Origin of the sequence: Planococcus soli, assembly GCF_016881065.1 — a bacterium.
Classification (GTDB): Bacteria; Bacillota; Bacilli; order Bacillales_A; family Planococcaceae; genus Planococcus; species Planococcus soli.
On record NZ_WXYN01000012.1, the window covers coordinates 1 to 114,137 of the forward strand.

The 114,137-nt window shown below is 44.8% G+C and carries 117 protein-coding genes, 1 riboswitch and 1 other annotated feature (1 of these 119 running past the window's edge); of the genes, 28 read left to right on the forward strand and 89 right to left on the reverse strand.

Annotated elements, in window-relative coordinates; genetic code table 11:
• Positions 1 to 175 precede the first annotated feature (175 nt).
• A riboswitch (TPP riboswitch) is annotated at positions 176 to 276 on the reverse strand.
• 340 nt (positions 277 to 616) lie between these two features.
• The 7 genes from GJB59_RS05475 to GJB59_RS05505 form a co-directional block, all read right to left on the reverse strand.
• Positions 617 to 1,048 carry a DUF4829 domain-containing protein gene (locus tag GJB59_RS05475; protein WP_142828013.1) on the reverse strand — a complete coding sequence of 144 codons (432 nt, stop codon included), beginning with the start codon at positions 1,046 to 1,048 and terminating at the stop codon, positions 617 to 619.
• Between the two features lie 431 nt (positions 1,049 to 1,479).
• Positions 1,480 to 1,716 (reverse strand): hypothetical protein, encoded by a 237-nt coding sequence (locus tag GJB59_RS05480; protein ID WP_142828011.1) that lies wholly within the window; start codon positions 1,714 to 1,716, stop codon positions 1,480 to 1,482.
• Positions 1,717 to 1,896: 180 nt separating this feature from the next.
• Positions 1,897 to 2,658: a hypothetical protein gene (locus GJB59_RS05485; RefSeq protein WP_142828009.1), complete on the reverse strand. Its 762-nt coding sequence runs from the start codon at positions 2,656 to 2,658 to the stop codon at positions 1,897 to 1,899.
• Positions 2,659 to 2,817: 159 nt separating this feature from the next.
• Positions 2,818 to 3,261, reverse strand: a complete 444-nt coding sequence (locus GJB59_RS05490; protein WP_142828007.1) for a hypothetical protein — start codon at positions 3,259 to 3,261, stop codon at positions 2,818 to 2,820.
• A gap of 205 nt (positions 3,262 to 3,466) precedes the next feature.
• Positions 3,467 to 3,985, reverse strand: a complete 519-nt coding sequence (locus GJB59_RS05495) for a GNAT family N-acetyltransferase (RefSeq protein ID WP_142828006.1) — start codon at positions 3,983 to 3,985, stop codon at positions 3,467 to 3,469.
• A gap of 499 nt (positions 3,986 to 4,484) precedes the next feature.
• Positions 4,485 to 5,648: a mandelate racemase/muconate lactonizing enzyme family protein gene (locus GJB59_RS05500; RefSeq protein WP_142828004.1), complete on the reverse strand. Its 1,164-nt coding sequence runs from the start codon at positions 5,646 to 5,648 to the stop codon at positions 4,485 to 4,487.
• Between the two features lie 170 nt (positions 5,649 to 5,818).
• Complete coding sequence (locus tag GJB59_RS05505; RefSeq protein WP_142828002.1) at positions 5,819 to 6,565, reverse strand: GntR family transcriptional regulator; 747 nt, start codon at positions 6,563 to 6,565, stop codon at positions 5,819 to 5,821.
• A 434-nt stretch (positions 6,566 to 6,999) separates the two neighbouring features.
• On the opposite strand from GJB59_RS05505, the gene GJB59_RS05510 reads away from it, so the two are divergent.
• The 3 genes from GJB59_RS05510 (at position 7,000) to csaA (ending at position 9,055) form a co-directional block, all read left to right on the forward strand.
• Complete coding sequence (locus GJB59_RS05510; protein ID WP_142828000.1) at positions 7,000 to 7,701, forward strand: helix-turn-helix transcriptional regulator; 702 nt, start codon at positions 7,000 to 7,002, stop codon at positions 7,699 to 7,701.
• An 88-nt stretch (positions 7,702 to 7,789) separates the two neighbouring features.
• Positions 7,790 to 8,686 carry an EamA family transporter gene (locus tag GJB59_RS05515; RefSeq protein WP_142827999.1) on the forward strand — a complete coding sequence of 299 codons (897 nt, stop codon included), beginning with the start codon at positions 7,790 to 7,792 and terminating at the stop codon, positions 8,684 to 8,686.
• A 36-nt stretch (positions 8,687 to 8,722) separates the two neighbouring features.
• Entirely contained in the window at positions 8,723 to 9,055 is a 333-nt protein-coding gene (gene csaA / locus GJB59_RS05520; protein ID WP_142828036.1) for a chaperone CsaA, read from the forward strand.
• A 314-nt stretch (positions 9,056 to 9,369) separates the two neighbouring features.
• Here csaA and GJB59_RS05525 read toward each other — a convergent pair whose 3' ends face one another.
• Both GJB59_RS05525 and GJB59_RS05530 read right to left on the reverse strand, forming a co-directional pair.
• Positions 9,370 to 10,161 carry a class I SAM-dependent methyltransferase gene (locus GJB59_RS05525; RefSeq protein ID WP_185960045.1) on the reverse strand — a complete coding sequence of 264 codons (792 nt, stop codon included), beginning with the start codon at positions 10,159 to 10,161 and terminating at the stop codon, positions 9,370 to 9,372.
• A gap of 105 nt (positions 10,162 to 10,266) precedes the next feature.
• Positions 10,267 to 10,517 (reverse strand) — a binding site (T-box leader).
• A gap of 214 nt (positions 10,518 to 10,731) precedes the next feature.
• On the reverse strand, positions 10,732 to 11,628 hold the full coding sequence (locus GJB59_RS05530; RefSeq protein ID WP_142827995.1) for a LysR family transcriptional regulator: 897 nt from the start codon (positions 11,626 to 11,628) through the stop codon (positions 10,732 to 10,734).
• 124 nt (positions 11,629 to 11,752) lie between these two features.
• On the opposite strand from GJB59_RS05530, the gene GJB59_RS05535 reads away from it, so the two are divergent.
• Complete coding sequence (locus GJB59_RS05535) at positions 11,753 to 12,487, forward strand: SDR family oxidoreductase (RefSeq protein ID WP_142827993.1); 735 nt, start codon at positions 11,753 to 11,755, stop codon at positions 12,485 to 12,487.
• Between the two features lie 35 nt (positions 12,488 to 12,522).
• Positions 12,523 to 13,095, forward strand: coding sequence for a DapH/DapD/GlmU-related protein (locus tag GJB59_RS05540; protein WP_142827991.1), 573 nt, complete (start codon positions 12,523 to 12,525; stop codon positions 13,093 to 13,095).
• Positions 13,096 to 13,224: 129 nt separating this feature from the next.
• On the opposite strand, the gene GJB59_RS05545 is transcribed toward GJB59_RS05540, so the two are convergent.
• On the reverse strand, positions 13,225 to 13,731 hold the full coding sequence (locus tag GJB59_RS05545) for a cyclophilin-like fold protein (RefSeq protein ID WP_203583265.1): 507 nt from the start codon (positions 13,729 to 13,731) through the stop codon (positions 13,225 to 13,227).
• A 321-nt stretch (positions 13,732 to 14,052) separates the two neighbouring features.
• Positions 14,053 to 14,487 carry a MerR family transcriptional regulator gene (locus GJB59_RS05550; protein ID WP_142827989.1) on the reverse strand — a complete coding sequence of 145 codons (435 nt, stop codon included), beginning with the start codon at positions 14,485 to 14,487 and terminating at the stop codon, positions 14,053 to 14,055.
• 171 nt (positions 14,488 to 14,658) lie between these two features.
• Here GJB59_RS05550 and GJB59_RS05555 point away from each other — a divergent pair, with 171 nt between their 5' ends.
• Complete coding sequence (locus GJB59_RS05555) at positions 14,659 to 15,510, forward strand: aldo/keto reductase (protein ID WP_142827987.1); 852 nt, start codon at positions 14,659 to 14,661, stop codon at positions 15,508 to 15,510.
• Positions 15,511 to 15,888: 378 nt separating this feature from the next.
• On the opposite strand, the gene GJB59_RS05560 is transcribed toward GJB59_RS05555, so the two are convergent.
• The gene (locus GJB59_RS05560) at positions 15,889 to 16,683 is read right to left on the reverse strand and encodes a phosphotransferase (RefSeq protein ID WP_142827985.1); all 795 of its coding nucleotides are present in this window, start codon (positions 16,681 to 16,683) and stop codon (positions 15,889 to 15,891) included.
• Between the two features lie 657 nt (positions 16,684 to 17,340).
• Between GJB59_RS05560 and GJB59_RS05565 the strand changes: the two genes are divergently transcribed.
• Positions 17,341 to 17,781 (forward strand): YybH family protein, encoded by a 441-nt coding sequence (locus tag GJB59_RS05565; RefSeq protein WP_142827984.1) that lies wholly within the window; start codon positions 17,341 to 17,343, stop codon positions 17,779 to 17,781.
• Between the two features lie 53 nt (positions 17,782 to 17,834).
• Here the strand turns inward: GJB59_RS05565 and GJB59_RS05570 are convergent, their stop codons facing one another.
• From GJB59_RS05570 to GJB59_RS05590, 6 genes are all read right to left on the reverse strand, one after another.
• Positions 17,835 to 18,209, reverse strand: coding sequence for a YciI family protein (locus GJB59_RS05570; RefSeq protein WP_142827982.1), 375 nt, complete (start codon positions 18,207 to 18,209; stop codon positions 17,835 to 17,837).
• Between the two features lie 120 nt (positions 18,210 to 18,329).
• The gene (locus GJB59_RS05575; protein ID WP_185960044.1) at positions 18,330 to 18,485 is read right to left on the reverse strand and encodes a hypothetical protein; all 156 of its coding nucleotides are present in this window, start codon (positions 18,483 to 18,485) and stop codon (positions 18,330 to 18,332) included.
• 199 nt (positions 18,486 to 18,684) lie between these two features.
• Entirely contained in the window at positions 18,685 to 19,314 is a 630-nt protein-coding gene (locus tag GJB59_RS05580; protein WP_142827980.1) for a class I SAM-dependent methyltransferase, read from the reverse strand.
• A gap of 315 nt (positions 19,315 to 19,629) precedes the next feature.
• Complete coding sequence (locus GJB59_RS19105) at positions 19,630 to 20,601, reverse strand: sensor histidine kinase (RefSeq protein ID WP_236015445.1); 972 nt, start codon at positions 20,599 to 20,601, stop codon at positions 19,630 to 19,632.
• An 83-nt stretch (positions 20,602 to 20,684) separates the two neighbouring features.
• A complete protein-coding gene (locus tag GJB59_RS19110) occupies positions 20,685 to 21,242 on the reverse strand; it encodes a hypothetical protein (RefSeq protein ID WP_236015447.1) in 558 nt (185 codons plus the stop codon).
• On the reverse strand, positions 21,229 to 21,945 hold the full coding sequence (locus tag GJB59_RS05590) for a response regulator transcription factor (RefSeq protein WP_142827978.1): 717 nt from the start codon (positions 21,943 to 21,945) through the stop codon (positions 21,229 to 21,231). The genes GJB59_RS19110 and GJB59_RS05590 overlap by 14 nt, the downstream gene beginning before the upstream one ends.
• A gap of 175 nt (positions 21,946 to 22,120) precedes the next feature.
• On the opposite strand from GJB59_RS05590, the gene GJB59_RS05595 reads away from it, so the two are divergent.
• The 3 genes from GJB59_RS05595 to bsh all read left to right on the forward strand — a co-directional run bounded on the left by GJB59_RS05595 (position 22,121) and on the right by bsh (position 24,939).
• Positions 22,121 to 22,810, forward strand: coding sequence for an ABC transporter permease (locus tag GJB59_RS05595; RefSeq protein WP_142827976.1), 690 nt, complete (start codon positions 22,121 to 22,123; stop codon positions 22,808 to 22,810).
• Positions 22,810 to 23,715 (forward strand): ABC transporter ATP-binding protein, encoded by a 906-nt coding sequence (locus tag GJB59_RS05600; RefSeq protein ID WP_142827975.1) that lies wholly within the window; start codon positions 22,810 to 22,812, stop codon positions 23,713 to 23,715. Before GJB59_RS05595 ends, GJB59_RS05600 begins: the two co-directional genes overlap by 1 nt.
• A 249-nt stretch (positions 23,716 to 23,964) precedes the next feature.
• Entirely contained in the window at positions 23,965 to 24,939 is a 975-nt protein-coding gene (bsh, locus tag GJB59_RS05605) for a choloylglycine hydrolase (RefSeq protein WP_142827973.1), read from the forward strand.
• A gap of 52 nt (positions 24,940 to 24,991) precedes the next feature.
• Here bsh and GJB59_RS05610 read toward each other — a convergent pair whose 3' ends face one another.
• Complete coding sequence (locus GJB59_RS05610) at positions 24,992 to 25,897, reverse strand: LysR family transcriptional regulator (RefSeq protein WP_142827972.1); 906 nt, start codon at positions 25,895 to 25,897, stop codon at positions 24,992 to 24,994.
• A 106-nt stretch (positions 25,898 to 26,003) separates the two neighbouring features.
• Between GJB59_RS05610 and GJB59_RS05615 the strand changes: the two genes are divergently transcribed.
• Complete coding sequence (locus GJB59_RS05615; RefSeq protein ID WP_142827970.1) at positions 26,004 to 27,038, forward strand: YeiH family protein; 1,035 nt, start codon at positions 26,004 to 26,006, stop codon at positions 27,036 to 27,038.
• A gap of 58 nt (positions 27,039 to 27,096) precedes the next feature.
• Here the strand turns inward: GJB59_RS05615 and GJB59_RS05620 are convergent, their stop codons facing one another.
• Genes GJB59_RS05620 through GJB59_RS05630 form a run of 3 tightly spaced genes read right to left on the reverse strand, consistent with a single transcriptional unit; the run spans position 27,097 to position 29,509 of the window.
• Positions 27,097 to 27,657 (reverse strand): GNAT family N-acetyltransferase, encoded by a 561-nt coding sequence (locus GJB59_RS05620; protein ID WP_142827969.1) that lies wholly within the window; start codon positions 27,655 to 27,657, stop codon positions 27,097 to 27,099.
• Between the two features lie 40 nt (positions 27,658 to 27,697).
• Positions 27,698 to 28,579 (reverse strand): DMT family transporter, encoded by an 882-nt coding sequence (locus GJB59_RS05625; protein ID WP_142827967.1) that lies wholly within the window; start codon positions 28,577 to 28,579, stop codon positions 27,698 to 27,700.
• 42 nt (positions 28,580 to 28,621) lie between these two features.
• On the reverse strand, positions 28,622 to 29,509 hold the full coding sequence (locus tag GJB59_RS05630; RefSeq protein WP_142827965.1) for an aminoglycoside phosphotransferase family protein: 888 nt from the start codon (positions 29,507 to 29,509) through the stop codon (positions 28,622 to 28,624).
• Positions 29,510 to 29,748: 239 nt separating this feature from the next.
• Between GJB59_RS05630 and GJB59_RS05635 the strand changes: the two genes are divergently transcribed.
• Complete coding sequence (locus GJB59_RS05635; protein WP_142827963.1) at positions 29,749 to 30,198, forward strand: DUF305 domain-containing protein; 450 nt, start codon at positions 29,749 to 29,751, stop codon at positions 30,196 to 30,198.
• A 62-nt stretch (positions 30,199 to 30,260) separates the two neighbouring features.
• Here GJB59_RS05635 and GJB59_RS05640 read toward each other — a convergent pair whose 3' ends face one another.
• From GJB59_RS05640 to GJB59_RS05650, 3 genes are all read right to left on the reverse strand, one after another.
• Positions 30,261 to 30,701 (reverse strand): NUDIX hydrolase, encoded by a 441-nt coding sequence (locus GJB59_RS05640; RefSeq protein ID WP_244946837.1) that lies wholly within the window; start codon positions 30,699 to 30,701, stop codon positions 30,261 to 30,263.
• Between the two features lie 38 nt (positions 30,702 to 30,739).
• Positions 30,740 to 31,279: an NUDIX hydrolase gene (locus GJB59_RS05645; RefSeq protein ID WP_142827961.1), complete on the reverse strand. Its 540-nt coding sequence runs from the start codon at positions 31,277 to 31,279 to the stop codon at positions 30,740 to 30,742.
• Between the two features lie 108 nt (positions 31,280 to 31,387).
• Positions 31,388 to 33,439 (reverse strand): GAF domain-containing sensor histidine kinase, encoded by a 2,052-nt coding sequence (locus GJB59_RS05650; protein ID WP_142827959.1) that lies wholly within the window; start codon positions 33,437 to 33,439, stop codon positions 31,388 to 31,390.
• A 391-nt stretch (positions 33,440 to 33,830) separates the two neighbouring features.
• On the opposite strand from GJB59_RS05650, the gene GJB59_RS05655 reads away from it, so the two are divergent.
• From GJB59_RS05655 to GJB59_RS05670, 4 genes are all read left to right on the forward strand, one after another.
• Positions 33,831 to 34,256: a DMT family transporter gene (locus tag GJB59_RS05655; protein ID WP_142827958.1), complete on the forward strand. Its 426-nt coding sequence runs from the start codon at positions 33,831 to 33,833 to the stop codon at positions 34,254 to 34,256.
• Between the two features lie 11 nt (positions 34,257 to 34,267).
• Positions 34,268 to 34,933, forward strand: coding sequence for a Crp/Fnr family transcriptional regulator (locus GJB59_RS05660; RefSeq protein WP_142827956.1), 666 nt, complete (start codon positions 34,268 to 34,270; stop codon positions 34,931 to 34,933).
• Between the two features lie 11 nt (positions 34,934 to 34,944).
• Positions 34,945 to 35,436 (forward strand): DMT family transporter, encoded by a 492-nt coding sequence (locus tag GJB59_RS05665; RefSeq protein WP_142827954.1) that lies wholly within the window; start codon positions 34,945 to 34,947, stop codon positions 35,434 to 35,436.
• A 74-nt stretch (positions 35,437 to 35,510) separates the two neighbouring features.
• Positions 35,511 to 36,044, forward strand: a complete 534-nt coding sequence (locus GJB59_RS05670) for a 2'-5' RNA ligase family protein (RefSeq protein ID WP_185960043.1) — start codon at positions 35,511 to 35,513, stop codon at positions 36,042 to 36,044.
• Between the two features lie 108 nt (positions 36,045 to 36,152).
• Here the strand turns inward: GJB59_RS05670 and GJB59_RS05675 are convergent, their stop codons facing one another.
• Entirely contained in the window at positions 36,153 to 38,102 is a 1,950-nt protein-coding gene (locus tag GJB59_RS05675) for a fructose-1,6-bisphosphatase (RefSeq protein ID WP_142828033.1), read from the reverse strand.
• A 318-nt stretch (positions 38,103 to 38,420) separates the two neighbouring features.
• Here GJB59_RS05675 and GJB59_RS05680 point away from each other — a divergent pair, with 318 nt between their 5' ends.
• Positions 38,421 to 38,849, forward strand: a complete 429-nt coding sequence (locus GJB59_RS05680; protein WP_142827951.1) for a hypothetical protein — start codon at positions 38,421 to 38,423, stop codon at positions 38,847 to 38,849.
• A gap of 26 nt (positions 38,850 to 38,875) precedes the next feature.
• Here the strand turns inward: GJB59_RS05680 and GJB59_RS05685 are convergent, their stop codons facing one another.
• The 6 genes from GJB59_RS05685 to GJB59_RS05710 form a co-directional block, all read right to left on the reverse strand.
• The gene (locus GJB59_RS05685; RefSeq protein ID WP_236015449.1) at positions 38,876 to 40,678 is read right to left on the reverse strand and encodes a M3 family oligoendopeptidase; all 1,803 of its coding nucleotides are present in this window, start codon (positions 40,676 to 40,678) and stop codon (positions 38,876 to 38,878) included.
• A 161-nt stretch (positions 40,679 to 40,839) separates the two neighbouring features.
• Positions 40,840 to 41,403 carry a DNA-3-methyladenine glycosylase I gene (locus tag GJB59_RS05690; protein ID WP_142827949.1) on the reverse strand — a complete coding sequence of 188 codons (564 nt, stop codon included), beginning with the start codon at positions 41,401 to 41,403 and terminating at the stop codon, positions 40,840 to 40,842.
• A gap of 170 nt (positions 41,404 to 41,573) precedes the next feature.
• Positions 41,574 to 42,863, reverse strand: coding sequence for a threonine ammonia-lyase IlvA (ilvA, locus tag GJB59_RS05695; RefSeq protein ID WP_142827947.1), 1,290 nt, complete (start codon positions 42,861 to 42,863; stop codon positions 41,574 to 41,576).
• A gap of 347 nt (positions 42,864 to 43,210) precedes the next feature.
• Positions 43,211 to 45,637: a DNA topoisomerase IV subunit A gene (parC, locus tag GJB59_RS05700; protein WP_142827945.1), complete on the reverse strand. Its 2,427-nt coding sequence runs from the start codon at positions 45,635 to 45,637 to the stop codon at positions 43,211 to 43,213.
• Positions 45,634 to 47,604 carry a DNA topoisomerase IV subunit B gene (parE, locus tag GJB59_RS05705; RefSeq protein WP_142827943.1) on the reverse strand — a complete coding sequence of 657 codons (1,971 nt, stop codon included), beginning with the start codon at positions 47,602 to 47,604 and terminating at the stop codon, positions 45,634 to 45,636. The genes parC and parE overlap by 4 nt, the downstream gene beginning before the upstream one ends.
• Before the next feature lie 119 nt (positions 47,605 to 47,723).
• Complete coding sequence (locus tag GJB59_RS05710; protein WP_185960052.1) at positions 47,724 to 48,137, reverse strand: CoA-binding protein; 414 nt, start codon at positions 48,135 to 48,137, stop codon at positions 47,724 to 47,726.
• A gap of 130 nt (positions 48,138 to 48,267) precedes the next feature.
• Between GJB59_RS05710 and plsY the strand changes: the two genes are divergently transcribed.
• Positions 48,268 to 48,858, forward strand: a complete 591-nt coding sequence (gene plsY / locus GJB59_RS05715; protein ID WP_142827939.1) for a glycerol-3-phosphate 1-O-acyltransferase PlsY — start codon at positions 48,268 to 48,270, stop codon at positions 48,856 to 48,858.
• Between the two features lie 22 nt (positions 48,859 to 48,880).
• The gene (locus tag GJB59_RS05720) at positions 48,881 to 49,171 is read left to right on the forward strand and encodes a HesB/YadR/YfhF family protein (RefSeq protein WP_142827937.1); all 291 of its coding nucleotides are present in this window, start codon (positions 48,881 to 48,883) and stop codon (positions 49,169 to 49,171) included.
• A 15-nt stretch (positions 49,172 to 49,186) separates the two neighbouring features.
• On the opposite strand, the gene GJB59_RS05725 is transcribed toward GJB59_RS05720, so the two are convergent.
• From GJB59_RS05725 to GJB59_RS05740, 4 genes are all read right to left on the reverse strand, one after another.
• Entirely contained in the window at positions 49,187 to 49,495 is a 309-nt protein-coding gene (locus GJB59_RS05725) for a hypothetical protein (protein ID WP_142827936.1), read from the reverse strand.
• The gene (locus GJB59_RS05730; protein ID WP_142827934.1) at positions 49,479 to 49,919 is read right to left on the reverse strand and encodes an acyl-CoA thioesterase; all 441 of its coding nucleotides are present in this window, start codon (positions 49,917 to 49,919) and stop codon (positions 49,479 to 49,481) included. Before GJB59_RS05730 ends, GJB59_RS05725 begins: the two co-directional genes overlap by 17 nt.
• A gap of 97 nt (positions 49,920 to 50,016) precedes the next feature.
• On the reverse strand, positions 50,017 to 52,731 hold the full coding sequence (acnA, locus tag GJB59_RS05735) for an aconitate hydratase AcnA (RefSeq protein WP_142827932.1): 2,715 nt from the start codon (positions 52,729 to 52,731) through the stop codon (positions 50,017 to 50,019).
• 141 nt (positions 52,732 to 52,872) lie between these two features.
• Positions 52,873 to 53,364, reverse strand: a complete 492-nt coding sequence (locus GJB59_RS05740; RefSeq protein ID WP_142827930.1) for a DinB family protein — start codon at positions 53,362 to 53,364, stop codon at positions 52,873 to 52,875.
• A gap of 223 nt (positions 53,365 to 53,587) precedes the next feature.
• Between GJB59_RS05740 and GJB59_RS05745 the strand changes: the two genes are divergently transcribed.
• The 3 genes from GJB59_RS05745 (at position 53,588) to GJB59_RS05755 (ending at position 55,616) form a co-directional block, all read left to right on the forward strand.
• Positions 53,588 to 54,448 carry a site-specific integrase gene (locus GJB59_RS05745; protein ID WP_142827928.1) on the forward strand — a complete coding sequence of 287 codons (861 nt, stop codon included), beginning with the start codon at positions 53,588 to 53,590 and terminating at the stop codon, positions 54,446 to 54,448.
• A gap of 274 nt (positions 54,449 to 54,722) precedes the next feature.
• A complete protein-coding gene (locus GJB59_RS05750; RefSeq protein WP_142827926.1) occupies positions 54,723 to 55,265 on the forward strand; it encodes a cysteine hydrolase family protein in 543 nt (180 codons plus the stop codon).
• A gap of 90 nt (positions 55,266 to 55,355) precedes the next feature.
• Positions 55,356 to 55,616 carry a GlsB/YeaQ/YmgE family stress response membrane protein gene (locus tag GJB59_RS05755; RefSeq protein ID WP_142827924.1) on the forward strand — a complete coding sequence of 87 codons (261 nt, stop codon included), beginning with the start codon at positions 55,356 to 55,358 and terminating at the stop codon, positions 55,614 to 55,616.
• A 43-nt stretch (positions 55,617 to 55,659) separates the two neighbouring features.
• Here the strand turns inward: GJB59_RS05755 and GJB59_RS05760 are convergent, their stop codons facing one another.
• Positions 55,660 to 56,298 (reverse strand): lytic transglycosylase domain-containing protein, encoded by a 639-nt coding sequence (locus GJB59_RS05760; RefSeq protein ID WP_142827922.1) that lies wholly within the window; start codon positions 56,296 to 56,298, stop codon positions 55,660 to 55,662.
• Positions 56,299 to 56,454: 156 nt separating this feature from the next.
• On the opposite strand from GJB59_RS05760, the gene mscL reads away from it, so the two are divergent.
• Positions 56,455 to 56,844 (forward strand): large conductance mechanosensitive channel protein MscL, encoded by a 390-nt coding sequence (gene mscL / locus GJB59_RS05765; RefSeq protein WP_142827920.1) that lies wholly within the window; start codon positions 56,455 to 56,457, stop codon positions 56,842 to 56,844.
• A gap of 8 nt (positions 56,845 to 56,852) precedes the next feature.
• On the opposite strand, the gene GJB59_RS05770 is transcribed toward mscL, so the two are convergent.
• The 4 genes from GJB59_RS05770 to GJB59_RS05785 all read right to left on the reverse strand — a co-directional run bounded on the left by GJB59_RS05770 (position 56,853) and on the right by GJB59_RS05785 (position 58,183).
• On the reverse strand, positions 56,853 to 57,416 hold the full coding sequence (locus GJB59_RS05770; RefSeq protein ID WP_142827918.1) for an SCO family protein: 564 nt from the start codon (positions 57,414 to 57,416) through the stop codon (positions 56,853 to 56,855).
• A 94-nt stretch (positions 57,417 to 57,510) separates the two neighbouring features.
• Positions 57,511 to 57,639 (reverse strand): YvrJ family protein, encoded by a 129-nt coding sequence (locus tag GJB59_RS05775; RefSeq protein WP_142827916.1) that lies wholly within the window; start codon positions 57,637 to 57,639, stop codon positions 57,511 to 57,513.
• Between the two features lie 86 nt (positions 57,640 to 57,725).
• Positions 57,726 to 57,941, reverse strand: a complete 216-nt coding sequence (locus GJB59_RS05780; RefSeq protein ID WP_142827914.1) for a DUF2922 domain-containing protein — start codon at positions 57,939 to 57,941, stop codon at positions 57,726 to 57,728.
• Positions 57,942 to 57,964: 23 nt separating this feature from the next.
• Entirely contained in the window at positions 57,965 to 58,183 is a 219-nt protein-coding gene (locus GJB59_RS05785) for a DUF1659 domain-containing protein (protein WP_006831432.1), read from the reverse strand.
• 119 nt (positions 58,184 to 58,302) lie between these two features.
• On the opposite strand from GJB59_RS05785, the gene GJB59_RS05790 reads away from it, so the two are divergent.
• The gene (locus GJB59_RS05790) at positions 58,303 to 58,737 is read left to right on the forward strand and encodes a DUF2621 domain-containing protein (RefSeq protein WP_142827912.1); all 435 of its coding nucleotides are present in this window, start codon (positions 58,303 to 58,305) and stop codon (positions 58,735 to 58,737) included.
• A gap of 14 nt (positions 58,738 to 58,751) precedes the next feature.
• On the opposite strand, the gene GJB59_RS05795 is transcribed toward GJB59_RS05790, so the two are convergent.
• The 9 genes from GJB59_RS05795 to GJB59_RS05835 all read right to left on the reverse strand — a co-directional run bounded on the left by GJB59_RS05795 (position 58,752) and on the right by GJB59_RS05835 (position 68,909).
• The gene (locus GJB59_RS05795) at positions 58,752 to 59,252 is read right to left on the reverse strand and encodes a CcdC family protein (protein WP_142827910.1); all 501 of its coding nucleotides are present in this window, start codon (positions 59,250 to 59,252) and stop codon (positions 58,752 to 58,754) included.
• Positions 59,245 to 59,568, reverse strand: coding sequence for a thioredoxin family protein (locus GJB59_RS05800; protein ID WP_142827909.1), 324 nt, complete (start codon positions 59,566 to 59,568; stop codon positions 59,245 to 59,247). Before GJB59_RS05800 ends, GJB59_RS05795 begins: the two co-directional genes overlap by 8 nt.
• A gap of 24 nt (positions 59,569 to 59,592) precedes the next feature.
• Positions 59,593 to 60,303, reverse strand: coding sequence for a cytochrome c biogenesis CcdA family protein (locus GJB59_RS05805; RefSeq protein WP_142827907.1), 711 nt, complete (start codon positions 60,301 to 60,303; stop codon positions 59,593 to 59,595).
• A gap of 320 nt (positions 60,304 to 60,623) precedes the next feature.
• A complete protein-coding gene (locus GJB59_RS05810; protein WP_142827905.1) occupies positions 60,624 to 62,408 on the reverse strand; it encodes an ABC transporter ATP-binding protein in 1,785 nt (594 codons plus the stop codon).
• Positions 62,408 to 64,162 (reverse strand): ABC transporter transmembrane domain-containing protein, encoded by a 1,755-nt coding sequence (locus GJB59_RS05815; protein ID WP_142827904.1) that lies wholly within the window; start codon positions 64,160 to 64,162, stop codon positions 62,408 to 62,410. The genes GJB59_RS05810 and GJB59_RS05815 overlap by 1 nt, the downstream gene beginning before the upstream one ends.
• 404 nt (positions 64,163 to 64,566) lie before the next feature.
• On the reverse strand, positions 64,567 to 65,940 hold the full coding sequence (gene argH / locus GJB59_RS05820) for an argininosuccinate lyase (protein ID WP_142827902.1): 1,374 nt from the start codon (positions 65,938 to 65,940) through the stop codon (positions 64,567 to 64,569).
• The gene (locus GJB59_RS05825) at positions 65,937 to 67,172 is read right to left on the reverse strand and encodes an argininosuccinate synthase (protein ID WP_185960051.1); all 1,236 of its coding nucleotides are present in this window, start codon (positions 67,170 to 67,172) and stop codon (positions 65,937 to 65,939) included. The genes argH and GJB59_RS05825 overlap by 4 nt, the downstream gene beginning before the upstream one ends.
• 131 nt (positions 67,173 to 67,303) lie before the next feature.
• On the reverse strand, positions 67,304 to 67,864 hold the full coding sequence (locus GJB59_RS05830) for a DUF3221 domain-containing protein (RefSeq protein WP_142827898.1): 561 nt from the start codon (positions 67,862 to 67,864) through the stop codon (positions 67,304 to 67,306).
• A gap of 97 nt (positions 67,865 to 67,961) precedes the next feature.
• A complete protein-coding gene (locus GJB59_RS05835; RefSeq protein WP_142827896.1) occupies positions 67,962 to 68,909 on the reverse strand; it encodes an MBL fold metallo-hydrolase in 948 nt (315 codons plus the stop codon).
• Positions 68,910 to 69,282: 373 nt separating this feature from the next.
• On the opposite strand from GJB59_RS05835, the gene proC reads away from it, so the two are divergent.
• Both proC and namA read left to right on the forward strand, forming a co-directional pair.
• A complete protein-coding gene (proC, locus tag GJB59_RS05840) occupies positions 69,283 to 70,086 on the forward strand; it encodes a pyrroline-5-carboxylate reductase (RefSeq protein WP_142827894.1) in 804 nt (267 codons plus the stop codon).
• Positions 70,087 to 70,133: 47 nt separating this feature from the next.
• A complete protein-coding gene (gene namA / locus GJB59_RS05845; RefSeq protein WP_142827893.1) occupies positions 70,134 to 71,150 on the forward strand; it encodes an NADPH dehydrogenase NamA in 1,017 nt (338 codons plus the stop codon).
• Positions 71,151 to 71,537: 387 nt separating this feature from the next.
• On the opposite strand, the gene rnz is transcribed toward namA, so the two are convergent.
• From rnz to mce, 5 genes are all read right to left on the reverse strand, one after another.
• Complete coding sequence (rnz, locus tag GJB59_RS05850) at positions 71,538 to 72,497, reverse strand: ribonuclease Z (RefSeq protein ID WP_142827891.1); 960 nt, start codon at positions 72,495 to 72,497, stop codon at positions 71,538 to 71,540.
• Positions 72,498 to 72,504: 7 nt separating this feature from the next.
• Positions 72,505 to 73,740, reverse strand: a complete 1,236-nt coding sequence (locus GJB59_RS05855) for a DNA polymerase IV (RefSeq protein ID WP_142827889.1) — start codon at positions 73,738 to 73,740, stop codon at positions 72,505 to 72,507.
• Between the two features lie 89 nt (positions 73,741 to 73,829).
• The gene (locus GJB59_RS05860) at positions 73,830 to 74,948 is read right to left on the reverse strand and encodes a M20/M25/M40 family metallo-hydrolase (protein ID WP_142827888.1); all 1,119 of its coding nucleotides are present in this window, start codon (positions 74,946 to 74,948) and stop codon (positions 73,830 to 73,832) included.
• A gap of 20 nt (positions 74,949 to 74,968) precedes the next feature.
• The gene (locus GJB59_RS05865) at positions 74,969 to 76,510 is read right to left on the reverse strand and encodes an acyl-CoA carboxylase subunit beta (RefSeq protein ID WP_142827886.1); all 1,542 of its coding nucleotides are present in this window, start codon (positions 76,508 to 76,510) and stop codon (positions 74,969 to 74,971) included.
• A gap of 14 nt (positions 76,511 to 76,524) precedes the next feature.
• On the reverse strand, positions 76,525 to 76,923 hold the full coding sequence (gene mce / locus GJB59_RS05870) for a methylmalonyl-CoA epimerase (protein ID WP_142827884.1): 399 nt from the start codon (positions 76,921 to 76,923) through the stop codon (positions 76,525 to 76,527).
• Between the two features lie 165 nt (positions 76,924 to 77,088).
• Here mce and prli42 point away from each other — a divergent pair, with 165 nt between their 5' ends.
• Positions 77,089 to 77,184 carry a stressosome-associated protein Prli42 gene (prli42, locus tag GJB59_RS05875; RefSeq protein ID WP_185960040.1) on the forward strand — a complete coding sequence of 32 codons (96 nt, stop codon included), beginning with the start codon at positions 77,089 to 77,091 and terminating at the stop codon, positions 77,182 to 77,184.
• Between the two features lie 78 nt (positions 77,185 to 77,262).
• Here the strand turns inward: prli42 and GJB59_RS05880 are convergent, their stop codons facing one another.
• From GJB59_RS05880 to GJB59_RS05945, 14 genes are all read right to left on the reverse strand, one after another.
• Complete coding sequence (locus GJB59_RS05880) at positions 77,263 to 77,445, reverse strand: hypothetical protein (protein WP_142827882.1); 183 nt, start codon at positions 77,443 to 77,445, stop codon at positions 77,263 to 77,265.
• A 64-nt stretch (positions 77,446 to 77,509) separates the two neighbouring features.
• Positions 77,510 to 78,502 (reverse strand): aromatic acid exporter family protein, encoded by a 993-nt coding sequence (locus GJB59_RS05885; protein WP_142827880.1) that lies wholly within the window; start codon positions 78,500 to 78,502, stop codon positions 77,510 to 77,512.
• A 54-nt stretch (positions 78,503 to 78,556) separates the two neighbouring features.
• Entirely contained in the window at positions 78,557 to 78,997 is a 441-nt protein-coding gene (locus GJB59_RS05890; RefSeq protein WP_142827878.1) for a BrxA/BrxB family bacilliredoxin, read from the reverse strand.
• Positions 78,998 to 79,062: 65 nt separating this feature from the next.
• Positions 79,063 to 80,130: a methylmalonyl Co-A mutase-associated GTPase MeaB gene (gene meaB / locus GJB59_RS05895; protein ID WP_142827877.1), complete on the reverse strand. Its 1,068-nt coding sequence runs from the start codon at positions 80,128 to 80,130 to the stop codon at positions 79,063 to 79,065.
• On the reverse strand, positions 80,130 to 82,277 hold the full coding sequence (gene scpA / locus GJB59_RS05900; RefSeq protein WP_142827875.1) for a methylmalonyl-CoA mutase: 2,148 nt from the start codon (positions 82,275 to 82,277) through the stop codon (positions 80,130 to 80,132). Before scpA ends, meaB begins: the two co-directional genes overlap by 1 nt.
• A 1-nt stretch (position 82,278) precedes the next feature.
• On the reverse strand, positions 82,279 to 83,973 hold the full coding sequence (locus GJB59_RS05905; protein WP_142827873.1) for a methylmalonyl-CoA mutase family protein: 1,695 nt from the start codon (positions 83,971 to 83,973) through the stop codon (positions 82,279 to 82,281).
• Positions 83,974 to 84,070: 97 nt separating this feature from the next.
• On the reverse strand, positions 84,071 to 85,405 hold the full coding sequence (locus tag GJB59_RS05910; protein WP_142827871.1) for a dihydrolipoamide acetyltransferase family protein: 1,335 nt from the start codon (positions 85,403 to 85,405) through the stop codon (positions 84,071 to 84,073).
• Positions 85,406 to 85,496: 91 nt separating this feature from the next.
• The gene (locus GJB59_RS05915) at positions 85,497 to 86,480 is read right to left on the reverse strand and encodes an alpha-ketoacid dehydrogenase subunit beta (RefSeq protein ID WP_142827869.1); all 984 of its coding nucleotides are present in this window, start codon (positions 86,478 to 86,480) and stop codon (positions 85,497 to 85,499) included.
• The gene (locus GJB59_RS05920) at positions 86,480 to 87,484 is read right to left on the reverse strand and encodes a thiamine pyrophosphate-dependent dehydrogenase E1 component subunit alpha (RefSeq protein ID WP_142827867.1); all 1,005 of its coding nucleotides are present in this window, start codon (positions 87,482 to 87,484) and stop codon (positions 86,480 to 86,482) included. Before GJB59_RS05920 ends, GJB59_RS05915 begins: the two co-directional genes overlap by 1 nt.
• Positions 87,485 to 87,499: 15 nt before the next feature.
• Positions 87,500 to 88,927 carry a dihydrolipoyl dehydrogenase gene (lpdA, locus tag GJB59_RS05925; protein ID WP_142827865.1) on the reverse strand — a complete coding sequence of 476 codons (1,428 nt, stop codon included), beginning with the start codon at positions 88,925 to 88,927 and terminating at the stop codon, positions 87,500 to 87,502.
• 69 nt (positions 88,928 to 88,996) lie between these two features.
• Positions 88,997 to 90,085, reverse strand: coding sequence for a butyrate kinase (gene buk, locus GJB59_RS05930; RefSeq protein WP_142827862.1), 1,089 nt, complete (start codon positions 90,083 to 90,085; stop codon positions 88,997 to 88,999).
• 126 nt (positions 90,086 to 90,211) lie between these two features.
• Complete coding sequence (locus GJB59_RS05935; RefSeq protein WP_142827860.1) at positions 90,212 to 91,306, reverse strand: Leu/Phe/Val dehydrogenase; 1,095 nt, start codon at positions 91,304 to 91,306, stop codon at positions 90,212 to 90,214.
• A gap of 2 nt (positions 91,307 to 91,308) precedes the next feature.
• Positions 91,309 to 92,241, reverse strand: a complete 933-nt coding sequence (yqiS, locus tag GJB59_RS05940; protein ID WP_142827859.1) for a phosphate butyryltransferase — start codon at positions 92,239 to 92,241, stop codon at positions 91,309 to 91,311.
• A 134-nt stretch (positions 92,242 to 92,375) separates the two neighbouring features.
• Positions 92,376 to 94,421 carry a sigma-54 interaction domain-containing protein gene (locus GJB59_RS05945; protein ID WP_142827858.1) on the reverse strand — a complete coding sequence of 682 codons (2,046 nt, stop codon included), beginning with the start codon at positions 94,419 to 94,421 and terminating at the stop codon, positions 92,376 to 92,378.
• A 125-nt stretch (positions 94,422 to 94,546) separates the two neighbouring features.
• Here GJB59_RS05945 and GJB59_RS05950 point away from each other — a divergent pair, with 125 nt between their 5' ends.
• Positions 94,547 to 94,780 carry a DUF2627 domain-containing protein gene (locus GJB59_RS05950; protein ID WP_008499061.1) on the forward strand — a complete coding sequence of 78 codons (234 nt, stop codon included), beginning with the start codon at positions 94,547 to 94,549 and terminating at the stop codon, positions 94,778 to 94,780.
• A 10-nt stretch (positions 94,781 to 94,790) separates the two neighbouring features.
• On the opposite strand, the gene GJB59_RS05955 is transcribed toward GJB59_RS05950, so the two are convergent.
• The 20 genes from GJB59_RS05955 to GJB59_RS06045 all read right to left on the reverse strand — a co-directional run.
• A complete protein-coding gene (locus tag GJB59_RS05955) occupies positions 94,791 to 95,516 on the reverse strand; it encodes a glycerophosphodiester phosphodiesterase (protein ID WP_142827857.1) in 726 nt (241 codons plus the stop codon).
• A 387-nt stretch (positions 95,517 to 95,903) separates the two neighbouring features.
• Complete coding sequence (locus GJB59_RS19185) at positions 95,904 to 96,035, reverse strand: hypothetical protein (RefSeq protein WP_268951304.1); 132 nt, start codon at positions 96,033 to 96,035, stop codon at positions 95,904 to 95,906.
• A 287-nt stretch (positions 96,036 to 96,322) separates the two neighbouring features.
• On the reverse strand, positions 96,323 to 97,090 hold the full coding sequence (gene spo0A / locus GJB59_RS05960) for a sporulation transcription factor Spo0A (protein ID WP_142827856.1): 768 nt from the start codon (positions 97,088 to 97,090) through the stop codon (positions 96,323 to 96,325).
• 80 nt (positions 97,091 to 97,170) lie between these two features.
• The gene (gene recN, locus GJB59_RS05965; RefSeq protein ID WP_142827855.1) at positions 97,171 to 98,868 is read right to left on the reverse strand and encodes a DNA repair protein RecN; all 1,698 of its coding nucleotides are present in this window, start codon (positions 98,866 to 98,868) and stop codon (positions 97,171 to 97,173) included.
• Positions 98,869 to 98,884: 16 nt separating this feature from the next.
• Positions 98,885 to 99,334: a transcriptional regulator AhrC/ArgR gene (ahrC, locus tag GJB59_RS05970; protein ID WP_142827854.1), complete on the reverse strand. Its 450-nt coding sequence runs from the start codon at positions 99,332 to 99,334 to the stop codon at positions 98,885 to 98,887.
• 150 nt (positions 99,335 to 99,484) lie between these two features.
• Positions 99,485 to 100,306, reverse strand: coding sequence for a TlyA family RNA methyltransferase (locus tag GJB59_RS05975; protein WP_142827853.1), 822 nt, complete (start codon positions 100,304 to 100,306; stop codon positions 99,485 to 99,487).
• Positions 100,303 to 102,207: a 1-deoxy-D-xylulose-5-phosphate synthase gene (gene dxs / locus GJB59_RS05980; protein WP_142828029.1), complete on the reverse strand. Its 1,905-nt coding sequence runs from the start codon at positions 102,205 to 102,207 to the stop codon at positions 100,303 to 100,305. The genes GJB59_RS05975 and dxs overlap by 4 nt, the downstream gene beginning before the upstream one ends.
• A gap of 92 nt (positions 102,208 to 102,299) precedes the next feature.
• Positions 102,300 to 103,181 carry a polyprenyl synthetase family protein gene (locus GJB59_RS05985; protein WP_142827852.1) on the reverse strand — a complete coding sequence of 294 codons (882 nt, stop codon included), beginning with the start codon at positions 103,179 to 103,181 and terminating at the stop codon, positions 102,300 to 102,302.
• Positions 103,178 to 103,414 (reverse strand): exodeoxyribonuclease VII small subunit, encoded by a 237-nt coding sequence (xseB, locus tag GJB59_RS05990; protein WP_142827851.1) that lies wholly within the window; start codon positions 103,412 to 103,414, stop codon positions 103,178 to 103,180. Before xseB ends, GJB59_RS05985 begins: the two co-directional genes overlap by 4 nt.
• Positions 103,407 to 104,768 carry an exodeoxyribonuclease VII large subunit gene (gene xseA, locus GJB59_RS05995; RefSeq protein ID WP_142827850.1) on the reverse strand — a complete coding sequence of 454 codons (1,362 nt, stop codon included), beginning with the start codon at positions 104,766 to 104,768 and terminating at the stop codon, positions 103,407 to 103,409. The genes xseB and xseA overlap by 8 nt, the downstream gene beginning before the upstream one ends.
• A gap of 84 nt (positions 104,769 to 104,852) precedes the next feature.
• Positions 104,853 to 105,713 carry a bifunctional methylenetetrahydrofolate dehydrogenase/methenyltetrahydrofolate cyclohydrolase FolD gene (gene folD, locus GJB59_RS06000; protein ID WP_142827849.1) on the reverse strand — a complete coding sequence of 287 codons (861 nt, stop codon included), beginning with the start codon at positions 105,711 to 105,713 and terminating at the stop codon, positions 104,853 to 104,855.
• Between the two features lie 14 nt (positions 105,714 to 105,727).
• A complete protein-coding gene (gene nusB, locus GJB59_RS06005; protein WP_142827848.1) occupies positions 105,728 to 106,117 on the reverse strand; it encodes a transcription antitermination factor NusB in 390 nt (129 codons plus the stop codon).
• Positions 106,118 to 106,322: 205 nt separating this feature from the next.
• A complete protein-coding gene (locus tag GJB59_RS06010; RefSeq protein WP_142827847.1) occupies positions 106,323 to 106,718 on the reverse strand; it encodes an Asp23/Gls24 family envelope stress response protein in 396 nt (131 codons plus the stop codon).
• 15 nt (positions 106,719 to 106,733) lie between these two features.
• Positions 106,734 to 108,083 (reverse strand): acetyl-CoA carboxylase biotin carboxylase subunit, encoded by a 1,350-nt coding sequence (gene accC, locus GJB59_RS06015; RefSeq protein WP_142827846.1) that lies wholly within the window; start codon positions 108,081 to 108,083, stop codon positions 106,734 to 106,736.
• Between the two features lie 17 nt (positions 108,084 to 108,100).
• The gene (gene accB, locus GJB59_RS06020; protein WP_142827845.1) at positions 108,101 to 108,607 is read right to left on the reverse strand and encodes an acetyl-CoA carboxylase biotin carboxyl carrier protein; all 507 of its coding nucleotides are present in this window, start codon (positions 108,605 to 108,607) and stop codon (positions 108,101 to 108,103) included.
• 126 nt (positions 108,608 to 108,733) lie between these two features.
• Positions 108,734 to 109,294: an elongation factor P gene (gene efp, locus GJB59_RS06025; protein ID WP_142827844.1), complete on the reverse strand. Its 561-nt coding sequence runs from the start codon at positions 109,292 to 109,294 to the stop codon at positions 108,734 to 108,736.
• Between the two features lie 17 nt (positions 109,295 to 109,311).
• On the reverse strand, positions 109,312 to 110,379 hold the full coding sequence (locus tag GJB59_RS06030; protein ID WP_280525825.1) for a M24 family metallopeptidase: 1,068 nt from the start codon (positions 110,377 to 110,379) through the stop codon (positions 109,312 to 109,314).
• Positions 110,376 to 110,816: a type II 3-dehydroquinate dehydratase gene (aroQ, locus tag GJB59_RS06035; protein ID WP_142827843.1), complete on the reverse strand. Its 441-nt coding sequence runs from the start codon at positions 110,814 to 110,816 to the stop codon at positions 110,376 to 110,378. The genes GJB59_RS06030 and aroQ overlap by 4 nt, the downstream gene beginning before the upstream one ends.
• Before the next feature lie 301 nt (positions 110,817 to 111,117).
• Complete coding sequence (locus GJB59_RS06040) at positions 111,118 to 113,676, reverse strand: vitamin B12-dependent ribonucleotide reductase (RefSeq protein ID WP_142827842.1); 2,559 nt, start codon at positions 113,674 to 113,676, stop codon at positions 111,118 to 111,120.
• A 186-nt stretch (positions 113,677 to 113,862) separates the two neighbouring features.
• Positions 113,863 to 114,137, reverse strand: the 3' end of a protein-coding gene (locus GJB59_RS06045) for a lipoate--protein ligase family protein (protein ID WP_142827841.1). 562 nt of this gene lie beyond the right edge of the window; the window shows 275 of its 837 coding nt (coding positions 563–837); the start codon falls outside the window, past its right edge; the stop codon is at positions 113,863 to 113,865.

Genomic DNA, 114,137 nt, shown 5'->3' on the forward strand with positions numbered 1-114,137 from the left:
TAACTGCCATTCACTGCATTTTTTACTTGCCAAAAACATGTTGAAATAATATGCAACTTTTTAGTTTTCATCTATTTTCTCCTTCCCTCCATTTCTAGTGCATATAAAAATAACTACCAAATAAAAAACCACTCCAGCGATGGAGTGGTTTTGGTTATATTTTAGGAATAGATAAAATATATAGCAACCACTTCCCTACGCTAGTTTCAACTAGATCAGGTTCAAAGGGTCCGGATTGCTCCATCTCAGTCTTAAAAGACTCCCCTAGTGTTTTTATATTCAGTTTTCGGAATATCTAAAGTAAGCGTATCATCTCTCGCAAGATTTATCCAGTTTATTCTAAATATTGTTAATTAAATATTGCCATTTATAAAAGTACACTTATACGAACAAAAGGAAAGAAAGAAACCAAAGTTCTGCTTCATCCCTTCCTATAACGCTATGATATGTAAACCTATATCCTATTGAGATTAGGTTTTTAAAATTTATCGGGTAGCCTTTAATGAATGATTTTTTTAATGAGGGACTGAGGCAGTAGAAAAACTCATTTAAAATGAATTTGTCTACAGACTTAGCTCAATTTCCAATCAGAAGTTTGAGCTTTTTCAAATTCCATTCAGTTTCCCCAGTCATCGACGCGCCACTTGCCGGAACGATCATCCCTAATTAGAATCCAGTTCCAATCGGTGTACAAAAAATCAGGCTCAAAGCCGCTGTCGCCGCCTTTAGCATCTGTCTTAAGATTAGATGCCAGAACGATTACATTTTCTTTCTTTATTCCGTTTGATGAACCATGGCCATACTTCATATAATCTTTAACCACTCTGTCTGATTCTTCTTCCGTAAACCATAACTCTTTAAGTTCCACTCCCTTAAAATTCCTGACCTCTTTCTTTACAGCTATTGCCGCGTTAGTTAACTCCTCATTGGAAAACTTCACAGACTCTCCCAAATTCACTTGCACATCAGTAGCTTTGCCGGATTGGCTGTAAAATACACTGGCTATCAATACCAAAACCAGACAAAGGACAAATAAAATCTTCTTCATATGATCACCCCATTATTTATTTTCAGACACTTGTATGTATTAGATATCGTGAATGACCTGAAACTGGCTCGTTCTCATTCATCTTAGATATTGGTTTAGCAGTTCTGCCGAATTTCAAAGTCACTTATTTTCCCGTAATCTGCACACCTTAAATCGTGCTATTCCATTATCCATCATGGATAGGTATGTCTCTAAATTAAGAACATCTTGGTGAATTTCAGTTTCTCCCCCTGGATATCGAATGAATCATCATGATAGATAAACTGCACTCATTAAGGAGTAATTTTTGAATGTATCATTTTTTCTTGCAAATGTAGTTTTCCTCTGTTTTCGTCGGAAAGATGATGAGATACAGATTTTTGAATGTATCTTCCTTAGTATTAAGTTACATTCACATTTAACAAAAAGTCTCGAAAAATGGTTCTTAAAGGTCAGTAACTCGGAGAGTAGATTCTGCCGGTATCCGTATCCAAGACAAAATCGACTTCTATATCCTCTGAATACGGAAGTTGATCAAAGTTATGAAGCCGGCAAAACACATTGGCAAAGTCACGAGTCTCAGAAGTTAATTGGTCTGCTTGTCGATACATCTGCCTCAATTGCTGCTTGGAACATTTTTTACCGGTCAATAAGGCTTGGTTGAAGTAACCGTCAATTTCAATAATCATCATGATCACGGCTGGTTGCTAACCAGCTATATAGCTTAAATTTTCAATACTTTCCTTTTTCCTATGTTATTAGAATTAAGATAAATCAAGTACTTCTAATGTAACTTAATTGCTAATAAGTTATATTCAAACTCCGATTTATAATTCTATCCAATTTTTTTCGGGTATTTGACTTTATAACTAACGGTTCACGATTGGTTTGTAAACCTGTACTTCATGTTCCGAAACAACCAGAAATAAATACTCATGGTGAGAAAAAATCGCTCTGGTAGTATAGGCGAACGCTCCAGGATATTCCGAAACCTGTCCCGTTGTTTCAAATTCCCATAACCACAGCTTATTTTCTTCAAGAAACACCCCGAAATGATAGGTAAGGTTAAACGCGATGACATTGCCTGTATCAAAAGGAACGTCCATTGTTCTTTCTTTTTTTAGCTGCGCGTCTAAGAAGAACAGCTCATTGGTATCCATACTAAAACCCAGGCAGGCATATGGCTTATAACGAGCAAAAAGAGACTCATATAAAAGCTGGTTCTGGATAGCGATGTCGTAGTAGGATTCTGGCTGCTGAAAAGGCGCAGCATAATTGAGTCTGTTTTTCCCAATTTTTTCTCCAAATACCCCCTCATCGCCATAACTACACAGCACGCCTTGTCGATAAGGGAATAATTCAAAGACATCGGTGCCGACTTCGCATTCAAAAACAAATTTCCCTATCAGGGTATAAAAAGATAAGGTCGTGTGGTTCAAGAGACAAAAATGCTCTTTTGTAAAACGAATTTTATGGAATCCAGTTGGGCCAGTAAAAATTGTTTCGCCGTCTAACTGGACCATATTTTCACCCTTACCTTTCAAAAGAACGATGACGTGGTCTTTTTTACAATCGGCATCAATAATAGGCCACTGGGTACTGCTGAAAAGCGTTTCTTCTTTCAAATACATCAAGATCATGTCCCTTCAATTCAGGAATTAGGCAGCGCATTTACAATATTTCCATCTGCTTTTATAGTTACCATCACGGGTTTTAAATGTTACTTAATTCACAATAAGTTACATTCATTTATCTGAACAGACATCTTAAAACACTCTGATTGCACTCACTCATTCGACCATGTATAAATATAAAATTTCGTATCCATCAGGCGTTTTCATTAAAAGCGATTTTCGCTGACTAAAAATCAGGCCTATTGTTTCTTCTACATCTCCTGCCGATAAACTGGTGGTATCGAAAGAATTTGGCAAGAATACAAAGTACTCTCCGGCAAATCTTCCCCATAAATTTCTGATGATTTTTCGATCCTTAAATTTCACTTCTTTGCTAACAAGGTTAGAAGCATCCGGATTATCTTTCGTTCTTTTAAACCAACCGATCTGAAATGATTCTTCCTCTTCATACAGCTCTTTAACCAATTCTACTAACATTTCGATGAAAGGTTCTTCTGGCAGTTCAAGCTCGGTCGTAAGGGATACTTCTAATTTGGCTCTCAATCGGAATGCGGGATCCAAATTCAATATATCCAAAAAAGCAGCCCATCCATTCTCCATCAATCTTTCCTCCCTTGATTTGTTAGCTCGATATACTTGAATGTAACTTATCTGCACTTTTGTTACATTCACCAATGCGAAATTCTTAGCCTTATACCAGTCTTAATCTTGTAATAAGCAAGGTCGAATACGGTTGTAACGTAAGACTGGTTTTCTTTCTTACTTTTTCATGAATTGAGTAGCAATAAACTTGATTAATTCTTTTTTACAAAGGAGTTTTTTCATTTTCCCACAGATAATGTACCAACGTCATCATTTCCCCGTTCATTTCGAATTCTTCTTCGCCCATCCCAATTTTCTTAAACCCATTTCTTTCTAACACCTTTTGCGATGCGTGGTTAACAGTCATAGTCTTCCCACGTATTTGTCTCATACTTAAATTAGCTTTTAATAGTAGTTTTAATGCCTGATTCCCAATTCCCTGTCCCACATATGTTGCTCCTACTCTAAATCCAATGTCTGCTATATTATCTTTCTTATCAATATCAACCAAGTTGACTCTTCCTACAATTTCTCCAGCATCATTTGTGATCAGATAAAAATAAGAAAGTCCCTTCTCTTGTTCTTTCAGCAATTCTTGATGTCTTCTTATAAATGCTTTGAAAGTGTAGTAATCGTCTCCTCGACTTGGAACCATCTTTTCAAAAAACCACCGATTTTCAGACTCAAACTTAAATAACGCTTCTGCATCGACTTCTCGTAATAAATTTAAAAATATTTCCATAGATGACCCAACCCTTTTCAAGTAGTGGATTTACTCACTTCTCTCATTATACCAATAATATCCATTCTGCTCGAATATAAATGGGCTTCTGAAATCCGATTTCTTTAGAAAAGCGTCAGTAAAAGTACACTTACATGAACGAAAAAAGGAAGAGACATTCTATTAAGTCTCTTCCCTGCCGATAATCCCTCATATGTTAACTACTTAATCCAAAATAGAAGGTGTTGACCTATAAATTTTTATATTCAATGCTGATAATGAAGTATTTAAGTTCAATCTTTAAAATACGCCCATCACAAGAAGAATATTGTCCGGTATGAATTAATCATGACAGCTTCTTGTAATACGAAAGCAGTGAAACTAAAAAAGATGACACTGTTACAGTGGTAAACCCACATTATCAGTGTCATCGTATTGGAATAAAGACTTGAGTGTCCTTTCTTCTTAAATTGTTCAAAAATTAGGGCTCATTTTAAAAATCCATTGTTTTTGTCATGTATTATTCAGCCACCGAACGAAGCAATTTAATTAACGGTGCTTTTGTTTCAAAACCTATTCCTGGAACGTCAGGCAAACCCACATAGCCATCTACAACCGGAATATCATCGGCAAATCCTCCGAATGGTTCAAAAATTCCCGGATAAGACTCATTGCCTCCTAGACCCAATCCTGCTGCAATATTCAGCGACAATTGATGCCCACCATGTGGAATGCAACGGCGAGAAGACCATCCGTGTTCCTTTAACATATCCAATATTCTCATATACTCCACAAGTCCATAACTTAATGCACAGTCAAATTGCAGATAATCCCGATCTGGCCTCATGCCCCCGTATCGAATGAGGTTTCTGGCATCCTGCATAGAAAAGAGGTTTTCTCCAGTTGCCATCGGATTTTTATAATGCTTGGAAAGCTCCGCCTGAAGCTCATAATCCAACGGATCTCCTACTTCTTCATACCAAAACAAATTATAGGGCTCTAACTTTTCTGCATATCGGATCGCTGTCTCCAGATCAAATCGGCCATTTACATCTACCGCCAAAGATTGGCCAGATGGCACCACTTTTAGTACAGCTTCAATTCTTCGAAGGTCTTCTTCTAAACCGTTTCCAATTTTCATTTTCACCACTGAATATCCTAGGTCCAGATAGCCTTTCATTTCTTCTTGGAGCATTTTATCGTCTTTTCCTGGCTGGTAATAGCCGCCTGCCGCATAAACAAATACTTTATCGTCCGGCTTTCCATCCCCATAACGTTCAGCCAGCAGTTGATAAAGCGGCTTCTCTTCTATTTTTGCAACGGCGTCCCAAATTGCCATATCAAGAGTTCCCACCGCCACCGACCGTTCCCCGTGGCCGCCTGGTTTTTCGCCTGTCATCAAGATATCCCAGATTTTATGAGGATCAAAATTGGACCCCTCATCGTTTAGAATATCGTTTGTTTCCGCTTCTAATAAACGAGGGATAAACCGTTCATGAAGCAGTCCGCTTGGAGCATACCGGCCATTTGAATTGAAGCCATATCCTATAACCCTTTTGCCGTTTTTAAATACATCTGTGATGATTGCTACGACAGAAACAGTCATTTTAGAAAAATCAATATAAGCATTGCTTATACTCGATTTAATAGGTACTGCTTTTTCTTTGATATCGATTATTTTCATCCTTAAACCTCCCATTTAGTAGTTATTATCTTCTTAAAGAGTAATCAATAAATTCATTAATGTCAATTTAAATACTTTAATTAATAAAAATAACGTAAATATTCATTTAATAAATTTTTTAAATAATACTCATATAAAAAAGACGCTTCTTGTTTAAGAAACGTCTGACATTATTTTTTCATCTTATTCGTGGCATTTGTTGGCTTACTTTCGATAATCTCTAAGATTTCTTTTCCTCCACGATGCCTGTGGGAATACATGAGGAGTTGAGCTGCTTTGCTGTCTTGAGCGCGCATTGCAGCCACTATCGCCCGATGTTCCATAATGGACCGAATAGGAAGCTCTCGCTGATTAATGGTAAACAATCTAGCTCGATATAATTGATCAGAATGACTATGTATTATATTTTGCAGCCGTTCATTCTGGGAATACTCAACGATTAAATTATGAAATTGATCATCTACATCTGTATAGGCCTTTAAATTGTTTTTAGTCAGATGTTTTTCTTGAAGCGTAATAAGGGAATCCAGAATTCCGAGATGCTCTTCGTCAATATTTAATGTGGCTAACTCAGCAGCTACTCCATCAAGAGCTTCAGCTATTTGACAAATTTGCTCAATATTTTCTTTTATGATTGGTTCAACACTCAACCCTTTTCTTGGAATTAACCGAATCCAGCGATCCATCTCCAATCGGATTAATGCTTCACGAACAGGCGTGCGGCTCATTTCTAGCATCTCGATGATTTCACGTTCCAAAAAAGCTTCATTAGGTTGAAGCTGCAGATTCCGAATCGCTTTTTTAATAATCATATAGGCCTGCTGTGGTAAACGGTCTTCCTTTGCTTCTTCTTTATATAGCAATAAGGTCTTTTTTAAAGCAGTGTTATCACTGCTTCGTCTATCTTTTTCTTTCATCAGACTCACCAAATTTCAATTTATTAAAAGTGCAGATTTTATATAAATTATAGCAGATACCGGCCTAAATGACCGCGGTTTTACTAGTAACTCTTATGTTGTTATAAAACGTTTTATGAAAAATAATTCCGGTTTGGTATCTTCTTTAGCAGGACCTGCGCTAGTATTCGCCTCTTCTCTCTACGTATTCAATAAGCTTCTGATGATATGTAAACTGGTATTTGGAAAATTGTAAAACGAATGAGATTCGCATTATTTAATTCATTTCTAAGAAACAATTTCTATTTCTATACGCGCTAAGAACGTTTCAGGTTTAGATGAATTCAATAATCTCACTTTCTCCTGCTTTATATGGTAATCTCTTATTAATTAAAAAGAAAAGATTAATACCTCTCGTTAATCCGATTTCACACTATAAGATTAGGAGGAGAAAAATGAATTTGTTAGACCGTGTACTATGTGAAAAAAGAACGTACACGAGACAGTTCGCTACGCATCAGCATGAGTACGGACAGTTTCTTTTTCCCTTGGAGGGTTCTTTGGATATCAAGACAGAAGGGCAAGAGATCAATCTGAATACGGATTATTGTTTCTACCTGCCCCCTCACTTAGGACATGACTACCGGTCCCGAGATCGGAATGAATTTTTGATTTTGGACATTCCAACACATTACTTGCCTGAGCATACAGAAAATATGTATATCCATTTGGATAATCAGTGGTCGGCTATCCGTTATTTGTTGCTGGAAGAGGCAAAGAATTCGGATACCCCTTCTTCCTTGGTGAATTTAGTCCGTTATGTTGTCGGGAAACTCCAAACCTCAAATCCGGCATCGATTGACTATATCCATAACCATTTCAAAGAATCTATCAAGTTGGAGACTTTAGCGGCGATCGAACATTATCACCCTGTCTATTATTCAGCCTGGTTCAAGAAAAGAACAGGAAAAAGCGTGAAACATTATATAGCCGAACTGCGGATGCAGGAAGCAAAAAACCTCCTGGTATCCACCAGCTGGTCCATGTCAAAAATCAGTGAAGAATTGGGCTTTGAGAATTCTTCCTCGTTTACCAGATGGTTCGGAAATAGCGAAGGAGTAGCGCCACAGAAGTACCGCATTCTTAATAATGGATAAAAAGGACATTAAACTCGGCAAAGAAAATTCTTAGGAATTTTTCTAAAATGAGTTTAATGTCCTTTTATCTTTAGAGTGAGGTGAGCAAATGAAGGGGAATTCTTCAATCATTATGATTTTACTGGCTGCCATGCTTTGGGGAACTACAGGAACAACGCAGGCGCTTGCGCCAGAAACAGCACACCCGGTTGCAATTGGGGCTATGCGTTTGGCAGTAGGCGGTCTATTCTTATTAGTTATTGTTCTAGTAGCAGGAAAATTGAATTTCAAGAATTGGCCGATCAAGACGACGATACTGGCTTCTTTGAGCATGGCGTTGTATCAACCGTTGTTCTTTTCGGCTGTCCTTATGACAGGGGTGGCCATCGGAACCGTGGTCACCATCGGAAGCGCACCGATTTTCTCCGGCTTCATTGAATGGGTTTTTCTAAAAAAAAGACCTACTGCCATTTGGTGGGTTTCCACTTTTCTCTCCATCTTAGGTTGTCTGCTGTTGTTGATGAATCAGGAATCGGTCTATATCAATCCCGTGGGCATCGTACTGGCTTTGGGGGCTGGGATCTCGTTTGCCGGTTACACGCTGGTAAGCAGAGAATTGGTTGAAGCCTATTCTCCGTTATCCGTAGTAGCTGTGGTTTTCACGCTCAGTGCACTGCTGTTATCTCCACTGCTCTTTGTCTTTGATATGTCTTGGATCACGAGTGTGCGTGGTGCGGGAATAAGCATTCACCTTGGGATTGTTGCCACCGGGATTGCCTATTTCCTATTTGCCAAAGGTCTTTCCCGTGTTTCTTCATCAACCGCCGTTACCCTTTCGCTGGCAGAACCATTAACCGCAGCCTTATTGGGCGTTTTTGTAGTAGGAGAGCGCTTAAACACCTTTTCATGGTTTGGAATTTCCCTCTTGCTTGTTGGCATCGGCCTGTTGATCTGGTCGTCCAAAAACACCAATGGCCAACAGGCACTTGAGGTGATTCAGAAATGAGAGGGATTAAAAATGATAGGAGGTTGTTCGTTTTCTATGACAAAAATTGAGGATTTCTTTAAATTGGATATGCGTGTTGGGACGATAATTGACGCTGCCCCTTTTCTTGAAGCAAGAAAACCGGCGATCAAACTGCAAATTGATTTTGGCGAAGAGATCGGCATCAAACATTCTTCCGCCCAAATTACCCGACGGTATTCTCCTGAACACCTTTGTGGACGTCAGGTGGTTGGGGTCGTGAATCTCCCTCCTATGCGTGTAGCCGGATTTAAATCGGAGGTATTGGTAATAGGTGGTGTACCGGAAGAGGGCGACGTCATTTTGTTAAAGCCCGATGAGCCAATCACCAATGGTACACGCATCTCCTGATCGGTGATTTTGAAATGAGGTTTGGTTATCCAAAACCTGTAGCAAAAAATCCTATAAGCTAACAAAAGAGCACGATTCCAAATGGAATTGCGCTCTTTTGTTAAAGTTTTAAATTTATTCTTAACTATGCCTATCAAGAATAACAGCGTTCGTAATAGTACACTTAAACAGACAAAAGTGGAAAAGCCTTGCTAATCAGCACTGCTTTTCCCTTTGTGTTTTACTAATAGAATAATTACTACTTCTGATAAGCCTCATATGTTAACTAGGCATCAAAATTAAACCGTCACTGCACATGGCATCATGACGGTTTTTCACAACTTCTTCCCGATGTACATGATATGTTCTGCCATACTCAACAAATCTTCCCGTTCGCATACTTGCTCAGCCAGATCGAGCCAAGCTGCAACAACTTCTGGAGGCTGTTTCAGGAGTTCAGCTTCCCGCAAATAGAGAAAACCTTCACAATTCAGGACATGAAGCTTTTCAAGATCAAATCCTTCAAAAAAAGGCAGCACCTCTTTGGGGCGCATAAAGAAATTATCCGTGAAGCCTTGTCCCGCGAAATTTACGTCCTTGAGCATCACTTCTAATTGGGCTTCCCGTTCTTCCTCCAAGATAAACTGGGGATTCTGGACAAGATAATCCCACACAAACGAATAAGAAGATACGAAGGCGACAAAAAGGGTTCCTCCAGGTTTCAATACTCTCAAGCATTCCGTTATGGTTAGAATCCGATCCTGTTCATCGGCTAGATGATACATTGGCCCCATACACAGTACATGGTCAAATTGAGCGTCGCCAATGCGCGATAAATCTCGGCTATCAACACACATGCCCTGCAATGGCAGGCCAAGCTCTTTAGCTTTATCCAGCCCAAACGCTACATTATTTGCCGAAAGATCGGCCAAAGTCACATCACAGCCCAACTCAGAGAGGTGCAGCGCATATTTCCCCGGACCGCCACCGAGATCCAACACCTTATCCATTGGTTGGATATAACGCTTAAGGAAGCGTTTCGTTAGTTCGAATTCGACTTTGTGCCGATCGAGTCTATTCCATTCGTAGTCCACTGTCTCATCATAAAATTTCCGTACCGTCTCCATGCTCTCCACTCCACCAGCTCCTTGCTCCATTTTTAGCTACATCACTATTTTTAAGAAAAACTGAATCGATGCCAATAAAAAAACTTCCACCCTTAAGAACTAAATCTTAAGGACGAAAGTTGAGTTTCGTGGTACCACCTTAGTTTGTTGACGCATTGCTGCCGCCAATCTCATCGGGTACTGACATACCCTATCCCAGTAACGAGGGAATCCGTCTTGCTATCCCCAATCACAAGATTAGCTTGGCAAGAAGCTCGGAGACTTTATTCGCTAAGTCGATTATTGCTCCTTTTCAGCCGAACGGAACTCTCTGTGAATCATCGATTCTTAGCTACTTTTCTCTTCAGCGCTTTTCAATTACTAAATTTCACTAATCGTACCAATGATTCCGTTAACTGTAAATAGTTGAAATTTCAGAATCGCCTCTACTATTGAATTTGATTCGTTAAATTCTACCTATTACTTCTGATAACTCCATGATATGTAAACTAGGAGTTAATGTGTTCCGAAACTTGAACAATCATATACAATGAATTATGCATTTGATTATTAGTCAATCGAAACTTTTCTTCAATTAAATGAGTCGGATTTTTTTATATTATTTCGAAGTTGCTCTAAAAACAGATTGGCAGCACTCGAAAACACCTGGTGCTTTTTCCAAATGACGTTTAAGTTAGCCTCTAGTTTCGGAAGCAATGGGACAAAACGGAGCTTGCTGTCTCCGGTTGTGTTAACCAACTTATCCAGGCAGAGCGCATAGCCAATGTTTTCCTCCACCATCAAGGCCGCGTTGTAAATCAGGTTATAGGTTCCAACAACATGGAGGTCGTCAATATCTTTCCCGAACCAGCCTGTCATTTCGTTGCTGACCGCTGTCTGACGTGAAATCAATAAGGGTTTATCCATCAAATCCTCCGGTTGAATAAACGGCTTTTGTGCGAGTGGATCGTCCTGTCGCATCAAGACACCCCACAGATCTGTCGCCGGCAGCTTTATATAATCGTATTTCTGTTTGTCCATCGGTTCGATGACAATCCCGAAATCCAGCAGGCCATTATCCAGTTTCTCGGTGATATCATCTGCATTTCCGCTATAAAGATGGAAACGGATGCTTGATTGGCTCTTGAGCAATTCTTTAATTGTTTTTGCAATGAATTGCATGGCTTCCGTTTCTCCGCCGCCAATGTAAACTTCCCCGCCAATCTCTTCTTTCGTCCCTTTCAAATTGGCTTCGGTTTTCTCGGTTAACTCCACAATTTCCTTCGCTTTGTTGAATAGGAACATCCCTTCCTCCGTTAACGTGATCTTTCGATTTCCCCTTTCAAACAGGGTAGTTCCGAGCTCCACTTCCAAGTCTTTCAATTGCCTCGATAAAGTCGGTTGGGATAGGTGCAGCTGTTTTGCGGCAGCCGAAATATTTTGTTCATTTGCTACCGCAATAAAATAGCGCAATACGCGAAGTTCCATATTAGTCCCCTTCCCTCTATGCACTAAAAGCATAGTAGGTTATTTGATATAGGTATTGGATATCTGAATGGTATCACTTTATGATGAACTCGAATAGATAAAATCATTTTAGGAGGAATTTCAAATGGCAATCGAAGGGAAAGTCATCGTCATCATGGGAGCATCCAGTGGCATTGGAGAAGCAACTGCTAGAATTTTAGCCGAAAAAGGCGCCAAATTGGTATTGGCTGCGCGCAGGGAAGATCGGTTGAAAGAAATCAAAGAATCTCTTCCGGAAGCCCAAATTGTTTACAGAAAAGCAGATGTTTCAAATCATGAAGAAGTGCAGCAAGTCATCGATTTGGCGATTGCCGAGTACGGTCAATTGGATGTGTTGTTCAATAATGCCGGGATTATGCCTACCGCCCCTTTAGCTGAAACGAGACGCGACGAGTGGAGAAACATGATGGATATCAATGTGATGGGTGTGCTGAATGGCATTGCAGCGGCGTTGCCAAAGATGGTCGAACAAAAATCCGGTCATATCATCTCCACTGATTCTGTGGCGGGACATGTTGTCTATCCGAATTCAGCTGTTTACTGCGGAACTAAATTTGCTGTACGGGCCATAATGGAAGGATTGAGACAGGAGCAGCGGGAAAATAACATCAAGTCAACAATTATCTCCCCTGGAGCTGTCCAGACCGAATTGTATAAAACAATCAATGATAAAGAAGCATCGGCGGCGCTTCATCAAGCTCAATCCGAGTGGGGACTTGCCGCAGAAGATATTGCCCAGGCGGTCGCTTATGTCATTGATACACCGGATCGCGTTTCGGTCAGTGATATGATCATTCGTCCGACAGCCCAAGAAGTATAAAATACATTTTACAAATGATAGGTGGTTTTTTTTTTATGGAAATGCAGGAGTTTATCGATTTTTGCAGAGCAGGCAACCCCATTTCAAGTGCGGATAAGGAATTGCACGGTTTATTGGTACAAAGCAGTTTTCAAGCCCAGAAGAAGATGATGGAACTGAACGCAACGTTCCACACACAAGAAGAAATCGTGGCGCTGTTTTCTGAACTGACAGGTACACATGTCGACGCTTCGTTTTTATGTTTGCCTCCCTTCTATACCGATTTTGGCAAAAATATAACGATCGGCAAAAATGTTTTCATTAACACCGGTTGCTCGTTTCAGGACCGGGGCGGCATCAGCATCGGCAATGGCTCATTGATCGGCATGAATGTCGCGATCGCTACCTTGAATCATGGCTTGCCGCTCGAAACGAGAGGCACCACCACTCCCTCTCCTGTAGTCCTGGGCGAAAATGTATGGATTGGTTCGAACGCTACCATCCTTCCCGGCGTCACAATCGGCGACAACGCTGTTGTTGCTGCAGGTGCAGTAGTCACGAAAGATGTTCCTTCAGACACAGTGGTGGCAGGAGTTCCGGCAAAGGCAGTAAAGAAAATCACGGAATAGCTTCGCATCAATTTTGACTGGTTTGATAAGCGATAAAAAAGCATCGAGTCTAAGACTTGATGCTTTTTTAATTGAAGACACAGTGCGGCCACACGCTAATTCAACAAATACATACAATCTTATTCATCATTACTTATCATTTCGAGCTAAATCAAGTTCGACTGTGACATCACTTTCCCCGATAACTTGGGTAAATCTTTCTACATCTTCGATATAGCCGAGACGGGTATAGTTATGGGAAGTAGTGAGGTTTTCATAAAAAAACACCAGGCAATCGTCCCCGTACAGCATGATGTCTCCCGCATTAATAACCCCCGGGCTCTCAGAATCTGTCGGAAGACTGTGAGAAAGATAATAGAACTTTTCATTACTATGAAGATCTTCCATATCGATGGTTAACGGAAGCAATTCAACCATTGCCTGCGTTGTGTCGTTTTCGTAAAGTCGTGCTGTGAATACTTCGCCGCCTATCTGTAATTCTAAAGTTAATAGACTTTCCATATTAGCTTCATCCCTTTCTTCGTTCATCTCGCTACTTGGCTCTTCTCCATTCTGCTCATCTATTTCGCTGGAAGAACAGGCACTCAGACCGAATGCAATTATGAATATGAATAACAGTAAAACTCTTTTTTTCATGCCCATGGCTCCTTTCTTTATGAGATTGCAGATATTCTCATTTCCATTTATACAAACACTGAATATTGGTTAGTTATCCAAAACTTTATAGTAGTTTTATTAACATCATAAAGTGCTTGAAATCAAATAACTAATGCCTATATCAAATAAACAACTATGTGTTTTGAGCATATGCTATTGAAGGAAGAATTTCGATTCCTAATATTATACTTTTACAGAAAAAAAGAGAAAGAAGATGTGCTGCAATCAGCATCTTCTCTCTCCTGGTATTAGTGAAGCTACTTTTAGCCTCGCGACGGGTAATTCTCTATTTAAGCTGAATCAGCCGGTTTGTTCGGTTAAAGCGCTCTCGTTATTTACGGGCTCCCAATCTCCCGGATTCGTGTCATCAGGTATATTCCCGTTGATGATTTTAAGATAGTGGCTTGCCTTATTTTTCATATATTCGGCTCTCTGTTCGGCTTCTTCCAACTGGGAAAGTGCTATCTCCTGCTGTTTCATGATAATTTCATAGCGTTCTTGCATCGTTGATCGGCCCTCTAAACATAAATCTACATAACGTTTGATGTCTTCCACTGACATACCCGATTGTTTCAAGTGTTTCACACCTGTCAGCCAGTTGATAGCTTCATCATCAAAGAGCCGATTATTGTTTTTATCGCGCTGCAAAGTGGGAACCAGCCCCTTATCTGTGTAGAAACGGACAGCATGATTGGTCAAGCCCAGTAGTTTGGACACTTCTTTAACTGTATACATATAGACCACTCCCAGTATTTTATAATTTTCAATCAAAAACTCTTGCGTTCGTGTTACACGAAGCTGTTAGGCTAATATTAATCCAAAGAGTTGAAATTGTAAATTCTCATTAAACCATAAACCGAATTTAAATGAGACTGCTTGGACAGACTTGAATTAGGAGGAATCAATATGCAAAATGTAAAATTGAACAATGGTGTGGAGATGCCTATTCTGGGCTTTGGGGTTTACCAAATAGTAGACGAAACAGAATGTGAGAAAGCCGTTTACGATGCTCTTATGGCCGGGTACCGGTTGATTGATACAGCGGCTGCTTATGTGAATGAAGAAGCTGTCGGCCGGGCCATCAAACGCAGCGGAGTGCCGAGAAAAGAAATTTTTGTCACAACGAAACTTTGGATTCAGGATGCAGGCTATGACAAAACCAAGAAGGCATTCGCTAAATCGTTAGAACGGCTTAAACTGGACTACCTGGATCTTTATTTAATCCATCAGCCTTATGGTGATGTCTGTGGTTCTTGGCGTGCCATGGAAGAATTGTATGAAGAAGGAAAAATCCGGGCGATAGGCGTAAGCAATTTTCAGCCGGACCGTGTCAGCGATTTCTTGGTACACCAAAAAGTAACTCCGGCTGTAAACCAAATCGAAACCCATCCCTTCTGCCAGCAGATTGAAAGTGCAAACTGGATGAAAGAGAATGGCGTTCAAATCGAGTCATGGGGACCTTTCGCGGAAGGAAGAAATGACATGTTCCAAAATGAGACTTTAGCTGTCATAGGTGAAAAATATAATAAATCAGTTGCCCAGGTTATTCTGCGTTGGTTAACGCAGCGGGGAGTTGTAGCCATACCGAAATCTGTCCGCAAGGAACGAATGATCGAAAACTTCAATATCTTTGACTTCAAGTTGGATCAAGCGGACATGGACCAAATTGCTGCTTTAGACACAAAAGACAGCGTGTTTTTCTCTCATCGAGACCCTGAGTTTGTAAAATGGATAAGTGGTGTCACCTACGACATTTAAAAAGTTATAAACTAGAAGAACCGGATTCCGTTAAAGAAATCCGGTTCTTCTAGTTTAAAGATGAGATGAATACAGAGACCTGATTATCTCCACCACCTCTATATTTAAGATTTCTTTGAAAGATGGAGTTTCCTCAACTAAATATGTTACAAAGAGAATGGGCCAAAGTACTGTTGGAATATAAGTCTCTTTGCTTTAATAAGGCAATCCAAACTTTGGAATTCGAACAACTTTTTAATCACTTATTAGGACGGATTCATATAGAGCGTTCGTAAAAGTACACTTATACAGAAAACAGAATTGGAAAGAAGCTATTATGCTCCTTCCCTTCCGATAACTCTTGATATGTAAAATAAGAAAGAGCCTTCACAATCTTCCCTAAGTCCATTCATGAGCATGTTCCAGAATAAATTTCACTTCGTTTTGATAATGTTCAACATGGCCTTCAGTGATCATTTTTTGAAAAGCCAAATCCCCTTCACTTGCTTTTCTTACTATCGTTTTGCATAAACCTTCTAGTCGCAGCACGACCATTTCCAAATAATTTTCTGCTACTGCCTCGCCGTAAGCTTCAAAAAATAACTTAACCCGCTGTTTTATACGATCTGCATCTTGAACAGAATCATAATAAACTATTTCCTCAGCAGTTTTTGTTAAATTATATCTACTTAATGGAACACACGTGTAAAGTGTATAAGCTATGTCCCAAAGTCTAGGGCCGGGACCAACATTATCGAAATCAATAATAGCTACTGGATTCTTATCTTTAAAAATAATGTTGTATATAGCAAAATCATTATGGCATAACACTTCATGATTTGCTGGCGCATTATCTAACGATTGCCAGGTTTCATCAAATGAAAAATCGCTTACAGCATCGTGGTAAAGACGAAGCATTTTCGCTATTTCTTTTAGAGCATTGTTCGACCACATGTATTCCTTAATTGGGTAATTGCCAGCTTCCCCTTCCACATATGTTAGTATTTCTCTTCTGTCTTTATCTATTCCTAAAAATCGGGGTGCATGAGGATAGCGTTTATTTTCTAAATGCTTCAAGAGCCCATGAATTCTATAACTTTCCGGCTTTAAATCTCGACGTACTGTGTTCCCCAAGCGATATACATTCGAAACATTTCCACCTGTCAATTTTTCTTCATCTTTGTGATTGGACATCCTCTAGTTCCCCCTTTTTACACTTCTTTAACTCATAATGGAAGTACTGATAGTAATAGTATAAACCAGTGACCTAAATACTATTTCATGTAAGCCAGTAGAAAAAATTGGATACAGTCCCATCCTTTCGTAAAAGAACACTTTCATTTCACAAACAAAAATGAATTTCAGTACTCAAAAAGACCAATCATGATGATTGGTCTTACTTTCTTTACCCTATAAAAGTAATGGCATCGATAATAGCCTTGCATTCTTCAATCAACTCTTGATCGGCCTGGTCTGTTAATCTTGCAGCTCTGGCCAATGGATCCATTGCCTTTATCTTTTCACACAATACAAACCCAGTTGTCTGATTGGATTCTTTTAATTAATCCAGCTGTTTATTTTACTTCTGATAATCCCTCATATGTTAACTTATTAAACATCCAACGCTTTATTTCTGTACGTTTAAGAAATCCCACTTCTTTAAAGAAATCATAATAAAATACTTCACCTTCTGTTTAGAAAGTTGCCACCTGTTCAGCGCTCCCTATATTAAAGAGATAAATCGGCATCTTTGAAGAAGGAAAAACGTGACAGACCTCGAATTTAGACTAGAGAACTTAAAGAGCTGAGACGTATACTTTTGTTTCGAAGGCAGGAAAGGGGAATACATTAGTGGTGCAAAATTTTTCTAAAGTACACGATGTTCTTGAAACTTACAGAACCGCAATTTATGAAAAAGATGTCGAGAAATTATTGTCCCTGTATGCTTCTGAAATCCACATTTATGACTGTTGGGGGAGCTGGGAAAGCAAAGGAATTCCTTCATGGAAGGCGAATGTATCCGATTGGTTCAATGGCTTGCGTGAAGGAAGCGTTCTCCTTGAAGTTGCTTTTAACGATGTTGTCATTGAAGAGACTTCAACCTTAGCATTTGTACATTGTGCAGTTACATTTACCGGAATCCAAGAAGAATCGGGCATGCAGCTTCAGCAGATGACCAACCGGTTTACCTATGGACTGAAAAAAGCAAAGGGCACATGGGTGATTGTGCACGAACATTCCTCTTTGCCGATAGATTTTGAAACGGGGAAAGGCATTTTTGATTTAAAGTAAAACAGACTCCGAAGATAGTGAAGATGAATAAAGGGATCGCAGCTGCAATCCCTTTATTCTTTCATTTCGAAGGAGTCGATTGCGCGGATTTCAATTTCCCACCCCAGCTGTTCTCCATGACCGACTTGAACGGTCGGATGCAAAGAAGCCACTTGGATTGCTTCCTCAATGTCCCGAGCTTGTAATATGAACGCACTGCCAATCATCTTTTCCATCTGGGTGAAGCGGCCATTGTCAACTTGTAACTGTCCATCAACCAGTCGCAAGCTTTTCACTTCTTGTGCAACACCAGCATCTACCAGCACATGACCACTTTTGTCTAATTCCTTGAGATAAACTCGGCACTCTTGCATGATAGCATCAAATTTTTCCTTAGGCAGCACATCCATCTTCTCCTTATTGAAGTAACCCAAGCACAAGTACTTCATCTGAAAACCTCCCTTGTTTTATATTTTGCTTTCCACTATTCTCAAACTTTTTTAACAGTTGGCTAAAGTCAAAGCCCATAATATCAGTTTTCAATAAAAATTGGCTGCACAATCATTTTACTAAATACCCTCCTTCAAATAACTTTCCAATTCTTCTTTTTGGCGCAAATGATGCCGGAAATGCATGTCAACCAGTTTGTGCCATTCTTTCGCATTAAGCCAGCCAAATCCGCCGTGTTCCACCTTATGATTCGGATCGATGGAAGCTAATTTCACTTCCCCATACAACAGTCATTCTTTGACTTCTTCCCTTCATGCCTCCAGTTTTTCTTTGCTATCTGAATTGTTGGGAGGTGCATTCATTTCATCAGGAATATTGCTGATAAGTGCTGATATTTAACTAATTGGAAATGTTAATTGCTCCAAGAAAGCATAATCCCCTCTGATGCTATTAGTGAATAAGCTGATATCTGGGTTAGAGCTTCTTTTTACCAGAAACTGCTACCGTATGAAATTCCCTTGAATCAGGACCTTTTACTAATGCTACATCAGAAAAACCCTTGCCCTTCATAAGCGGAATCAACTGATCGTCTATCATACTATTTATCCCTTCCCACTTTTCCTCGTTCTTGCCATTACAGAACGTAATTGTGCAATCACCCCCAGGTTTTAAGACTCTAAAAATTTCTGTTATTGCGGCAGATAATTCATCCCAAAAATATATGGTATGAATGCTAAATACTTTTTCAAATTGTTCGTCTTCACAAGGCAAACTTTTCAGATCTCCTTGCATCAATTTCGCTTTTTTATGTTTTAGTGCTTTTTTGTTTCTAATCGCAGCTGACCGAATAACTGCAGGAGAAAGATCCAAACCTACTACTTCTTTAACCACATTTTTTTCTAAAATAAGTTTCATTGCGTAACCAGAACCACATCCGAGTTCCAATACACTTTCCCCTGGTTGTAGGTTTAACAATTCAATTGTCCAAAGTGTTTCAGGTTTATGTTGCCATACCATCTTCTCGCCGATATAAGTACCGACTAAGCCCTTTGGAGTTTTGTACTGGTTATCAATAAACTTTTTAACTTTACCTTTTAGTTCCATAATTCACCAACTTCATTTTGTTTAGTAAGTTCAGTATCTACTTAATTCTCTTGGGGTACTATAATTTCCTGCTTCACCATCTTGTCACAAAGTTTAGTTGTATTCTGTCATTACAATTTCTTTTTTTAAAATCAATATTATTCCATAGATTAAAAAGCAAAAAGTAAATCAAAAAAATTTAGTAAATAGTGGGTTGCTTTGATTCAAAGAACATAGAAATACTTTAATAACTTCTAGCTCGATGTTTTTGAATATCCAGAATAACCGTTCGTAAAAGTACACGTTTACGAACTTTTTTTTAAATACACCGTTTCTTTAAACCGGAACTATAATTCTCACCGAAGTGCCTTTTTCAGGCATACTTTCTACATGAATCGACCCGTCATGAAGCTGGATCAGCTGTTTAGTAATTGCCAGTCCAAGTCCTGTTCCTGTCGGCGTGGTATGGGTATTTGTGCCGCGGTAATAGCGATCGAAAAGTTTATCCAGTACATCCGTTTCCATCCCTATACCGTCATCTTCAATAACCACTACAAACAAATGCTGTTCAATAGCTGAGACAGAAATTTTGATTTCCGTTCCTGCTGAATTGTATTTTACTGCATTCGAAATTAAGTTTTCAATGATGCGCTGAAACCATATCGGGTCAATATGGGCGTGAATGCTTTGCGGAGCCGGCACAAATGAAAACTTCATTTCTGTGTTCGACGGATCATTGATAAACTGAATGACAATACGACGGATAAATTCATTGATGTCTGCATGCTCTTTGGCCAAAGGCTGCGCTTGATTTTTTAACCGAAACGTTAAAGTCAACTCTTCCAGCAACTCCATCATATAAGAGGATTTCTTGTTCATGATGGAAGCAAATTCTCGGGTTTCTTGTGCTGACCAATCGTAACTGGATGACTCGAGCATCTGGGCATAGCCTGAAATTGACGACAGCGGTGTTTTCAAATCGTGCGACAGTCCGCTAATCCAATCCTCGCGTGTACATTCCAGTGTTTTCTGCTGGTGCTGATGAAGTTTCAATGTTGTGGTCAATTGTTCCAGCGTAGCGACCAAGTCTTTATAAAGTTGGAATTTTCTCTTGACCTTACCTTTTTTATTGGTAATCAAAGAGCCGTTATTCTCATTTTTTGGTTGTTCGTAATGGCCTTCTCCTAAGTTTTGGATCCATTGCATCAGCTCAAGGAGCGGCAAGCCGAATTTCCGTGCATACCAAAATGTTCCAGCAGCTAATAGGATTAGCGATATTAAAAAAAACAGAAAGCGACTGATTTTCATTTTTCAAATCGCCCAGCAGTTGGAGGGTATATTGTCTGTTCTTTCCAACTTCTCCAAAACTGTCCAAAACCTTACCTTCAGTACTAAAGAGCTGCATCCACGCTTGCTCTTCTGCCATCTGCTCTTTGTTTTCGGGTGTTAAGTTCAAGTTTGCCTGTTGCCAGTCGATGGCTGGCGCAACAGACATTACAAATGTCTTCAGCCAAGTTTCTCTTGCCATACAATAAAAAAAGTGAATCCTCGTCCAGAAATTCAATTTCCCAATAATGGAACTGCTGGTTATCTTCGATGTTTCCCCATAACCGATCCGTAAAATCTCCAACGGTAAATTGCGTTGGCAGTACCTCAGGCGGGTTGAAAGAATCAACCACTGCTCCGCCTGCATCCAATAGGACCAGCCAGCCGTTTTGGCTCTCGGCTAATTCCTCCAGTTCTTTTTTAAGGGAATACTGATTTCTATCTTCCTCAATTCGATTGGTGAAATAGCTGGCATCCGCTTCGGTCAGATCGGTTTGAATCTCGTCTTCTGAAATGGCGAAGCCAATCACTGCCCATACGGTCAACATCAACACCAGAAAAATCAGCGACAGCAAGAATAGCTGGATGAAAAACTGCACCATAAAACGCTTATGCAGATTCATGGCCGCCTCCTTCCGGAATGAACTTATAGCCCAGTCCCCTGACTGTGACAATAAACTTCGGGCTGCTTGGACTAGCTTCGATTTTCTCTCGCAACTTACGGATGTGAACCATCACCGTGTTGTCTTCTCCAAAAAATTCTTCGCCCCATACCTTTTCGTAAAGCTGGCTCTTGCTGAACAATTGATTGGGGTGCCTGCAGAAAAACAGCAGCAATTGATATACTTGGGCAGGAAGTTCAATAGGCTGTCCGTGAAGTTTCACTTGTCCTGCCTTCGTATTGACTGAGAGCGGACCATATTCAAACAAATTCGCTTCGGTTTTCGGTTCGTTTCCAAAGCGCCGTCTCAGGTGGGCTTTAATGCGGGCTGCAACTTCAAGCGGATTGAACGGTTTGGTGATGTAATCATCCGCGCCAACGGCAAAACCAGAAAGCTTGTCCAAATCCGTCGACCGTGCTGTCAGGAAAAAAAGAGATGCAGCTGAAATTTCTCTAATAAGCGGACAGACTTCAAGGCCGCTCTGTCCGGGCAGCGTAATATCAAGCAAAATCAGATCATACGATTTCGTCCTGCATAAAGCCAAAGCCTCTTCTGCTGATCCTGCTTTATCAATGTGAAGAAAACTCTCTCTTTTTAAAATTGTAACCAGCATGAATAAAATTGCTTGCTCATCTTCAACAATCAATAATTGCGGTTCTATCATCTTGACCCGCCCTTTCAAATAGTTTCCTGTAAACTATAATATCATTCTCTTATGTAAAAAAAGGAGAATTAAGGAAAAATTAAGGTAACGGTTCATTCCACTTAAGGAAAAAGTTCTATAATAAAAACATGCCTCACATAGAGGACATCGAAAAGAAAGTTGGAGGGAATTCACCATGATCGCGATTGGAAAAAGAGAATTTATCAGTATGTTCAAAAGCATTAAATCCATTATCATCATTGCAATATTGCTCATCACTTCTTATTATTCAGCAAAATACTCGGAAATTTTGGCTACGGCCATTGCGCTGACAGAAAAAGAAATGGCAAATATCCATACTGTCGGACTTCTGTTCGTCCTGATGTTCTTCGGTCAGCTGTTTGTGATGGGCCTGTCACATGACAGCATCAACAAAGAAAGCCATGAACGTACGATGCGTTTTCTCGTAACACGCACTTCCCGGCTTCGCATTTTGTTTGGCAAATTTGCCGGCGCCTGGTTCTTCTGGTTTGCCTCCATTCTTGTTTCGTTTTTGTTGATTTCCATATTTTCGCTTAAATTTGATTTTTTTATTTTTTCACAAGTGATCGCTTTGTCGACATTCCAAATCTCTTTGGCAATATTAATGTCTGTTGTGGTTCCCAAACCATCGATCACCATGTTTTTGGGCATCCTAATCGGGTTGCTTGCGCCAATTCTTGGAGCATGGATTGCACTGACAGATAACACTTGGATAAGCTGGCTTAAGTTCGCCAGCCCTTATTACTACCTTGTGGAAGACAATTACTTGTTTCTGATTATTTTTTGCCTTGCCGGATTGATGCTGGCAGCTGCAGCAACGATTTTTAATAGGAGGGAATTTTGATGAAAGCGATTGAAACCAGATTTTTAAATAAAACTTACGGTTCTACCCCTGTGGTTGACGGTATCAATCTTATTGTGAAGGAAGGGGAAATTTTTGGATTTCTCGGCCGCAATGGCGCAGGAAAGTCCACTTTCATCAATATGCTGACGGGCATTACGCTTCCGACGAGCGGCAGCTTTTCTCTGCTCGGTGTAGATGGACCGAGTGAACGCATTAAAAAACATATCGGCGTAATGCCTGATTATTCCACACTTTTTAATTCGATGTCAGCTATGAAACATTTGAAGTTTCTTTCTTCCCTGTCTGGCAGATCCGTTTCTGTGGCAGAATGCCAACATGTATTAAAGCTTGTTGGGTTAGAAGAAGCAGGCAAGAAAAAAGTCAGCAAGTTTTCGTTTGGCATGAAGAAGAAATTAGGGATTGCACAAGCCATCATTCATGATCCAAGCCTGATTTTTCTGGATGAACCCACTTCCGGGCTGGATGCCGAATCCGCCTTGCACATACATAAGCTGATCGTTTCATTGCAGCAGCAAGGAAAGACTGTTTTCATGACGTCCCACAACCTTGATGAGGTCGAAAAGATATGCTCCAACATCGCCATCATGAAGGACGGGGGCATCATCAAAAGCGGTACAATGGATGAACTGCGTTCCTATTACCGATCCGCAATCACCGTTCAGCTGAAGCATGATCCAATTCCAGCCGGCGAAGCTCAAAAACTGTATGCCTGGCTGGAAACTGCCGGTACAGAACTTCAGAAAACACCGGCATTCACCACCATTACTGTTGGAAGTGAACTAAAGATTGCCGAAATCATTCGTGCTTTCACAAACTGCCATGTGAACATCTTCCGGGTAGAAGTCAATGAGCCCTCTTTAGAAGAGATGTTCCTAGCAGAGTAGCAATAAATAGTTAAATTGTAGAACAGCGTCACAGAGATGGTTTTTCCATTTCTGTGACGCTGTTCGTTGCAAGTTAGATGAAAAATTATTTTAAATGAAACTAATCTTCAGGCCAGCTGAATCCTTTAAAAATTTGCCAGCTATCATGTTCTTTAAGCTATACTACAAGTAATACACTACTCGAGATGCTTTGTCAGTGCCGTTGTCATAGTCTAACAAAATACTAATATCTGATAGGAGTCTAAAGCTATGTGCACATCGCTTACTTATTCGACTAAAGACCATTATTTCGGACGCAATCTGGATTTGGAGTTGTCTTATGGAGAAGCAGTCACCTTTACTCCCAGAAACTTCCCTTTTGAATTCCGAAAGGCCGCTAGTTTGCCCAATCATTATGCTTTGATTGGCATGGCAGCTGTCGTAGATAACTACCCACTGTATTTTGAGGCAACGAATGAAAAGGGATTAAGTATGGCAGGATTGAATTTCCCTGAAAATGCTTATTTTTTCCCTGAAGTGGATGGCAAAGATAACATCTCTCCTTTTGAATTTATCCCATGGATTCTTGGACAATGTGAAACAGTCATTGAAGCTAAAAAACTGTTATCAAAAATCAATCTTGTGAATGTTAATTTCAGTGAGCAATTGCCTCTGTCTCCTTTGCATTGGATGATCGCCGATCAATCCCAGTCAATCGTGGTGGAATCTGTAAAAGAAGGCTTAAAAGTGTATGACAACCCTGTTGGCGTTTTGACAAACAACCCGCCTTTTGACTACCAATTGTTCAATTTAAATAATTACCGCCATATTTCCCCAACAGTTTCGGATAATAATTTTTCCCAACAAGTCGAGTTGACTGTTTATAGCCGCGGCATGGGCGGACTGGGGCTTCCAGGGGATTTATCCTCCGCTTCCCGATTTGTCAAAGCGGCTTTTACAAAATTGAATTCCGTATCAGGCGATTCCGAATTTGAAAGCATCGGCCAATTTTTTCACTTGTTAAAGTCAGTAGAACAGCAAAGAGGCGCATGTGAAGTAGAAGAAGGGAAATTCGAATTCACGATTTACTCTTCCTGCTGCAATATGGATAAAGGGATTTATTATTACACTACTTATGAAAACAGCCAAATTTCGTCGGTCAATATGCACCATGAAGATCTGAACGGCTTGGAATTGACGACTTATCTCCTGGTAAACTCGCAGCAAGTCAATTCTATAAATTAATACTCGCAATATAAAAACGATCCTGCACAATATTGCAGAATCGTTTTTTCATTTATTGAATCTTAAAATCAGTGAGTTCCTTATGGCTCTTCAGCAACTCCAGAAATGCTGAAAGCGCCTTTGTCTGGAACGGCGAACGGGTGACGATGGAAAAATCGCGAGTATAAGGCAGCTCTTTCACATCCAGTACTTTTATGTCTCCATAGCGCAGTTCTTTTTGAACCGCCCATTCCGAAAGGAGGCTGATGCCCATCCCCGCTTCAACCATGGCTTTGATTGGCTGGGTGCTGCTGAAATGCATGATGGACTGAGGAGCGATTGAAAATTGCTTGAAGACGTTTTCGGAAGCTTCCCTTGTGCCGGAGCCAAGCTCTCGCAAGATCCAAGTTTCTTCGATCAATTCTTTCATTGTTACCGACTCTTTACGGCCTGCCAACGGATGATCGGCTGATGCCACAATAACCATTCGATCTTCCGCGAACGGTTCGGTCTTCAATTCTTGGACCTCTTTGAAGTGGCCTTCTACTATGCCGACATCCAGCTGATGGCTAAGCACAAGTCCGGCAATCGTTGTCGTGTTGCCGATGGTGACAGTTGGTTTAATGTCCGGATACTGTTCTTTTGCCTCTGCGATTATCCGCGGCAGCAAGTATTCACCGAATGTGTAACTCGCACCGATGGCGATCGACCCGCTTGCTTTGTTGGTCAAGTCGTCAAGTAGGTGGTTCATTTTAGCGTAAAGCTCTTTGATTTCAATGGCGTGGTGATAAACGATTTCCCCTGCTTTGTTCAGCCGCACGTATTTATTGGTCCGCTCCAGCAATTTGACGCCCGTGCTGTCTTCCAATGAGCGGATATACTGGCTGACGGCAGGCTGCGTCATGTGCAGCTCTTCCGCCGCTTTGGAGAAATTTTTCTTTTCAATTACTTTGAGAAACACTTCCAAACGCTGATCCATCCTTCTCCCCCATTCTCTTATATTGGAATACTTATTATCATTATATTAAATAATTATTTTACTAATGTATAGACTTTTTCTATACTTACTTGCAGGAGGTTTCACCATGACTGCAAACAACACGAACTCTTTACAACCCAACTCTAATCCTTTATCACCAAAAACAGCCTGGATTGGCGGCGTCCTGTTTACATTCCTGATTGCATTTTTCGGCTATGGATTGGCTCAGGTGCCAGGCTTTGATCAGGTCGGCCAACTGGCCTGTGCCATCATCATCGCTGTTTTCTATCGGCAAATCTTCGGCTACCCGAATGCCATCCGTTCCGGAATCACCTTTTCTTCAAAGCGCTTATTGCGCGTTGCCATCATTCTTTATGGATTAAAATTGAACATTGATACGGTCTTTAGCGATGGGCTGGGTTTATTGCTGCGGGACATGGTCGTCATCGCTTTCGCTATTCTACTTACCGTATGGCTGGCGAAACGTTTTAAGGCTGATAAGACCATTTCCCTGTTGCTCGGCGTCGGTACAGGCGTTTGCGGAGCGGCGGCCATTGCGGCAATCGCTCCTATCATCAAAGCAAAAGACGAAGATACGGCAATCAGCGTCGGCATCATTGCGCTTATGGGCACGGTCTTTGCCATTTCCTATACCATTCTTCGTCCATTCTTGCCGCTTGACGACATCGAATACGGCATGTGGGTCGGCATCAGCCTTCATGAAATTGCCCATGTGGCATTGGCGGGAGCACCTGCTGGAGAAGACGGCTTGGCCATTGCGCTTTTAGGAAAATTGGGCCGCGTCTTTTTGCTCGTCCCTCTTTGCTTTATCTTTATATTTCTGATGAAACGCAAAAACAAAGAGGAGAAAACAGACGCTTCGATCCAATTCCCTTGGTTTCTTCTCGGGTTCATCCTCTTGAGTGTTCTGGGAAGCTACGTCTTCGGACACTCTGTTCCTTTCCCGGAAGCACTGCGTGAGTTTGTGTCGACAGCGACGACTTGGCTGCTGACGGCGGCGATGGTTGGGCTCGGTTTGACGGTCAGCCTGCGCGATTTACGGGAACGCGCCATGCTGCCGCTGGCTGCGATGACTATCACATCCATTTTGCTGTCGATCTTTGCGTATTTCGCAGTCTAGTGGCATTTGAATATGTAAAAAAGGAAATGCACTGGCCATTAGGCTGTGCATTTCCTTTTTAAATTTGGTTCTGCGCTGCCCACTCCTCGCGCAGCATCCCCATTTTAATGGCATCAAAATGTTTCCCTTCTACGATGCGTGCCTTTCGGATGCGTGCTTCTTCCCTCATCCCCAGCCTTTCAGCGACTTTCATCATGCGCTCATTGCCCGACCAAGTCGACATGCCCAGCCGGTGCAAATCGGTGTATGTAAACAGGAAATGGATCCATAACCGGTAGGCCTCAGATCCATACCCGCCGTTCCAGTATTCGGTGTTGTAAATGACTACACCTGTTTCCAACCAGTTTGTATGTTCGTCTACCCAATAAGCGCCTACATAGCCAATCGCTTTGCCATCAGCTAGGATGACGAGCGATGCAGGGACGCCCTTGGCAATCTCTGGTTTTTCCAGCCACTCTTTTCGGTGGTGCTCCTTACTTAGCCAAGCTTCTGGAATATAAGGGCCGTTCCATTTTTTCGCTTCCTGCTGTGGATCTTCATAGCGCCAGTAATAAAGTTCGTCTAATAGAGATTCTGATGAATCGATTAGACTAATCTTTTTTCCCTTAACGTTAACCAAAATAGAATGCCTCCTTTCCTACTTGCTGTTGATATCAATCTCAAACTGTCATTTTCACCGCAATCCGCTTTTCTGGCCAATTCACAAGGAAAATTCCGGCAAAAATCAAACTACCGCCGATTAACAAAGGCAACCCGATCTCTTCTCCGAGCACCAGCCATCCGGACAGAATGCCGAAAAAAGGAGCCAAAAAGAGAAATGCACTCACTTTTCCAGAATCCCCTTTCTGCAGTAAATGGAACCAGATTGTAAATTGAACGATCGAAGCCGGGATGGTGAGCCATAATAGAATGGAAATGGAAGTGGAATTGACGACAAAATAGGCATTTTCCAGCATGGCAGAACCCGCCAATAAAATGAGTCCGCCAAACAGCATCTGGTAGGCGGTCAATACCCACATATCTATGGAAACACCCCATCTCTTAATCAACAGCGTTCCTACTGCCCAAAAAACTGCGCTTGAAAAGCCAAATAAAGTGCCAATTCCGATGCCCAACTGGCTTCCCATGGTAACGAAAACACCCAGAAATCCGATAATGACCCCTATCCACTGGATCAGCCGGTAGCGCATGCCAAGTGCCAGTGTCCCGAATATCACCACCAATAATGGATTCATGAAAGTTAAAATGGCGGATTCCCCGGAAGTGATGGTCCGTAAACTTAAAAAGATGGCACCCATGACGCCTGCGGTTTGAACAGCACCAATCAGCACCATTTTTCCCCATTCGACTGGAGTTTTTGGATGTTTTCTTTTAAACAGCAGCACAAAGACGATCATGATGCTGCCGGCTATCGTAAATCGTATACCTGCTAATAGCAGTGGTGATAAATAGATCAAACCGATTTTTGCTACGACAAAGGAAGATCCCATCAACCCGGTCGTCAAGATTACCAGAAATGAGAAAATCAGTTTTTCTTTCAATTCGTCACTCTCCTTTGAAAAATGAAGCCGACCATGAAGCTATCACACTATACTGTCGTTTGAGAATTGCCGACTGTCTGCAATTCGGTTCCAGTAATTCCATGCTTCCAAATATACTGGAAAGTCTTCGGGATGATGTTTTACACAAATTGCGAGACGCAAGTACAAACCAATCAAAATTTCTTTATAAAGCTGTTTCTCCTCAGGCAGCTCCGCGGACAATCCTTTAAAAGCGGAACCTAAAGTGTCCTTCATCAAGTCGTTCGGCGATGAAAAGAAAGCATAGATCAAGTCGTAATGTGGATAGCCTAAGATTGGGGTTGGATCGATGACACCTGCCAGCTTCTTTTCATGAACAATGAAATTATGGAATCCGCAGTCTCCATGGATCAGGTAAGGTTTCTTTTGGAAACTGTTCCGATTTTGATCAATTACCCATGGTGCTGTGATATGTAAGCCTTCCTTTTTTAAAAAAGGGACCAAAAATTCTTGTGCCGCCTCTACTTCCTTTGTTAAAAATTGTTCCCATGAACTTGCAGGAGAGTCCTGCCATCCCCAGCCTTCAAATGTAGAAACGGGATGATACTGGTTGATCAAATCGTCAACGAGTGTTTGAAGGAGCTCCTTCTTGCCGCCGTCAAGTGACTTAACAATAGATCCGGGAATGTATGTATAGACCATGTACCGATGGGAAGAATCGACAGCTACTAAGTCTGGCAGGATGGATATTCCATGGTACGTTGATAGAAAATCAGCTTCTGACTTGGTTACATTGGTTTGATTAAATTTTAGAATATAGTCCGCCTCATTGTCATGATGCAGGAAAAACACTTTGCTCATTGTTCCTCCGGTCAATGCCTTGGGTTTCCAAATGGCCGGCGGCAGGAGGTTCTCATCAGTCAATTGAGTGATAATCGTTGTAATATCCATTGCTGTCTCCCATCCTATTGATCAATACCTGAAATAATCATACCATTTTTACACCTGGCAATTTGCAATTGTCACTTTATTCATCTTATGGATATAAATAATCGTTAGCGAGTTGAGCTTTTGTAGGGTCCTATCCCATTTATGCAGTTTCTGTGGAGTTTATTCCAACTTCAATATGGTATATACATAAAGAAGAACTATTTATCAACAAACCTATTTTAGAAGGAGGAGAGTGGCTTATGAATCCTTATTTGAAGTTTGGAATCATGATCGTTACTTCAACATTTTTGATGTACTGGTTGATGTTTTTGAACGTTTTTCAACTGGATCATGTGACGTTCAGTGAGACACGGATTTACATGGCTTTGATTATGGGATCCATTATGGCGATTGTCATGCTGCTATTCATGTGGCCAATGTATAAAAACAAAAAGGTGAACACAGTAATTCTAGCTGGAAGTGCGGTCGTATTTGCGCTTTCGTTGTGGCTAGTACGCAGCCAAATACTCATTGAAGACAGCGGCTGGATGAAAGCAATGATTCCCCATCATTCGATTGCCATCCTGACAAGCGAAAGAGCCAATATTTCCGATCCCCGTGTTCGTGAGCTTTCAGATAAAATTATTCAGGCACAGCGGGAAGAAATTGCAGAGATGGAGAGATTGATAGAAGAACTAGAAGAAGAATAAAAATTTCTACGCGAAAATGGCCATGAGCAAAAACGATTGCCCATGGCCATTTCTCTATGAAGCTAAAACTCTATGTAAAACGGATGGCTGCTGCTATCGAGGCAATACTCGATTCGTTCCCTGAAGTTTTTACATGTGACCATAGTTAGGGCATCGGCAACTGGATAAAAGGCTACTTCCAAGCTTTCGGCTGAGGTGGTTTCTTTGCCACCAACCGGTTTTGCCAGGAAAAGTGTGTTGCAGATGGAATCTTCCACATTTTGAAAAACCCCACAAAACTTTTCGATTCTAATGTCTATACCTGTCTCTTCTTTTGCTTCCTGGATAGCTGCCTCTTTAAGCGATTCTCCTTCCTCAACCTGACCGCCAGGCATTTCCCAACCTCTCCGTGGTCCCTTGATCAGCAAGATTTCACCTTGGTCATTAAGGACGATTGCAGCTGCAGAGAGAATATGTTTTGGCGGCGAAAAATCTGAAGCTACATTCTGTTCTTGTATACTCACTGTATACCCCTCCTGAAATTCCAGAATTTCAATTCATATTAGTCAATTACATCAGTCATACAATCAATTTTTGGTGTCTCTGCCATTTTAATTTTGCTGTAGAGCTTATATCGCTCCCATACTTTTGGGACCACCAGCAGGTCGTTATTCATTTCTTCCCATTCAGCCAATGCGACAAATTTGGCTCCGCATACTTCTCCATCTTGGAGATTGAAATCCGTCAGCTCTAATTGCTTCGCGCTCTTCCATATATAACTGTCCAGGAAGTAGACGTCTTTTTTCAAACTGCCGACAAGTTGAAGGTCTTTCGGATCCGCAACAAGCCCGGTTTCTTCTTCCAACTCACGAACCGCTCCAACTAAACTTGTTTCCCCGGCAGTAACCGAGCCGCCCGTACATTCCCATAACAAGGGATACGTCTTCGCAGCATCTCGTTGGGTGACCAGCAGTTTGCCGTCTCTGTTGAAAGTAAAAATTTCCACCACAATGTGGTATTCACCTGGCGTCATTGCTTGGCCTCTCATGTGCTGCTTGGCAAGCAGCTTTCTTTCATCATCATATAAATCCCAGATTTCCATAGCATTACTCTCTCTTTCCAGTCAGCAAATGACGTATGAATTGTCGGTCCTGTTTAGAAAAAGGCAAGATGCAACTGCACCTTGCCTGATCCTCCCTCCATTTACTTATTATCCAAGATGAAACTTCACTGAAAATACAGTACCTTCATTGCTTGATTGCACTTCGATTTTCGCATTGTGGCGCGCGGCAATAGCGTATGAGACACCCAGCCCCAGACCTGTGCCATTGTCTTTTGTCGTATAGAAGGGTGTGCCGATTTTTCTTAACACTTCCTCACTCATACCGGCACCTTGATCTTGAATTTCAAGAACCACCGTATGCTCGTCTTCCATGTAGGTACGGATAGAGAGCATTTTTCCCGGCTCCATCGCTTCCAAGCCATTTCGGCACAGGTTAATAAGCAATTGGCGGATTTCGTCACGGTTCAAGAACATTTCAGGGATGCTTGTATTTTCAAACTGGATGAACTTGTTTTGATTGAAGGTATCAATTTCTAATAACGGAGAAATGTCACAAATTATGGCATTCAAATCCAGCATCTCCAAATCTGATGACCGGGTATTGCCCATCGACAAAAATTCGGAAATGATGGAATTGGCACGATCCAGCTCATCAATCATAAGGTCAAAATACATATTAAAATGCTGCAATTCCTTATTGCTTGTCAACAGCTGCAAAAATCCGCGGACAGTTGTCATCGGATTGCGGATTTCGTGGCTGATTCCTGCAGCCATCTGTCCGATCAGTTCCAAGTTGGACAAGCGTTTCAGTTCATTTTCATAGATTTTTTTCTCGGTGGTGTTTTTGCATAAGCAGCAAATGCCATCATCAAATGGATACACGACTACGTCGAACCAATAGGAATCCGCTGCAGAAGACACCTCAAAATGCACAGGCAATCGCTCTGACATGGCTCGAGACAGCTCTTTATGGAGAATGCCGTGGAACTTGTCAGGGAAGATGGACCATATCGTCTCGCCCATTACACTTTCCGCTGTTTTTCCCAGTGGCAGCGGCTGATGGCGATTGATATAGATAACTTCCCACTCTTTGTTCAAGGCGAAAAAACCGTCCGTTATACTGTCGATAACATTGGTGACTTTTTCATTGGCATTAGCCAATTCACTGGTCCGTTTTTTCACACGAAGCTCGAGGAGATCCATGTACGTTAAGTTGGAATATGTTAATGCCGTTGCATCAACGATTGACTGTGCCAAATGCACCTGTGATTTTTCATCAGACTGCAGCGTCTCCATCAAACAGGCAATGGCGACAAAGCCAAAAGCATCGCCTTTGGAAATCATGGGAATGAGCAGCAGCCTGCATCGTTCCTCACTCGGAATAAATTTGATCTTTTGCTCGATCATCACTTCATCGACAACATTTCCATGCTCCCGATTCAATTGAATATCAATTAATGCTCTTTTCCATTCGTCCTCTGTCCAGTCAGCTTCCTTGTTCATTCCTTTAAAGCAAAGAGCGTCGGCGTCGTTCGGATCTTTTATATAAACTGCAACGTTTTGGCAATCCACCGCTTTGTTTAAATAATAAAAACAAGTATCCAGGTTTTCCTCAACGGTTGAACACCTGGAAAGCTCACGATTGGCATCAAGCAACAGCTGCTTTTCAGCAATCAGCTGTTCTTTCTGCTTTAAGTTGTTAGCGTTTTGGATAGCCACTGCTGCCATATTGACATATGCTTCTACGCTTTGGATCTGAACCTCTGAAATATTCATCGGTTTGCCGCAATCAAACAAAAACACGAGTCCAAATAAGTGATCTTCATAAATGATGGGAAGTCCAAGAAGGGAGTGAATGTTAAATGCAGCGACTGCCCCTGGGTTTGGCCGGTTGTCCCTGAATGTATCCGGAATATAAATGGTCTGTTTAGTGGTGACGACATCTTTTGCAAATGGATCTGTTTCAAGGTCGATTTTTTGTGACAGAATGGAATGTCCATTGATGGATTCCGGTTTCCCTGCCACAGCCTTAAAGTTTCCGGTGCCATCCGGCAAGTATATTCCGACAGAATCACATTGAACGATTTCTTCGGATATGGCAGTGGTGACATGCTTCAGCATCTCGCGCAGTTCAAGCTTCGTATTAATGATTTTTGTTAGATCTGCCAGCCTGGAGTATCTATTTTGTTCTTTCAACATGGCTATTCGCTCCGCTCTTGATCATCATGAAATGAGATTTTCGTATTTGTTGTTGCAAAAACCACTCTATTTCATCAAGATATTATGTCAGTAGCTTACCACAAAATAATTTGTCTGGGCTGATAAATTTCAGCAAGTCCCGGCAGAAAGATGTTTTTCTAAACAGAGTGTTGCGGTGGAAAGGACACGCCTTCCAGTAATATCAAACTTCAAGTAGTGATTTACAGATGCTGATTTGGACACACAGAATGTTTACAGTATAAACAAATCTGCCATTTTATTGTCCTGCAAATTTAACCGGAATCCGATACAATAAACCAAAAGGGACATATGTCCTTTTTTCTCCCATTTAATTTCTGTACATTAAATGAAAGAAAGGCGGGTGGACGGAATGAAAGGCACAATTTTTGCACTGGCAGGCGGTTTCTTTCTGACATTTCAAAGTGTAGCCAATGCAACGATCAGCGACAGCATCGGCACCTGGCAGGCAGCGACCATGACACAATTCACAGGTTTTGTACTGGCGCTCTTGATCGTTGTCTTGCTGCGGGATCAAACCTACCAAAACTTAACGCAAGTTCCACTGCTGTATGCGTCCGGCGGAATGCTGGCAGCCGTGGTCCTTTACAGCAATATGACCGCCGTACACCGGATGGGCGTTACGTTGACCATTGGAATATTCCTGATCGCCCAGCTCATCACCGCCGTGCTGATTGACGGCAAAGGCTGGTTCGATATGACAAAACAAAAAATTGGCCGGACTCAGATTGCTGGATTAGCATTGATGATCGCAGGTGTTATTGTATTGAAATGGTAAGGAGGATGACAATGAATCAGGCCATCAACGATTATCTTCATCGGTACGAACTGGCAGATTTATTTCCGGAACAGATCCGGCAGTTTATGCAGATCGTAAGTTTATCGGGTGGAGAGCGTTTGCTGTCTCAAGGAGACGATTCCGAAGCGTTTTACCTGCTGGTTGAAGGAAAACTGAAGATTTCCATGCTGTCTCCGGAAGGAAAACGGCTGATTTTGGCATTTAAAAGCCCATTCGATTTGGTAGGTGACATCGAATACGTCCAGCACTGTCCGCTCATTAACACGGTGGAAGCCGTTTCCAACACCCGGGTCATCCGGATCCCTTATGAAGTATTGCGAAAAGAGATGGGAGATAATGCCGCATGGCTCCAGTTTCTCCTGAAAATAATCACGCAGAAATTCGAAATGAAGTCATCTGCCATGAACTTCAACTTGCTTTATCCGGTAGATGTTCGTTTGGCGAGCTACCTGCTGTCCATGACACCGACGCAGCCGAAGCTTGATGCAACTTCCCTTGTTGATATGGCAGACTTGATCGGCACAAGCTACCGGCATTTGAACCGGGTCCTGCTGCAATTCCAAAAAGCCGGCTGGATCACCAAGAAGCGTGGCAAGATCACCATTCTTGACCGAGCCTCCCTGCTCGCTCAGGCAGGTCAAAATATTTACGAATAGGAGCACACTATATGGCAATTGGCATCTTACTGGCATTACTCGGCGGTGCGTTTGTCTGCCTGCAAAACACATTCAATGCCAACGTCAAAAAACGAGTCAGCGTCTGGTCTACTACAGCACTTGTCCTGCTGCTCGGATTTTTGGCATCTCTTGCTGCAGGACTGGCTTTTGAAGGGACCGGCCTGTTTAGATTCCAGGCACAGCCCTGGTTCTGGTTCAGCGGCATTCTCGGAGTTGGCGTCGTTGCCTGTGTGACCCAAGGCGTCCAAATTCTTGGGCCGAGCCGCGCCATTTCCCTCATCATGGTATCGCAAATTTTCTTCGGTCTGATGTGGGATACACTCGGCTGGTTCGGCCTTGAGACAGTCCCTTTTACTTGGCAATCCTTGCTCGGCGTGCTGTTGATCAGCGGCGGCGTCTTGCTGTTTCAACTGGGTCCGAAACTGGAACAGCCTGAACGGAACCGAAAATCTGTCGGTGTTCGCAAATCTGTAAAAGGGTAAATAAAATAGAACATGCTGATTCTTAAGTTCAACTTAAATGGATTGGTAAAACTAGTTTCATTAGGGGGATTTGTTTGCAGTATTTCATTGGCATTGTGCCGCCAGCAGAGTTTAAAAACAAAATCATAGAATTCCAACAGAAATATAGTTCACGTAAAATTACAGCTGGAGTCGAACCGCATCTCACTTTAAAAGCGCAAGGTGGGTTGGCCGAGGATAAAGCATGGATTGATCAGGTCAAAATGATATGTGCCAGTTTTTCTTCTTTCAAATTGATCATCAGCGATCCACAACTTTTCGGAGATGATATTTTATATTTAAGCGCACACTCGCCTGAACTCTTCAATCTTCACAACAAAATAGTTCAAGTGATCTCTCCAACTCAAGAAACAATAAAAAAATACTTCGAGGCGGAAGATTTTACCCCCCATATAACTTTAGGTAAAACTGTTTACGGAACATCCCAAAAAGAATTGATCGATATGAAAATCCAAGCTGAAAAAGAGTTGGGCCCATATCCTTCTTTTGAAGTAACATTTATTAGAATTTACGAAGAAAGCGAATTTGGAAACTACACAACATATTTAGATATCGAGTTGAAACACTGACATCAAAAGGTTCGACAGATGAATCGTGAAGCATTTTTTCAAATTCACTTTTCTCCTGACAAACCAGAAAGGAAGAGCCAGCGCAATCGCTGGCTCTTCCTTTTCCTGTTACATTTTAAATGAGGTTCTCTGCATATATCGGTATTCTCTTAAACTGTTCAAATTGTGAATCTCCTGCAATAACCCTTCACCAATATTTGTTTCCCGCACTTTTTTGCGTTCCAGTTCTTCGTCAACAAGCCGCTTGATGGACAATACATCCGTTCCATTTTGCAGCACTTCTTCTTTTGAGTTAAACAGCTGATGGGCGACCAGCTGCATGCCGTATGAATTGTACAGCAAGGTATAACCGGCGATTCCTGTAGTTGACTGATAGGCTTTTGAGAAGCCGCCGTCGATGACCAGCATTTTGCCATTCGCTTTGATCGGGTTTTCCCCGTCCCGCTCTTTGACAGGCGTATGGCCGTTAATAATGCGTCCATGATCTGGGTTTAATTCAAATTCCTCCAATATTTTGCGGCACATTTCTTCGTCTTCACGCAAATAATAATAGGGATTTTTACGTTCCTTGTGGGTCTCTTTGTCCTTGATAAAGTAACGCTCAAAAGTCGTCATTTCCCGCTTCCCGAAAAGGGATGAATATTCTCCGGTCCACAAGTACCATACCATATCGGTCGCGAAATCATCGGTTTCTTCCGGATGAGCGAAGGAATAGCGCAAATAATGTTCGAAAAGATCCAGCAGTTCCCTGCCGGCATAGCTTTTTCCTTCGATCTCCATTTTTTCCATATTGCCTTCTTCATCAAGCGGAATGCAGCCATGAATCAGCAAATTGCCGTTGTATTTTAAATAAAGGCTGCCTTTTTTCATAAGGAAGTTCATATGCCGCGTCATTTTTTCTGAATGCTGCATAGAAAACAGCAGCTTATCCATCACCAGCTTTTCTTCATCCAATAATTCATCCGGCTGCTCGGGATTGATCGTCGCAAAACACGTATTTTCCAACGGGTAGGTTTTGCCGTGGATCGTCGCTTCCTTTTTCTCGTAATCGACTTTTTCCAACAACAAGCGGTCTTCCATCGCAAAGCACGGACGCCTCTTGATGATCGGGCTTTCCAGCTTGAACTGAATGACGGAAATCGCCTGATGGATTTTGGTGATTTGCAGCTGTTCCTGCTCAGTCAGTTTTTCATCTGAAATCCGTTTTGGATGGAATGCCGGATTGTCGTCGTAATACTTCTCCGCAAGATTCAGCAATGGTCTCAAGTTGATGCCATATACATCTTCGATAATATCCAGATTATTGTAGCGTGCGCAGATACGGAGAATGTTCGCCAGGCACACTTTCGATCCGGCATAAGCACCGATCCACAGAACGTCATGATTTCCCCATTGAATGTCCACGGAGTGGTAATCGATGAGTGTATCCACAATCTTGTGCGGATCCGGACCCCGGTCGTAAATGTCGCCAACTACATGCAAATGGTCCACCGTTAAGCGCTGCGTCGTATAGGCAAGCCCAACAATCAGTTTATCCGCTTGGCCCAAAGCGATGATTTGTTCGACCATTTTGGCGTAATAGTCTTTTTTGTTTTTAAACTCATCAGTCTTGTACAGCAGCTCTTCAATGATGTAAACAAACTGCTTGGGCAGCGCTTTGCGCAGTTTTGAGCGGGTGTATTTGGAAGCTGCATAGGAAATAAGCTTCAGCATCCGCTCAATCACTTCTATGTACCATGCCTGCAATTCCTTTTTGCTGGTGTAATTGCTTTTGATCAGTTGCAGTTTTTCTTCCGGATAATAAACCAGTGTCGCAAATTCATTCAGCTCTTTTTCGCTCAGTTCATTCTTGAACAAGTCTCTTATTTTCACCTTCACATTGCCGGAACCGTTTCGCAGAACGTGCTGAAAAGCCTGGAACTCCCCATGTAAATCGCTTACAAAATGTTCCGTTCCTTTGGGCAGATCCAGGATGGCTTCAAGATTGATAATTTCAGTTGCGACTTTTTCTTCACTGTCGTATTTTTGCGCTAACAAATCCAAGTATTTTAAGTTCAACATCACGTAATCCCCCTTCGTGTCTCGTTCCCATTCTTCCATCGGAACAACAGAAACGGATAGTTTAAGAATTCTAATTAAGGATCAACAGCTGGCTAAACTCATTGTACAGATGTCTTTAGACATTTCATAAAATGGTTTTATTTGGATAGAAAAAATCGTATTATTAATTACATAGGTCGCCTTAACCAAATCGTAAAAAAGAAGTATCTCTTATGACTCAGTTTACAGCAGAAACGCGGTAAGCTCTAGTGCAAAAAAACAGGACGGTGAAAAAAGAAAGCATTCCATCCATCTAGAGAAAACGAGGTAGTTGCCATGATTAAATTTTGGGTGATCCAAAGTATTGATTCATTTCCCAGATGGGAAGAAATTTTGGCGGTCGCACTAAGCCTGGCTAATGAATTTAGTGTTGTGTTCCCAAACGGAGATCCTGATCCAGAAAATCCTTTAGTGAACGGCAAACCTGAATTTGAGTCTTTGCCGGATTTAAAAGTGGGGCGCTGGCCAGATATGGAGAACAGCTCGATTTATTTTGGAAGTCTTGACGATGCCATACGCAAGTTGATGATGGAGTTTAACCGCCAAAATCCGGAACAAGACTTCAGCTACCTTTGGCATTACACACTGTACCGAAACGGAATTGAATTGCTGAATGTCCAAGATTTTACTGTTTGTCTGATGGATCTGGATACCGAATTGACCGACAGTCTTGAGAAACTGCAGATAGACTGGCGGGATGATTAGGAGTTTTTCTGTTAGAACAAAATTTATTAGAATTTGATGCCATGCAGATCGGTCAGTTCCAAATACATCTCAATCGCTTTTTTCAACGATTGCTGGGCAGTATCCCAAAATTCCTGGTTTGTAAGATCAACCCCTAAAAAGGATTCTGCCAGTTGTTCGATGGTCATTTTACCTGAATGGCGCAAGAGCCCATCATACTGCTTGGAAAAGTCAGTTTCTTCCCTTTGAGCAAGAGCGTAAATACCGTTGCTGAACAAGTAGCCTATAGTGTACGGAATGTTGTAGAAGGATTTTTCCGCATCATAAAAATGGCTGATGTACATCCATTGATAAGCAGCCAGCTCCTCAATTGAATCTTCATAAAAAACATTTTCAGTTTCAATGAGCAGACCGGAGATTTCTTCCGCGGAAAGCAATCCTTCCCTCCGTTTTTCGTAAAACCGCTGCTCAAACCGGAACATATTGGGCACCGTGACAAGGTATTTAAGGCCCTCAATGATTTTAATTTCAAGCAATGCTAATTTTTCCTCATCGCTATCCGCTTGGCTGATGACAGCATCCAGCATGAGGTTTTCCATGAATGTGGAAGCCGTTTCCGCTAAGCTTGTGCCTTTTTGCTGAGCCAGGGCCTGCTCCTCATGGAGGATGAAATTATGATAGGCATGGCCCAGTTCATGGGCCAGTGTAACAATGTCCTGGTAAGTTTCACGGTAAGTCAGGAAAATACGGCTTTCCTTGGAAAGCGGCATCGATGCACAAAACCCGCCTTCCGCCTTATTTGGCCGGTTTTCTGTTTCAATCCAGCCTTCTTTAAATGCCTTTTCGGCAAAGTTCCCCAGCTTTTCACTGAACTGATGGAACTGTCTGCAGGTCAGACTTTTGGCGTCAGCGTAAACTATTTTATCAGCTGCAGCAAAACTTGGAGATTCTACGTCAAACCAACTGGTTTTTTTATGCTGGTCCACTTTAATTTTTCGTTGGAAATAAGCCTGGTACAGACTCTTGTTGGCATCAATGGAAGCCATCATCGACTCAATGGTTCCCTCCTGAATACGGTTGTGATCCAGCGTTTCTTTCAGGTCATTGTCCCAGCCCCGCTGCTTGTATACATCCAGCCGAAATCCTGCAATCCGGTTCCAAATAGCTGCGAATGCATCAGCTTCTGCAGAACAAACCTTTTCTATAGCCGCCGCCGCAGCCTGGCGATCTTTCTGTGCAGCAGAGTAAACCGCTCTGTGCAGCCCTTCCCCAATTGACACTTTCTTCTTCTCTCCATCGATTTCCAAAGAAATTTTCAATTTAGTCAGCATCAATTCGTGCTGCTGCTCCCACCCCATAATTCCGTTGACAGACAAAGCATTAATTATTTTTTCCAGTTCAACCGGCAGAAGATTTTTGCTTGCTGCTCTTCGCTCCTCCAAATAAAAAGACAGAGGCCGCAAGTCTTCACTGCAAATCCATTTATTCCAAACTTCCTGCGGGATTCCGCCAAGAATTCGGTCCAGCTCACTTTGTGCAGAAGTTAGCTTCGCTTTCACGACGGCACTTTTTTCCATCAATGCAGCTCCTGCCGAATCCGTAACATCCTCGGCGTATACGCAGATTGAATAATCATCGACTTCCTCCCAGCCGCTTAATGCAAATTGGAATTGCGGCAAGATTTCTAATAATAGCGGCAGTTCAGCACGCGCTTGATAAGCTTGGAGATTGCTTTCCAGCTTTTCAAGCGTCTCGGTTAACTCTTCGTACAAACTCATCAACTTACTTGATTGACCTTTTCCCTCGTATAAAGAATCCAAGTTCCAGATTTGCATAGTTGTCTGTTCCAATCCACTACCCCTTTTTGTTTGCGTCATTTTCTTGTTTTGAACTTACTCACCTTCTTTACCTTTATTCTGCATTTATCTGGAAATTCCTTGTGAAAATAAAAAAGAACCGAGAAGAAATAAACGGGCTTCTCTGTTCCTTATTTTTTGAGCACTGGAATGCCTCAATCTTTTGGCGTTCGGTAAACACAGCTTTCGATATGATCATTGACCATCCCGATAGCCTGCATGAACGAGTACGTAGTGACAGGGCCTACAAATTTAAAGCCACGCTTTTTCAAATCTTTGCTCAGTTGGACTGACAACGGAGACTGGGCTGGAATTTCTGCGTCGGTCTTCCAATTGTTGAGGATCGGCTTGCCGTCTGTATAACTCCATAGAAACGCTGCAAAACTGTCCCACTCTTTTAAAATATTCAGTACAGCTTGAGCATTGGTACGGACTGATTGAATCTTAGCGCCATGCTTGATGACCGTGTAATTTTCTTTAACCGCTGCCAGATCCTCATCTGTCAGTTCTGCGCATTGCGAGATATCAAAGTGATTGAAAGCCTCCAAGTAAGCTTCGCGTTTGGATAGTACAATATTCCACGACAAACCAGCCTGTGCGCCTTCAAGGGTCAGCAATTCAAAAATATAGCGATCATCCCAGCTGGGGCGGCACCATTCCTCGTCATGATAGTTTTGCATAAGCAAGTTGCTTTCTGCCCATGAACATCGTTTTTCCATTTGCTCCACCTCGATCCTCTAGATGATTCCACTATACCATTAGATATGTCTCTATAGGTGATGATTCCCAGTTGGCTGTCATGCAAAAAGGCGTTCCCCGTTGTGCTGAAGCACACGAAGAACACCCTTTTTATCTCGGCCAGGCAAAACTGGCCAAACCTGTAGATTCTTTAAATCAATAAATTAAACAATAGGGAATCGTTGTTGATGTCTTTGTATGGAAATCCGTTTTCTGCCATGCGTTTGACGAGCGGTTCATAGTCTTCCCGGCACTTCAGTTCAATGCCGACCAGAACCGGCCCTTCTTCGCGGTTTGTCCGTTTCGTGTATTCAAAATGGGTAATGTCATCGGTTTCGCCCAGCACCTGCTCCATGAATTTGCGGAGTGCACCTGCACGCTGCGGGAACGTAACGATGAAATAATGCTTGAGCCCTTCGTAGATCAGGGATTTTTCCTTGATTTCCTGCATCCGCTCAATATCGTTGTTACCACCGCTGATGACACATACCACGTTTTTGCCTTTGATATCATCCTTATAGAAATCAAGTGCAGCAACGGATAATGCGCCAGCCGGTTCCGCGACAATGGCGTTTTCGTTATACAGCTGCAAGATTGTTGTGCAGACCTTGCCTTCCGGTACCAGTGCAATGTCATCCAATACATCTGAACATATAGCCATCGACAGATCGCCTACTTGCTTGACTGCAGCACCGTCAACAAATGTATCGATTGTATCAAGACGCGTCACCTGGCCATTGGCGAGTGAGGTTTTCATGCCGGCAGCACCTGCTGGTTCGACGCCGATCAGTTTTGTCGATGGGCTGATGCCTTTTAAGTATGAGCCGACGCCCGATGCCAAACCGCCTCCGCCAATTGCACAAAACAGGAAATCGACCGGTTCTTGCATATCATTCAAAATCTCTACTGCAACCGTTCCTTGCCCCGCTATGATTCGGCTGTCATTGAACGGATGAACAAAAACTTTTTCTTCTGCCGTGCAATATTCCATTGCCGAAGCGAAAGAGTCGTCAAAGGTATCTCCTGTCAAAACCACCGACACTTTGTCTCCGCCAAAGCGTTTGACTTGCGACACTTTTTGGCGCGGCGTTGTCAGCGGCATAAAGATTTTCCCTTCAATGCCAAGGGCGAAGCATGAGTAGGCGACGCCTTGTGCGTGGTTGCCGGCACTGGCGCAGACAATTCCTCTGGCGCGTTCAGAAGCACTCAGGCTGCGGACAAAATTATATGCGCCTCGCAATTTAAATGAACGGACGACCTGCTGATCTTCCCGCTTCAAGTAAACATTGCAGCCGTATCGTGCGGACAGCAGCTCGTTTTTTTGCAATGGCGTCTTGATGACGACATCCTTGAGCGCCTGGTTGGCAACCATAATTTCTTCCACCGATACTTTTGAAAATGCGACTTCCCTGTCAAGCTCTGTGATGTTGGTTTTAGTCATAGATGTCACCCTCTTATTTTTATTTATCTCACTACTCTAACACATCAACGCGCTGAATTGGCGACAAAATTGCGACAACTCCATGAAAAGTTTTCGACTTACTTGATTTTAAGAATCCCCATGGTCTAGAACATGCCTGCCGACTTGGCCGTATAGGCACTGATCTTAGATAAATGCTTTTAACAGCTAGAAAAATTATTCCGGATAGATTATTCATTTGAATAAAAAATGACCGGAACTATAGATAATGCATATGAATATATTTAGACGACATTATTCATTCGTGGTATTTTGGATGCAAAAAATTAAGACCCCAACTCTTATTCAAGAGTTGGGGTCTTATGCATTTATTCTTTTTTGTCAAACCGGTAGGCTGCGGTGACTTTTCCGTCAGTTGCTTCATCTGCAATGAATGAACCATTTGAATAACGATCCACATTTTTCAATGAATTGGCCACCAAAGGCATGCGAAGCCCTTTGTCGGTTTCTAAAATAATTTCTTCTTTGCCGGTTGCGCCAATTACTGCAACAACGCGGTGAGGATTCGATTTCAACTCCCGGAGCATGATCACGCCGCGCTTGGCACGGCTGCCGCTTTCAAATTCCTGGAGTTTCATTTTTTTCGCTGCCCCGCGGTGCGTAATCAGAACAAGTTCCTGTTTAATTTCCGGATCGATCATGACAGCGGAAACTGCCTCATCGCCGTCTTTCAAGTTAACGCCTTTGACGCCTCCAGTTCGAAGACCTGTAAGCGGCACTTCATCCATTGGAAAACGGACGCCGTAGGCTTGTTTGGTGCCGATGAACAATTCGGTTTCATTCGTCACCAATGCTGCATAGATCATTGCATCTTCAGATTTCAGATTCATGGTCTTAATGGCGCGTGAATAGCGCTGAATCTGATAATCTTTCAACGCCGAACGTTTGACCTGGCCAAGTTTCGAAACGGTCAGGATGCTGGCATCTGCATCAAAGTTTTCGAACGGGAAGACTGCAAGAACAGATTCATTGGCATCCAATTGCACGATGCTCGATAAATGCTGGCCAAGATCTTTCCATTTGATATCAGGCAGCTCGTTAATCGGCTGGAAAACGAAATTTCCGGCGGTAGTGAAAATCAGAATGGTATGCTGCGTGTTCAAATTGCCTTCGAACAACAGGTAATCCGATTCTTTCATCGCAAAGTCCTTGCCGTTTGAAGCAGCGTGAGAACGTGTACTGGTACGCTTGACATAACCTTCTTTTGTCACCGTCACCACGACTTCTTCACTTGGAATCATGATTTCGCGTGTGATGGTGATTTCTTCGATCTTGTCTTCTATAACCGAACGGCGAGGTTCTGCGAACTGCTTGCGGATGCTGGCCAGTTCTTTTTTGATGACATTTTTCAATTTGGTCGGGCTGGTTAAGATGCCCGTCAATTCAGCGATCAGTTTTTTCAAATCGCTTTCTTCTTTTTGCAAGTCGGTAATGTCGGTATTGGTCAATCGGTAAAGTTGCAGCGACACAATCGCTTCCGACTGGGCTTCTGAGAAATCAAAAGACGAAATCAGGTTATTCTTCGCATCGCGTTTGTCTTTTGAAGAACGGATGGTTTTGATCACTTTGTCCAAAATCGATAAGGCTTTCATCAAACCTTCCACAATGTGCATACGGTCGCTCGCTTTTTGAAGATCAAATTCCGAACGCTTGGTGATGACTTCTTTTTGGTGCTCGATATACGCATCCAGCATCGTTTGCAACGTCATCATCGTCGGACGGCGCTTATAAATAGCGACCATATTGAAATTGTAGCTGACCTGCAGATCAGTATTTTTATAGAGATAGCTCAAAATGCCGAGAGCCTGTACGTCTTTTTTCAGTTCGATGACGATGCGCAATCCGCTTCGATCGGATTCATCCCGCACTTCAGAGATGCCTTCAAGCTTGCGGTCAAAGCGGTGGTCATCGATTTTCTTGATCATGTTGGCTTTGTTGACTTCAAAAGGGATTTCTGTGATGACGATTTGCTCTTTCCCGCCTTTTAGCGGTTCCACTTGGGCTTTTGAACGGACAATGATCTTGCCTTTGCCGGTTTCGTAAGCTTTCTGGATGCCGTCTATCCCCTGGATAATGCCGCCCGTTGGGAAATCTGGCCCTTTTATGACCGTCATCAGCTCGGCAACTGTCGCCTGTGGATTGTCCATGCGCATCAGTACTGCATCAAGCACTTCATGAAGTGCATGCGGAGGAATATCTGTAGCGTAGCCGGCAGAAATACCGGTTGACCCGTTGACGAGAAGGTTAGGGAAACGAGCCGGCAAAACGGTCGGTTCCATGTCGGAATCATCAAAGTTTGGAATAAAATCCACAGTGCGTTTGTCGATGTCGCGAAGCAATTCAGAAGAAATAGCTGACAAACGGGCTTCGGTATAACGCATTGCAGCCGGCGAATCGCCGTCCATCGAACCGTTATTGCCGTGCATTTCAACGAGCATGTGACGGATTTTCCAATCCTGGCTCAAGCGAACCATCGCTTCATAAACCGAACTGTCACCGTGCGGATGATAGTTACCGATCACATTACCGACAGTTTTGGCAGATTTACGGAACGCTTTGTCGTTGGTATTGCCTTCGTGGTACATCGCATATAAAATCCTGCGCTGAACAGGCTTTAACCCATCGCGGGCATCTGGCAGCGCCCGGTCCTGGATAATGTATTTGCTGTAACGGCCAAACCGATCGCCGATCACTTCCTCGAGCGGCAAATCCTGGTATCTTTCGGTTTGTGTCATACGAGTTCCTCCTCAGCGTGAATCAAATCATTTTCAAGAATATTGCTGTCGTCTTCCATTCCGAAATCGACATTATTTTCAATCCAGCGGCGTCTCGGTTCCACTTTATCACCCATCAATGTGGTGATGCCGCGTTCTGCACGCGCACTGTCTTCAATGGTCACGCGAATCAGCGTACGGGTTTCCGGGTTCATGGTTGTTTCCCATAACTGGTCTGCGTTCATCTCACCCAGTCCTTTGTAGCGCTGCAACATATAGCCTTTGCCGACTTTTTTGATGGATGCATCCAAATCTGCTTCGGTCCACGCATAGTCGATCACTTCTTTTTTGCCGATGCCTTTGGATACTTTGTACAGCGGCGGCAATGCGATAAACACTTTGCCGGCTTCGATCAATGGCTTCATGTAACGGAAAAAGAATGTCAGCAGCAGCACCTGGATATGCGCGCCATCAGTATCCGCATCGGTCATGATGATGATTTTGTTGTAGGCGATGTCGTCAATTGAAAAATCGGACGACACGCCTCCGCCAATGGCATGGATAATGGTCGAAATCTCTTCGTTTTTCATAATTTCTTCAAGCTTCGCTTTTTCGGTATTGACGACTTTCCCGCGCAGCGGCAGAATTGCCTGGAAAGTCCGGTCGCGTCCTTGTTTTGCCGAACCGCCGGCCGAGTCTCCCTCAACCAAATACAGTTCGTTTTTAGAGGCATTGCGTGATTGGGCAGGCGTCAATTTACCGGACAGCAACGCATCCGATTTTTTGCGTTTTTTTCCGTTACGCGCATCTTCTCGTGCTTTTCGGGCCGCCAATCGCGCTTGCGATGCCCGGATTGCTTTGCGCACAAGGGACGCGCTGAGGTCTGCGTTTTCTTCCAGGAAGTACATCAACTTCTGCGAAACGACCGAGTCCACGATGCTTCGCGCTTCGCTTGTTCCCAGCTTGCTTTTGGTCTGCCCTTCAAATTGCAGCAGCGCTTCCGGGATGCGGACAGACACGATCGCTGCCAAACCTTCGCGGATGTCGGAGCCTTCCAGGTTTTTGTCTTTGTCTTTCAGCAAGTTGATTTTTCGCGCATAGTCGTTGAACACCCGCGTCATAGCAGCTTTGGCGCCAGTTTCATGCGTTCCGCCGTCACGTGTCCGGACGTTATTGACAAATGACAGGATTGTCTCAGAATAGCCGTCGTTAAACTGGAACGAAAATTCAATTTCCATTTCGTCTTGTTGCCCTTCGATATAAGCCACAGGATGCAGCACGTCTTTTTCTTCATTGAGGTAAGCAACAAAGGCTTCAATTCCCGTTTCGTAATGAAAAACATCCTTGGCTTCTGTACGTTGGTCAAACAGCTCAATTTTCAGTCCTTTTAACAGGAAAGCTGATTCGCGCAGACGCTCTGAAAGAGTTTCGTAATTGTATTTGGAAACGGAAAAAATGGTTTCGTCCGGCAAAAAGTGAAGCAATGTGCCAGTTTCTTTTGTTGAGCCGATTTCTTCCAATGTTGTGACCGGCTTACCGCCGTTTTCAAAGCGCTGGCGGTATTTCTTGCCATCGCGATAAATAGTCACTTCCAGGAATTTGGACAGCGCATTAACAACAGACGCACCGACTCCGTGGAGGCCGCCGCTCGTCTTGTAGCCACCCTGGCCAAATTTTCCGCCGGCATGCAAAACCGTCAAAATTACTTCCGGTGTGGGTTTGCCGCTGCGGTGCATTCCTGTTGGCATGCCGCGTCCGTAATCCCGGACACTGATGCTGTTGTCCTCATGGATGGTAACGGTGATTTTATCCCCGTGTCCTGCAAGCGCTTCATCGACCGAGTTGTCGACAATTTCATAGACTAAATGGTGAAGTCCGCGTGTATCCGTCGAGCCGATATACATTCCTGGCCGCTTTCTGACAGCATCTAAGCCCTCGAGTACCTGGATCGCTTCTTCGTTGTATGCTGTGTTTTGAATTTTAGCCATCTAATTCCCTCCAACGAACATTAGTTCGCATATTGATCTCTCTTTATCGTATTCTATTTCCTTGCCTTCTGTCAAACTTCATAGAAAAAGAGCGCTGGGCGCCCTTTAGCAGTAATGCCTTATTTCAGGATGGCGTGTTCCACTTTGATGCAACGGTCCATTATGACTGTATACCCTGCATCAGCCAACCGATTAAATACGTTCTCATCAACTACATTTAATTGTGTCCAAAATACTGGACAATCGATTTTCACGAACTCATCAGCGATATCCTCTAAAAACTCACTTCGCCGGAAAACGTTCACAATGTCCACTTTTTCTGGTATGTCACTCAAAGAAGCATAACTTTTTTCACCCAGCACGGCATCCGTCTGCGGATTGACCGGGATGATTCGGTATCCGGCACGTTGCATAGCTTCAGATACCATATAGGAAGTACGGCTCGGGTTTGGGCTAAGGCCAACTACAGCTATGGTTTTCGCGTGATCAAGTACGTTTTTAATCTTTTCGCGGCTTGGATTGTTCAAGAAGATCACCTGTCCTTTTTATTCTATCATACACGATTCTGTCCTGCCTGTTGAATAATGTGGCGCCTATTGTCCAAAGAACTTCAGTCATGGTAAACTGAAACTACAAAATAAGGTTGTTTTAAAGGAGTCCATAATGACTATACTGCTTCCCATTCTACTCGCTTACCTGCTTGGCTCGATTCCGTCTGCCTTATGGGTCGGTAAACTATTTTACAACACGGATATCCGTACAAAAGGAAGCGGAAACCTCGGCGCTACCAATACATTCCGGACGCTCGGCAAAAAAGCTGGCATTGCGGTTACTTTGTTAGATATTTTGAAAGGAACAGCTGCAACGCTGATTCCCTTTTACATTGCGACCGATATCCACCCGCTGGTGTTTGGCGTGATCGCGGTTATCGGGCATATTTATCCGGTGTTCGCCAAATTTAAAGGCGGAAAAGCCGTCGCGACTTCGGGCGGCATCCTGCTCGGCTATCAATGGCCCCTGTTCGTCATGGCTGTTGTGGTGCTCTTGATTGCATTGAAGATCACTAAAATGGTATCGTTGTCATCAATCATCTTGTCGGTTGTGGCAATCATTTACACCACTATTTACGCAATTTTCACCGGAGACTACCTGTTCATGATTGTCATTTATATTTTGGCGTTGTTCATCATTTTCCGCCATCGTGCCAACATTGCACGGATCCGAGCAGGTACAGAGCCTAAAATCAACTGGTAATGCCAGTGGAAGGACGTGTGATATGCAGATCAACATCAGTGACGACGCACTCAATTGGTTTAAGAAAGAAATGGAAGTGGCACCAGGTGAAGCTGTTCGCTTTTTTGTCCGCTACGGCGGTTCCAGCAAGCTGCAGCCTGGATTTTCACTTGGTGTGACCAAGGATCAGCCTCACGAAATGGCTGTCCAGTTGGAACAGGACCAAGTCACCTACTTTATTGAACAAAGCGATGTCTGGTATTTTGATGGGCATAATCTTCAGGTCAGCGTCAACGATGACTTGCATGAACTTGATTATTCATACGAAAAATAAAAAAGCATGAGCTATTCATGCTTTTTTATTTTGCAATTTATTCAGTTGCTCCAATTGCCCTTCACGCTGGAGAATTGACCGTTGGCGATCGCCAAACAAATCATAATGCGGATAATTGCCCCGCAAATCCATCCATTCGCGCTGCAATCCGTACTGCCTGCCCCAGGATTCAAGCTTGTCCAAGTCGCAGCAGCCCACTTTTGTGACAGTGCTGCAGCCCGGGAAGCGGTCATCCACCCAGTAATGGGTTAAAAACGAAATCTGTCCTTCAGCGACCTCTTGTTTCCAGCGCTCCAGTTCATTTCGCTTAATTCCGAACGCCATCAGGGACCTGCTTTTTGATTTCTTCGTATTTTTCATGCCATTCCGGATAGATTTTCTTGATGGAGACCGGACGGAACGTATCTTTTTTCACAACAACATGTTCAGAAATCGCGGTTGCGGCAATGGTGCCGTCTTCATGGACGATTTCGTAGCCATATTTGGTCCGAAGGCGCCCATGCTCTTCCACCCATGTCCGGACAAAAGCTTTTTGCCCGTACCGGAGAACTGCTTTATATTGAATGGAAATATCGGTTACAGGAGACAAATAACCATCCTTTTCCATGCCTGCATAGGTAAAGCCCAAGTCTTCAATCAACTTGGTGCGTCCAATTTCCAGCCAAATGATGTAGTTGGCATGATAAACGACACCCATCTGATCAGTTTCCGCGTAACGGATTTCAATTTCTTTTTCACTTATGTACATGTCCATTTCACCTCTTTACCAGTATACAAGAAATTCCTCCTTTATATAACAGAAAAGGCTGCCGGGAAATTTCCCGGCAGCCTTTTTCTTATCGTTCTTATACTTCTAGCAACTTGTTGCGGAGCACCATTTGCAGGATGCCTCCATGGCGGAAATAATCCACTTCCACTTCGGAATCGAAACGTGCCAATACTTTGAACTCAGTTACTTTACCGTCTTCAGCAGTAGCTGTAACTGTCAGGACGTCGCGTGGCTTCACGTCATCAGACAAGTTGACGCTGATGGTTTCGTGTCCAGTCAATCCAAGTGAATCTGCGCTTTCGCCGTTAACAAACTGCAATGGCAGAACGCCCATCATTACAAGGTTTGAACGGTGAATACGCTCATAGCTTTCAGCGATGACTGTTTTGATGCCAAGAAGGAATGTCCCTTTAGCTGCCCAGTCACGTGAAGAGCCCATGCCGTAATCTTTACCAGTCAAGACCACAAGTCCTGTGCCCTGTTCCTGATACTTCATGGCTGCGTCGTAAATTGCCATTGTTTCGCCCGTTGGCCAGTAAGTTGTGTAACCGCCAGTTGTTCCTGGAGCTACTTGGTTACGGATACGAATGTTGGCGAATGTTCCGCGCATCATGACTTCGTGGTTACCACGGCGAGATCCGTAAGAGTTAAAGTTACGTGGCTCGACGCCGTTTGCACGAAGGTATAGGCCTGCTGGCGTATCTTTGCCGATGGCACCAGCTGGTGAAATGTGGTCAGTCGTGATAGAATCTGCGAATTTCGCAACTACACGAAGGCCAGATAATGGTTGGATCGGAGCCGGTTCTTTTGAAAGACCTTCAAAGAACGGCGGGTTTTGAATATAAGTCGATGACGCATCAAACTCATACAATGAATCGTCGTTTGTTTCAATTGCATTCCAAGCTTCGTTCTCATTGAATACATGCTCGTACTCTTTACGGAACAATTCTGGAGTAACCGTGTCTTTAACCACTTTTTTGATTTCTTCAGTTGATGGCCAGATGTCTTTAAAGAATACATCTTTGCCTTCTTTGTCTGTGCCGATCGGTTCAACTGCAAAGTCGATATCCACTGTTCCAGCAAGTGCATAAGCAACAACCAGCATTGGAGATGCCAAATAGTTTGCTTTTACAAGCGGATGGATGCGCCCTTCGAAGTTACGGTTACCTGACAATACAGATGAAACCAGCAAATCGTTGTCCAAAATCGCTTCTTCAATTTCAGGAAGCAATGGACCTGAGTTACCGATACATGTAGTACAGCCGTAGCCGACCAAGTTAAAGCCGATTTGGTTCATGTAGTCCAACAAGCCGGAATCGTTCAAATAGCCTGTAACAACTTTTGAACCTGGAGCCAATGAAGTTTTCACGTAAGCAGGTGGAGTCAATCCTTTTTCAACTGCTTTTTTCGCTACTAGTCCAGCACCAAGCATTACGTATGGGTTAGAAGTGTTTGTACAAGATGTAATGGCTGCAATCGCAAGTGCGCCAGTCTTCATTTCAGCAGTTTTGCCGTTTTTGAAGTTGACTGTTGCTGTTTTCGCGATTTCAGCTGCATCAAGTGCAAAACCGTGTGGTCCTTCTTCGCCTGTAACTGCTTTGTTGAACTCAGGTTTCATTTGAGACAAAGGAATCAAATCTTGTGGACGTTTCGGTCCAGCAAGGTTTGGCTCAATCTCAGAAAGATCGATTTCCACAAGGTCCGTGTAGATCGGATCTTCGTTTTCAACTTTGAAGAACATGTCGTTCTCCTGCAAATACTTTTTCGTTACAGCGATTTGATCTGCATCACGTGCAGTCAAACGCATATAGTCAAGCGCTTCTTCGTCAACTGGGAAGAATCCGCAAGTTGCGCCGTATTCTGGAGCCATGTTGGCAATTGTTGCACGGTCAGCAAGCGGCAATGTTGTAACGCCAGGTCCGAAGAACTCAACAAATTTGCCAACTACGCCTTTTTTACGCAAAGTTTGAGTGACTTTCAACGCCAAATCAGTCGCAGTAGCGCCGTTTGGAAGTTCGCCAGTCATTTTAACGCCGATAACTTCCGGAATTGGGAAGTAAGAAGGCTGTCCAAGCATGCCGGCTTCAGCTTCAATACCGCCAACGCCCCATCCAAGAACACCGATTCCGTTGATCATTGTCGTATGGGAATCTGTTCCGACCAATGTATCAGGGAAAGTTTCGAATGTGCCATCAGCATTTTCAACTGCATGGACAACGTTTGCCAAATACTCAAGGTTAACTTGGTGAACGATACCTGTTGCTGGTGGAACTGCACGGTAGTTGTCATAAGCTTTTTGAGCCCAGCTAAGGAACTGGTAACGCTCCGCATTGCGGTCAAACTCAAGCTCCATATTGATGCGAAGTGCATCTTCCGTGCCGTAGTTATCAACCTGTACCGAGTGGTCAATGACAAGGTCCACTGGAATTTCAGGGTTGATCTTGTTCGGGTCTCCACCCATTTTAGCCATTGCTGAACGAAGTGCAGCCAAATCAACGACTACTGGTACGCCGGTGAAATCCTGAAGGATAACACGTGAAGGCTTGAATGGAACTTCTGCTTCTTTGTTGGCATCTTTGCCCCATTTTGCTAATTCTTCAACGTGCTCGTCTTTGATGACATATCCGTCATGCTGACGCAATACAGATTCCAATAGAACTTTTACTGAATAAGGAAGGCGTGATACTTTAGCGATCCCTGCTTCTTCTAATGCAGCTAAACGATAGTAGTTGTACGTTTTGCCATTTAGCTCAAAAGAAGTGCGGCTGTTGTGCAAACTGCTCTTTGCCATGTGAGTGTTCCTCCTTTGAATCTTCTGAAAAGGCTCGTGACAGCGCTTTTCTCCTCTTTCATCATACCGAAAGCAGGAGCATAAGTAAATTACATTAAAATTATATAATGTGATAAGTTTTACGAATGACTATAATAGAAATCAATCGAGTTTGCTTAAGGTTTTTTCCAATTGCTTGAAATGCCTTTTCTCATGAAGGCCGACAAACGGGAACCATTGGACGAGCGGAACTTTACCGAATACCGGATGGGGCATCGATTTTTGTTTGAGCTGTTCAGGCGTTGCCTTGCCATATGCTTCGTACAGCAGATTGTGTGAAGCATTCAAGCGTTTTTTCATTTCTTCGAGCGTGACAAATTCGTCTGTCGGAATCACGTGCTTTGGCGCATCCACTTTGAATGACCGGCTGACAGTCAGCGCAATCGGCTTTTTCAGCGCTTTTTCGCTCTTTTCTTTCTCTAGCTCACGAGAGACGCCTTTCGCAATTGTTTTCTCCATTAATTGCAGATGGTCCAAAATCTGAATGGCCGACCATTCTTCTTCAGATGGCTTTTGGTTTAATTTTTCATCAGTCATCCCCTCCACTGCTTGAAGAATCTGGTTTCTGATTTTTGCATTGTCTTCTTTAAACATAATGGGTTCCACCTTCATTTCATCTGTTTGCCTATCCTTATTAACATACCCTAATCTGCATGAATTATATACATTGGGCCGGATCTGTTTTTCTTCGGCGGTTCCACAGCAGTATAAATCCAAAGTGGCTGGCTGAACCCGCTCTCCATAAGGGAAAACACGTTCTATTTTCTTGAATGAATGGTATAATGGTAGGAAATCCCTTAAGAAGAGGTGACGTATAATGCCTTATGGTTATGAGAAATTTCGGCTCGACAATGGCATTAGCCCTAACACCGTTGTCCATGAAGTCCAATTGATCCGCTCGCTCTTCGCTTTTCTTAGACATACGTATAAAAAACCGGTGGAGCCGCATGATATCCGGCCTTCCGACATCCAGCAGTTTCTGATGGACCAGCACGCATCCGGCATTAAAGACAGCACCCTCAACCGAAAACTGATTTACATCAGAAGATGGTTTGACTATATGTGGCAGATTGGGCGCATTCCAAACGATTTCATGCCCAAGTTTAAATTCAGTGAAAAACTGGACTTGACGCCATCCGATATTTACTTGGATTATGAAGACTTGCTGGCAAAGAAAGACGCTGTGCTTGAAGCCGACCAATTATCTTTGAATGCTAAAATTCTCTACATTCTATACCTGCGCGGACTTCGCTTGCGTGATATGGCGACGATTGACATAGACAATTTTGATGACCGCGGAGGTAAATTGAAGTTGGCTGTTGAAAAGAAGGATGGCTACCAGTGCATCCTCGAATTTACGGACAAGGAGATTCCTGTCATGCTGGATGGCATTGAGCGGGCAGTATTCCGAGGCACGCCTTATTTACTGTCATCTAAAGTGAAAAATGAGTACACCATGTTTCAAATGGGCTCACTCTCCGACTATACGGAGGCGCTTTCCTCTTTTGTCGGCATGCCGATGCGCTCGGGTGATATTCGTTTTGCCTATGTATATTATCTTTACTCAGTTGAACATAAAAACCTGGAGGAGATCCAGGAAATATTGGGTGTTTCGCTCGACTCTGCATCGCGGATCCTCAAAGATTCCCTGGTCCGCCTAAAACGGGGCACACATTAAAACAGCCCATCCCATGAAGTTGGGATAGGCTGTTTTTTTGTTTCCGGTCATAGTAAGAAACCGAAATCCAAAGCAAAATTTAAAATGAGCAAAGTATGAATAGCAACAAAAATCATCGCCTGCCGGTCAAGCTTCTCAACGTTTTCGTATTGCATCAGGACCACCCCTTCTCCTTTAATAGTCTGATTATACTGAAAACTAAAGACTCTGGCAAGCTTTGTTTCTTTTGAATTCATTTAGTTTATAATCAAGGAAAAGGATTGGAGTGGAAGGGATGAAAAAAGCATTGCTGTTAGTCGATTACACGGTGGATTTTGTAGCAGATGACGGGGCTTTGACCTGCGGGAAACCTGGACAAGCGATTGAAGATGAGATATGCAGACTGACGGAGGAATTTCTAACTGAGAGAGCGCTGGTGGTTATGCCGGTGGATTTGCACGACAAGACCAATGCATTTCACCCGGAAGCAAAACTTTTTCCGCCTCATAACATAAAAGGAACTGCTGGGCGAGAGCTATACGGACGTCTGGCAGATGTTTATAAAGCAAATGCAGACCGCATCATCTGGATGGACAAAACAAGATACAGCGCATTTGCCGGAACCAACCTGGAATTGCTGCTGCAAGAGCGCAATATAGAAGAAATCCATCTTGTTGGGGTCTGTACAGACATTTGCATACTGCACACGGCAGTAGATGCCTATAACAAAGGATATAAAATTTTTGTCCACGAAAAAGGCGTCGCGAGCTTTGATCAGGCAGGGCATGAATGGGCTTTGCGCCACTTCTCTACAACCTTGGGCGCACAAATTTTATAATTTTTTTATCTGTTTATGTTTCAAATGTCCTGAATCCGGTTATACCTAGAGTGTAGCAATTATACATCACTTTAAAAGGAGCTGGAAAAAATGGGATTTATTTTATTTCTTATTATGGGCGGTATCATCGGATGGATCGCTGGAATGATTTTAGGTAAAGACGTACCAGGCGGTATTATCGGTAACATTATCGCAGGTATCATTGGTGCTTGGTTAGGTGGATTAATTCTTGGAGATCTAGGTCCAGTTATTTGGGACGTAGCAATCATCCCAGCATTAATTGGTGCTTTGATCTTTGTATTCGTTCTTAGCCTGATCATGGGTTCTATGCGCAAAAACCGCAGAGCTTAATAAAAAGAAGAGTGGACAATTGTCCACTCTCTTTTTTTTTCGTTTAATTGTATTCTTCTTCGTACATCCTGTAGTAGTGAAGCACATCTGCGACATATTCTTCGCTGTGGTTGTATTGGAAAATCGCGTTTTCCAGATCGCCTTCCGCTGCCCCATTCTGCGACAAATAATTTGCTGCACTGTGGAGAGAATCCGTTAAATTGTAAGGATCCGCAATGCCATCCCCGTTGCCGTCAACTCCATATCCCCCGTAGTAGGCAATCACGTCAAGGTTTGTTTTGTCTTCTTCACTGATTTCGCCTTGTCCTTTTCCAGAACAGGTAGGATGGCTCCACCCGACAAATGTGCAAGGCATAAACTGAAGATGCCCTTCTGCCCCGACCGGAGACAGCAAAGGATCCATTGTCGAAAACCTGGTCTCAATCCGGTGGTGTGCGGCAAGCAAGGTCCATGGAATGCTGTAGACCTCCGCTGCTTCTTTATACAACGGTATGTTTTCTTCTGGAACTTCCATTTCAATTATATGGTTTGGCGCTTCCTTTAGAGTATTCATCATTGACGCCGAATTGACGAGCATATACAAAAGGGCACCGAGAGTTGCAGCTACTATTGCTGCCGGCACCAAAAGAATGAGGCAGCCTAATTGACGCTTATATTTTTTGGGTATTTTCTTTTTTTTCATATTCCACACCTAATCCTTTATTTGTTTCAGTGTAGCATATCTTCCCTTCGATTGCCGTTTCTCCGCGGATCCGCTGCTTTGTAAAATTTGGCAGATATCTATATTATTCAAACTGTTTCTGATAAAATTAAGTTTTAAAAGCGGGAGGTGAAATTTATGTGGGAAGATTTTAAGAAGTTTGCCTTGAAAGGCAACGTCATCGACCTTGCCGTGGCAGTCGTCATTGGAGCAGCTTTCGGCAAAGTGGTAACCTCCTTAGTGCAAGACATCATTATGCCCCTAGTTGGAATATTAGTCGGCGGAGTCAGTGTCGAGAATTGGAGCTATACTTTCAATGATGTGGTTCTGAATTACGGACTATTTATCCAATCAATCATCGACTTTTTCATCATTGCCTTCTCGATCTTCATGGTTATCCGCATTTTCACCAAACTAAAACGCAAAAAAGATGTGCCGGCTGCAGAAGAACCGGAAGTATTGGACAAAACTCAGGAAATCCTGCTGGAAATCAGAGATCTTTTGGGCAAAGAAAAAACCGGTTTATGACCGGTTTTTTACTTTTCTTCAATTAATTCACGCAAGTCGTTCTTAATGTCTTCCACTGGCACATTTTCAAAGCCGTCGTAATTATTGACAACAACACCGTCCTGGTCCACCAGATAGAAAGCGGTACCGTGAATAACCTGATTGCTTTCAGGATCGTCGCGCACAAAGGAATTGAAATTATCTTTCGCAAACTCCGATATTTCCGATTGTTCGTACCCTGTAAGCAAATGCCACTTTGTTTCATCCGGAACCGAGTATTGCGCTAAATATTCCTGCATGGTTTCCGGTGTATCGACCCCTGGATCCACACTGAACGCTACAATTTTGTAATCGTCCAAACCTTCAGCTTCCAGCTCTTCCTGGATTCCGCTTAAGTTAAAAGTCATCGGCGGACAAACCGTTTCGCAGTTGGTAAAAACAAAAGTCGCCAGCCATGGCGTCCCTTTCAAATCTTCTAAAGATACCGGTTCCCCACGGTGATCGGTATAAGAAAAATCCTCAATTGCAGAACTGCCGCATGCCCCTAAAAATAGGACAAGACTCAGTAATACTGACAAATAAATAAATCGCATGAGATTGCCTCCACTCTTTCATCCTTCTAATCATAGCGAAAGTGTAGAAACTGCACAATACATGTCGAACCGCCATTGTCACGAATTTGTGAAGTCAGGACAGCTTCAACGTCAGCAATGCGTCATGAATGGCGACCAACTTGGTTTCCACACGATGCATCAAATAAAAAGAAACAAAGATAGGAAAACCAAGTTCTTGAATCCATTGCATCCACTCTGCCATAGTTTTTACCTCCTGTTCTATAAAAGTGTAATTGCCGCTAAATTTTGCTAGTAAAAAAGCTCTCCCGAATCAGGAGAGCTTCTTGCTTATACTTCGTACTCCACAATATTCCGTTCGACAATGCGGGCGCCTTTCACCGTACCAAACGGCGAACCTTCCACTTCGAAAACATCGTGCGCGATAATGGCCTGCATTCCTGCCAGCAATTCCGCATCTGTGACAGTGTCACGCGGTTCATCCACAGTCAAGGTGACATCTTTTCCTGCAGTGGTCGTAAAAATCAATTCCAATGTTTTAGCCATTCTTTATTTCCCCCTTATTCTTTTTATTGATAGATCGTCATTGCGGATTGTTTTTCAACATCCATTAATGTCTTTGTTCCGAAATTCGTCAATACAGCTGCTGTTTCAAAGATTCCATCTGCAGCTGCTGCTTCTTTGACGTTGTGATACGATTTGAACTTTCTTTTCACTTTGCCGTTGGCATCCAAGCCATTGTCGTACGTGCAGCGGATGCTGGCGTTCTTAAAATCACTAAAGGCCATGTTTATCACCTCCTTTCATTCGCTATATAGACACAGATGGAAAAAAGAGATACATTTTTAATGAATTCTTTTTCAAACCCTTCTATAATAGAAGTAATGGAAAAATGAGGTGAAACAATATGGAACTGAGTGGCTGGTTTTTATGGTTTATCCTATTCTGGGTAGTTGTACTGGTGGGGCTTTTCGCAATTGGCGGATATTTCATGTTCAGAAAGTTCCTAAAGTCTATGCCGAAGGAAGATGGCCTTTCAGATTTGAACTGGGAAGAATATTACGTTGATAAAACCATCCATTTATGGGGCGATGAAGAAAAGGCAATGTTGAATGAATTGGTGCAGCCTGTTCCTGATTTATTCCGTCCGGTGGCAAAACAAAAAATCGCCGGCAGAATCGGACAGGTTATGCTGGAAGAAAAGGTCAAAAAGATGAAGCTGGAACACATCATCCGCGGCTATATTTTGGCGACACCGAAACGCGATCATAAGTTCCTGAGAAAAAAACTGGCAGAGATGGAGATTGATGTCCGGCCGTACGAACAGTATTTTGAACAGTAAAAAGCGCCATTCCCTTAAGTGGGAATAGCGCTTTTATCTTTTGCAGCAATTTTTTTATATTGCCACAGCATAGAAAGCCGCCATGGCCAAAGCATTCCAAATGCCAAAATCCAGAACATGCCTGCCAGTTCACCGATATCGATGCTTGAACTCAAGACCACTTTGCCAAGAACTCGCACCAACAATAGGCCGAACAAGATAAAGACAAATGCTTTCGATTGCTTTAAATAAATATCGCCATCACGGACTTCAAATCTGGAAGTCCAGATCAAGACTGTTGAAAACAGGATGCCGACAGCCAGCGCTTCGAAAATCTGCAAAGGCGCTACACGGAAAAACGGGAAAATGAACATCAAGGCGCCAGTCGACATAAAAAACGGCGGTAAAATGATCTTCTTGACCGAGGCCGGTTTCTTGGCTGATTTGGTGCGGACAAACATCGCCAGCAACCCCATTGCAAACGCACCGATGGTTGAAACGATCAAATAAACTTCAGCAGGGATTTGATCAAACATTTAAATTCCCCTCCAGCTCATCCAATCTGCGGCGCAATTCTTCAATCGGTACAAATCGGGCAAAACGGTGTACTTCTTTGCCTTGCCGAAACAGCAGGACAACCGGAGCTGTGAAAAGCATTAACTGACCCGCTAATTCCGGTATTCGTGCTGCATTCGCTAAGTAAAATGGCAGCTTATAGTCCTTTTCAAAAGCTTCGACCTGGGGACGCAAACCTTCACAGACTGAGCAATTATCCGTTTTCACAAAAAGCAGAAAAGACTGCTCTTGACCAATTTTTGATTGGTATTCTTCCATCTTTAGAATGGTTTCCATCTTTGTCACCTGCTTCAAGTCAATTTAAAATCCTTGGAAATCTCCAAAGAATGGGCTAAGGATACGAATCAAATACGTTAGGCCATCAAAAAACAACAGGATGCCGACTCCAATCATAACATAGCCGCCTACCTTCATGATTTTTTGATTATGTTTGCGCAGCCAGCCCATGCGTGCCACAAAGAATGACAAGACAAAAAACGGAATAGCAAAACCGAGTACGTATGCCAGCATATACCAAATACCCGACCCTGGATTGGCCGCTGCCAATGCATAAATCGCTGCAGTGATCGGACCCGTGCATGGCGTCCATCCTGCTGCAAAAGCCAAGCCGATAACAAATGTCCCCAAAAAGCCGGAAGGACGGTTTTTAAACGAAAACTTGCGGTCCTGCATAAGAAACTTCGGAGTAAAGACACCGACAATCATTAAGCCGAACAAGACGATAAAGATGGCGCCTACTTGGCGGATCAATTCATCATAGCGGATAAACCATTCGTAGAAGAATGATGTACTGAAACCGAGTGCAATGAAAATAGTTGAAAATCCCAATAGGAAAAACAAGGTGTGGAACATGCCCCGCCGTTGCATAACTTTTTTGTCGTTTTTAATTTCATCCATCGTCATGCCTGTTATATAAGATAAAAATGCGGGATACAAAGGCAGTGTACACGGTGAAATAAAACTTAGAAAGCCAGCTCCAAAGGCCAAAAATAAATTAATATCTGATGCCACTGGTAATTCTCCTTCCTGTACTCTCCTCATCTTACCAAATTTCCACTCGAAACACTGCCATTGCGCATGTGAAATCTTTGTGGACAATTGGCTCACAAATTAGCGTTGTTTTCATTCCACACATGTAGAGCGCAATCAGTGATTCTAAATTTTAATTTAGTGTGTGTATTTTTTCGTTGTTGACGTTTTTTGATCTTATTGGTAAAACCTTTTGTAGTTTGTTACATAGTAAATAATAACAAGCATTTAATGACTCTGATGCACCGCGAAACATGAATTAGTGTTATAAAAAAAAGAGCAACCTAAGCTGCTCTTCCGTTTTACTCGACTATACCGTTTTGCAGCAAATACATTTTATGGTATAAGCCGCGCTGTTGAAGCAATTGCTGATGTGTCCCCCGTTCTACAATTTCTCCTTGATACAGAACCAAAATCAGTTCAGCTTCTTGAATAGTGCTGAGCCGATGTGCAATTGCGATTGTTGTCCGTCCTAGCCGCATGCGTTCAAGACTTGTTTGTATCGCTACTTCTGTTTCGGTATCGATGTTGGCCGTTGCTTCATCAAGCACCAGAATCTTCGGATCAGTCGCCATTGTGCGTGCAAAAGCCACCAGTTGACGCTGCCCGCTTGAAAAAGTGGATCCCCGCTCCGTCACTTTATGGCTATAGCCATCCGGCAATGTTTCGATGAAATGGTTTGCCTGCACAAATTCGGCTGCTGTTTGGACAGCTTCTTTGTTAATGGTTTGATCAAAAAGTCGAATATTGCTTTCGATTGTGCCGTAAAACAGGAACGGATCCTGCAGCACGAGCCCCATCTTTCTCCGGAGTTCAGCTGCTTCATAGTCTTTAACTGAAACACCGTCAATCAAAATTTCTCCTTTGTTGAATTCATAGAAACGCATCAACAAATTGATAATGGAACTTTTGCCGCTTCCCGTATGGCCAACCAATGCGACCGTCTGCCCTGGCCAAGCTGTAAAAGAAATATTTTTCAGTACATCTGCCTGGCCATCATAAGAAAAGCTGACATTGCGGAATTCAATTTTACCTTCCGTAATTTCTGCCGCATACCCCATTTGACGGGGTGTTTTTTCCTGTTCATCCAGCAGCTGAAAAACACGGGACGCAGCCACAATCGCTTGCTGAAAGATCGACAAACGCTGCATCACTTGATTGATCGGTTCGAAAAAGCGGTCGATATAGGTGACAAATGCATAGATGACTCCAACTTCCACCGTATTCGAAAATGACGTGACACCGAAATAGCTCAACAGCATGATCAAGGCAAGAGCATATACAAGATCAATAGCCGGACGCAGCAGCAGGCCATCGATTTTGATATTGCGTTTGCCCGCCTGCCAGTGCTTGTCGTTGATCCTATTAAATTCGTCCTTGAGGCGCGTTTCCTGGCCAAAAGCCTGGATCATGCCCATGCCCTGTACCGATTCGGACAGCTTGGCATTTAATTGCCCCAGACGTTCCCGCAGATCCTGGTAGAACACCGAGCTGTATTTACGGTACAAATAAATGATCCAGCCGAGAATCGGCAGCAGCATTAATGTGATGAGCGCCAAGCGGACGTTGAGGAAAAACATAGCGATGTAGACGCCGACAATCAAGAACGCACTTTGGATAAAGCCGATTAGAACAGTCACAAACATTTCCTTGATGGCTTCGGTATCGTTGGTGACGCGCGACACGATGCCGCCGGCAGGAGTTTGGTCAAAATAGCGCATGCCCAGCCCCTGCACTTTCGTGAAAACGTCAATCCTCAGCTGCTGGATGATTTTCAATGCCGCTTCCTGAAACTTCAGCAGCTGAAAATAGCTGATGATGACATTGGACGTTTGGATAAACAGGTAAGCAATTGCCAATCCTACGATTGGACCGGTTGGAAAACTTCCGGGCGTCAAATAGTCATCGATAAAAATTTTGATGAGCAAAGGTCCGAGTACATCGCCCAGCACAGTCAAAATCAGCAGGCCCATCGCCAGTGCCAGCATCTTTTTATGCGGTGCCAAATATTTCAGCAAACGCTTGAAGACGATCCACTGGTCCTTTCCAGTCAATTCCTTTTGTTTTACCGTTTCTTTGGCCAGCACTATGCCTCACCTCCCTGTTCGACGAGCGCTTCCAATTGCTGAAGCTCGTACATTTCATAATAGCGCCCTTTTTTCCTCATCAACTCTTCATGTGAACCGATTTCGGCAACAGTGCCACCGTCCATTACCAGGATTTGATGGGCATGCTGAATAGCGCTCAACCGGTGAGAGGTAATGATGGTGGTTTTTCCCGTGCGGGTTTTTTTCAATGCTTTTAAAATGGCTTCTTCTGTTTTGGCATCTACAGCAGATAAGGAATCATCCAAAATCAGCAATTCAGGCTTTGTCATGAGTGCCCGCGCAATGGAAATACGCTGCTTTTGCCCACCTGACAACGATACACCGCGTTCTCCGACCATCGTGGCATAACCGTCTGTAAAGTTCAGGATGTCTTCATGGATATGGGCAAGTGCAGCCGCTTCCTGAACACTCTGCAAGCTGGCATCTGGACGTGCAAAGGCAATATTTCCCGCTATGCTGGTAGAAAACAAGAAATGGTCTTGGGGAACATAGCCGATTGCCTGCCTCAACCGCTGCTTTTTAAAGCTGTCGATTGAGTTGCCGCCAAACAAGATCGAACCTTCGTAATTATCAAATTCACGCAGCAGCAAACGAAGGATGACGGATTTTCCGGAACCTGTCTTGCCGGCTATCCCCAGCGTTTCGCCGCGCTTCACAGTAAAATGGACATTTTTCAATGCCGTTCGTTGATCTCCGGTAAATTGGAAACGATCGAGCGATACGGTCAAATCACCTGTCGGATCCTCGTCAATGGCATCTTTACGGTCATCAATATCGATCGGTTCTGCCAGCAGCAAGCGGATGCGGTCATACGAAGCACGTCCGCGTTCCACGATATTGAACAGCCAGCCGAACGCCAGCATCGGCCAAACCAACAGGCCAAGATAGGCAGTAAAAGCAACCAAATCACCGATAGTCATGTCCCCATTCACAACGAAATAAGACCCGAAGCTGATGGTCAGAAAATAGCAGACGCCGATGATTGCAGAAATCGTTGGATCAAACAGGGAGTCGACGCGCGCTACCCGGATGTTTTCAGCCACCACCCGTTCTGACATTTTGGTGAAATCCTCAATATCCTGCTGCTCCTGGCCAAAAGTCTTGATGACTTTCATTCCGGAAATGCTTTCCTGCGTTTTGTCGTTCAATCCTGAAAATGCTTCCTGTGCCCCGTGAAAGCGCTGGTGCATCAGTTTTCCGTAATAATTGGTCATGTATGCCATCAGCGGCATCGGCAAAAGCACAATCAAAGTCAACTTCCAATCGATGGTGATCGCCATCGCCGCAATGACAAAGCCTCCTGTCGCTATCGAATCCACAAGCGTCAGGACACCCGCCCCTGCTGTTTGTTGAACCGCCTGCAAATCATTGGTGGCATGGGCCATCAAATCACCGACACGCCGCTTCTGGTAAAAAGCGGGAGACATTTGTGTGAAGTGCTGAAACAGCCGCTCACGCAGATTTCGCGCCAACAGGATAGACGATCCAAAAATCAGCAGCCGCCATGCATACCTGAGCACATACATTGCCAAAGCTGCCGCTGCCAAAATTCCAAGCCACTGGAGCAGATATTCCGGCGTCAAGGTGTCCTGGCTGATGCGGTCGACCACAAACCCAATAATCCTCGGAGGCAACACACCGAGAAATGCGACAATCAGCAGCAGGAAAATCCCCAATAAGTATTGCTCTTTCCGTTCCTTAAAAAACCAGCCCAACTCCCAAAATACACGCATTGCCTTTGCTCCTTGCTGTTTTAAGTTTTTATTGTTCTGTCTTTGTGCTCTGTGGCGATGCGGAGCAGCTTTACTTTTTCCAGCCGCTTTGGACGGTTAGGCATAACAAGCGCCTAGACGCAGCGCAGTTAAAAAGCTATTAAATATGAAAAGCCTACCGAACAAAGTTTCTCTTTATTTTAGCAAAACCTGCCAACTATTGGAAAGAGAATATTTCGATTTGTAAAATAAATCAGTCTTTCGGATGAAAGGAGAGGCAATTGTAAAAAAGAGAACTGCTAATGCACTTTCATTCTGAAAAAAGACAAAAAAATAAAAGCCAATTTTCCATAGGGGATGAGGAAAATTGGCTTTTATTGACCGGCAGCGGGTACCAACCGCGGCGGCTTTATAGCATGGACTTTTTACCCGATGAGTTGCTTGGCAAGTCCCAATTGATGATGTACTTGTTCAAAACCTGTGCCGCCCAGTGAGTTTCTTCTCTCTACTGCAGTTTTCGGCATCAATGTATTGTAAATGTCTTCATCGATCAGTGGACTCGCTTCCTGAAGATCAGCGAGCGGCAAATCTTTTAGGAAATACCCGCGCTGGATGCATGTGAAAACCAGTTTCCCGGTCACATCGTGCGCTTCGCGGAACGGCATGCCTTTGGCAGCCAAGTAATCCGCCAATTCCGTCGCATTGGAGAAATCGGAATGCACCGCTTTTTCCATGGAATCCGTGCGTACCGTCATAGTGCGGATCATGCCTTCGAAGATCGGCAATGATCCCATCAAGGTGTGGACCGTATCAAACATTCCTTCCTTGTCTTCCTGCATATCTTTATTGTAAGCAAGCGGCAGGCCTTTCAAAGTCGTCAGCAAGCCGAACAAATTGCCATAGACGCGCCCGGTCTTGCCGCGGATAAGTTCTGCCATATCGGGATTTTTCTTTTGCGGCATGATGCTTGATCCTGTCGAGAAGGTATCATCGAGCTCGATAAAGCGGAACTCTTCGCTTGACCAAAGGATGATTTCTTCAGCAAAACGCGACAGGTGCATCATCAGCATGGAGGAATTGCTTAGAAATTCCAGAATGAAGTCACGGTCGCTGACAGCATCCAGACTGTTTTGGTAAACAGATGAAAAGCCCAATAGCTCAGCTGACATTTCACGGTCAATCGGGAACGTCGTGCCTGACATCGCCCCCGCTCCAAGCGGGGAAATATCAATGCGTTTCAGCGATTCCGTCAACCGCTCCTTGTCGCGCTGGAGCATCCAGAAATACGTCATCAAGTGATGGCCAAATGAAATCGGCTGGGCACGCTGAAGGTGGGTATAACCCGGTACAATCGTTTCCACATGCGTTTCTGCCTGCGTTACGATGGCATCCTGGAAAGCTGTAATGGCTTCAATAATCTCCTGGACACGATTTTTCAAATACAAATGCATATCTGTCGCTACCTGATCATTGCGGCTTCTGGCTGTGTGCAGCTTGCCGCCGATCGGCCCAATTTCATCGATTAAATGTTTTTCCAAATTTAAGTGGATGTCTTCGTTCGATACGCTGTATTCCAAATCGCCGTCTAACGCTTTTTGTTTCAGCGTTTCAAGACCGGATAAGATCAGCGCTCCATCTTCTTCAGAAAGAATCTGGCAGGCCGCCAGCATTTTTACATGCGCTGTGCTGCCTTCCAGATCCTCCATTACCAATTTTTGATCGTAGGAAATTGAAGCACCGAACTCATCGACCCACTGTTCGGCCGATTTTTGAAAACGGCCGCCCCACAGTTTGGTCATGATTTCACCTTCTCTTTCAATTCTTCTGGAACCGCAACTTCTTTCTTGTTGACCATTGCATTGACGACTGTCGGAAGGCCCCATAATTCGATAAAGCCGACTGCAGATTCATGGTTGAATGTATCATCTGTAGAATAAGTTGCCAATTGCTCGCTGTATAGGGAGTTTGGTGACTTACGGCCTTCGATGATCGCATGTCCTTTAAACAATTTTACACGTACCGTTCCGTTGACAAAAGCTTGAGTTTCTTTCAGGAAGGCTTCCAATGCAATACGCAGTGGAGAGAACCAAAGACCTTCATAGATCAATTCGGTTAATTTCTTTTCGATGACCGGTTTGAAATGGGCCATTTCTTTTACCAACGTGATGTCTTCCAGTTCTTTGTGTGCTGCAATTAAAGTCATTGCGGCAGGTGCTTCATAGATTTCACGGGATTTGATGCCGACCAATCTGTTTTCAATATGGTCAATTCTTCCCACACCGTGTTTACCGGCAATTTCATTCAATTCAAGGATTAATTTAGAGAACGAGTACGAAACGCCATTCAATTGAGTTGGAACACCATTGACGAATTCAATTTCGACAATATCCGGCGTATCCGGTGTGTTTTCCAATGAAGAGGTGATGTCATAAGCTTCTTCCGGCGGCGTAGCCCATGGATCTTCCAGGACGCCACATTCGTTTGCACGGCCCCATAGGTTTTGGTCGATTGAGAACGGGCTGTCCAAATTGACAGGAATCGGAATGTTATGCTCTTTGGCATAAGCGATTTCTTCGTCACGTGACCAAGCCCAAGCACGTACAGGCGCTACCACTTCAAGATTCGGGTTCAATGATTTGATGGAAACTTCAAAACGCACCTGATCATTGCCTTTTCCTGTGCAGCCATGTGCTACAGCAGTTGATCCAGTCGCTTCAGCGATCTCGACCAATTTCTTCGAAATCAATGGACGCGACAAGGCTGATACCAATGGATACTTGCCTTCGTAAAGCGTATGTGCCTGCAATGAGATTAATGCATATTCATCCGCAAATTCGTCTCTCGCATCAATCATATAACTTTCAACCGCTCCAACTTGAAGCGCTTTTTGTTTGATAAAGTCCAAATCTTTGCCTTCCCCGATATCCAGGCAAACAGCGACGACGTCGTAGCCTTGTCCTTTCAGCCACGGAATGGCCACCGATGTATCTAATCCACCTGAGTATGCGAGTACAATCTTTTTATTCAATATGAAAACCTCCAATGTATTTTTATGCAATGTTTGAAATGAATATACAAACTATATCATGGATATTTACCGAGTGCAAGAGATACAACTATATTTTTTCATGAAAAAAAGCGGCAATGGCCGCTTTTTCTTTTTTATTCGCTTGGTTCTCCCCCAATTGTATATTCATGAGTATCTAGATCAATCCGCACTTCCGAGACATCCCCGGTTTCCATATTGCTGAAAAGAAAACCGATTTCGTTATCGCGCACAATTGGCTGGCCCATCATGATCAATCTCGGCAATTGCTCTTGATTGATGAAAGCTTCAAGCGCATCCGATTGTTTGACGGATTCTTCATCGGTTAGGATGGTGATGGTTTCTGCTTCCCCTTGCATCGGAAAAGATTCAGCGAGCGGCCCCTGATAATCCATGCTGACTTTCATGCCTGTACGGATATCGCGAATTTCCCCTTCGGTCGTTTCAGCGCCATCGCTGAACTGGACATTGACATCTTCAGGAATGCTGAAATAAATGCTGTTGACCAAAATATCTTCTCCGCTCACTTGCGTAATAAATCCTTCTTCAGTCATGCCTTGCTGTTCTACGGCCATTTCTGTTTCATCCGCTTCTTCAGTTTCAGCCGGTTCGGCTTCTTCGTTTGAACAGGCGGCAAGCAACAAGACGCTTGCTAAAAATAAACTCCATTTTTTCAAAGCTACTCAATCCTTTTCCTGTGAATTCGTGATGTATTAAAACTGACAGCCTAATTTTACCTGTTGTACAGAGTAGTTGCAATTATCAGCATGGACTTTATACCTTATTATAGTAGAAGATGCCATCATCCCCTAAACGTTCGGAAATCAAGCCTTCTTCCAGAAGGTAATCAATCTGTCCAATCGTCTCGGATAAAGTCAATCCCAATTCCTTTTCATAAGCATGAGCAAACAATTCTTTTGTCAGTTCATAGACTGTGTGCTGTCCTTCGCCAATCATGCCGAGGGCTTTCATAGCCCGCTGATGCTGCTTTGCCAAACGGTTGGTAATCAGTTCATTTACATTCCGTACTTCTTCGCCATGACCGCTGTAAATTACATCGATCGGCATTTTCAGCAGCCGGCTAAGAGAAGCGTTGTACTGGAGGAGTGACTTTGGACGTCCCTGCGCAGGGTCGAGCGGCGGTTCGATCAATGGATTAGACGATACTTTAGCGATGACGTGATCGCCGCCAATCATTTCACGCGTCTCCCTGTTCCAGAACGATAAATGGCTCTGTGCATGTCCAAGCGTTTCGAGAACTTGCCATTCCGGGTGGCCCGGCAAGGTATCTCCTTCATTGATCGCCATATCCAATGGCCTGCTGCCCATCAAGTTTAATGGCCGTTTCATTTTTTTCACCCAAAATTCAAGGTCGCCAGGCACTCCTTCTTCTTTCAACCGCTCCATGTAGAATGCATCATGATACTCAAAAAAACCTTGATCGCGGCGAAGCCACAGATCATTATAAGGGTGCCCATATAATTTTGCATTTTCAAAACCATCCACCCAGCCAGCGTGATCGGGGTGATGATGGGTCAGCACAATTTGTTCAATGTCGCCGGGTTCTGCGCCAAATTCCTTGAGTCCGGCTTTGATGGCCAGCCAAGCTTCCGGGGTTTTCGGCCCGGCATCAATCAAAGTCAACAAATCGCCTTTCAGCAAATAGGAGTTTACGTCTCCAACTGCAAACGGTGTGGGAATAATAATCTTATGTAAAGTCAAAATGCCATCTCCTTTAAATGAATCACTATTCATCTATCATACATGGAAATTCGGATGCCGTCACTCCTTTACGCAGTTTGACAAGAAGCCGGTCTATCCTCTATAATTCAGTAACATATGTGAGCGAAGATAAAAGGCCAGTACACGGAGTGATGGTGCTAAGAGAGTGCCGCTGAAGCTGAGATGCGCACCCCCTCTCCTTTGTGGAACCTTCTTTTGAGCTGCCGTGAAAACACGGCCGTTAGTCCGCGTTATGGATATCGAGTGGTGTCTTTATGGCAAACTTAGGTGGTACCGCGGAAACAAAGCGTTTTCGTCCTTGTATAAACAGGGATGAATGCGCTTTTTAATTTGAGGAAAGAGAGTGAATAACATGAAAATAGTATGCGTAGGAGCCGGATCGATGGCCGAGTCCATGATCCACGGCTGGATCAATAAACGAATTATGAAACCGGAAGAAATATCGGTGATGAACCGATCAGATCAAGACCGCTTGGAGTTTTTGAGCGATGAATATGGGGTTAATATTGTCTGCGCCGAAAAAACTGAGTTGAAAGATGCTCATTTTGTTTTGCTCGCGATGAAACCCAAAGACGTAGAAGCAGCACTGAGCGGCATTAAAGACAAACTGTCTGGCAATACGGTCATCTTATCGGTCGCAGCCGGCGTTTCAATCGAAACCATCCAAAAACATGTCGGGAATTTTCCGGTGGCTCGTGCGATGCCGAATACATCGGCCAAAATCGGCAAGTCTGCAACAGGCGTGGCGTGGAGCAAGCATGTGTCGAAAGAACAGCAGCATGAACTGCGGAACCTGCTGTCTTCGATTGGCAGCGTAACCGTTGTAGAAGAAGAACAATTGCATGCTGTGACAGGCGTTGCCGGCAGCGGTCCCGCTTATATCTACTATTTTGCAGAGGCGATGACTGAGGCCGCCGTAGCCAATGGCCTGTCCAGCGCCGATGCAAAAAAGCTGGTGCGCCAAACTTTTGCGGGTGCAGCCGAAATGCTGCAGCAGGAGGACTTTGCCGAGCTGCGCAAAAAAGTGACCAGCCCGAATGGTACAACGGCAGCAGGATTGCGCTCTCTCGAAGAAAATCACTTTAAAGAAACCGTTGGCGAATGTGTGACACAGGCTTCTGAACGGTCAAAAGAGCTCGGAAAAGAATTTAAATAAATTCTTCTGTATACTTTAGAGTTGTATACCTGTGAGGAGGATGTTTGATGGCGAAGTTATTTGAACCTTATGAGATAAAACAAACCATTTTTAAAAACCGCATTGTCATGGCGCCGATGTGCATGTACCAAAGTGACCGGGAAGACGGCCAAGTAACCGATTGGCATCGTATCCATTACCCGACCCGTGCTGTGGGAGGCGTCGGCCTCATCATCACTGAAGCAACTGCGGTCCAGCCTGAAGGGCGTATTTCATCCCGAGATCTTGGCATCTGGGACGACAGCCATGTTGGCGGCCAGGCAGAAATTGTCCGATTGATGCAGCAAAGCGGTGCAAAAACCGGGATTCAATTGGCTCATGCAGGAAGAAAAGCGACGATTGAAGGCGAGATCCACTCGGCAAGTGCTATCGCTTTCGATGAAAATTACAAAACACCCAAGGAAATGTCTTTGGAAGATATAAAAGAAACAATTACGGCATTTAAAAACGGTGCCATCCGCGCAAAAAAAGCCGGCTTTGATGTAATTGAGCTTCATGCGGCACACGGTTATTTGATCAACCAGTTCCTGTCTCCTTTGACAAACAAGCGCACCGACGAATATGGCGGCAGTCCAGGGAACCGTTATCGCCTTTTGGGCCAAGTCATTGATGCAGTCAATGAAGTATGGGACGGACCGCTGTTTGTCCGAATCTCAGCACATGATCACAGCGAAGGCGGCATGACACCGGAACACTATGTAGAAATGTGCCAATGGATGAAGCAGCAGGGCGTCGATTTGATTGATGTCAGCTCCGGTGCTGTCGTTCCCGCAAAAATTTCTGTCTACCCAGGCTATCAGGTGCCTTTTGCGGAAACGATTAAAACGCACACCCCGATAGCGACAGGAGCGGTCGGTTTGATTACCAGTCCCTTGCAGGCAGAGGAAATACTTCAAAATGGCCGTGCGGATATGGTCTTCCTTGCCCGTGAATTGCTTCGTGATCCATACTGGGCTTACACCGCTGCCAAAGAGCTAAATGCCGATATCACGGCTCCAGTGCCGTATGAGCGCGGGTGGGTATAAGGCGGTTGCAAAATAATTCAGATTTAGTATACTAAAGGTAACGTAAAAAACCGAATGCGTAAGCATTCGGCCAGCTGTATGCCGCCACGAGAGCGGTTGGCTGGAATACAGGCTTAAAAATAACCGTCATTCCACGCCACATGGGACGGTTATTTTTTTTTGTTTATGACCAAAATCATGGAAACGACGAGTGTCAAAGCGCTGATCGTCAACCCGATGCTCGTAAAAACGAGACCGAATGATTCTGTGATGGTCATGTTACCACCCCCTTTCCTGGGGAATGGCCAAACCGCCCTCATACAGCTGTAACTTTATTTTATCACAAAAAGAACGTATGTTCTATTATTTCCATAAATAATTTTAGCATTTACTAAAAAAAGCCATCTTTTAAGGACGGCTTACCTGTTTTTTCCTAATTTTTTTATCCTGCTGCACCCAGTCGAATTCGGCGAAGTCGTGGGCGACAAATCCCCGCGGGTGAATCTCCTTCATTTGCTTGAGCAGCAGTTTGTCGTCTTCCGGCAAAAAACGGGCGCTGATGTGGTTCATGATCAAGGTATCAGCACCGGCTAAACGGGCTGTTTCCGCCGCATCGTAAACGGTTGAATGGCCATATTCACCTGCCATTTTTTTTGAGTTTCCATCAAACGTCGCTTCATGAACCAAAACGTCTGCATTTCGGCCCAGTGCTACGGCCGCTTCGCAAAAACGGGTATCTCCCAGAATAGTGACGATAAATCCAGGCTCTTCCGGCTCTGTCACATCCCCGCTCCGAACCCGCTGCCCATCCGCGATTTCCACATCTTCCCCGTTCTTCAATCTTGCCAGCATCGGACCTTTTGGGACGCCAAGCGCCAGCGCCTTGTTGACCAGCAGTTTCGGCGGCAACGGCTTTTGGGTGATGCGGAAGCCGTATGATGGGATGACATGGTTAAGTAACCGGGTTTCCACTGTCATCAGCTCATCTTCAAACAGCAACCCCTCTGCCAACTCATGGAAGACAATTGGATACGTCAAATGGGTTCGGCTTAGCGTTAAAGTCATTTCGATAAATTCTTTGATTCCAGCCGGCCCGTATATGTCCAACGCCTCGTCGCCGCCCTGGAATGAACGGGAGCCGAGCAAACCGGGCAAGCCAAATATATGATCGCCATGCAGGTGTGTGATGAAAATCTTTTCGATTTTCCGCGGCTTTACGGTCGTATGAAGAATCTGGTGCTGAGTTGCTTCTCCGCAGTCGAACAGCCAAACCGTTCCCCGCTCTTCAAGCAATTTCAGCACCAGCGCAGAAGTATTGCGTTGTTTAGATGGCATTCCGGCACCGGTGCCCAGAAATAATAATTGCATGCTTTCCCTACTTTCTTTCGTGATCGTCCAGAAAATCTTTGCTGAAACTTGTTTTTGAATCATAGTTTGCTTTTTTGATCTTTGTGCCACGCGTCAAGACACTTTTGCCAAATCGGCTTTCCAGTTGGGACATCAAATTAAGAATCGGTTCTTCGCGTGCGTGCTCCTGAAAATTAAAAATCGACAACTGTTCTGTCATATCGCCTTTATCGGCAACATTCGACACCGTGACACCGATCAGCCTTAGAGGCTCTCCGTTCCAATGCTTGGTGAACAGCTGCCAGGCGTTCCGGTGAATGTCATCTGCTTTCCAGACAGTATTATTCAGAGTGACGCTGCGGGTTCTGTTTTTCCAATCCGAACTGCGCGTCTGGATGCTGACAGTTGGACCTGCCAGTTCTTTTGCCTCCAGGCGATTGGCCACTTTTTCACTGAGCTGGCGAAACAACGCTTTCAGATTTTGTTCATCCGTTTCATCCACTGGCAAAGTGGTGGAAGTGCCGACGCTTTTTGTGTCATAAATTGAATCGGGATCTACTGGCCGGTCATCGACTCCATTAGCGCGAGCTTGCAGGCGCATGCCGTTTTTCCCCATCTTTTCTTTGACCAATCCTTCATTCGCTGCGGCCAATTCCCCGATGGTTTCAATTTTCAAGCTTTTCAGCCGTGCTGCCGTACTTTCACCGATGCCATGCATCTCAATCACCGGCTTTGGCCACAGCATAGCCTTAATGTCGCGTTTTCGCAAAACCGTTATGCCAAGGGGTTTTTTCATGTCTGAAGCCGTTTTAGCCAGAAACTTGTTTGGAGCAATGCCGATCGAACAGGGCAGATCCAATTCAGCAAGCAGGCGCTGCTGAATTTCGTCCGCGATTTCCAACGCATGCCGCTGCTCGGCCAATTCAGTGACATCCACATACCCTTCATCAATCGATACCGGTTCCACCATTTCTGTATAGGAACGCAAAATTTCAAATATCGCTTTGGATGCGGCCCGGTAGCGCTCAAAGTTCGGGGGCAGGAGCAGAAGATCCGGATATTTCCGCTTGGCTTCATGCACCTGCATGGTGGTGTAGATGCCATGTGCCCGGGCTTCATAAGAACAAGTGACAATTATGCCTCTCCGTTCTTTTGGATTGCCGGCAATTGCAATCGCTTTACCCTTCAACTCCGGGTTATGCGATTGTTCGACAGACGCATAAAAACTATTCATATCAATGTGGAAGATGATTCGACTGGCCATGAAAATCGCTCTTCTTTCCGTTTTCTTTCAGTGTATCAAAAAAAGAGGGAACATACATCCTGTTCCCTCTTTCCTGCAACTTCAATTATTTAGTTCAGGGCTGATTCTTTGACGATTTCTACGAGCAATTCGGTCAGTTTTTCAAGTTCCTCGATCGGCATGCGCTCATTTTTCGTGTGGATTTCTTCATAACCGACACATAGATTGACAGTTGGTATGCCAAAGCCGTTAAAGATATTGGCATCGCTGCCGCCGCCGCTTGTCAGGATCGGTGACGGGCGGCCAATTTTAGCGGCTGCTTTTTGGGCAATTTCCACAACTGGATCCATATCGTCAAAATGAAATCCTGGATACATGAGCTTGACTTCCGTTTCTGCACGTCCACCCATTTTTTCAGCCATCTGTTCGAATACTGATTCCATATGGGTGGTTTGACTTGCCAGTTTGTCTTCACTGATCGAACGCGCTTCCGATAGAATATTGACTTCGTCGCAGACGATATTAGTGGCTCTGCCGCCTTCAAAACGGCCGATATTGGCCGTAGTTTCAGAATCAATGCGTCCAAGCGTCATTTTAGCGATTGCTTTAGCGGCAATGGTGATAGCCGAGACGCCTTTCTCCGGTGCCACACCTGCATGTGCCGTTTTCCCGTGAATGGTCGTCCACAATTTCGCCTGATTCGGGGCTGCTGTGACAATGCCGCCCACTTTGCCGTCGCTGTCGACCGCATAGCCGTATTTAGCAATCAACAAAGACGAGTCCAGTTCCTTTGCACCAACCAAACCGCTTTCTTCTCCAGCCGTAATTACTAATTGAATATCACCGTGTTCAATTTGCTGTTCCTGAAGCACGCGGATCATTTCAAACAAAGCCGCTATGCCGGCTTTGTCGTCTGCTCCCAGTATGGTCGTACCGTCCGAGTAGACATAGCCATCACGGATTTCAGGTTTGACGCCAACACCCGGCGTAACCGTGTCCATATGAACCGTAAAATAAATAGCCGGAACTTCGCTCAATGTACCGCGCAGCGTAGCGATGATATTGCCTGCACCGTGGCCGGTAACTGCCGCGGATTCGTCAATCGCTACATGAAAGCCCATCGCTTCCAATTTGGTTTGCAGCACAGCTGCGATTTCGCCTTCGTGTTTGGTTTCGGAATCTATTTGAAGCAGTTCCAAAAATTCGTTCATCAGTCTTTCGTTATTCATCTAAAGCACCTCTTCTATACTTACAGCGGCATATTGCCGTGTTTTTTGGCTGGACGTGTATCTTTTTTATTGCGCATCATTTCTAATGCCTGAATCAGTTTGATGCGGGTTTCACGCGGATCGATGACGTCATCAACCATGCCCCGTGCTGCTGCAACATAGGGGTTCGCGAATTTCACACGGTATTCCTCGATTTTTGCTGCACGGGTTTCTTCCGGATTATCGCTTGCTGAGATTTCACGGGCAAAAATGATATTGGCAGCGCCATTGGGTCCCATCACCGCGATTTCCGCATTTGGCCATGAATACACCAAGTCGGCACCGATCGATTTGGAATTCAGCGCTACATATGCACCCCCATAAGCTTTTCGAAGAATAACCGTCATTTTAGGGACGGTCGCTTCCGAATAGGCATACAGAATTTTCGCGCCGTGGCGGATGATGCCGCCATGTTCCTGCTTGATGCCCGGGAAAAAGCCGGTAACGTCTTCGAACGTAATCAGCGGAATGTTGAACGAATCGCAGAACCGGATAAAGCGTGCTGCCTTATCGGAAGAATCAATGTCAAGCCCGCCTGCCATAACTTTTGGCTGGTTGCAGACAAGTCCGACTGTTTCACCTTTAATGCGTGCAAGGCCCACCACAATATTGCGGGCAAATTCAGGCTGCACTTCCATAAAGCTGTCCCTGTCCACCACTTGCTCGACCACTTTTCGCACATCGTATGGACGAATCGCTTCGTATGGTACGACATCAGCCAGATCCGGACGGTAATCGTCATCTTCGCCGCCATCAAGGCGCGGCGGCATTTCTGTATTGTTTTGCGGCAAATAGCTAATTAGTTGACGGACCATCTCCAGTACTTTTTGTTCTGATTCGCCGCGGAAGTGGGCGTTCCCACTGATTGCTGTATGTACTCTCGATCCCCCAAGATCCTCAGAGGAAATTTTTTCACCTGTGACGGTTTCGATGACTTTCGGACCTGTAATGAACATTTGACTCGTTTTATCCACCATGAAAACAAAATCCGTAATAGCGGGCGAATAAACGGCTCCGCCTGCAGAAGGTCCCATAATGACAGAAATTTGCGGTATGACACCTGAATAAATGGAATTGCGGTAGAAAATTTGGCCATAGCCGTCAAGTGACAGGACGCCTTCCTGGATACGCGCACCGCCGGAATCGTTCAAACCGATAAACGGCGCACCGTTGCGCGCCGCCAAGTCCATGACATTGGCAATTTTTTTTGCGTGCATTTCACCTAGAGCTCCACCGAAAACGGTAAAATCCTGCGAAAACAAGTAAATGGGTCTGCCATTTACTTTGCCGTATCCGGTCACAACGCCTTCTCCAGGTCCTTTGGCCATGCCGAAATCCGTCGTGCGATGTTCTACAAAAGGGCTCAACTCGACAAAAGAATCTTCATCAAGCAATAAGTCAATGCGCTCGCGTGCTGTCAGCTTACCTTTTTCATGTTGTTTGGCAATACGCTCTTCGCCGCCGCCCAGCTCGATTTCACGCTTGCGGTCGTACAATTCATTGATTCTTTCATAAATGTCCATTTCCCCACTCCCAATCACTCTTTTTCACAAAGTTCGTATAATACCCCGTTCGATGATTTCGGATGCAAAAATGCCACCATAGCTCCTCCGGCACCTTGATTCGGCTTGTCGCTCAGCAGGCGAACGCCGTTGTCGCGCAGCTCTTCCATGCGCTGTTCGATGTTTTCAACGCCAAACGCAATGTGGTGGATGCCTTCGCCTTTTTTCTCCAGAAATTTAAAGATGGCGCTTTCATCATCCATTGGTTCCAGCAGCTCCAGCTTGACGTTGCCGGCATCGATAAACGCGACACGCACTTTCTGCGTTTCCACTTCTTCAATTTTCATTAGCGGGAGCCCAAGTGTTTCCGTGTAATAAGGAAGGACAGCATTCAAATCCCGCACAGCGATTCCGATATGATCTACTTTCTTCATCCTTTTCACTTCCTTTTTTGACTTCTCTCTTATTGTACAGATTCGCTGTCGAAAACTCTAGCTGTTAGCGAATATTTGGAAAACAGTCAGCATGCCTCTTCAACTCTCCATGAAAATATGATATGATTTGCACATAGATCTGATTGAAAAAGGAGTTTTCCGCTGATGAGAAATGCCGCTTTCCGCAAGTTTATCGTCTACGCAATGATCGCCATCATGCTGTTATCAAGTTTACTGATGGGATTGAGCTTTGTAATTTAATAGAATTTAAAAGCAGCAAGAGCCGAGGGCTCTTGCTGCTTTTTATTTAAGATTATTTCTGTCTTATGCCCGGCAGAGCTACACCGGCGCTTCCGCTTTTCTTGTTGTCCAGACTCCAGCGCCCAGTCCCTCGAGTCGCTTCAGTTTTACCAAGAATGGCAAAGAACGCCATTCTCGGTAAAACTTCCAGCGCTTGTCGGGACTACACGGGCGCTTCCGCTTTTCTTTGTCCAGACTCCAGAAGCCAGATTCTAGGGTCATAAGCTGCTCCAGCTGTGCGGCTGAAAACATGCCGCTTCGCCGGAGCCTCTTATGCCCGTCGAATCTACACGGCTTCTTCCGCTTTTCTTGTATGAAATCCTTTATAGGATTGCTTGATCTCCAGGTAGGATTCCATTTCGTGAATGACCTGATAGAGTTCGGCCATTGCCAGGAATTTTTCGTGGCTATCCGGCAAAGGCAATTCGGCAAAGTTCTCTTTGACTTTGTCCAGTTTTGAGATGTAGCGGTATGCGGTATTGCCTGAATGAACATGTTCAGATAAATCTTCCAGGAAATCGGCTACCAGATCCGTTTGGTCCACGATTACCGGCAAAGTTGTGATTTTCGGCAAAATGCGTTCGATGATTTCGAGTTGCTGTTTCCTCATTTCAAAATAATGATAATACTTGTTTTCGTGCCGTGTAATATGATTTTCAACATCCTGGTAAGCTAAAGCTTTGGCACTCTCCAGCAGTTTTCGGGCTTCCATCAGTTCCTTGCCGCTCCAGACTGATTCCCCTTCACGCAAATAGACGGCAATTTCGCGGAATATGGATGCATATAAATTTTCAATTTCATAACGGTAGTTTTCCAGCTTTTTCTCGATGCTTGGCATGTACATATTGACTGCCAATGCCGTACCGAACCCTACCAGCATCAAAATCAATTCATTGACAAGCAAATCAAAATTCAAATTTTTGGCATCGTATAAATGCAAAAGGATAACGGAACTGGAGACAAAACCGTCCTGGAACCGCAGCGTCACCAGTAATGGAATAAAGAGGACAATGAGGATACCGATCATAATCGGGTGATAAGCGATTCCTTCAAAAAAGATAAATGCATATAAGATTCCGATCAAACTGGCGATAAAGCGGGAAAAAGCGGCCCGAATTGATTTTTTCTTTGTCGGTTGTATACAGAGAATAGTCAAAATACCAGCAGAAACATAGTAGTCGAGCTGCAGCAGCTGCGCAAGATAAATCGCAATTGCCACGCCCAGTGCGGTTTTCATCGTTCGATACCCAATGGAAAAAGGCTTTAGATTCAGCTTCATTGTCCCCTCCAAATTTTGACATGAAAAAAATGCCCCCAAAAGAGGCATTCCTTCTTAAACTTCGTCGCAATGCTGTTCGAATATCGCTTGGATATGAGTGATAACAGACATTGGATCGTGGCCTTCGATTTCGTGGCGGCCAATTTCATCAACCATTTTCCCATCTTTTAAAAAGACGAATGATGGAGAAGACGGCAAGTGGTCATCACCGAAAATTGCGCGTGCTTGAGCAGTCGCTTCCTTGTCCTGTCCGGCAAAAACAGTGAACAAGTTGTCCGGACGTTTGTCGTAATGGATTGAATGCAAAGCTGCCGGGCGTGCAATGCCGCCTGCGCATCCGCATACAGAGTTGACCATGACAAGGCTCGTGCCTTTTTGTGAAAAGGCTTCATTTACCGCTTCAGCTGTTTCAAGCTGTGTATATCCACCGTCAATCAATTCCTGGCGGGCTTGTGTAGCTATATCATTCATTAGGAAATTAAAATCCATGCTCATCAAATATCACTCCTTATAATTGCTTCTCTAATCATAGCAGGTGTTCAACCGACTTGCAAAAAAGCTTACTCAAAAAGGCGCGCGATTGCTTGTGCCACAGTCAATCTTTCATCCAGCACCTGTTTTTCCAGAATTTTGACCAATTGCCGGCGCTCGGGATCATCAAAAAAGCGGCTGTGCAGCTCGTCAGTGATCATCGAACGGAACCAGTCCTGGGTCTGTTTCCGGCGGCGTTTGTTCCAATAGCCGCTGCTTTTCACCGTTGCTTCGAATTCCTGCACCATTTCCCAGACATCGGGAATCCCTGAATTTTCAAGGGACGAAGCGGCAAGCGGCCGGGTTGTCCAGCCTTCAGATGCCGGTTGCAGAAAATGCAGCATCTGCTTGTATTCCGCCACCGTCTTTTTCGCCAGCCGTGCATTGTCTCCGTCGGCTTTATGGACAACGATGGCATCTGCCAGCTCCAATATTCCTTTTTTCATACCTTGCAGTTCATCTCCGGCACCTGTCAAAACCAGCAGCAGGAACATATCAACCATGCCCCGCACCAGCGTTTCGCTTTGGCCGACACCGACCGTCTCCACCAAGATTACATCGTATCCCGCCGCTTCACAAAGCAGCATCGTTTCGCGCGTCTTTTTATGGACACCTCCGAGTGTTCCAGCCGTTGGCGAAGGCCGGATAAAGGCATTCGGATTGCGTGCCAGCTGTTCCATGCGGGTTTTGTCGCCGAGAATGCTGCCGCCGGTCAGCGATGAACTCGGATCGATTGCCAGAACGGCAACCCGGTGCCCTAGTTCCGTCAGCATCTCGCCGAAGGTTTCAATAAAGGTGCTTTTGCCCGCTCCCGGTACCCCGGTAATGCCGATGCGGATACTGTTGCCGGTAAACGGCAGCAATTGGTTCAGCAATTGCTGGCCATTCTGTTTATGATCGGGATTTGAACTTTCAAGCAAGGTGATCGCTTTTCCCAAATACAGGCGCGATCCGCTCCGCACACCTTCTGCGACTGTCTGGATATCCAATGTCTCAGCTTCCGGTTTCTTGAACTTTTTCCGTGGCAAGGCCTTCATGCCATCATGGGTTTCGTGAACACCGTCCATAACGCGCCTGGAATTTTTATCGCGGCTCATCAGTCTGCCACTTCCTCGTAACCAAGGCGCACATAGATCTCTTCAATGACTTTTTGTGCCGCTACCGGGATGACAGTACCGGGACCAAAAATCGCACTGGCTCCATTGTTGCGCAGGAATTCATAATCCTGTGCCGGAATCACGCCGCCGACCACGATAAGAATATCCTCACGGCCGATTTTCGCAAGTTCTGCCTTGAGGTCTGGCACCAATGTCATATGACCCGCTGCCAGTGAACTGACGCCGATTACATGGACATCATTTTCTGCTGCCTGCTGAGCCGTTTCTGCCGGTGTTTGGAACAACGGACCGATGTCGACATCAAAGCCCAAATCGGCAAATGCCGTAGCGATGACTTTCGCTCCGCGGTCATGCCCATCCTGTCCCATTTTCGCGATCAGGATACGCGGACGCCGTCCTTCATTTTCAATAAAGTCTTCCGTCATTTCCTTGACGATTTCCATTTCCTGCTGGTTTGAGAAGTTTGAGCTGTACACTCCACTCACTGAACGAATCACCGCCTTATGTCTTCCGGATGCCCTTTCGATCGCGTCAGAAATTTCACCAAGCGATGCCCGATGTCTTGCCGCTTCAATCGCACAGGCCAAAATATTGTCTTCGCCAGTTTTCGCCGCTTCTGCCAATGCTTCCAGAGCCGCTGTGACTTTTTCGCCGTCGCGTTCTGATTTCATGCGTTCCAGCCGCTCGATCTGTGTTTTTCGGACCATCGTATTATCAATATTCAGGATATCAATCGGATCTTCCTGATCAAGACGGTAGCGATTGACCCCTATGATCACTTCTTCATTGGAATCGATTTGAGCCTGTTTTTTCGCTGCGGCTTCCTCGATGCGCATTTTTGGCAGGCCGGTTTCAATGGCTTTTGCCATGCCTCCAAGTTCTTCCACTTCCTCAATCAAACCCCATGCTTTTTCCATCAATTCCTTGGTCAGTGATTCTACATAATACGAACCGCCCCATGGATCGATTACATTGGTCATCATTGTCTCTTCCTGCAGGAATAATTGCGTATTGCGTGCAATCCTCGCCGAAAAATCAGTCGGCAGGGCAATCGCTTCGTCGAGTGCGTTGGTATGCAGTGATTGGGTATGCCCCATAGCTGCCGCATTCGCTTCGATCAAAGTTCGGGTCACATTGTTAAATGGATCCTGTTCGGTCAAACTCCAGCCGGATGTTTGGGAATGGGTCCGCAGCGCCAGAGCTTTGTCATTTTTCGGATCGAAGCTTTTCATCATTTTCGCCCAAATTTCTCGTCCGGCACGCATTTTTGCCACTTCCATAAAGTAGTTCATGCCAATGCCCCAGAAAAAGGACAGGCGAGGGGCAAAATGATCGATATCAATGCCCGCGGCGAGTCCAGTCCGGACATATTCCAGCCCATCTGCCAGCGTATACGCCAATTCAAGATCCGCCGTTGCTCCAGCTTCCTGAATATGATAGCCCGAAATAGAAATCGAATTGAACTTCGGCATGTGAAGGGATGTGTATTTAAAGATATCTGCAATGATTTGCATGGACATCGCAGGTGGATAAATATACGTATTGCGGACCATATATTCTTTTAAAATGTCATTTTGGATTGTTCCAGCCAGTTGGTCAGGTGAGACACCCTGTTCTTCTGCCGCTACGATAAAGAATGCCATGATCGGCACTACCGCTCCATTCATTGTCATGGATACGGACATTTGATCCAGCGGAATGCCGTCAAACAAGATCTTCATGTCTTCCACGCTGTCAATGGCAACGCCCGCTTTCCCTACATCTCCGACTACACGCTCGTGATCCGAATCGTAGCCGCGGTGTGTTGCCAGGTCAAAGGCGACGGACAAGCCTTTTTGTCCCATCGCCAAATTGCGGCGGTAGAAAGCATTGCTTTCTTCCGCAGTCGAGAATCCGGCATACTGGCGTACGGTCCAAGGACGCGAAACGTACATGGTCGGATAAGGCCCGCGGACATTGGGCGCAAATCCAGGCATGCTTTCTTCCAGAAATTCAATGTCCTGCTGTGTATAGACCGGTTTGATATCGATGCCTTCATTTGTGGTAAAGGCGCTTTTCTGCTGAACCTGATGGGAAGCAACAGACAATTGATCGAGCTTTACTTTGGAAAAATCAGGTTTGCCCATCCTATAGCGCCTCCTTTCCGAGTGCGAGAATTTTCTCCAGTTTTGCAGTGATATGCTTGCCGGAATACAGGGTGTCCTTGATGCCGTAATTGGCCCATTCATCCAGTTGATCTTTCGGGTACTTGCCTGCAAGATCGATGCTTGCCTGCGTATCCAACCCTTGAACCACGGCTGCAACTGCATCTTTTGAACCGCAAAGCACCGCATAATCAATGCTTTCGCTAGCTAAGAATTGGTTGATTTCTTCCGCTGTTGCCAGATATGGACTAAGCAGCGGTTCAATTCCGCCAACCGCCAAAAACCCAAAAACAAAATCTACCTGTGCTTTGCTGATCTTCAACGGTTCCACTAAAATGATGGCGGTTTTCAAACCCGTCACTCTGCTTTGCGCACGAAGATTTTCAAAAGGTGTCGCCAAGCGCTTTGCGGTCATATATTCCAAATGGCCATCGTCGATTTTTGCATCTTTTACCGGCTCCTGCGGATTGGCATAAATATTGGTACCAATCAGCGATTGTCTGCGCGTCGCCACATTTTTTTCGCGCTCGATCCATTTTGCCTGAATATCATCTGTCAGCCATCCTGATTTGATGACTTCGGAATAGCCTCCCGCCTCTTCGATCTCAAGGAAATAGCTCCATGCCGCGTCTACATATTCTTTTGTTAAAGTTTCTATAAAATAGGAGCCTGCTGCCGGATCGACCACATGCGACACATGCGCCTCTTCCTTGATGACCAGCTGAACGTTGCGGGCAATGCGCCGGCTCGACAGGTCTGGTTCAGTCAAAAAGTCATGCGGATGAACGGTGTGCGCATCAGTGCCCCCGAGAACTGCAGCAAATGTGGAATTTCCTGCACGCAGCAGGTTTACATATGGATCCAGCTTTGAATAGGAGCGGACGGATGTCTCTGTAAAGAGTGGAATCGTTGGTGCTTCTTCTCCATAGGCAGAGCTGAAAGCGTGCCACAATACGCGGAATGCACGCAGCTTGGCGATTTCCTGGAAAAACTGGGTATCTACCGCAAAGCGGATCCAAGTGTTATCAGCGGTTTCCAAAAAGTCTTCATTTTCCATACGTTCTGACAGGATGCTCAGAGCGACTCCCAATTCATGGACCGCTGTTCCGCCTGCATGGTGAATAGGAATGGTATCGACCAGCTGGGTACGAACCTGTTTCGGTGCGCGGATCGCTTCTTCTGAAAAAATGACCCCCTGCACGTGGTCGAGCTGTTCGGGAGCTACAAAATCAAATACACGCAGGATATCGCGGTCTTCGCCAACCAATTTAAAGTAAAGCGGGTATTTGACAATCAGTTCTGCCAGTTCAGTTAATTGCGCATCTGTCCACTCAAATTTACGGAAGCCCGTATAGACTACGGTTTCATTCCCCCGGAGAAGGTCGTCTTGCATCAACGCTAAATATTCCTGGGCGGAATCCGCCATCACTTCCTGCGAAACAAGCCAGCTTGGCTGATGCTTGCCATGCTGAATCGCGGCCACTTGCTCCGGAATATAGCTCTCCAATTGATCAAGCATACTTTTTGTATATAAAGGTTCAAGTTGTACATCTTCAATTGTAGGCGTTTTCAAAGTTTCTTCGAAGGGCTTGCCTTTAATCGCTTTTTCGGCTGCTTGCTGCCACTCACTGTATGTACGCGCTGGAAATTTTGTTTTTTTCATCGAATCGATTGTCAAACTATTCCCTCCTCAAAGGCTATCTGTCTTCATTTTACCCGACTGGACGCTGACATTAAAGAAAAAAAAGCTTGGAGTCCTGAGACTCCAGCTTTTCTTAATAAACAGATGTATTTTCTTTTGACATGTTTTCAAGTATTTCTTTTACTCGTGCCAGGAATTGTCCGCAAACAAGGCCATCAAGTACACGGTGATCGAGCGATAGGCAAAGATTGACCATGTCACGTGCAGCAATCATCCCGTTATCCATGATCACTGGACGTTTGACGATCGACTCTACTTGCATAATCGCTGCCTGTGGATGGTTGATGATGCCCATCGACTGGACAGAGCCGAACGATCCGGTATTGTTGACCGTAAACGTTCCGCCTTGCATATCTGCAGATTTCAATTTGCCTGAACGGGCTTTAAGCGCCAGTTCATTTACTTCTTTACCGATGCCTTTAACCGACTTTTCATCAGAATTTTTGATGACCGGTACAAACAAGGCGCTGTCTGAAGCAACGGCGATGGAAATGTTGATATCTTTTTTCTGGATGATCTTGTCTCCAGCCCACATCGAGTTCATCATCGGGAATTCTTTTAAAGCCTGTGAAACGGCTTTAACGAAGAAAGCAAAATACGTGATATTGAAACCTTCTTTTTTCTTGAATTCGCCTTTGATGGAATCACGGTATTGAACAAGGTTGGTAACGTCCACTTCGATCATCATCCATGCATGCGGTGCTTCGTGTTTGCTCTTCAGCATATTCGCCGCAATCGCTTTCCGGACACCCGTGATTGGAATTTCAATATCTCCAGGTGCACTTTGGATCGGTGCTGCAGGAGCTTTCGGAGCTTCTTGTGCAGGTGCTGCTTGCGGTGCCGGCTGTTCCTGCTGTGGAGCGGGAGCAGCTTTGGCATCTCCTGCTTTCGGAATATTGCCGCTGTCAATCAGCTTCATCAAATCTTTGCGGGTGATGCGCCCTTCATTTCCTGAGCCTTCAACTTGAGCCAGGTCGATGTCGTTATCCTGAGCCAAGCGGAGTACCGCAGGCGAATAGCGCCCTTTCGATCCGGACGGCTTAACAGGCTGGGATGATCCTTCCGTCCCTTCCAGTTTGCTGGTCGGCTTAGATCCTGCTGCCGGCATTTCTGCCGCTTTGTCTCCGCTGACAGGTTTTGCTTCTTCTACCGGTGCAGCGTCGCCGCCTTCTGTTTCGATCGTGCAGACAATTTCTCCGACCGCCAAAGTTTCACCTTCAGAAGCAATCAATTCTTTAACTGTTCCTGTGAACGATGAAGGGACTTCCGCAGTCACTTTGTCTGTATTGACTTCTGCCAGCGGATCGTATTTATTTACATGATCGCCTGGCTGGACGAGCCATTTTTCAATGGTTCCTTCGGTAACACTTTCACCCAGCTGAGGCATTTTAATGTTTTCTATAGCCAAGGGAGTTCCTCCTTTACTTGATGGTGTCGCGTTGATTTATGGGAGCATCTTGTGCCCGACAGAGCTGAACAGGCGCTTACGCTTTTCCTTTTTAAAACTCTGCTAACTCTCTCATTGCTTTTTCTACTTTGTCCGGGTTGATCATGAAGAATTTCTCCATGGTCGGTGCGTAGGCCATTGCCGGGATATCGGGCCCAGCGAGACGTTTGATCGGGGCATCCAAGTCGAACAGGCAGTTTTCAGCGATAATTGCTGCCACTTCTCCGATGATGCTTCCTTCTTTATTGTCTTCAGTGACCAGCAGCACTTTGCCGGTTTTCTTAGCGGCTTCAATGATGCCTTCTTTGTCCAATGGATAAATTGTGCGCAAATCAAGGATGTGGGCAGAGATTCCATCTTCCGCTAAGCGTTCTGCAGCCTGCAGCGCAAAGTGCACAGCCAAGCCGTATGTGATGACAGTGATGTCTTCGCCTTCACGCTTAACGTCCGCTTTGCCGATTTCAACCGTGTAATCTTCTTCTGGCACTTCGCCTTTGATCAATCGGTAAGCGCGTTTGTGTTCAAAGAACATTACCGGATCTTCATCGCGGATTGCAGCCTTCAAAAGCCCTTTTGCATCGTATGGCGTTGACGGAATGACAATTTTCAAGCCAGGCTGGTTTGCGAAAATCGCTTCCACAGACTGCGAGTGATAAAGAGCGCCATGGACGCCGCCGCCAAAAGGTGCACGGAAAACGATCGGACATGACCAATCGTTATTCGAACGGTATCGGATGCGGGATGCTTCTGAAATAATCTGGTTGACAGCCGGCATGATAAAGTCTGCAAACTGCATTTCTGCAATCGGGCGCAATCCGTACATCGCTGCACCAATCCCGACTCCGGCAATTGCTGATTCCGCAAGAGGCGTGTCCAATACGCGATCTTCACCAAACTGATCGTAAAGACCTTGCGTCGCTTTAAAAACGCCGCCTTTTTTGCCGACATCTTCTCCGAGAACAAAGACGTTTTCGTCGCGTTCCATTTCTTCTTTCATGGCAAGCGTGATGGCATCAATATAAGACATAATGGCCATTATTCGTCTCCTCCTTCTTCGGCATAGACATATTTCATTGCATGTTCCGGTTCTGCATATGGTGCATTTTCCGCATAATCAGTCGCTTCGTTGACGATGACCATGATGCGGTCGTTAATGTCTTTTTCAAGTTCGTCGTCCAAGATTCCATTTTCTTTCAAGTATGCACCGAAAGTCAGGATCGGATCCGTCGATTTTTGCGCAGCCAGTTCGTCCGCTGAGCGGTATTGGCGATGGTCATCATCTGAAGAGTGGGCGGTCATCCGTTCAGAAACGGTTTCAACCAAACTCGGTCCTTCACCGCGGCGTGCACGGTCAGCTGCTTGTTTGACATGCTTATAGACTTCAATCGGATCGTTGCCATCAATCGTCACACCCGGCATGCCATAGCCGATTGCACGGTCTGAAACGTTTTTGCTGGCTAATTGGCGTTCAACTGGCACTGAGATTGCATACTTATTATTTTCAACCATGATGACGACCGGCAATTTATGGACGCCGGCAAAGTTCATGCCTTCGTGGAAATCGCCTTGGTTGGAAGAACCTTCACCAAGAGTTGTAAACGTAATAAAATCTTTTTTCTTCATTTTCCCTGCCAGCGCAACACCGACTGCGTGAGGCAGCTGTGTCGTAACGGGCGAAGATCCAGTCAAGATGCGGTTGCTTTTCTGTCCAAAATGGCCAGGCATCTGGCGGCCGCCCGAGTTCGGGTCTTCCGCTTTGGCAAAAGCCGACAGCATCAAATCTTTTGGCGTCATGCCAAAGTGAAGCACGACTCCGATATCACGGTAGTAAGGTGCTATATAATCCTGCGTGTTATCAAGAGCAAACGCAGCACCAACTTGTGCCGCTTCTTGCCCTTGGCATGAAATTACGAAAGGAATTTTCCCTGCGCGGTTTAATAGCCACATGCGTTCATCTACACGGCGGGCCATCAACATTGTTTCGTACATTTTTAGTAAGTCATCATTAGTCAATCCGATTTCTTCGTGTTTAGAAGCCATTATTTGTTTCCTCCTTTAACTATGAATTGCTTTGCCGTCAACTGCTAAAGCCGCTTCGCCCATAACTTCTGAAAGTGTCGGGTGCGGATGGATCGTTTCGGCAATTTCCCAAGGCGTTGCGTCCAATACCATTGCCAGGCCAGCTTCCGAAATCATATCCGTCACATGCGGACCAATCATATGGACGCCAAGAATATCGTTGGTTTTTTTGTCTGCAATAATTTTGACAAACCCATCAGATTCGCCGTATACCAGTGCTTTTCCAATGGCTTTAAAAGTGAACTTGCCGACTTTGACGTCGTGTCCTTTTTCTTTTGCCTGATCTTCTGTAATGCCGACGCTTGCCGCTTCCGGATTAGAATAAATGCAGCGCGATACTAAATCATAATTGATGGCGTGCGGGTTGTTGCCCTTGATGTGTTCGATAGCCGTAATGCCTTCGTGTGAAGCAACATGCGCCAATTGCAGGCCGCCAATTACATCTCCGATTGCATAAATATGGGACTCTTTTGTCTGGAAGGATTTTTTCACTTGCACAAAGCCTTTTTCCACTATGATATCCGTGTTTTCGATGCCGATGTTTTCAACATTCGCTTGGCGTCCGACAGAAACCAGCATTTTTTCTGCAGAAAAACTTTCGTTTTTGCCATTGATTTCCGCTTGGATTGTGACACCATTCTCGCCTGTTTCCAGCGTATCTGCCATTACTTTCGCGCCAGTGGCAAAAGTGATGCCTTTTTTCTTCAGCAGCTTCAGCATTTCTTTCGAGATGTCTTTGTCTTCTGTCGGAATGATGCGGTCTGCATATTCGATGACTGTCACATCAACACCAAAATCATTGAGCATGGATGCCCATTCGATTCCGATGACGCCGCCGCCGACAATTAGGATCGATTGGGGCAGGCTTTCCATTTTCAATGCCTCATCTGAAGTCATGACAAATTCTCCATCAATAGTCAGACCAGGCAAAGTGCGTGGGCGTGACCCAGTAGCGATGATGACATTGTTCGGAATCAGCATTTCGTTTTCTTCACCGTTTTTCATCTCGACCGAAATGGTACCGGCGTTTGGAGAGAAAATCGATGGGCCAAGAATTCTGCCGATGCCTTCATATACATCAATTTTGCCTTTTTTCATCAGTCCTTGAACACCAGCGTGCAATTGATCGACGATTCCTTGTTTGCGCTGTTGGACACGCGCAAAATCCAAGGAAACTTCACCAGTTTGAACACCAAAGTCTGCCGCGTGATTTTTTGTAGTTGAATAAACTTCCGCACTGCGGAGCAATGCTTTGCTTGGAATGCAGCCTCTATGCAAGCAAGTACCGCCCAATTCGCCTTTTTCGACGATTGCCGTTTTCAAGCCAAGTTGTGCAGAGCGGATCGCCGCTACATAACCGCCTGTTCCGCCGCCTAAAATGACGACATCATAATTTTGAGCCATGGATTTGTCCTCCTTTTTCTGCTTCAACAAAACGGGGGATTCCCCATCCTCTGCCAATTGAAGTTTTTCTTACACACTAAATGTATAGGTTTTTGCTTGTTCTTCCCCGTTCAATACCCGCGCGGCACCTTCAGCCAATGCCTGAAGTTCGTTTTCACCCGGCTGGATCTCCACATCGGCAATCCAGCTGACGCGTTCGGTTATCGCTTCCACAAATCCTTTGCCATGGGCAAGCCCACCGGTCAGGATGATGGCATCTACTCTTCCTTTTAAGACAGCGCTGGCAGCACCGATTTCGCGGGCAACTTGGTAAGCCATAGCCTGATAAATCAATTCTGCCCGTTTATCGCCTTTTGAAATGCGCCGCTCCACTTTCACCACATCATTCGTTTCCAAGTAAGCAAACAAACCGCCTTGCCTGACCAATTTTTTCATGATGTCATGCCGGCTGTATTGACCGGAAAAGCATAATTCCACCAAATCCCCTGCCGGTACGGTTCCGGCTCGTTCGGGACTGAACGGCCCATCGCCGTGCAAACCGTTATTGACATCAATGACCCGGCCCGCTTGGTGGACTCCAATTGTGATGCCGCTGCCCATATGAGCAACAATTAAACTAACATCCTCATAGGCACGCCCTATTTTTTTGGCGTAGCGCCTGGCGACTGCCTTTTGATTAAGGGCATGGAAAATGGACTTTCGTTCGATCAAAGAAAACCCGGATATCCGAGCAATCGGCGCCATTTCATCGACGACTACCGGATCGACGATAAACGAAGGAATATTCAAGCCATCTGCAATTTCAAATGCGATAATGCCGCCTAAGTTGGATGCGTGCTGCCCTGAATACCCTTTTCGCAGATCCTTCATCATTTCGTCATTGACTGCATAGGTTCCGCCTTCAATTGGCCGAAGCAATCCGCCTCTTCCACACACTGCAGCCAGTTTGGAAACATTCATGCCTTCTTCGTCCAAAGCTTCCAGAATGCTGTTCCTTCTGAAAATATGTTGATCGGCAATGCTCGAATATTCGCCTAAATCTTCTATAGAGTGGTGTATGGTCTTTTCCATGATCAGGATATCGTTGTCAAAAACGCCGATTTTAGTCGAGGTGGAAGCAGGGTTGATGACTAGAATACGATTGGGCTGTTTTTGCACATCGATCCCCCGTTTCTTAATTTGATTGTGAAAAGCATTAATTTTGCTTGTTAAAAAATCAGCATAACGATATTATTTCAGATAAAAACAGCAGGTGAAAAGGAATGACTCACCTGCTGAATATTATTATCTTCTGCTTAAAATATTGTGTTCGTTCCGCAAGAATTGAGATCTTGATTTGCGGACGCGTTCAATGCGTTCTTCAGCCATGCGGTCTGCAGCAATATAGCTTGGCACATTGTCGCGTTTCGAAATTTCAAAGATTTTTGTGATGCTGTCGTAGATCGTTTCAACGCGCTTCATCGCACGTTCATTGTTGTAGCCGTAAAGTTCATCAGCAACATTGATAACGCCGCCTGAATTGATAACGAAGTCTGGTGCATAAACGATTCCGCGTGCTTCAAGCTCGTCTCCGTGGCGTTCTTCTTTCAACTGGTTGTTGGCAGAACCCGCAACCACTTTTACTTTTAATTGTGGAATTGTGTCATCGTTGATGATCGCACCCATTGCACATGGAGCAAAGATATCTGCTTCTTGTGAATAGATGTCATTCGGTGCAACCGCGGTTGCGCCAAATGCTTCAACAGCGCGCTGTACGGCTTGCTGGTTAATATCAGTCACGATTAATTTCGCGCCTTCTTTATGAAGGTATTCGCATAGCGGGTAAGCTACGTTGCCGACACCCTGCACAGCTACGGTCTTGCCTTCTAAAGAGTCGTCGCCGAATGCTTCCAGCGCAGCAGCTTTCATGCCGATGTATGCACCATAAGCTGTGACTGGCGATGGATTGCCCGAAGAACCGAAAGCTGGGGAAATGCCGGTGACAAAATCCGTTTCTTCGTGGATCATGTCCATATCCGCCACAGTTGTCCCAACGTCTTCAGCAGTTATGTAGCGTCCGTTCAAGCCTTGGATAAAGCGTCCGAAAGCGCGGAACATTTCTTCGTTCTTGTCTTTCAATGGGTCTCCGATAATAACGGTTTTACCGCCGCCAAGGTTCAGTCCGGCTGCCGCGTTTTTATATGTCATTCCGCGTCCAAGGCGGATAGCATCTTCGATTGCTTCTTCTTCTGTTGCGTAATTCCACATGCGCGTGCCGCCAAGTGCCGGTCCAAGCGTAGTATCGTGGATGCAAATAATGGCTTTCAGGCCCGAGTTTTTATCCTGGCAAAAAATTAGTTGTTCGTAATCGTATTGTTCCATTCTCTTGAAAATTTCCATTGTCAATTCCTCCTAATATATGTTCCTAAAGTTAACGATGAGCAAATCGCCAAAGCCAATGAATACAATTTGCTTTCGGCGCTGTCGGCTCGTGATGACAAAACTATCGGCGCTTTCGCACCGGCGATGATACTGCCGACTTTTGCATTTGAAAAAAAGACCAGTGATTTATACAGGATATTGCCGGACTCAATGGTTGGAACGAGCAGGATATCGGCTTTGCCGGCATTGTCGCCCGCAATCCGTTTATGCTTGGCCGCATCGACAGATATGGCATTGTCGAGAGCGTAGGGCCCGTCCACGATGCAATCTTTGATTTGGCCACGCCGGTTCATCGCGGTCAATGCCGCAGCGTCAAGAGTGGCCTGCATGTTCGGATTGATGACTTCCACTCCTGCCAGAGGCGCGACAATCGGCAGTTCAACACCGACTGAACGTGCGATCTGAACAGCATTTTGGATAATTTGTACTTTTTGAGGCAAATCCGGGCTGATGTTCATGCCCGCATCCGTTACAAAGATCAGCCTGTCGAAGCCAGGGACTTCAAAAGCGGCAATATGTGACATGACGGAGCCGGTTCTGAGGCCATACTCCGGATTCAATACTGCTTTGAGCAGCACTGCCGTCGCAATCTGGCCTTTCATCAAAATATCGGATTCGTTCATGAACACAGACTTTACCGCTTGTTCAGCAGCTTTCTCAACGCTGCTGACATGATAGAGCTGCACTTCAGGATGACCGAGCAGCTGCGGAAAATATTCCTGGATCATTGCTGTCATTGCCGCTTCATCATCGTACAGGTGAAAACGTGCCATTTTCCGGCTGACAGCCATACTGATGGCTTCCAAAACTGCTAAATCAGCAGCAGCGGCAACTGCCACTATGTGGTCAGAACCGTTCGGGGCATTTTCGATTAAATGGTTTAATGTGGCCATAACTGCTCACCTCATTCTTCTTAATTAAAACAGAACAGATGGCTATATATAAGAGATGAAAGCGTTTTATTTGCAATTTTATCCACAAAACTTTGCAAATACTTGCAAAACCCTGCAATAAATTGCAAAATCGATTACATCAACCCGTATTTCTCTAATTTGTAGTAGAGGGTGCGCAAGGAGATTTCCAGTTGTTTTGCCGTCTTTGATTTATTGCCATTTGATTGCTTTAGAGCATGGTGAAGAATTCCGCGCTCAACTGCGTCCAACTGCTCCTGCAGCGAAACAGAAGACGGGATCACCACTTCATTTTTGGTATCATCGACGCGGAGCATATTAAGTGGAATATGCTCTTCCGTTAGAGTTCTGTCGTTCATCTGCATGAAGATCATAGAACGGCTCAAAACGTTCTCAAGCTCCCGGACATTGCCCGGCCAATCGTATACGCGCAAATATTGCAGCGCTTTGTCGGAGATGGACTCGACACTCCGTCCGTATTCCTGGTTAAGTTTCAGCAGCAGCCGCTCGGCAATTCGGGGAATATCCTGTTTCCGATTGCGCAAAGGAGGAATGAGGATCGGCATCCGGTTCAGCCGGTAATATAAATCTTCCCGGAATTTTCCATCCAGCAAAGCTTTTTCCATATTAGCATTGGTTGATGCGATCACACGCACGTTGACAGGAATTGGTTTGCTGCCGCCAATCCGCAACGTTTCGTGTTCTTGCAGCACGCGCAGCAATTTGCTTTGCAGCGAAGAAGACAGTTCTCCGATTTCATCGAGAAAAATACTGCCGTTGTTCGCTTCCTCAAACAATCCGCGTTTTTCTCCAGTTTTAATGCCTGGAATCGCCCCTTCTTCATAACCGAAAAGTTCGCTTTCCAGCAATTCTTCGGAAAGAGCAGCACAGCTGACACGCACGAATTTATTGTATTTCCGTTCGCTGGCACTGTGGATGGCATGTGCAAAAAGCTCTTTGCCGGTTCCCGATTCACCGCGCAGCAAGACGGTAACCAAAGTTTGGGCCGCCAGTTTCGCCTGTTGGAGGGATAATTGCATTTCGGACGACAGACCGACGATGTCATCAAAAGTGTATTTAGATTCTAAAGTCCGGATGATGCTGCGGGCGCGGTCGAGTTCTTTCATCAAAGAACGAATTTCGGTCGTATCGTGAATGACTCCGACGCTGCCTTTTAACTTATTGTCGACGATGATCGGCGCAACATTAACGATGACTTCCCGGTTTGCTGGTCCAACTTTCAAATTGACACCACGCACAGGCTTGCGCGTCCTCAGTGCCTGTAAGTGCATGCTTTCCCCTTCAGATATATCCGCCGATGCAGGCTGGCCGATAACATCTTCCATCTGTAAGCCTGTAATGCGCGTATAAGCAGGATTTACAAGCAGGCCATTGCCCCTTTCATCTACAACAGAAATTGCATCGTCACTCGATTGGATGATGGCTTCCAGCATGGTCTGAATTTCCTTCAAGTCGGTAATTTCTTCAGCTAAAGACACCACCTCGGTGATATCTTTAAATACAGCAAATGCGCCGATTGTTTCGCCATTATCATCAATCATCGGAAAACGGGAAGTGACAATGGTCGAGCCGTTTTTCAGCTCTAATTCCTTATTCAACTCAATGCGTCCGGTTTCGTATATTCTCGGCAATTCACTCAGCGAGATAAACTCGTGGATGTGCCTGCCAATGGTTTCATCTACAGTCACCTCCAGCATCCTTGCTGCACTTTTGTTCATAAAGGTAATATGGCTGGTATTGTCAATGCCGATCATACCTTCTTCTATTGAATTGAAAATGATTTTTTCCCGGTGGCTTTCTTTGCTGAGGCGATTGGTAAAATGCTCTTTCTCCTCTAACAGCCGGACCAAAACGTTTGCAAGGCTTCCTGGTATAATGACGGTTTTTTTTAGGAAATGCTCCTGCAGTTTTTCATGCAGCTCATCGCTGCCCGTCACATCAAAGACGATATCAATATCCGTGTTGCTGAACTCACGGTAATCCTTTGCAACGGGTATGCCATGTAACTTTGCAGCGATAACGGCTCCTGCTTCGGGATTTAAGTCAACTACACCGGATACATGCAAATAATCAGATTCCAAAAAGAGGTTTAAAATTGCCGAACCTCCTCCTCCGCCTCCTATAATCAAAACGTTTTGCAAATTGATTCAACCTTTCGCATGAAGTTTTGCAAATAATTGCAACAATAGTTTAAGCGTACATCAGGAAGGTTTTCTTGACAACTTTAATGGAATTCGAAACAATAGATGATGAAGGATGTGGAATTATGGGTCGTCTAGTGGCATTTATCATCTTACTGATTCCTGGGATCATGGCGGCGTATGGCATCAAATTGATGCGCGATACCCTGTTCAATAAATTGCTTGAGCCTTATCCGGCTCTTTGGCTCCAATTTACACTCGGCACCATTTTTGTTGTGCTCGGAATTGGATTTTTTGCAGGATTCCTGTTGAACCGGGACCGCAAAAAAGGAAATGTTTCGAAAAGGTTCCAGAAATAAAAAATTGCGTCTACCCGATTGGGGTAGACGCAATTTTTCTTTTGACGCGATCCGGATAGTTGGTGATGATTCCAACTGTCTGCGGACCGAGTTGATCTATGAGTGATTCCGAACCGAGGATTCCATAAAGCCGGACTTTCTTGTCCAATTCTAAAATATCTTTCCAGAACAGTTTGGCAAGAAGCCGTTTGTGGAGATGGATGCTGTCGACCCAGTCCATTTCATTAATTCGCGACAACTGCTCATTCTTTTTAATGATCCAAGCCATTTCCATCGAAGGCATCAGTTTTTTCATATCATGCAAGAGCTTGGAGTTGAATGAAGACAAGTGTATATCTTCCATGCCCTCTAGCATGGCTGCAAGAATCTGCGGTCCTTTGGAATTTTTCGCAAACGATTCTTTTAATTCAACATTCAAAGGGATCTTCTTCTTTTTTGCCCACTGGAAAACTTCATAGGCCAATGGCATTTGATGGTGCTCAAAGTTGCGCCTCCACTTCCTGCCTATGCGCAATTCCTTTATTTCTTCGTATGCCAGCGTCTCGATGCCTGCGTTAACACCAGTCAGGCGCCGCAGGTTGTCATCGTGATAAACGACTACAACTCCATCTTTCGTAATTTGTACGTCAAGCTCAATGCCGACTCCAAACTCACATGCCTTAATAAAAGCGTTCCATGTATTTTCCAATGCGTATCCTGAAGCGCCTCGGTGTGCATACACTTTGACTTCAGACAATAAAATCATCCTCTTCCATTTCTGAAATATGCCAGACAAATATCGCAGGAATTACCACTGCTGTGCTTGCCGTCTGGATTCATAATTTATACTGTCATTCTAACATTTCGAGTCCTCAAGTAAAAGTGATGCCGTTCATACAGTTTTCCTTGCTGCAGTTTTTGAACTTTTTATATTTCCTTATGTAAAAAACTACATTTGAAGCATGATACAACAAAATTAACTCTGCCTGGAACCAAGTGGTTATGATTCGCAAAAGTTGCTTGGAGAAAACATAGGGTTCCAGTTACCCGGGATTTATTTTGAACACTGTTTTTGCCAAATAAAAAAACCAATGAACGAACCGCTCATCGGCTGCAACCATCTATGGATAAACTTTTAGTTTCGCTACAAAGACAGCATAGTAAACAACGCAATCAGAATGGTGACGCAATAGACACCGTAAAAATACAGCCGATCGACGACAGTTCCTTCGCCATTCCCTAAAAAGTAATCATCAATTTGCCTGATCAATTGCAATTGCGCTCGCCTCTTTTCACTCTGCTGAATTTACCGTTTTTGCATCAGTAAAGATGTTTTTTTCTCATCAGAAAAAACGGCGTCTATACCTTTTCCTTTATTTCGCCACTCTTAAACCATAATCCTGCTCTCCAAAATCAAAAAAATCAGGCGTTCGGCAGACTCGGTTAGCGTTATTCTGTTAAACAGCTTGGAACGCAACGCTTTTCCAACCCAGAATTTTTGTGTATGCAAAAAAAAAAACTTCCCGTCGCTTTTGCAGCGATCAGAAAGTTTTGCAAAATTGATTAGTCGTTATTATTGCGCATTTCCAGCCGCAGGCTATCTGCGACCATTGCAATAAACTCTGAATTAGTCGGTTTTGACTCAAGATGTGCTGCACTGTAGCCGAAAATTTTGGAGATGTGATCAACGGTTTCATGGCGATTCCACACTTGTTCGATTGCATGCCTGATTGATCTTTCGACCCGGGTAGAAGTGGTATCAAACTTGGCAGCGATGCCGGGATACAGCACTTTGGTGACTTTATTCAGGATATCGGGTTGTTCCAGTACGAGCAAGACCGCTTCCTTTAAATAATTATAGCCTTTTAAATGCGGCGGTATTCCGATATCTTTGACCATATTGGTGATCCGGTCTTCTGTCGTCAGCTTGTTGGCCTGCCCCGACATGCCGGTCCGGCTGTTCATAATATGATTGATCTGCACAGCCAAACGGTCAGCTTCAAAAGGTTTCATGATGAAATAGGAGGCACCGTATTCGGCGGCCTGGCTCATAATCGATTCCTGGCCGAATGCAGAAAGCATAATGACATCAATCTTCTGCAAATCACCATTTTCCTTAATGGCGTCAAGCACTGCAATTCCATCCAAATAAGGCATGATGATGTCCAGCAATAAAATATCGATGGGCGTACTGTTCAGCATCTCGATGCAGGTTTTGCCATTGTAAGCAACATCCACCACTTCCATATTGGGTTGTGCATTTAAATAATCCTGCATCAGTCCGACTAATTCGCGATTGTCATCTGCAATTGCGATTTTTATTTTGTCCATTCGACTCTCTCCTTGGTGACTGACTCAGGTAGCTACCGATGCGGGCAAAAGGATCGACTTTTCCTAAATTACCCTACAGCTTATTTCATCAGTAGTTTCCGGTCCGCTGCGAGCGACAGCAGTTCTTCCGCATGCTGCAGTGTCAGATCCGTGATCTCGGCGCCTGACAGCATTCGGCTCATTTCTTCTGTTCGTTCACGTCCATCCAGTTCGGTGACAGCAGTGGTTGTCCGCTGCTTGTCGACTTTCTTTTCAATGAATAAATGCTGATCGGCCATTGCCGCGACTTGCGGCAGGTGCGAGATGCACAATACTTGGGAATGGACCGAGATGGCCGCTATCTTTTCAGCAATTGCCTGTGCCACTCGTCCGCTGACGCCAGTATCCACTTCATCGAAAATAATGGAAGTAATGCCTTGGTGCTTGGAAAAAATGGTTTTCAACGCCAGCATCATTCGGGACAACTCCCCGCCTGATGCCACTTTTGTTAGAGGTTTCAGTGGTTCACCAAGATTTGTCGAAATATAGAAGGAAATCGCATCATGGCCATTACGGTCAAAACGGCCATTCGGCAATACAGAAAAGTTCACTTCAAACGATGCTTTTGCCATATGTAATTCCTTTAATTGCTCCATGATCGCTTTGCCAAGGCTTTTCGCGGCTTTCCGGCGGAGAATTGTCAGTTCTTCTGCTTCAACACGCAAATCTGCAGTTAATTCCTTTAATTTTTCCTGATCCAGCTGATAGCGTTGATCACGGTTAACCAATTTATCCAATTCATCTGTCTGCTTCTCATGATACAGCAAAATGTCTTCAACGGAAGCACCATATTTTCTTTTTAAGGATTGAATGACAGCTAAGCGCTGCTCGATTTCATTTAAACGGGCAGGATCGAATTCCATATCATCCAAAATCCGCTTGATTTCGGTTCCTGTGTCTTGAATCAAGTAAAAAGCACCAGTAAGTGTTTCTGATGATCCGGTGAAGGTTTCATCCACGGCTGCTGCATGTTCAAGTTCAGACATGGCCGATCCGATCCAGTCCAATCCTTTGCTTTCGCCTTGAATTGCTTCGTGGGCTGCTGAAATGGACTCGTAGATCTTGTTGAAATTTTGCAGTTTTTTACGTTCTGATACAAGTTCTTCTTCTTCGCCAAGAATCAATTCTGCTGCTTCAATTTCCTGCAGCTGGAAAGTCAGCAAGTCGATGCGCTGTGCAATTTGCTGCTCATTTTCTGTATAAGAAGAAAACTCGCGTTTTAGCTTTGTATATTTATCAAATGTATGGCTGTAGCTTTCTTTTGACTTTGCCAGGCTTTTCCCTGCAAATTGGTCGAGCAAGTGGAGATGCTGTTTTTCATCCATCAATTCCTGCGTTTCGTGCTGGCCGTGAATATCGATCAGCGAAGCACCAACCTCACGAAGTATAGAGATAGTCACCAGTTTCCCGTTGATGCGGCAAACATTTTTCCCTTTGTCATTCAACTCACGGCGCAGCAGAATATCGCCGTCACTCCAAGTGATGCCGAATTCTTCCAATCTCCGGAATACCGGGTGCTGTTCATCTTCCAGCGAAAACAGTCCTTCAATTTCCGCTTTTTTTGCGCCATGCCGAATAAACTCCTGGCTTCCCCGTCCGCCGGCCAAAAGATGCACAGCATCAATAATAATGGACTTCCCTGCACCGGTTTCCCCCGTCAAGACAGTCAGCCCTTCAGAAAAACTGACAGTTAATGCATCAATAATAGCAAAATTGCGTATGTCTAATTCCCGAAGCATGTCCGTTCACCTCTTCTTAAAGCATTTCAATTAAACGCTGTTTTAGAATTTCACGATGTTCGGTGTCTCTGCAAATAATCAAGCACGTATCGTCTCCGCAAATGGTTCCAAGAATTTCTTCCCAATCCAAATGGTCAATTAACGATCCGATCGCATGGGCATTGCCCGGCAATGTTTTCATAACGAGAAAATGGCTGGCACCGTCGATGCTGACAAAAGCATCTGTCAATGCCCGGTGCAGTTTCTGCATTGGGTTAAAGCGCTGATCCGCAGGCAGGCTGTATTTATAGCGTCCATCCTGAAGTGGTACTTTCACCAAATGCAATTCCTTTATATCACGCGATACGGTGGCTTGCGTCACTTCGTATCCGGCCGACTTCAGCAAGTCTACAAGTTCGTCCTGTGTTTCAATTTCACGGTTGGAAATGAGGTCGCGAATTTTAATGTGGCGCTGTCCCTTGTTCATGGTGTTCCCCCTTGAGTGAATATTTATTCCATATGCTTAATATCCTACAGTTATTTCATACATAAAACAAGAAAAGCGTTAGAGAACGATTGCGCGGATGACAGCAGAATTAAGGAGCTAAAAGAAAACACATTCCTTTTGGAATGTGTTTTACAAAGATTTGTGTGCAGACTCCACCGTTTCGTTGATAGATGCAACAGAGATATCAGCTATTTCACTGTCTTCGGCTGCAGACTGAAGGTGGAACAGGAACTCAATATTGCCTTCTCCGCCGGTAATCGGTGAAAATGACATGTTCTTTACGTGAAAACCAGATTCCACTGCAAACTTGCCCACTTTTTGCAGCACGTCGCGATGGATTTTCGGATCACGGATAATGCCTTTTTTCCCGACGTTTTCCCGTCCAGCTTCAAACTGTGGTTTGACCAGCGCGATAACATCGCCGCCGGGAACCAGCACCTGCTTTAAGACAGGAAAAATGATCCGCAAAGAAATAAACGAAACATCGATTGTTGCGAACTCAGGAAGCCCTTGACCAAAGTCTTCAGGTTTGGAATGGCGGAAGTTCACACGTTCCATAACCGTCACCCGTTCATCCTGGCGAATTTTCCAAGCCAATTGGTTATAGCCGACATCCAGTGCATAGCAATGCTTGGCGCCATTTTGAAGTGCACAGTCCGTAAAGCCTCCGGTTGATGAGCCGATGTCCAGCATCAGTTTGCCTTCCACCGAAAGGTCGAATTCCTGAAGGGCTTTTTCAAGCTTCAGGCCGCCTCGGCTGACGTATTTCAAGTCATTGCCTTTCATCTGAAGAGGGGCGTCTGCCATAATTTTCTCGCCGGGCTTGTTCATGCGCTCGGAATCCGAATAGATGATCCCTGCCATAATTGCCCGTTTTGCTTTTTCACGCGTTTCGCAAATGCCCCGTTCAACCAACAGGACATCTACACGTTCTTTTTTGGGTTTGTTCATAGAATGGTCGAACCTGCCTGCTTTTGGGCTTTTGTCCACTTTTTAACGACCCGGACAACTTCGTCGCTGTTCAAATGAATTTCATCCATCAGATCAGAAACGTCGCCATGTTCAATAAATTGGTCCGGAATTCCCAAACGGTCAATTGCGGACTCGCGATAATTATTTTCCTGAGCAAATTCCAGAACCCCACTGCCGAATCCGCCTTGAAGTACAGCTTCTTCGATAGTTACCACCGGGATTTTGCGTTCAAAAATGCTGTGCAGCATCGCCTGATCCATCGGCTTGATGAAACGGGCATTGACCACTTCTGCCGAAATGCCTTGTTCAAGCAATTGCTCGGCCGCGTGCATCGCCATCGGAATGGTTGTACCAAAAGTCAGAATGACCGCATCAGTCCCTTTTTGCAGTACTTCCCAAGAACCGATTGGCAATGTGTGAAGCTCTTCGTCCATTGGCACGCCAAGGCCATTGCCTCTTGGATAACGCAAAGCAATTGGGCCGCCGTTGTAATCGATAGCCGTTTTGACCATATGCTGGCCTTCATTTTCGTCTTTTGGCATCATGATGACCATATTCGGCAAATGGCGCAGGAACGCGATATCAAAAACGCCTTGGTGCGTTTCGCCATCTGCTCCAACCAATCCCGAACGGTCGATTCCGATAAAGACATTTAAATTCTGGCGGCAAATATCGTGAACGACCTGATCATACGCGCGCTGCAGGAACGTGGAATAAATTGCCAGGAATGGTTTCATGTCCTGCGTTGCCAGTCCGGCAGCCATCGTAGTGGCATGCTGTTCGGCAATCCCAACATCGAACATGCGGTCCGGGAATTCAGAAGCAAATCCTTCCAGTTTCGACCCAACCGGCATTGCCGGTGTAATCGCTACAATCCGTTCGTCCGTGCGAGCCAGTTTGCGGACAGTTTCCGCTACCAGGCCGCTCCATGAAGGTGCTTTTGAAGAAGATTTCACCAGATCGCCAGTTTCCATCTTATATGGGCCAGTCCCATGCCATGTACCAATGATATCCTGTTCTGCAGGCAAAAACCCTTTGCCTTTTTTCGTAACGACATGCAGCAAAACGGGTCCTTTTGTTTTCTTGGCATAGCGAAGATTTTCTTCCAGCTCTTCCAGGTCATGGCCGTCTATCGGCCCCAAATAGGTAAAGCCCATCTCTTCGAAGAACATACCTGAAACCACTAGATATTTCAGGGAATCTTTTACTCGCTCAGCCGTCGAGGCAAGTTTGCCGCCGACTGCTGGAACTTTTTTCAATAAATATTCCAGATCATCTTTTACTTTGTTGTATTTTCCAGCAGTCCGCATCCGTCCAAGCATACTGTGCATGGCGCCGACGTTTGGAGCAATGGACATTTCATTGTCGTTGAGAATGACAACCATATCCGTTTGCGCATGGCCTATGTGATTTAACGCTTCAAAAGCCATTCCGCCTGTCAACGCTCCGTCCCCAATAATCGGGATTACGTGGTTGCTGTCTTTTTTTATGTCGCGGGCAGCAGCCATTCCCATCGCTGCCGACAATGACGTCGAACTATGGCCAGTTTCCCATACGTCGTGATCGCTTTCATTGCGCTTCGGAAATCCGCATAGGCCTTTAAATTGACGCAAAGTGTCAAATTGGCTGGCTCTTCCTGTCAGGATTTTATGTACGTAAGATTGATGTCCTACGTCCCAGATAAACTTGTCTGCCGGACTGTCGAATACTTTATGCAGCGCAACCGTCAGTTCCACTACACCAAGATTCGGACCAATATGCCCGCCTGTTCTTGATAAATTTTCTATTAGAAACCGTCTTATATCTTCACTTAATACTTCAAGCTGCTTGGTATTCAGCTCTTTTAAGAAAGATGGACTAGTAATCGAATGAAGATCCATTGCCATCACGCACCTTTTATAAAATTTTCCTTCAGACTGCCTGTTCATATTATATCAGTCTCTAGAGAATGTACAAATCAGAGACTTGAAAATCAGCTTTTTCTTTGAACAATCAAATGCGTCAACTGCAAAAGCAACGATTTTTCGCCATTTAGCGAATGCAGGGCATCGATGGCTTGTGAAGCGTGAAATTCAAGCTTTTCTTTTGCTTTAGGCAAAGTCAATAGACCCGGATAGGTACTTTTTTCACTGGATTCGTCTTTGCCCGCCGTTTTGCCAAGCTCCGCAGAAGTTCCCGTAACGTCTAGAATGTCATCCTGAATTTGAAAAGCAAGTCCTAAGTGCTCACCGAATCGGCTCAGCGCCATCATTTCCTTGTTGGAAGCCTTTGCAAGGATCCCGCCGGCTAAAATGCTGTACGTCAGCAATGCGCCTGTTTTCAACCGGTGCACCTGCTCCAATTCCTGCAGCGTCAGCTTCTTTTCTTCACCTTCGATATCGAGCACTTGCCCTCCGACCATTCCTTCAGCTCCTGAAGAAACGCTCATCAAATCAATCAAGCGCACTTTATCATCGCTTGAAACATGCTGCAGGCGTGCAACGATGCCAAAGCTGTAAGTCAGCAGCGCGTCCCCTGCAAGAATGGCGACAGCTTCCCCGAACACTTTATGGTTGGTCGGCATGCCGCGCCGCAAATCGTCATTATCCATGCTCGGCAAGTCATCATGAATGAGCGAGTAAGTATGGATCATTTCAATTGCTGCAGCCACTTTCAGCGCATCCGGATGCTCTTCTCCGCTCAACTCATGAAGAACAGCCAACAGCAAGATCGGGCGGATCCGTTTCCCGCCAGCCTGCAAGGAGTAATGCATGGACTCCTTCAGCGAATTTGGAATCGACAGAGACAGGATTTGTTCGGCCATCTGCTGTTGGATTAGTGGTTCATAATGGGTTCGAAATTCAGTTAAGTTCATTTGGCATTCCCGTCCATTTCGATGTCAGCCGGCACTTCTTTGCCATCCTTCATCATCGTCACGAGCTGGCTTTCTGCATTCTGCAATTTGTCGTGGCAGACTTTTGATAGTTCCATGCCTTTTTGGTAAAGCGTCAATGCCTGCTCGAGCGGCACATCCCCCTGTTCGAGCTGGCGGACAATTTCCTCAAGTTGTTCCATTGCATCATTGAACATGATTTTCTTTTCAGCCATCTTTTTGGTCTCCTTTTTTTGCGGGATTGGTTTCATTGACAGTCGTTTGGACAGTGCCGTCCTGCATGGCGATGATCAGGCGATCACCTGACTTCACTTGCGACACGCTTTTGACGACGTTTCCATCTATATAAGGAATCGAATAGCCCCGGTCCATAATTTTCAGCGGACTCAGTGCATCTAGCGTTCGAAGCGCTGAAGACAGTTGCTGGGACCGGTTTTTCAACAGATGGTTCATTTGATAATCGAGTCTTCTCGCCAGTTCCGCCACTTCCGTTTCAGATTGGCGGATTCGCTTGAGCGGCACGCGTGATTTCAGCTGCTGATCCAGTGTGCGGTAGCGTTCCTGGGAGCGCTTTATATGCTGGACAGACTCCCGCTGGAGCGACTCGGTGGCGCGTTCAACACGTTCAATGAACGGCCGGTACAGACGCTCCGGATAAGCCAGCGGGAAGGATGAGGTCAATCGGTTCAGCACCTGCTTGTGCTGGCTGACGGTTCCGGAAACGGTACGGTACATCCGGCTGCGGTAGCTGGATATGCGCTCAAGCAGCTCTGCCTGGCTTGGGACCGCCAGTTCTGCAGCAGCAGTCGGCGTCGGCGCCCGAAGATCTGAAACAAAGTCGGCAATGGTCGTATCGGTTTCATGGCCGATGGCGGAAATGACCGGGATTTGTGAATCAAAAATGACCCGCGCCACTGCCTCTTCATTAAACGCCCATAAATCTTCGATCGATCCGCCGCCGCGTCCAACGATCAGTACATCAAAATCACCTTTATTGGCTGATTGGACAGACTGAACGATTGATTGCGTAGCACCTGCCCCTTGTACAAGCGTCGGATACAGGACAACCTCCGCCAGCGGATAGCGGCGGTGCAAGGTGATGATAATATCGCGTACAGCAGCACCCGTCTGGGCAGTGACCACAGCTATCCTTTTTGGAAAACGCGGCAAGGACTTTTTATGGTTTGCGTTAAACAAGCCTTCTTTGGCCAGCTTTTCTTTTAATTGTTCAAACGCCAGGTAATAATCACCGATACCGTCAGCCTGCATAGACTGCGCATACAATTGGTACTGGCCGGATGCTTCGTAGACTGAGACATCCCCTCGGATCAGCACAGTCATGCCGCTTTCAGGTTTGAATTTTACGGATTTGGCGCTTGCCGAGAACATGACGCCCGGCAACCGCGCGGCATTGTCTTTCAACGTAAAGTAAATATGGCCGCTGGTATGGATTTTGACATTCGATAGCTCCCCCTTGACGTAAACATCGCGGAGGTGAGGATCGGCATCAAACTTCTTTTTTATGTATTTGGTTAACGCTTTAACACTTAAGTATGGGTCGTTTGACACACGTTCAACCCCTGTCTGTGAATTTAAAAAGCTGTCTTTCTTTCGAAAAACAGCCCTATTGCTCTTTATTTTACATGCTTATGCCTATTTTGTCTTTGATAACCCTTTTTCAGCCGATTCCAATGTATTGCCCATCAGCATCGCAATGGTCATTGGGCCAACCCCTCCAGGTACCGGCGTCACAAATCCGGCTTTTTCTTGGACATCTTCAAAGTCGACATCTCCGCATAACTTGCCGTTTTCGTCCCGGTTCATGCCGACATCAATGATGACTGCACCCGGTTTGATAAACGTGTGGTCAATAAATTTAGCTCTGCCGATCGCAGCAATCAAAATATCCGCTTGTGCTGTAAAACTCGCCAAATCCTTTGTTTTGGAATGGCAGTATGTCACAGTTGCATCTTTTTGAAGCAGCAGCTGGCCAATCGGCTTGCCCACGATGTTGCTGCGGCCGATAACCACCGCATGCTTGCCTGCTGGGTCAATGCCGTAATGCGACAGGAGCTCCATGATGCCGTGCGGCGTGCATGGCAGGAAGGCGTCTTTGCCGATCATCATATTGCCGACTGAAATCGGATGAAATCCATCCACATCTTTTTCGGGACTGATCGCTGAAATCACTTTAAATTCATCGATTTGTTTTGGAAGCGGCAATTGCACCAGGATGCCATGAATTTGCGGATCCTGATTTAATTGGTCTATTTTCGCCAACAGCTCCTGTTCGGTCAATGCATCCGAAAACTGGTGAAGATCCGAGCGCATGCCAAGTGCTTCACAGGTTTTTTTCTTGTTTTTCACATATGTAAGGGAGGCGGAGTTTTCCCCGACCAGCACGACGGCAAGTCCCGGAATAATCCCCTGCTGCGCAAGTTTTTCTACCCGCTCTTTTACTTGAACTTTAATTTTCTGGCTTACCGCTTTTCCATCAATCAGTTTTGCAGTCATGTAAATTCCTCCAATTAAATTGCTGATTCGTCTGTGAACTTCGAAAGGACCCCATTGACAAAGCGGCTGGATTTATCATCCCCAAAGGTTTTGCTCAGTTCAATCGCTTCGTTCATGATTACGCGCGCCGGGGCATCTTCCATGTAGCCGAGTTCGAAGACAGCCATGCGAAGAATCGTCCGTTCGATTTTCGGAAGCCGTTCCAGTGACCAATTTTCCAGGTGGCCGACCAGTTTCTCATCAATTTCTGCCATATTGGCGTGAGTGCCTTGTACCAGCAAACTATAGAAATTGTCGTTTTCTCCAGCCATCACATGGTCCATGGCTTCATCAATGGTCAGTTCAGTTCCCTCTAATTGAAATAAGGTCTGAAGCGCCTTTTCGCGTGCTTCGTGTCGTTTCATAATATATCCGATCTCCTTTTCACAGCTAATTAACCCCCATTATACAGGTATTCCGGCTGAACTTCCATGTTTGAAATGTTCGGTCAATAGGCTGTCAGCGCCTTGTGACACTTGTTTTCAAACAGGATTTTTTTGGGCTAGCCATTATAAACAAAGAAGAGGCTGTCCCGAAGCCATTTTCTGGTCTACGGGACAGCCTCGCTGCTCATTCTGCTGCTTGGGGCTCGAAATTGACGCCTGTAATATGGACATTTACTTCTTGTGTCTGAAGTGAAGTCATATTCTCAAGCGTCTGCCGTACTTGTTCTTGAATCTTTAAAGCAGTCTTTGGAATGGAAACGCCGTAATTGATGACGCAATAAACGTCTATCGCCAGTCCTTCTTCAGACAAATCGGTTTTGATGCCTTTGCCATGGACTTTTTTCCCCAAACGCTCGACAACTCCCGATGCGAAATTGCCGCGCATGCTGGCAACGCCTTCAATGTCTGATGCCGCGATGCTGGCGATGATTTCCAAAACTTCCGGAGCTACCTCGATATTGCCCAGATCCTGTGCTCCATGCGATTTCATGCGTACGTAAGGTGCCGTTTTTTCTGCCATTTGCCAAGCTCCTCCTTATGATCCCAGTACATCGTATTTTTCAAGGAATTTCGTATTGAAATCGCCTGATTTGAATACTTCGTGATCCATTAATTTCAAATGGAATGGAATCGTTGTAAACACGCCTTCGATGACGAATTCATCCAATGCACGCTTCATTTTTGCAACTGCTTCTTCACGGGTATCCGCAAACGTAATCAGTTTGGCCACCATGGAATCGTAATAAGGCGGAATCGTATAGCCTGAATACATGGCAGAGTCAATTCTGACGCCCATACCGCCCGGAGGCAAGTACATATCGACTTTTCCAGCCGACGGCATAAAGTTCTTGGCCGGGTTTTCAGCATTGATGCGGCATTCAATAGACCAGCCTTTGAATGTTACATCTTCTTGTGTATAGGCAAGTGTTTCACCCGAAGCAACTTTTAATTGCTGTTGAATCAAGTCAATTCCTGTGATCATTTCCGTAACCGGATGCTCTACTTGGATGCGTGTATTCATTTCCATAAAGTAGAATTTCTGGTTGACAGCGTCAAAGATAAATTCCACTGTTCCTGCTCCGCGGTAGTTGACAGCCAAAGCCGCTTTTACGGCAGCATCGCCCATTTCTGCGCGCAACTCTGGCGATAGGGCCGGTGATGGTGCTTCTTCGACCAATTTTTGCATGCGCCGCTGGATGGAGCAATCACGTTCACCCAAATGGATGGCGTTGCCATGGGAGTCAGCAAGCACCTGGATTTCGATATGGCGGAAATCCTCGATGAATTTCTCGATATAAACACCTGGGTTGCCAAAAGCTGCCGCTGCTTCTTTTTGGGTCATGTTCAAGCCTTTGACGAAATCCTCACGCGTGTGCGCCACACGGATTCCTTTACCGCCGCCCCCGGCCGTTGCTTTGATGATGACTGGAAAACCGAGTTCATCGGCAATGCGCAGCCCTTCTTCTTCACTGGCTACAATGCCGGTTGAACCGGGTACGACAGGCACGCCCGCTTGCCGCATCGTTTCACGCGCCACGTCTTTAGTGCCCATACGCGAAATCGCATCTGCGGTCGGACCGATAAACATGATGTCGCAAGCTTCACAAAGCTCCGCAAAACTGGCATTTTCAGCCAGAAATCCGTATCCCGGGTGGATGCCGTCACAATTGGTAAGTTTGGCCACCGACATGATATTGGAAAAGTTTAGGTAACTGTCTTTCGATAGTTTTGGACCGATGCAATACGCTTCATCTGCAAGTTCTACGTGAAGCGCTTCTTTATCGGCCTCTGAATATACGGCGACCGTTTCGATCCCCATCTCTTTGCAAGCACGGATGATCCGGACCGCAATTTCTCCACGGTTTGCAATCAATACTTTCTTCATCGCCATCTCCCCTTTCCTCAGTTTGCTTTCACGAGGAATAAAGGCTGGCCATATTCAACAAGCTGTCCATCTTTTACAAGAATTTCAGCAATTTCCCCATCCACTTCAGCTTCGATTTCATTGAATAATTTCATCGCTTCAACGATGCAGACCACCTGATCGGCAGTAACTTTTGTTCCCGTTTGCACATATGGCGCCTCGTCCGGTGACGGAGACTCGTAAAATGTGCCAACCATCGGAGAAAGAATTTTGTGATATTCAGAATCGTTGTCAACCAGGACTTCAGGCGCTTCCTGTGAGACCAACTCTTCTGCGTCCGGTTCTTTTGCCGGTGCTGGAGAACTTGGCGGTTCTACTGTTTTTGGTGTTTGGGGCGCTTGGACGGATGAACTGCCCGCTTGCTGGGCATTTCCTGAACCGCTTTTCTTCATTTTGACTTTGACGCCTTCAAATTCGTATGAGAATTCCTCAATGGACGACCCATCTACCAATTTGATAATTTCACGGATTTCTTGAATTTTCATATTGATCCTACTCCCCTAATATGTATTTAACTGATTTCTATTCCATTTTAGACTTTTTCAGCGTGTTTTGAAATAGCTGAGCCGACTTTTTAAAAAAAGGCCTCTAAAATAGAGGCCTTCTGCTTGTTATTGAGCTCGTGATACGTACGAAGAATCAGTTGTGTTGATGATCAGGTGATCGCCTTCATTGATGAAAAAAGGAACCTGCACAGACAATCCGGTTGACAATATCGCAGGTTTTGAACCGCCGCTTGCTGTATCGCCTTTGATGCCCGGATCTGTTTGAACCACTTCCAGGACAACCGTGTTCGGCAATTCTACTCCGAGCACTTCCCCTTGGAACTGGATAACTTGGACTTCCATGTTTTCCTGAAGAAACTTCAATTCGTATTCAATATTTTTTTCAGGCAGTTCGATTTGGTCGTATGTTTCTGTATCCATGAAAGCATGCATATCGCCATTGGCATACAAATACTGCATTTTGCTGTTGTCGATCTGTGCTTTGGCTACTTTTTCGCCGGCACGGAAAGTTTTTTCTGTAACGCTTCCTGAACGCAGATTGCGAAGCTTTGTCCGTACGAAAGCAGCACCTTTACCTGGTTTTACATGCTGAAATTCCATGACGCGCCAAATTCCGCCGTCTACTTCAATTGTGACACCTGTTTTAAAATCGTTTACTGAAATCATTATAGTTCCTCCGTTTGTTATAAAATGCGAAGCTCTTTTGTGGAGTTAGTCAACCGTTCATTTCCTGACTCGGTTATCAGTATATCATCTTCGATACGGACTCCGCCAACTCCTGGCAGATAAATTCCCGGTTCCACGGTTACAGCCATGCCTGGCTCCAAAACCGTTTCCGATCTGAATGACAAGCCTGGACTTTCATGGACTTCCAAGCCGATGCCATGTCCAGTTGAATGGCCGAAAGCTTCACCGTACCCTTTGGACTTGATGAAATCGCGTGCCAGCGCATCCGCCTCGATGCCGCTCATGCCCGGTCCGATTTTCTCTACGCCCAATTCTTGCGCCTTCAATACAATATCATAAATTTCTTTCATCTGCGCTGAAGGTTCACCAACAGCTACCGTGCGGGTAATGTCAGAAATGTATCCGTTGTAGAGGGCTCCAAAGTCCAAAGTGATCATGTCGCCTTTTTCAATGACTTTGTCCGTTGCTACACCATGCGGCAAGGCTGAGCGAAGTCCTGAAGCCACAATGATATCAAAACTAGAAGAGGTCGCACCTTGTTTTCTCATGAAAAATTCAAGTTCATTGGAAACTTCCACTTCTTTTTGGCCTGGACGAATAAATCCGCAAATGTGCTCGAAAGCATCGTCCGCAATTTTGGCTGCGGCTTTCAGGATAGACACTTCTTCCGGCGTCTTGACCATCCGGATTTTTTCTATCAAGTTGCTGATGGGTTCCAGTTCTGCATCCATTTTTTCTTTGTATTGGGTTGCCGTTGAATAAGTCATATAATCCTGCTCAAAAGCAAGCGTTTGGATATCCAAAGATTTAACAGTCTGAACGGCTTGGTCCATCAGATTTTTCTCTGCCTGCACCACTTCAAACTCTTTTATTTGTTCGTTTGCCTGTTCAGTGTAACGAAAATCTGTGATAAAAACCGCTCTTTCCGGAGTAACAATCGCCAGCCCGGCAGTTCCAGTAAATTCTGTTATGTAACGCAAATTATAAGGACTGGTGACAAGGACTGCCTCGACGTTCCGCTGTTTCATTTCAGTTCGTAATTTTTGAAGTTTCAATGTGTTCATCCTCTCTCCTGTTTTAAGATCAGCGCGTGCAGCGCCAATTTGTAGACATCCTGCCCAAATCCGACAATCTGCCCGATAGTAACCGGAGAAATATACGAATGGTGGCGGAATTCTTCCCGTTTATGGACATTGGATATATGTACTTCAATAACTGGGACCTCGATTGCAGCAATGGCATCGCGTATGGCTATGCTTGTATGCGTATAGGCTCCAGCATTCAAAACAATGCCAGAAAGCGCTTCATCTCCAGCCCCGTGAATCCAGTCAATCAATTCCCCTTCGTGATTCGACTGGCGGCAAATCAACTCAATGCCATGGTGATAGGAAAACTCCACCAGCTCCTGCTCCAGCTCTTCCAAAGTAAAGGTTCCGTATGCTTCTTTCTCCCGCTTGCCCAGGCGGTTTAAATTAGGGCCGTTCAGAACCAGTACACGCATTTGACCTTCTCCCTCCCTTGACACATTCTTAATTATTTTAACATATCGGAACAATCGAGCAACTTTTTAGAAAAGCGCAAGCGCCTGTTCAGAATCGACAGGCTTAAGGCAGGTTGCCGAAGCGGCGTTTCTGTGCCGCACAGGCAAGCGGACTTAAGACCCCGAGATTCTGGGCGCTGGAGCTGGACAATTAGAAAAAGCGCAAGCAGCCATGTAGATTCGACGGGCATAAGACGATCCGGCCTATGCAACCAGCCAATAAAAAAAACGCGATGGCTGCTTTGCCATCGCGCTGGTCATTTTATAATCCGCATTTCAGTTGAGCATTGCAGTTGGTGCATGTGTTGCAGCCGCCCATTTCTTCCACTGTCCCCTGACGGCACACTGGGCATGTGTCGCCCACTTCAGAACCGATGCTGACATTGGTAGAACGGATGTCCTGAATAGTATCGACCAGGACGATCGGACGCTTGCCCGTTTCTTCCGGCTGATGCTCTTCTTCAAACGTGTTGTCTTCAGCTTTCAGCGTCAGAACCTGAGAGTCACGGCTGCCGTCGACGTAAACCGTACCGCCTTTTGCTCCGCCTTTGTAGAGACGCTCATAGACGCCTTCCACCTGTTCGACTGTATAGCCGCGCGGTGCGTTGACTGTTTTCGAGATAGATGAATCGATCCAGCGCTGGATGATGCACTGGACATCCGCGTGTGCTTCAGGCGCCAGGTCCATGGACGTGACAAATGCCTTCGGCAAGTTTTCTTCATCCGCTTCCGGATTGTTCTTCAAGTATTCACTGACGATGTCTGCTTTGACCTCGATAAATTTCCCAAGACGGCCGCTGCGGTAGTACGTAAATGAATAATATGGTTCAAGTCCGGTTGAAACGCCAACCATTGTACCGGTAGATCCTGTTGGTGCCACCGTCAATAGATGCGAATTGCGGATTCCTTTTTCAAGAACCGCTTCAAGCACATGCTCAGGCATGCCCTGCATAAATCCGGTTTCCGTAAATGCTTTGCGGAGTGCTGCTGTTTCTTCATCGGTTTTGCCGACAAGGAATGGGAAGCTGCCGCGTTCTGCTGCCAGGTCTGTCGACACTTCGTATGCTGCAGTAGCAATCGTCTTGAAGATTTCATCCACAAGGTCATTGCCTTCCGGCGAGCCGTATTCTTTATCGCAGTAGATCAACAGATCAGCAAGTCCCATAACGCCAAGGCCTACCCGGCGTTCACCGAGTGCCTGCACCTTGTTATCTTCAAGGAAGTATGGGGTTGCATCGATCACATTGTCCTGCATGCGAACTCCGACGCGAACCGTCTCTTTTAAAGCTTCAAAATCGACAGTTTTCGTTTTCGGATCAGCGAACTGTGCCAGGTTTACCGCGGCCAAGTTGCATACTGAATACGGAGCCAATGGCTGTTCGCCGCAAGGGTTGGTTGCCACTACTTTTTGTCCATATGCTGCCGCATTTGTTTTTTCGTTTGCATTATCAATAAAGAAAATGCCGGGTTCAGCTGAATAAGTCGCACAAATATTGACCAGGTTCCATAGTTCCCGTGCTTTCATCGTGCGGTAAACACGGACGCCGTGGCCCATGCGTTCCCACTCGCGAACATCGCCGACTTCCTGCCATTTTTCATTATAAATCGCCATTTCCTCTTTCGAATAAGATTCCACTGCAGGAAAGCGCAGATCGAAATCTTCGTCGTTTTCGACAGCGGTCATGAAATCGCTCGTCAAAGTGACTGAAATGTTGGCGCCTGTCAAAAATTCTTCGTTATGGACCGAGTAAGTACCGCCATCGCGCAGCTTTGTTTCAGCGTCGCGCATGATTTTCTCGTTAAATCCGCCCATTCCAGGAATCGCACGGTAGTTCAGGATTCCCTGGTACATCGCATCTTCCTGATCAGTCAGCGGTTTGAACTTCAGTTTATCGTGAGCCAATTTCTTGATTGTTTCATCAGTTGTATTTTCGATCAAATAGCGCAGGATGCGTGGATTCTGCATTTTTGAGATGATGAATTCGGCAATATCCGGATGCCAGTCTGCCAGCATGATCATCTGTGCTCCGCGGCGTGAACCGCCTTGCTCGACAAGATGCGTCAGTTTGGCGATATCGTCCAGCCAAGATACAGACCCTGACGATTTGCCGTTGACTCCGCGAGCCAATGTGTTGCGCGGGCGAAGAGTCGAACCGTTGGTGCCGACTCCGCCTCCGCGGCTCATGATTTCCATCACTTGTTTGCGGTGATCGGAAATGCCTTCGCGCGAGTCCGCAACAAATGGCATGACGTAGCAATTGAAATAAGTTACATCTGTATCAGCGCCTGCTCCGTAAAGAACACGTCCTGCCGGAATGAATTTTAATCCGACCAATTGCTGGTAGAATTTCTCAAACCATTCCTGACGTTTTTCAGGTGTTTTCTCTACAGAAGCAAGTCCTGTTGCATTGCGTTTCGCAATCTGCTCGTAAAACACTTCAAGCGGCTTCTCAATCACGTCGATCGGGCGATTGACGATGCCTGCTTCCTGCTCCTTCGGATTGTCGATTGCGCTTCGGTAATCTTCCTCAATCCAAACTTGGGCTTTGTTTGCCTGGTGATCGATGGAAACGATAAAGCCAAGGCCGCGGGCCGGAAATTTCGGATCCTCTTTGACAGTCAGTACGACAAAGTCGCCTGCCTTCAGGGTTTTTTTCTCCGTATCCTTGAACGAATAACGGTCAATCATCACAAGACGGGATACCCCTTTATGCGTTACTTTCATATCCGGAGTAATTGCGTGCACTTGTGGAAACGTTTTGATATCTTCGTTTAAAGATCTTGAATTTAATGAGTACTGGGATTGTGTGGCAGAAACCATTGACAATTCCTCCTTCGTGTTATATGGAGTGAGATACTATATATAGTATTACTTCAATTCCCAGCATACTACATATTGAAACTTCATTTCAATAACAATTTTCTGCTTCAAAACTTCGCCACTTTTAAAAGCTTTATTTAGCAAGGTTTCCAGCTTTGCTGAACTGCAAAATGAGCCAAAAGACACTTAAACGCGGAAATTCCAATCGGCATTGGCATATTTTTTTTCTTCTAAAGCCTTGACATCGGCGAACTGTTGTTCTGACAACGTATAAGGCTCAAACTCAATGGCAAGTGCCTGTTCGAATCCAGCTTTAAAAGCATGGATGCATTCTTCAACAGTAGCCGGCTCCTTGCGAATCGAATTGATCGATACCGCTTTTTCGGGGATTTTGATGCGCATCCGCTCTTTGGCTTCTTCACTCGGAAATTTAAAAACTGACAACAGTTTTTCAGCATCCA

What these genes read in the sequence shown, in the direction of transcription:
- GJB59_RS05655 (WP_142827958.1), top strand. Translation starts at nt 33,831, where the DNA reads ATGAAAGGCACAATTTTTGCACTGGCAGGCGGTTTCTTTCTGACATTT.
- GJB59_RS05645 (WP_142827961.1), bottom strand. Translation starts at nt 31,279, where the DNA reads ATGGAAATCTGGGATTTATATGATGATGAAAGAAAGCTGCTTGCCAAG.
- GJB59_RS05560 (WP_142827985.1), bottom strand. Translation starts at nt 16,683, where the DNA reads ATGTCCAATCACAAAGATGAAGAAAAATTGACAGGTGGAAATGTTTCG.
- GJB59_RS05635 (WP_142827963.1), top strand. Translation starts at nt 29,749, where the DNA reads ATGAATCCTTATTTGAAGTTTGGAATCATGATCGTTACTTCAACATTT.
- GJB59_RS05730 (WP_142827934.1), bottom strand. Translation starts at nt 49,919, where the DNA reads ATGTACATAAGTGAAAAAGAAATTGAAATCCGTTACGCGGAAACTGAT.
- GJB59_RS05760 (WP_142827922.1), bottom strand. Translation starts at nt 56,298, where the DNA reads ATGAAAAAAAAGAAAATACCCAAAAAATATAAGCGTCAATTAGGCTGC.
- GJB59_RS05555 (WP_142827987.1), top strand. Translation starts at nt 14,659, where the DNA reads ATGCAAAATGTAAAATTGAACAATGGTGTGGAGATGCCTATTCTGGGC.
- GJB59_RS19110 (WP_236015447.1), bottom strand. Translation starts at nt 21,242, where the DNA reads ATGAATCTGCATAAGCGTTTTATGGTGCAGTTTTTCATCCAGCTATTC.
- GJB59_RS05540 (WP_142827991.1), top strand. Translation starts at nt 12,523, where the DNA reads ATGGAAATGCAGGAGTTTATCGATTTTTGCAGAGCAGGCAACCCCATT.
- GJB59_RS05785 (WP_006831432.1), bottom strand. Translation starts at nt 58,183, where the DNA reads ATGGCCTTTAGTGATTTTAAGAACGCCAGCATCCGCTGCACGTACGAC.
- proC (WP_142827894.1), top strand. Translation starts at nt 69,283, where the DNA reads ATGAAAATAGTATGCGTAGGAGCCGGATCGATGGCCGAGTCCATGATC.
- spo0A (WP_142827856.1), bottom strand. Translation starts at nt 97,090, where the DNA reads ATGGACAAAATAAAAATCGCAATTGCAGATGACAATCGCGAATTAGTC.
- aroQ (WP_142827843.1), bottom strand. Translation starts at nt 110,816, where the DNA reads ATGCGTGTACTGGTTCTGAACGGCCCTAATTTAAACCGCCTGGGCAAG.
- efp (WP_142827844.1), bottom strand. Translation starts at nt 109,294, where the DNA reads ATGATTTCAGTAAACGATTTTAAAACAGGTGTCACAATTGAAGTAGAC.
- GJB59_RS05750 (WP_142827926.1), top strand. Translation starts at nt 54,723, where the DNA reads ATGAAAAAAGCATTGCTGTTAGTCGATTACACGGTGGATTTTGTAGCA.
- yqiS (WP_142827859.1), bottom strand. Translation starts at nt 92,241, where the DNA reads ATGGCCACATTAAACCATTTAATCGAAAATGCCCCGAACGGTTCTGAC.
- GJB59_RS05505 (WP_142828002.1), bottom strand. Translation starts at nt 6,565, where the DNA reads ATGAAAGAAAAAGATAGACGAAGCAGTGATAACACTGCTTTAAAAAAG.
- GJB59_RS05615 (WP_142827970.1), top strand. Translation starts at nt 26,004, where the DNA reads ATGACTGCAAACAACACGAACTCTTTACAACCCAACTCTAATCCTTTA.
- GJB59_RS05630 (WP_142827965.1), bottom strand. Translation starts at nt 29,509, where the DNA reads ATGGATATTACAACGATTATCACTCAATTGACTGATGAGAACCTCCTG.
- mce (WP_142827884.1), bottom strand. Translation starts at nt 76,923, where the DNA reads ATGAAGAAAGTAGATCATATCGGAATCGCTGTGCGGGATTTGAATGCT.
- GJB59_RS05570 (WP_142827982.1), bottom strand. Translation starts at nt 18,209, where the DNA reads ATGAAGTACTTGTGCTTGGGTTACTTCAATAAGGAGAAGATGGATGTG.
- GJB59_RS05975 (WP_142827853.1), bottom strand. Translation starts at nt 100,306, where the DNA reads ATGAACAAACCCAAAAAAGAACGTGTAGATGTCCTGTTGGTTGAACGG.
- GJB59_RS05915 (WP_142827869.1), bottom strand. Translation starts at nt 86,480, where the DNA reads ATGGCCATTATGTCTTATATTGATGCCATCACGCTTGCCATGAAAGAA.
- GJB59_RS05770 (WP_142827918.1), bottom strand. Translation starts at nt 57,416, where the DNA reads ATGCGATTTATTTATTTGTCAGTATTACTGAGTCTTGTCCTATTTTTA.
- GJB59_RS05495 (WP_142828006.1), bottom strand. Translation starts at nt 3,985, where the DNA reads ATGGAAATATTTTTAAATTTATTACGAGAAGTCGATGCAGAAGCGTTA.
- GJB59_RS05510 (WP_142828000.1), top strand. Translation starts at nt 7,000, where the DNA reads ATGAATTTGTTAGACCGTGTACTATGTGAAAAAAGAACGTACACGAGA.
- GJB59_RS06010 (WP_142827847.1), bottom strand. Translation starts at nt 106,718, where the DNA reads ATGGCAGAAAAAACGGCACCTTACGTACGCATGAAATCGCATGGAGCA.
- GJB59_RS05485 (WP_142828009.1), bottom strand. Translation starts at nt 2,658, where the DNA reads ATGTATTTGAAAGAAGAAACGCTTTTCAGCAGTACCCAGTGGCCTATT.
- scpA (WP_142827875.1), bottom strand. Translation starts at nt 82,277, where the DNA reads ATGGGCAAACCTGATTTTTCCAAAGTAAAGCTCGATCAATTGTCTGTT.
- GJB59_RS05480 (WP_142828011.1), bottom strand. Translation starts at nt 1,716, where the DNA reads ATGATTATTGAAATTGACGGTTACTTCAACCAAGCCTTATTGACCGGT.
- GJB59_RS05775 (WP_142827916.1), bottom strand. Translation starts at nt 57,639, where the DNA reads ATGGCAGAGTGGATGCAATGGATTCAAGAACTTGGTTTTCCTATCTTT.
- GJB59_RS05680 (WP_142827951.1), top strand. Translation starts at nt 38,421, where the DNA reads ATGATTAAATTTTGGGTGATCCAAAGTATTGATTCATTTCCCAGATGG.
- GJB59_RS05720 (WP_142827937.1), top strand. Translation starts at nt 48,881, where the DNA reads ATGCAGATCAACATCAGTGACGACGCACTCAATTGGTTTAAGAAAGAA.
- nusB (WP_142827848.1), bottom strand. Translation starts at nt 106,117, where the DNA reads ATGAAACGACACGAAGCACGCGAAAAGGCGCTTCAGACCTTATTTCAA.
- plsY (WP_142827939.1), top strand. Translation starts at nt 48,268, where the DNA reads ATGACTATACTGCTTCCCATTCTACTCGCTTACCTGCTTGGCTCGATT.
- GJB59_RS05740 (WP_142827930.1), bottom strand. Translation starts at nt 53,364, where the DNA reads ATGTTTAAAGAAGACAATGCAAAAATCAGAAACCAGATTCTTCAAGCA.
- argH (WP_142827902.1), bottom strand. Translation starts at nt 65,940, where the DNA reads ATGACCAAACTGTGGGGCGGCCGTTTTCAAAAATCGGCCGAACAGTGG.
- GJB59_RS05855 (WP_142827889.1), bottom strand. Translation starts at nt 73,740, where the DNA reads ATGGCCAGTCGAATCATCTTCCACATTGATATGAATAGTTTTTATGCG.
- parC (WP_142827945.1), bottom strand. Translation starts at nt 45,637, where the DNA reads ATGACACAAACCGAAAGATACCAGGATTTGCCGCTCGAGGAAGTGATC.
- GJB59_RS05545 (WP_203583265.1), bottom strand. Translation starts at nt 13,731, where the DNA reads ATGAAAAAAAGAGTTTTACTGTTATTCATATTCATAATTGCATTCGGT.
- recN (WP_142827855.1), bottom strand. Translation starts at nt 98,868, where the DNA reads ATGCTTCGGGAATTAGACATACGCAATTTTGCTATTATTGATGCATTA.
- GJB59_RS05935 (WP_142827860.1), bottom strand. Translation starts at nt 91,306, where the DNA reads ATGGAAATTTTCAAGAGAATGGAACAATACGATTACGAACAACTAATT.
- GJB59_RS05490 (WP_142828007.1), bottom strand. Translation starts at nt 3,261, where the DNA reads ATGGAGAATGGATGGGCTGCTTTTTTGGATATATTGAATTTGGATCCC.
- accB (WP_142827845.1), bottom strand. Translation starts at nt 108,607, where the DNA reads ATGAAAATTCAAGAAATCCGTGAAATTATCAAATTGGTAGATGGGTCG.
- GJB59_RS05755 (WP_142827924.1), top strand. Translation starts at nt 55,356, where the DNA reads ATGGGATTTATTTTATTTCTTATTATGGGCGGTATCATCGGATGGATC.
- GJB59_RS05690 (WP_142827949.1), bottom strand. Translation starts at nt 41,403, where the DNA reads ATGGAAAAACGATGTTCATGGGCAGAAAGCAACTTGCTTATGCAAAAC.
- GJB59_RS05515 (WP_142827999.1), top strand. Translation starts at nt 7,790, where the DNA reads ATGAAGGGGAATTCTTCAATCATTATGATTTTACTGGCTGCCATGCTT.
- GJB59_RS05660 (WP_142827956.1), top strand. Translation starts at nt 34,268, where the DNA reads ATGAATCAGGCCATCAACGATTATCTTCATCGGTACGAACTGGCAGAT.
- GJB59_RS06030 (WP_280525825.1), bottom strand. Translation starts at nt 110,379, where the DNA reads ATGAACACATTGAAACTTCAAAAATTACGAACTGAAATGAAACAGCGG.
- GJB59_RS19105 (WP_236015445.1), bottom strand. Translation starts at nt 20,601, where the DNA reads ATGAAAATCAGTCGCTTTCTGTTTTTTTTAATATCGCTAATCCTATTA.
- GJB59_RS05665 (WP_142827954.1), top strand. Translation starts at nt 34,945, where the DNA reads ATGGCAATTGGCATCTTACTGGCATTACTCGGCGGTGCGTTTGTCTGC.
- GJB59_RS05725 (WP_142827936.1), bottom strand. Translation starts at nt 49,495, where the DNA reads ATGGCGTTCGGAATTAAGCGAAATGAACTGGAGCGCTGGAAACAAGAG.
- GJB59_RS05595 (WP_142827976.1), top strand. Translation starts at nt 22,121, where the DNA reads ATGATCGCGATTGGAAAAAGAGAATTTATCAGTATGTTCAAAAGCATT.
- csaA (WP_142828036.1), top strand. Translation starts at nt 8,723, where the DNA reads ATGACAAAAATTGAGGATTTCTTTAAATTGGATATGCGTGTTGGGACG.
- parE (WP_142827943.1), bottom strand. Translation starts at nt 47,604, where the DNA reads ATGGCTAAAATTCAAAACACAGCATACAACGAAGAAGCGATCCAGGTA.
- GJB59_RS05530 (WP_142827995.1), bottom strand. Translation starts at nt 11,628, where the DNA reads ATGGAACTTCGCGTATTGCGCTATTTTATTGCGGTAGCAAATGAACAA.
- rnz (WP_142827891.1), bottom strand. Translation starts at nt 72,497, where the DNA reads ATGCAATTATTATTTCTGGGCACCGGTGCCGGAATGCCATCTAAACAA.
- ilvA (WP_142827947.1), bottom strand. Translation starts at nt 42,863, where the DNA reads ATGACTAAAACCAACATCACAGAGCTTGACAGGGAAGTCGCATTTTCA.
- dxs (WP_142828029.1), bottom strand. Translation starts at nt 102,207, where the DNA reads ATGGATCTTCATTCGATTACTAGTCCATCTTTCTTAAAAGAGCTGAAT.
- GJB59_RS05890 (WP_142827878.1), bottom strand. Translation starts at nt 78,997, where the DNA reads ATGAGCATGGATTTTAATTTCCTAATGAATGATATAGCTACACAAGCC.
- GJB59_RS05880 (WP_142827882.1), bottom strand. Translation starts at nt 77,445, where the DNA reads ATGACCCTAGAATCTGGCTTCTGGAGTCTGGACAAAGAAAAGCGGAAG.
- meaB (WP_142827877.1), bottom strand. Translation starts at nt 80,130, where the DNA reads ATGAGCCGCGATAAAAATTCCAGGCGCGTTATGGACGGTGTTCACGAA.
- GJB59_RS06040 (WP_142827842.1), bottom strand. Translation starts at nt 113,676, where the DNA reads ATGGTTTCTGCCACACAATCCCAGTACTCATTAAATTCAAGATCTTTA.
- GJB59_RS05985 (WP_142827852.1), bottom strand. Translation starts at nt 103,181, where the DNA reads ATGAACTTAACTGAATTTCGAACCCATTATGAACCACTAATCCAACAG.
- ahrC (WP_142827854.1), bottom strand. Translation starts at nt 99,334, where the DNA reads ATGAACAAGGGACAGCGCCACATTAAAATTCGCGACCTCATTTCCAAC.
- lpdA (WP_142827865.1), bottom strand. Translation starts at nt 88,927, where the DNA reads ATGGCTCAAAATTATGATGTCGTCATTTTAGGCGGCGGAACAGGCGGT.
- GJB59_RS05600 (WP_142827975.1), top strand. Translation starts at nt 22,810, where the DNA reads ATGAAAGCGATTGAAACCAGATTTTTAAATAAAACTTACGGTTCTACC.
- bsh (WP_142827973.1), top strand. Translation starts at nt 23,965, where the DNA reads ATGTGCACATCGCTTACTTATTCGACTAAAGACCATTATTTCGGACGC.
- GJB59_RS05815 (WP_142827904.1), bottom strand. Translation starts at nt 64,162, where the DNA reads ATGCGTGTATTTTGGGAGTTGGGCTGGTTTTTTAAGGAACGGAAAGAG.
- xseB (WP_142827851.1), bottom strand. Translation starts at nt 103,414, where the DNA reads ATGGCTGAAAAGAAAATCATGTTCAATGATGCAATGGAACAACTTGAG.
- GJB59_RS05860 (WP_142827888.1), bottom strand. Translation starts at nt 74,948, where the DNA reads ATGAATAACGAAAGACTGATGAACGAATTTTTGGAACTGCTTCAAATA.
- GJB59_RS05580 (WP_142827980.1), bottom strand. Translation starts at nt 19,314, where the DNA reads ATGGAACTAAAAGGTAAAGTTAAAAAGTTTATTGATAACCAGTACAAA.
- GJB59_RS05650 (WP_142827959.1), bottom strand. Translation starts at nt 33,439, where the DNA reads ATGTTGAAAGAACAAAATAGATACTCCAGGCTGGCAGATCTAACAAAA.
- namA (WP_142827893.1), top strand. Translation starts at nt 70,134, where the DNA reads ATGGCGAAGTTATTTGAACCTTATGAGATAAAACAAACCATTTTTAAA.
- GJB59_RS05795 (WP_142827910.1), bottom strand. Translation starts at nt 59,252, where the DNA reads ATGTTTGATCAAATCCCTGCTGAAGTTTATTTGATCGTTTCAACCATC.
- GJB59_RS05745 (WP_142827928.1), top strand. Translation starts at nt 53,588, where the DNA reads ATGCCTTATGGTTATGAGAAATTTCGGCTCGACAATGGCATTAGCCCT.
- mscL (WP_142827920.1), top strand. Translation starts at nt 56,455, where the DNA reads ATGTGGGAAGATTTTAAGAAGTTTGCCTTGAAAGGCAACGTCATCGAC.
- GJB59_RS05865 (WP_142827886.1), bottom strand. Translation starts at nt 76,510, where the DNA reads ATGGACATTTATGAAAGAATCAATGAATTGTACGACCGCAAGCGTGAA.
- GJB59_RS05790 (WP_142827912.1), top strand. Translation starts at nt 58,303, where the DNA reads ATGGAACTGAGTGGCTGGTTTTTATGGTTTATCCTATTCTGGGTAGTT.
- GJB59_RS05610 (WP_142827972.1), bottom strand. Translation starts at nt 25,897, where the DNA reads ATGGATCAGCGTTTGGAAGTGTTTCTCAAAGTAATTGAAAAGAAAAAT.
- GJB59_RS05920 (WP_142827867.1), bottom strand. Translation starts at nt 87,484, where the DNA reads ATGGCTTCTAAACACGAAGAAATCGGATTGACTAATGATGACTTACTA.
- GJB59_RS05475 (WP_142828013.1), bottom strand. Translation starts at nt 1,048, where the DNA reads ATGAAGAAGATTTTATTTGTCCTTTGTCTGGTTTTGGTATTGATAGCC.
- GJB59_RS05800 (WP_142827909.1), bottom strand. Translation starts at nt 59,568, where the DNA reads ATGGAAACCATTCTAAAGATGGAAGAATACCAATCAAAAATTGGTCAA.
- prli42 (WP_185960040.1), top strand. Translation starts at nt 77,089, where the DNA reads ATGAGAAATGCCGCTTTCCGCAAGTTTATCGTCTACGCAATGATCGCC.
- accC (WP_142827846.1), bottom strand. Translation starts at nt 108,083, where the DNA reads ATGAAGAAAGTATTGATTGCAAACCGTGGAGAAATTGCGGTCCGGATC.
- GJB59_RS05500 (WP_142828004.1), bottom strand. Translation starts at nt 5,648, where the DNA reads ATGAAAATAATCGATATCAAAGAAAAAGCAGTACCTATTAAATCGAGT.
- GJB59_RS05550 (WP_142827989.1), bottom strand. Translation starts at nt 14,487, where the DNA reads ATGTATACAGTTAAAGAAGTGTCCAAACTACTGGGCTTGACCAATCAT.
- acnA (WP_142827932.1), bottom strand. Translation starts at nt 52,731, where the DNA reads ATGGCAAAGAGCAGTTTGCACAACAGCCGCACTTCTTTTGAGCTAAAT.
- folD (WP_142827849.1), bottom strand. Translation starts at nt 105,713, where the DNA reads ATGACTGCAAAACTGATTGATGGAAAAGCGGTAAGCCAGAAAATTAAA.
- GJB59_RS05885 (WP_142827880.1), bottom strand. Translation starts at nt 78,502, where the DNA reads ATGAAGCTGAATCTAAAGCCTTTTTCCATTGGGTATCGAACGATGAAA.
- GJB59_RS05590 (WP_142827978.1), bottom strand. Translation starts at nt 21,945, where the DNA reads ATGATAGAACCGCAATTATTGATTGTTGAAGATGAGCAAGCAATTTTA.
- GJB59_RS05535 (WP_142827993.1), top strand. Translation starts at nt 11,753, where the DNA reads ATGGCAATCGAAGGGAAAGTCATCGTCATCATGGGAGCATCCAGTGGC.
- GJB59_RS05525 (WP_185960045.1), bottom strand. Translation starts at nt 10,161, where the DNA reads ATGGAGACGGTACGGAAATTTTATGATGAGACAGTGGACTACGAATGG.
- GJB59_RS05950 (WP_008499061.1), top strand. Translation starts at nt 94,547, where the DNA reads ATGGGTCGTCTAGTGGCATTTATCATCTTACTGATTCCTGGGATCATG.
- GJB59_RS05780 (WP_142827914.1), bottom strand. Translation starts at nt 57,941, where the DNA reads ATGGCTAAAACATTGGAATTGATTTTTACGACCACTGCAGGAAAAGAT.